We start from the raw sequence: 115,343 nt of genomic DNA, 5'->3' as shown, positions 1-115,343 counted from the left end.
CCTGAGCCAGTTCTACGATCGCAACCGCGACAGCCTCGGTGACTTCCTGGCCCTCGGCAAAGCCAGCACCGCCGAAATGCCTGAGCTGTTCCGCTGCAATCCACAGCAAACCGAAGCCACCATTGCCGGCCTGCTGAGCGACCTCAAAGGTGTAGACGACTACCACAGCCTGGCGCCGGACACGCGCATTCAGGTTCGTCGTTACCTGCTGTGCCTGGACGACACCGCGAAGAAAGTCGGCAAGCTCGATGGCCTGGCCTCGCGTGAAAAAGCCGACCTCGACAAGCTGCGTAAAGACCTGACCGCCACCACCGAATACTCGCCGTTCTGGGTGATTCTGGCCGTGGCCCTGGCGCTGGGTATCGGCACCATGGTGGGTTGGAAACGTGTGGTGCTCACCATCGGCGAGAAGATCGGCAAGCAGGGCATGACCTATGCCCAGGGCATGTCGGCGCAGATCACCGCTGCTTTTGCCATTGGCCTGGCGAACATATACAGCCTGCCGGTATCCACCACCCACGTATTGTCGTCGGGTGTGGCCGGTACCATGGTGGCCAACAAGAGCGGGCTGCAAGGCGGCACCGTGCGCAATATCTTGCTGGCCTGGTTGCTGACTTTGCCGATTTCGATGGGCCTTGCAGCTGGCCTCTTCTGGCTAGCGACACGGTTCGTTGATTAACAAAAAGCCCCGCATCTAGCGGGGCTTTTTATTTGTCGATTATTTCGGCTTCCGGGTCGTCGGCCATGAGGCGTTGAAAGCCGACTTTAAATGCTCACGTACTTAAGTACGCTGCGCTGTAAAGCCGACTTTCGCATTGCCTCGCTCTAGCCCCGAAACCCTTGACCGAGTAACGGCCACTATCGCCAGAGCGCCAAAACCGCAGCGATCACAACTCCACGATATGTCCTTCTTTGGCCGACACCTGGCCGTGGTACAGCTTGCCGATCAGCGCCTGCGCCGCCGCAAATCCCTGGCTCACCTTCACGTCCACCAGCGGCGTGATCTGGTCGTAAAACCGCACCAGCCCTTCACCAATATGTTCGGACACCTTCACCGGCCCCCAATCCGCATTGCGCTTGCGCAGCTGAATCGGCGCGAAGAACAGCTGCGGCTGCGGCCCGGTAATGGCGGTGAGTTGCGCCGGGTCCGTGCTTTGTGCAGAACCCGCGCAGCAGCTGTACACCAGCTGGCTGCCGAAGTGCTGGTGCACACGGTCACGCAAGGCGAGGTCGCTGGAGAAGTCCACATAGAGCGTCGACTGGTCTGTGCTTAGTTGGCTCAGGTCGTCGTAAGCCAGGCTCTGCTCGTAGCACCCCAACACCGCGACAAAGTCTGTATTACCCCGCGAAGTCAGCGCCACCCGTTCCACGCCCGCGCCATCCAGGCACACCGCCGTGGCAAACGCGGTCTTGCTCGATGCACTGGAAAACACCAAACGGGTGGCGCCGAAGAACGCGTTGTCTTCGAGAAAATCCGCCAGCATCGATGAGGTGAGAAACAGCGGCTTGAGCAGAATCTGCAGGTTTTCCGTGGCCGGGCTGTAATACGGGTCCCAGCTGCAGCGGGTGTACTGGTTATATGCCGAGGTCAGGTTGCGGCGGTGTTCGGCGCCGTCGTAAAAGCCGCGGTCGGTCACGCGCTCAGGCTTCATACGCAGGTGGCTGGCAATCGGAAAGTAGCCATAGAAGCGTTCGCCCACCGCCACGCCTTCCACAGCGGAAGCCACCACATCGGCAAAGCCCCACACCGGCACATGGCCGAGGCTCGCGTCGCCGGTGGGGAAAAAATCCCAGTAATTCATCGAGTCGCCAAAGGCGGCGTAGGTGATGTTATTGGTGGTCAGCGACAGGCGATCCAGCTTGACCACAATCTCGCCGGGGCCGGCGCTGAGGTCTTCTTCGTGGGTCTGGATGTGGCTCTGGTCCAGTGCGTTTTTTTCGGTAAGAAGGCGTGTTACGTTGCTGCGACCGGACATGACGGGCTCCTGGTTTTGTGGGAGTAAGCGTGTCGTCACAGAGTACGAGCTAACCATGAAGCGCGGGTTCGGAAACGCCAGCACGCCGCCAGCCAGCCCGGCAAAGCCGCGCAGCAAGCCCCTCAAACGCCCCAGCCAGGCCCGCGCCATCTTCACCGTGGAGGCCATCTATGAAGCCTTTGTTCGGATTTGGCTGCGCGACGGCTGGCCGTCCCTGACCACCCGCGCCGTGGCGTTGGAAGCGGGCGTCGCCATTGGCACCCTGTACGACTACTTCCCCAGCAAAGAGGCCATGTTGTCCGGCTACGTGCGCTACGGCATCGAATGCCTGCTGGCGCGCCTGGATGCCGAGGTGGTGCAACCCAGCGACCTGAGCTGGCAGGCGCGCATCGAGCGCCTGCTGGAAGTGTGCTGCAACCCACCTGAGCCCGACCGCTCGATGTTCGGCTACGACCTGATCGAACTCGAATACAAGATCGCCGAACGCAAACATCAGGCGCGGGCATATGAAGAGCTGGCCGGTAAATGGCGCGAGGTGTTTGCTGCGTGCCATGACCTGCCGCATCAGCCCGCCGGCGAAACTGTTGATGCCTGGCTGACCAGCGTGTGGGGCGGCCGCCGCTACTGCCTGACGGCGCAGTTAAGCGCCGAGCAGAAACGGGTGTGGTTGGAGGAGATGAAGGGGATGTTGGTGCAGCGGGTGGCGGCGCTGACGTGAGCGGCGCTGCGCTACGTATACGTGATGGTGCGGTTGTTGATGAAATCGGTGGTGTAGGTAAGGAGTTTATCGATTCCGAAGACTGAGCTGCACCGCGCGTTTGCAATCGCGGTACTCAATGCTGCCTTCCCTAAACGGCCAGCAGGCCATGGGTTTTTCGCTAACGCCGGTCACCACGCCTTTAACCTCGATGCCGCCCGTGGGTGCGGTATCAATCGGAGGCATGGCTACTGAATTCACCAAAGGTTTTGGCTGGTAGTTGTGGTCGTTGAAGACGGTTTGCTTCGGGGTATTGGCAGACGGCGTTATGGCCGCGGGCTCGATTGGCGTAGCCACGCGAGCATCGATAACAGCGGTAGGTTGGCTGCGCAGCGCTGGCATTAGCGGTGGGGCGGAGGCCTGGGGAGGCTGGTCGAAGGATTGCCCTGCGAGGAACAGCAAACCGAGGCTGACTACGGTACCAATGGCCAGCGCCGCCGCCCAGCGCCAGATGTGGGTCCGGGGCCGGGAGCGTTGCAGGTAATAGGGGGCATCGTCGTGGTCGGCGTTCATTCCGTGAACTCAAATGGCGGGCGCGGACCGCGCACGGTTGGTACAGATAATGTCGAGGAAAACTCTGGCTGGCTAGGGCGCGATTTGAAGGTTTTTTGCCTGCTTGATGGAGGCCAGCGCTTCTTCGCGAGTTTTGTACTTGAGCTCGATATCACGTTCGCTGACCTCGAACCCTTCCAGTCGCAGGCTTGCCACATAGTTCGACAGACGGGATCTGGCGATAAAGGCCTTTTTGGCTTCAAGGCTTTTGTCAGTCATGGCTTTTCCCCTCGCTTCACACCAACCGCCGAATCCCCTTATGCCGCCACACCAGCTTGTAGTACAGCGTCTGCATGACCAGCATCGTCACATAAGCCAGCGGAAACGCCATCCACACCCCTTGCAGACCAAAGTGGCCATCGAGCAAATAGGCGGCCGGGGTTTGTACGCCCAGGATGCAGAAGATCGAAATGGCCACCGGCATCAGCACCACGCCACTGGCGCGCATGATGCCGCCTACGGCGGCCTGGTAGCCGAAGATCAGAATGCTCCAGAGCATGATGTGCAGCAGGTGTTCGGCCTGGGCATGGGTTGCCGGGTCGGTGATAAACAGGCCCAGCAGCCAGGGCGACAACACGTAGCCCAGCACAACCAGCGCGCCGGTGAGGAAGGTGTTGAACAGCAGCCCCGTGCGCAGAATGGTGCCGATGCGTTCGACCTGGCCGGCACCGATGGCCTGGGCGCCGAGGATGGAGGCGGTGATGGCGATCGACAGGGCGGGGAACTGCACGTAGTTGGCGATCTGCGTTACGGCGCCATACGCGGCGGTCGCTTGCGAGCCATGTTGGTTGACCAGGGCCAGAATCACCAATTCCGACAACGAGATCACCACCATCTGCACCCCGGTCGGCAGACCGATGCGCAGCACTTTGCCGAGAATCTCGCGGTTCAGGCGCAGCGCCCGCAGCATCTCGCGGTCGGGGGCCAGCACGTGCTGTTTACCGCGCAGGCGCACGGTGAGCAGCAGCATCGCCAACAGGTTGCTGAACAGGCCCGCATAAGCCGCGCTCTGAATGCCCAGCGGCGGAAAGCCGAGCCAGCCTTTGATCAGGGCCGGGGTGAGCAGGAGGCCGGCGACGGTGGACACAATCAACGCCAACAGCGGCGACACGGTGTCACTTACCCCGCGCAGCAACTGGGTAAACAGCACGAACACCAGCAGCAGGGGCATGATCAGCATCATCACCTGCATATAGGCGGTGGCGTCGTCCAGCACGTCCGCCGGGGTGCCCAGGGCGATCATGGCCTGGCGGGCGAACACCGTGCCGACCACGGCAGCCAGCAGGCCCACCAACGCACCCACGGTGAGCGTGGTGCCGGCAATCACCTTGACCATGTGCGGCTCACGCGCGCCCCACGCCTGACCGATCAGCACCGATGCGCCGGAGCCCAGGCCGATCACCAGGGCAATAAAAAAGAACACGATGGGGAACATGCCCGACACCGCTGCCAACGCCTGAGTGCCCAGCATCTGCCCGATGTAAATGCTGTTAAGCGTGCCCGACAACCCTTGCAGGAAATTGGACAGCACCATCGGTACCAGAAAACCAGGTAAACCTGCCACAGCGGGCGTTCGGAAGTGGGGGCTTGCATTGGGAGGGCTCGTGATTCGGCAGGCGGCCATCTGAGCATGAACGCGGCGGTTTTGCACCTGGCGTGCGGTGGCGGTACGTCAATGGTGTATGCCGCGCAATCGCTTGGTGCGCGGAGCACACCCTACAAAAGCCCGCGCGTTTCGGTTACGGGCTTTTGCTCTCGTAGGGTGTGCTATGCGCACCGTTGCGGTCGCGGGCCACCCCACCTGCGCAGGGGCTTTAAATCACCCCCGAATCATCATCGTTAATCAGCTTATGCAGCCCACCCAACGCTTCGCGTGACTGAGTCCGGCTCAGCAATTTGCTTTGCGCAGCCGGTGGCAGGTCGGTGATGCGCAGTACGCCTTTATTCATCAGTACCGAAATCAGGTCGTCGATTACCCGGATCATTTCCAGGTCGCTCTGCTTGAGTTGCAGCAGGTTGCTCTCGACGCTGTGGTTGGCGTACCAGGCTTGCACGTCGTGGTCGTCGGCCGGCAGCGTGCCGCTGGCACCGTCGAACGGGGCCGCTTCTACGCGCGTCAGTTCACCGAACTCGTTGCGCTGGACATACAGCATCAGCAAACCCTCTCTTGTTAGTTGAAGTACTCACGGCGGCCCGCATCAAGGCTGTGCAAACGCAAACCCTGCCAGTTGTGTGTAGCGCCTGCAATGCATTCTTGCCAGGCCGCTTTCTGCCGATAAAAAAACGGCGCGAACTCCCAACTGCTGGAGACGCGCCGTTTAGTCCCGCCCTAAATCAATGGTGTTCGGTTTTCACCACCGGATCGGTACCGGCGACCAGCGACTTGATGATGTCGGCAGACGACGAACCGTAGTTGGTCAGGTCAACCCCTTGCAGGGTGATGCTGACGTTCGAACCCTGATCGATATGGCCCGAGGTGCTCACCTGAATGGTCGAGGTCGCGGTGTCGACTTTCATGTAGTCGAGTACGTTGACGTTGGTCATGTCAGGCAGCAGGTCGGTCAGGTCAATGCGGTCGCCTTCGCTGACTTTGAAGTCGGTGATGGTCGAATTTCCGGCTTCACCTTTTGCCCAGGCGAAAGTATCCGCGCCTGCGCCACCGGTCATGATGTTGTTGCCGCTGCCGCCGAACAGCAGGTCATTGCCGTCGCCGCCAATCAGCAGGTCGTTACCGTCACCGCCATACAGCTTGTCGTTGCCGGCGCCACCTTCCAGACGGTCGTTGCCCGCACCGCCGTAGAGGGTGTCGTTGCCGTCACCGCCGCGCAGCAGGTCGGCAGCCGACGAGCCGTTGAGGGTGTCGGCACCGGTGCCGCCGGTGGCCAGTACCGAGGTGCCGTTGGCCAGCGTGATCGCCTGGTAGGTGGTGCTGGTGTCGATGCTGCCGTCGGCCATGGTGACGCTGTTGCTACCAGCGAAAATCAGGGTGCCGGAGGCGGTGCCGGTGTTGCCCAGGCTCAGGTTCGAGGTGTCCCAGCTGCTCAGGTCGCCGATGGAATCCACACCGCTGGAGGTGAACGTGTGGCCGTGACCGTCGGTGAGGGTCATGCCGTTTTCCAGGCCCGTAACGGTCAACTTGCTCGCCGTTTCAGTCACGCTGAAGGTCAGTGTGTTCTGTGTGGTGGTAGTGGCGTTGGCGATTGCGGTGCCTTGGTAGCCGTTCTCTACGTGGTTGATCGCGGCGACCTGGTCAGCGGTCAACACACCGCTGTAGATACGCAGGTCGTCCAACGCACCTTTGTAGTACGCCGAGTCGGTCGCATCGGTGCCTGAGCCGGTGAAGGCGTTGGTGGCACCGATTTCCAGTAGTTGGTTGAGCGCGCCGGTAAAGGCACTGTCGGTTGGGCTGCCGGTGGCTTCCAGTTTGCCGTCGACATACACGCTGACCAGGCCGGAAGACGCATCACGCGAGATGGCGACGTTGTGCCACTGGCTGTCGTTGACCGAGGTGGTGCTGTACACGCCGTTGACGTTGCCCAGACCAAAACCGATCTTGCCGCTGCTGTTGATCGCGCCCCATTGGATATCGTTGCCGCCACCGACCTGCTCGCTGCCGATGATGCTCGGGTTGTTCCAGGAGGTGCCCTTGCCGTCGGAGTTGCCCGCTTGCGCGGTGTTGATCCAGAAGGTCAGGGTGGCGCTGGCCAGCAGCGCGTTGGTGATGGTGCTGTCCACCTGAACAATGTCACCGATATCAGTGCCGGTGTTGAGCGTCAGGTACTTGCCGGCGCCGTCGGCACGGGTGCCGGTGCCAGTGCCCGAACTCAGGGTTGGAATTGCCGAACCACCGGTAGTGTTGATGTCGTTGAGCACACCGGTCTGGCTGGTGGTGGCGTTGCTCACCGTGGTGACGGCGTTGTTGCCGTTGCCGGTTACTGCGGTGGAGTCGAAGGTCCAGTAGCCCTTTGGCGTCACGGTAACGGTCGGGGTGCTGGCATCGCTCACCGAGTTGATCGTCAGGTTGACGGTACTGGTCTCGGTCACGCCCCCGGAGGTCACGGTGTAGGTGAAGGTCGACGGGCCGTGGTAATCGGCAGCTGGCGTGAACACCAATTGGCCGTTCACCAGCGTCACCGAGCCGTGGTCCACGTTCACCGAGTTGGTGGTGATGTTCACGCCGTTGATGGCGCTAATGGTGGCGGTGTTGGAGAAGTTGTCGTTACCCAGCACGTTGAGGGTGATGGCGGTGTCTTCGTCGGTCGTGGCGGTGTCGGCCACGATATCGGCCACCGGTTTGACGGTGAGTACGGCGCTGTCGGCCACGCCTACGGTGCCGTCGCTGACGGTGTAGGTGAAGTTGACGGTGCCGTTCCAGTCTTTGGTCGGCGTGAAAGTCCAGGTGCCATCGTTGTTAGCGACCAAGGTGCCCGAGCCCGAGGTTTTGATCAGGTTCAGCACGCTCAGCATGTTGCCATCCACGTCGCTCGCATTACCCAGCAACTGCGCCGAGGTGATGATGATGCCGCCGGTTTGGTCTTCGTTGCCGGTCAGGGCAACCGGGGTCGCCGTTACCACCGGCGCATCGTTCACCGCTGTTACGAACAGGGTGACGTTGGCCGTGGCGGTGCCGCCTTTGCCGTCGCTGACGGTGTACTGGAAGGTAGCTTCGCCGTTGTAGTTGGCATCCGGGGTGAAGGTGATCACGCCGTTGCTCAAGACCGCGCTGCCGTGGGTCTCGCCCTGCACGCTGGTCACGCTCAGGGTGCCGCCATCGGCGTCGCTGTCGTTGCCCAGCAGCAGGCTGGTCTTGATGGCGAGCGCGGTGTCTTCGGCGGTCACCAGCGAGCTGGTATTACCGCTGGTGCCCAGCACGGTGTACGCGCTGTCGGCAGCGCTGGCCAGTTTGGTTTCCACTTTCAGTACGGCACTGCCGCCCTGGTCCCAGTAGATGATTTCGATCTGGTGGGCGCCGCTGGTGGGGATGGTGTAGGTCGCGGTGGTGGCGGCGGCGCCGCGGTTGCCGTCGAACTTGACCACGTCCTGGCCATCGATGCGCAGGATAAAGCCGTCGTCCGAGGTCACCTTGAAGCTGTAGGTACCGGCAGCCAGGCTGACCTGGCCGCTGAGCTTGATGATCGCGTCGCTGGTGGTGCCCGGGTCGGTAGACAAGCTGGCCTTGTCGGTACCCAGGAAGGTTTGCAGGTTGGTGCCCGCGCCCAGGTCGGTGGTGACCCCGTTGCCATAGTTCAGCGTGGTGGCGGTGAAGGTGGCATCCGGTGTCTTGCCGGTAATCAGGGCTTCAACCTGGGAAATGGTTGCCAGGTTGGCACCGCTGCCTTGGGCATAACCGAAGTACTGGCCAGTGAGACCCTGCAATGTGTAGTGATCGTTGACGGCTACCGGAGCATCGTTGGTGCCGTTCACAGTGACGTTGATCACCTGGGTATTGGTGCCGCCCAAACCATCGGAAACCGTGGCCGTGAAGGTGTCGACTTTCACGTCACCGGCCCCCAGGGCCTGAGTCGCCGACTTGCTGTTGTCCAGGTTGTAAGTCCACACGCCAGCGCTGGTCATGCTCAACGAACCGTAGGTGCCGGTGCCGTTGGCCACGCTCCAGGTGGTGGTGGAGTTGTGGTCGGCGTCGGTGGCTACCACGGTGCCGGTCGCACTGGCGGTGCCAGCGGTAGCGGTGCCGTTAGGCAACAGACCGGCTTCGGTGACGGTGCCGGTCGCAGCCGATGCGCCGGAGGTGACCACCGGTGCATCGTTGGTGCCTTTGACGGTCACGGTGATCACTTGAGTGGCGGTGCCGCCCACGCCATCCGAAACGGTGGCGGTGAAGGTGTCAGTGGTGCTCTCGCCAGCGGCCAGGGCCTGAGTAGCAGGCTTGGTGTTGTCGAGGGTGTAGGTCCACACGCCGCCGGTGGTCATGGTCAGCGAACCGTACGTACCGGTGCCGGCCGCCGTCCAGGTGGTGCTGGAGCTGTGGTCGATGTCGGTGGCGGTCAGCGTACCGCCAATGGTGGCGGTGCCGGCAGTGGCCACACCGGCTGGGGTCAGGCCAGCCTCAATTACGGTGCCGGTTGCGGCAGCGGCAGAGGACGTGACTACTGGTGCATCGTTGGTGCCGGTAATGGTGATGGTGGCGGTCTGTGCAACGGTCGCGCCTTTGTCATCCACCACGTTGTAGGTGATGTTCAGGGTCTGCTGCTCGCCCGCCTTGAGGGCCTGGAAGGCAGCATTGCTTGGGTCGACAGTCAGAACGCTGCCCACGCGAGTGACGCCGGCTGGCAGGGTGCTGACATTGCCCACGCTGAGTACTGCGCCTGCGTCGACATCGCTGGCGTTGGTCAGCAGGTTAACGGTGAACGTCGGGCCGTCTTCCACACCCGAAGCGGTGACCACGCCACTCACGGTTGGCGCGTCGTTGGTACCGGTGATGGTGACGGTGGCCGTTTGCGCAACCACCGCGCCTTTCTCGTCGGTCACGTTGTAGGTGACGACGATGTCCTTGGTGGCGCCGGCAGCCAGCGACTGGAAGCTGGCATCTTTAGGGTTCACGGTCAGGGTGTTGCCCGACAGTGTGACGCCGGCCGGCAGGGTGCTGACGTTGGTCACGCTGAGCACCGCATTGCTGTCCACATCGGCAGCGCCGGTGAGCAGGTTGACCACCACATTGCTGCCGTCTTCGGTGCCGCTGGCGGTCAGCGGCGCGCTTACGGTTGGCGCATCGTTGGTGCCGGTGACATTGACGGTGATCACCTGGGTAGCGGTGCCGCCCAGGCCATCGGAAACGGTGGCGGTAAAGGTTTCGTGGCCGGTCTGGCCTTCCGCTAGGGCCTGGGTGGCCGCCGCGCTGTTGTTCAGGGTGTAGGTCCACACGCCTGCAGCGCTAATGGCGATGGTGCCGTAGGTGCCGGTGCCGGTATTTAGGCTCCAGGTCGTGGTGGAACCCTGGTCGACATCGGTGGCAGTCAGGGTGCCAGTGACAGTCGGGGTGCCGGCCACAATTGCGCCGTCGTCGGTATTGCCGGCTTCGATCACGGTGCCCGTGGCAGCGGCTGCGCCGGAGGTGACCACCGGAGCGTCATTCACTGGCGTGACATACAGCGTCACGGTGGCGCTGCTGGTGCCGCCATGGCCATCGCTGACGGTGTATTGGAACGTGGCTTCGCCGTTGTAGTTGGCGTCCGGGGTGAACGTGATCACGCCGTTGTTCAATGCCACGCTGCCGTGGGTGGCGCTTTGCACGCTGGTCACGGTCAGGGCATCGCCGTCCACGTCGCTGTCGTTTTTCAGCAGGGTGCTGGCGTTGAGGGTCAGGGCGTTGTCTTCGCTGGTCACCAGGGCGCTGGTGTTGCCGGTAGCGCCCAGCACGGTGTAGGCGCTGTCGCTGGCCCCTTTGATTTCCACTTTCAGCGAGGCATCGCTGCCTTGGTCCCAGTAGATGATTTCGATCTGGTGGGCGCCGCTGGTGGGGATGGTGAAGCTCGCCGTGGTGGAGGCGGCGCTGCGGTTGCCATCGAACTTGACCACGTCCTGGCCGTCAATGCGCAGGATAAAGCCGTCGTCGGAAGTCACTTTGAAGCTGTAGGTGCCGGCGTCCAGCGATACCTGGCCGCTGAGCTTGATGATCGCGTCGCTGGTGTTGCCCGGGTCGGTCGACAGGCTGGCAGCATCGTTGCCGAGGAAGGTCTGCAGATGCGTACCAGCGCCCAGGTCGCCGCCCACCGAACCGTAGTTCAGGCTGGTGGCCACGAACGTGGCGTCCGGGGTTTTGCCGCTGATCAGGGTTTCGACCTGAGCGATATTTTCCAGGTTGGCGCCGCTGCCCTGGGCATAGCCGAAGTACTGGCCGGTGAGGCCCAGTACGTAGTGGTCGGCGACCGCTACCGGGTTGGTATTAACCATCTGCGCGCTGTCGGTGCCTGGCGCCGAGGTGTTGCCGGCGGCATCAGTCTGGGTAGCCGTGGCGCTGATGGTTTCGCCGGTAGCCGGTTTGGTTTCGGTGAAGGTGATAGTGCCGTTGCTGTAGCTGAAACCGGTGGCCGGGGTGGTGGTGCCGGCCGTTACCAGCACACCATTGCTCAGGGCCAGGTTGGCGGTATGGGTATCGCTGCCATTGGTGATATTCAGGCTGACCGTACCACCGGCCACCAGATCGGCATTGTTGACGGCAACGCTGATTTGCACGCCGTCAGTACCCACTTCGGCGGTCGTCAGTTGGGCATTGTTATCGGCGTCATCGACGATGGTCACGATAGGCGCGGTGGCAGCGGTGGTGTCGCCGACGGTGGCGCTGTCGCTGCCCGGTAGCGAGGTGTTGCCGGCAGCATCGGTGATGGTGGCCGACACAGTGAGGCTGGCGCCATCAGCAGGGCGTGCATACGTCAGGGTCACGCCGTTAGTCAGGTCTGCCGCCACAACAGGGTGGAGGCTAACGGTGCCGTCCGGGTTGGTGATGTTCAGCGTGTCGCCAACCACCGCGCCGGTCGGCACGGTGATTTTCACGGTCACGCTGGTCGAGGCGCCCAGCTCGGTATTACTCAGGGTGCCGTCGTTGTTGGTGTCGGTGCTGATCACAACAGTCGGTGCGGCGGTGGGGGTGGTGTCGCCCAGCGTGGCCGTGTCGCTGCCCGCGGCAGAAACGTTACCCGCGGCATCGGTGATGGTGGCGGAAACCGTGAGCGCCTGACCGTCGGCCAGACCCTGGGTATACATGTTCACGCCGTGGTCGAGCAGGTACTGGTCGATGGTCAGGACAAACGCCGGATGCCCATCGATGGAAATTTTCAAGGTGTCGCCTACGGCTGCACCTGCCGGGATAGCGAAGTGCGTTATCACGGACTGGGTGGCCTTGAGCTCGGCCGTGCTGATGATGCCGTCGTTGTTGCTGTCGGTCGTGATGGTGACGATAGGCGCCGGCGAAGCGGTAGTGTCGCCAACCACGGCACTGTCATTGCCAGGTTTCGAGATATTGCCGGCGGCATCGGTAATGGTGGCCGAAACACTGATTGGCTGGCCGTCGGCAGGACGCTGATAGGTCAGTTCAACCCCGTTGCTGAGATCGTTTGCGACGATCGGGTGAGCACTGACGCTGCCGTCCGGGTTGGTGATGTTCAGTACATCGCCGACCACGGTCCCGGCTGGAACGGTGATCTTCACGGTAACGTTGGCTGAGGCGCCCAACTCGGTGTTGGAAAGCGTGCCATCGTTGTTGGTGTCGGTGGTGATTACCACGGTTGGCGCGGCGGTGGCGGTGGTGTCGCCCACCACGGCGCTGTCATTGCCCGGCAGCGAAACGTTGCCGGCAGCGTCGGTAATGGTGGCGGTGACGCTGAGGGTGGCGCCATCGGCGGGGCGCAGGTAGTTCAGGTCGATACCGCTGGCGATCAGGGTGTCGGTCAGGGGGATGATCTGGATAGAGCCGGTGTTGCTGACAATTTTCAGGGTGTCGCCGGCCACAGCGTCGGCCGGAATGCCGACATGCACCGCTACGGTGGTGGCGGTTCCCAGTTCAACGTTGCTCAAGGTGCCGTCGTTGTTGCCATCGGTGGTGATGGTGACGGTCGGTGCGGCGGTCGCGGTGGTGTCGCCAATAGTGGCGCTGTCGCTGGCGGTCGGCGAGGTCAGGGTGCCGTCGCTGATGCTGGCATTTACGGTCAGCGTGGCGCCATCGGCCGGGGTCGGGAAGGTCGTGGCAATCGAACCGGCAGCAATTTGCTCCGGGGTCAGCACGAAGATCTGCGGGGTACCAGCGCCGTTGCTGACAGTCAGGGTATTGCCAACGACGGCATCCGCCGGCAGGCCAATGGTGACGGCCACGTTGGACGAACCGTTGACTTCGTTGGTGGTCAAGTTGCCGTCGTTGTTGGCGTCGGTGGTGATGGTCACAGTCGGCGCATCCGGCACCGGCGTTACGCCGATGCTGATGGTGCTGATCACTGTGCCGCCTTTACCGTCGCTGATGGCGACCTGGAAGCTGTCCGGGCCGTTGTAATCGCTGCCGGGGGTATAGGTGAAGGCGCCGGTAACCGGGTCCAGGGTCACCACACCGTGGGCCGCACCCGTGCCAACCACGCCGTAGCTGAGGGTGTCGCCATCCACATCGGCGCCGGTCACCACGCCGGTCACCGGGGTGTCTTCGGCGGTGGTCAGGGTCTGGTTGGTGGTGGTCGGCGCATCGTTTTCCGGCAATACGGTCACGGTCAGCGGCAGCGTGGTAGTAGCGGTGTCGCCGTTGCTCTCGGTCGAGGTCGCGCTCACGTGCAGCACGACGGTGCCGTTGGCATCTTGCGGCGGGGTAAAGGTCAGGCTGTCTTTTGCCCAGTTGGTGATGTCGATCGGGGCGCCGGTGCTGGTCACGGTATTGCCGTGGCCGTCGCTGATGATCGAACCGGCCGGGGCGTCGTCGATGGTGATCTTGCTGATGTGTTCCGAACCGTCGGTGTCGGTCACGGCGGCGCTGATGGAGGACAGCTTGATCGCGTGGTCTTCCAGGCCGACGTTGGGCTGCGAAACAACGCTGATGTTGTCCAGCAGGCCGCCGAGGGAATTGCTGTCGGTGGCGCGGAATTCCAGGGTGTAGTTGCCGGCCGCATCGGCGGGCAGGGTGTAGGTGTAAGTGGTCAGGCCGGCAGTGGTGCCGGTCAGGGTGCCGACTTTGACGCCGCCCCAGAACACGTCGATGCCCGAGTTACTTTCCTGGCCGCTGCGTGGCGAGTACTGGAACTGCACCACGAAGGTTTCGCCAGCATCGGCATTGATGGTGGTGAACAGGTTGCTGGCATCACCATCGTTGCGCTCCAGCTCGATCACCTGATTGGTGCCGCTGCCGCCGCTGATGTAGGTGCCTTCGCTACCGATTTCTACGCCATTGCCGCTGTTGCCGGTCTGCCAGTTGCCGTTGCCCAGGGAGCCGACGGCGATATTGCCGTTCCAGCCGCCAGCCAGGTTGGTTTCTTCGAAACCGGTGGCAATCACTTGGCTGCCGCCGCCAAAGGTCAGGGTGGGCGCATCGGCCACCGGGGTGACGTTAATCGTGGCGCTGCTGGTATCCGAGCTGGCGCCATTGTTGTCGATGGCTTTGAAGTCGAAGTCGGTGCTGCCACCCCAGTTCGGGGTCGGCACGAAATACACCGGGCCGGTGACCACCGAGCCCACAGTGAGTGCGCCGGTGCCATCGGCATTGGCGTACAGGGTGCCGTGTTCCGGCAAGGATTCAATCGAGTAACCGGTCACGGTGCCGTCGACATCGCTGCCGCCCAGGGTGACCTGAATCGGTGTGGCCGGGTCTTCGCTGCCGCTGCCTACCACGCTGCTGCTGGCGACCGGTGCATCGTTGGTGCCGTCGATGGTGACCTTGACGGTGGTCGGGGTGCCATCGGCGCTGGTAACGGTGAAGCTGTCGCTCACGCTCTGGCCAACGTTCAGGGCATTGAAGGCCGAGTTGGCGGTGAAGGTCCACACGCCGGCGGCATTGATGCTGAACGTGCCGTAGGTGCCGGCCACATTGTTTTGCGGGGTGAAGGTGGCCGGGCTGTCGATATCGGTAACGGTCAGCGTGCCGCCGGTGGTGATGGCGTCGTTGGTTTCAGCCACGTGCACGTCGGCCGAGGAAAGCACAGCGGCGTCGTTCACCGGCTTGACGGTCACGGTCACGGTGGCGGTTTCAGTCACGCCGCCGGAGGTCACGGTGTAGGTGAAGGTGTCGGTGCCGTTGTAGTTGGCGACCGGGGTGTACACCAGGGTGCCGTCGGCGTTGAAGGTCACGCTGCCGTGCTGGCCCTGGGTAACAGCGGTAACGGCGCGGTCCGGGTTTTCGAAGTTATCAGCGCTGCCGCCACCGACGCCGGTGATGGCGTTGAAGGAGAGGGTGTTGTCTTCGTTCACGCTGACGGCATCGGCGCGGATATCGGCCACGGCATCAACGCGAATGGCCACGCTGCTGTTGGTAGTCAGGCTGCCGTCGCTGCTGGTGATTTTCAGCAGGTCGGTGCCGTTGTAGTCGGCGGTCGGCTTGTAGGTCAGGCCTTGCAGGGCGGCGCTGACGGCGGCCGAGCTGCCGCTGAGAATCAGGCTGCCGGTGCCATTGCCGGTCACGGTAACGCCGCCGGCCAATGGGCCGAGGGTCAGGGTGCCGTGGTCGACGTTCAGGGTGGTGGTCAGGTTCGGGCTGTCGATATCGCCGGTGGCGATGCTGTTGCCGCGCAGCACGGAGAACACTTTGCTGGTGTCTTCGTTGGTGACTTGCACGGAGGTCGGCGCGGTAATGAACGGCGCATCGTTTACCGGATTGACGGTGATATTCAGGGTGGCGGTGGTGGTCGCGGTGCCGTCGGTGAGGGTGTAGGTAACGGTCGGCACCGGGCCGTTGTAGTTGGCGACCGGGGTAAAGGTGAAGTTGCCATCGGCGCCGATTACCAGCTTGCCCACCACGGTATTCAGGGTTTCACCGGCATTGGCGGTGAAGGTCAGCGGGCCGACCGAGAAGCTGTATTTGGACACGCTGAGCACAGCGCCGCTATCCGGGTCGCTGTCGTTGGTCAGCACGTTGCCGGTGATCACAGTGTCTTCGTTGCCCGAGGCGATATCGGCCACGGCCACCGGTGCATCGTTTTGCCCAGTGATGGTCAGGGTGGCGGTGGTCGGCGTGACGCCGCCATTACCGTCAACCACGTTGTAGGTGTAGTTCAGGGTCAAATTCTGGCCGGCAGCCAGGTAGTTGTAGGCGTTCGGGTTGACGCTCAGGGTGCCGTCGCTGTTCAGCGTGACGCCGCTGGCGTTGCCGCCGCTGGTTTCCTGCAGATTGGCGACGCTGAGGTTGTCGCTCAGGTCTACATCGCTCGCGTTTTGCAGCAGGTTGATGGTTTGCGGCGCGGCATCTTCGGTGAAGGTTGCAGTGACAGCAGCGCTGACTACCGGCGCATCGTTGACGCCGTTGATGGTGATGGTCGCGCTGGTCGGCGTGCTGCCGCCATTGAGGTCCACCACGTTGTACGTGTAGGTGAGGGTGACGCTTTCGCCAACGGCCAGGTAGTTGTAGGCGTTGGGGTTGACGCTCAGGATGCCGTCGGCGTTGACGGTCACGCCCGAGGCGTCGCCGCTGCCGGATTGGGCCACGCCGGTCACGCTGATGGTGTCGCCGTTATCAACGTCGCTGGCATTGCTCAGCAGGTTGACGGTAAAGGCGCTGTCGTCTTCGGTCTTGGTTACTTCAACGGTGCTGCTGACATCCGGGGCATCGTTCACGCCGGTGATGGTCAGGGTCAGTACGCTGTTGCTGGTCAGGCCGCCGCTGTCGGTGACGGTGAACGGCACGTCAATGGTCAGCTTCTCGCCGGCGCCCAGGCTTTGGTACGCCGCGTTGCTCGGGTCGAGGGACCATGTGCCGTCGCTGCCCAGCGTAAAGCCCGCTGGCGCGGTGCTGCCGGCTTGTACGGTAAAGGTCTGGGTGTCGCCGGTGTCGACATCGCTGGCGGTCAGTTTGCCGCCGACGATGGCGCCGTCTTCGGTTGCGCTGGCCGCTGCCGGGTCGGCAATCGGCGCGTCGTTTACCGGATTGACGCCAATGTTCACGGTAAGGGTGTCGCTGCCGCCACGGCCGTCGCTGACGGTCACCTGGAAACTGTCCGGGCCGTTGTAGTTGGCGGCCGGGGTGTAGGTCCATACGCCTTGCGGGGTGAGCGTCAAGGAACCGTGCGCGGTGCCGCTGCCCACCACGGCATACGTCAAAGCGTCGCCGTTGTTATCTCTGGCGGTGAAGGTGCCGTTGTAGGCGGTGTCTTCATCGGTAGTGACATTAATTGTCGGTGTTGCATCATTTCCGTTCGGCGTGGTGAATGCCGGCGCCACGTTTTGGTCGATGCCGAATGCCTGTTCCTGAACCACCGCGTCGCCGCCAGCCGGGTCGGTGAAGGCGATGCCGATTTCCGGCTGTACCGCGCCGCCGGTTTCGCTCAGCAAGACAAAGCTGTGGCTGCCGCCTGCCGGACCACCCGCGCCGCCAGCACCCGGACCGGCTGCGGTCGGGGCGAGGTCTTGGGTTGGGTCGGCACCGGCGGCGATGGCGCGCTGCACATCCAGCACTTCTGCTTTGGCATCCGAGGCGCTCTGCGCCGTGGCTTCGGTGCTTTCGCTGGCCGTTTCAGCGCTGCTCCACTGGGTGCCGCGGCCCAGGTCCAGGGTGCGACCGTCGGTCAGCTCCAGAGTCACCATACCGCCCGCGCCGGTATCCAGGGTGTCGCCTACAAACAAACGATCGCCTTCAACGAGTACGCGATGCGCGCCCTCGGCGGAAGTCGCGATTACTTGGCCAACAATGCTTTTAACGATGGCGACGACGGTGCTCATGTAGTGACTCTCCCTGGAAAACTTCAGGCAAACGGCAGTGCAAAAAAGGTCGGTTAGGTCAAGCGGTCGAGCGGGTGACACCTAAAGAGGCAAGGATCTTGCCAGGGATAAGCGTCTAAAAAGTGACGTCAATAATTTGGTGTTTTTGTCGATTTAGGCATCTTTCTGCCAAACTATTGACCAATTTTGTGACATCCTAAACAATCTGTTCCGTAATGTCACTTTGACAGTAGAGTGAAGTCGATACGAAAAACTGAGAAGTAGCTCTCACTTATTTTTTCGGCATAAAAACTAATTAAAATCTGCCACTTTCGTACCCATCAAAAGCCTGTTGTTGGCGTTCGTAGTAGGTTTCAGGGGAAATTTCACCATGCGTTTTGGTCTTCTTGCGTTGCTGCCGCTTGCTGTCAGTGCCAGTTTTTCCGTGTCCGCTCAAACCCTGCAGGAGGCCATGCAACAAGCGGTCACCGAGCACCCCGAAGTTCACGCGGCAGTAAACCGCCGCCTGGCCGCTGACGCAGGCCTGCGTGCCGCGCAAGGTGGTTACCTGCCGAAAGTGGACGTGCTGGCCGGTTATGGCCGTGAAGGCACCGACGATCCGTCGACTCGTGCCGAAGGTGGCCGCAACGACTGGAATACCCTGAACCGCGGTGAATCCACCGTTCGCCTGAGCCAGATGCTGTTCGACGGGTTCGCCACCTCCAGCGAAATCGGCCGCAACCAGGCCACCGTCAATTCCCGTGCTTATGCGTTGCTAAACACCTCCGAGCGCACCGCGCTGACCGTCGCCCAGGTTTACCTGGAATTGCTGACCCGTCAGGACCTGGTGCGTCTGGCGCAAGACAACCTCGACAGCCACGAACGCATTCACGACCAGATCCGTCTGCGTACCGATCGCGGTGTAGGCCGTCTGGCCGACCTCAACCAGGCCGAAGCGCGCCTGGCCCAGGCCCGCAACAACCTGATCACCGAGCAGACCAACCTGGTCGATGCGCAAACCAACTTCTATAGCGCCGTGGGTGTCGACCCTGTTGACGTGCAGCGTCCGGCAACCGGCGTGCAACTGCCTGAAACCCTGGCTCAGGCGCGCCAGCAGTTGATCGAGAACAGCCCGATCCTGCGTTCGGCCGAAGCCGATATCGCCGCCGCCGAGCAGCAATATAAGGCCGCCAAGTCGACCTACTACCCACGTTTCGATGCCGAGTTGGGCCGTTCCGCCAACAACGACATCGACGGCCAGGACGGTCACTACAACGAATGGGAAGCCATGGTGCGCATGCGCTACAACCTCTATAGCGGCGGCAGCGACAAGGCCACCCTCGAGGCGCGCTCCTACCAGGCCGGCGAAGCGCTGGACATCCGCAACAACGCCCTGCGCCAGCTCAACGAAGAACTGGGCCTGGCCTGGAACGCGCTGAGCAACGCCCGTGCCCAGCTGCCGATCGCGCAGAAATACGTGGATGAAACCACCGAAGTACGCACCGCCTACCAGAAGCAATTCGCCCTCGGCGAGCGCACCCTGCTGGACTTGCTCGACAGCGAAAACGAGCTGTTCAGCGCCCAGCGCCGTCTGGCTGAAATCAAGATGGCCGAGCAGTACACCCAGTACCGCCTGCAGGCGACTCTGGGCACCTTGCTGAAAAGCCAGGGTGTAGTGGCGCCGATGGAAACCGTGGTGCAGAACGACGTGAAGCCGCAGATTGCGTTGCCGGGTTTGAACTAAGCGCTAGCCATGACGCCACCTTCGCTTGCGGGGGTGGCGTTTTTTTGGTGTGTATTTATTCGCAAATCGGGGCGCCTGGATCCCGGCCTGCGCCGGGATGACGGAGGTTTCGACCCCATACTCCGTCGTCCCGGCGCAGGCCGGGACCCAGAATCTAGCAGGGGAAGGCTGTCTCTCCCCAACCGAATTATCCCCAAGGACGGTTAGCCCCCGCGCCGACAACCAGCTAAAGTGCCAACACACCCGCGTTGCTTCGGCCTACGTCGTTATCGGACGTTACCGTACTCGCTATGGACAGCCCCCGTTGCACCCCTTCTTTAGTGCCAAGAGTGTTTAGCGTGGAATCAAACGTCAGCCCAACCCCGCTTCACCATGATCCCCGTGGCCAACATGACGACCCGCTGCTAGATAGCCTGCTGTCGCTCTGCGCCTTGCACCAGAAGCCGGTCAGCCGCGCCATGCTCACCACCGGCCTGCCGCTTCCTGCACAACGCCTGAGCCCCGAATTGCTGCCCCGTGCCGCCGCGCGCGCCGGCCTGCAAGGCCGTTTATTGCAGCGCAAGCTGGAACAGATTCCGGCCATGGCCCTGCCGGCGATGCTGATATTGAAGGGCGGTCGCGCGGCGATTCTGGTGGCGATTGATGCCACCTACGCGCGCCTGCTGCTGAGCGAAAGCGACGGCGGCGAAGTGCAAGTGGCTGTGGATAAGTTGCTGGAGGATTACAGCGGCCAGGTGTTTTTCGCTCAGCCGCAGCACAAGTTCGATGCCGACAACGGCTCGCTGATTCCGCGCACCAAGTCCTGGTTTCGCGACACGCTCAAACGCTCGCGCTGGCTGTACGCCGACGCCATCGCCGCCAGCCTGCTGATCAACGTCATTTCCCTCGGCGCGCCGCTGTTTGTGATGAACGTCTACGACCGCGTGGTCCCCAACCAGGCCGCCGCCACCTTGTGGGTGTTGGCCATCGGTATCAGTGGCGCTTACCTGTTCGACATTCTGCTGAAAAGCCTGCGCGGTCTGTGCCTGGACCTGGCCGGAAAAAAAACCGACCTGATCATTTCCGCCACGTTGTTTGAACGCATCGTCGGCATGTCGATGAAGTACCGGCCTAAGCGGGTCGGCAGCTTCGCGCAGAACATCCACGAGTTTCAGACCCTGCGCGATTTCCTCGCCTCGCTGACCCTCACCAGCCTGATCGACCTGCCGTTCACCTTGCTGGTACTGCTGGTTATCGCCTTGCTTGGCGGGCATCTGGTGTGGATTCCGGTGATGGCGTTTCCGCTGGCCCTGCTGATCAGCTGGGCGCTGCAAAAGCCGCTGACCGAAACCATTGAACGCACCATGGCGCTTGCCGCCGAGCGTCAGTCCAGCCTGATCGAAACCCTGGCTGGCCTGGACGCGGTGAAGGTGAACAACGCTGAAAGCGAACGCCAATACCAGTGGGAGCAAACCATCGGCACCCTGAGCCGCCTGGAGCTCAAGGCTCGCATGCTGTCCAACCTGGCCATGAACTCGACCATGCTGATTCAGCAGTTGGCCGGGGTGATCATGATTATTTTCGGCGTGTACCAGATCATCGACGGCAACCTCAGCATGGGCGGTCTTATCGCCTGCTACATGCTCAGTGGCCGCGCGCTGGGGCCGTTGTCGCAACTGTCCGGGCTGCTCAGCCGCTACCAGCAGGCCAAGGTGACCATGGCCTCGGTGGACCAGATGATGGACCTGCCGCAAGAGCGCCAGGCCGACGACCGCCCGCTGACCCGTCAGCGCGTGCAGGGCGCCATCGAGCTGCGCCAGCTCAACTTCAACTACCCCCAGCAGCAGAACACCGCGCTGGTGAACATGAACCTGGTGATTCGCCCGGGCGAGAAGGTCGGCATCATCGGCCGCAGCGGCTCGGGCAAAAGCTCGCTGGCCAAGTTGCTGGTGGGCCTGCACCAGGCCGACTCCGGCAGCTTGTTGGTGGACGGCGTGGACATGCGCCAGTTGGACATCAGCGAGCTACGCCACAACATCGGCTACGTGCCGCAAGACATTCACCTGTTCAGCGGCACCCTGCGCGACAACCTGGTGAGCGGTGCCCGTTACGTGGAAGACGAGCTGGTGCTGCAAGCCGCCGAACTGGCTGGCGTACATGAGTTCGCCCGGGTTCACCCGCAAGGTTACGAGCTGCAAGTGGGCGAGCGCGGCCATCAGTTGTCGGGCGGGCAACGGCAGAACGTGGCCCTGGCCCGGGCGCTGTTGCTCGACCCGCCGATTCTGCTGCTCGACGAACCCACCAGCGGCATGGACAACACCGGTGAAGTGCACCTCAAGCAACGCCTGCAAGCGGTGATCGCCACCAAGACCGTGCTGCTGATTACCCACCGGTCCTCGATGCTCGATCTGGTGGACCGCCTGCTGATCATCGACAAGGGCCAGATCATTGCCGATGGCCCGAAAAACGCCGTTATGGAAGCTCTGCGCAAGGGGCAAATCAGTGTCGCTTAAAAGCCTCGCCCGTTACTTCAAAGGCCGTGACTCGCTGGAAGGCGAGCCGCTGCCGGAACTCAGCAAAGCCTTGGTGGAAGACGCCCCGCGCGTGGTGCGCCTGACCATCTGGGGGCTGATCGGCTTCTTCGTCTTTATGTTTGCCTGGGCGCACTTTGCCCAGATCGACGAAGTGACCCGCGGTGATGGCAAGGCCATTCCCTCGTCGAAGATCCAGAAAATCCAGAACCTCGAAGGCGGCATCGTTGCCGAGCTGTATGTGCACGAAGGGCAGATCGTCAAAATCGGCGACCCGCTGGTGCGCCTGGACGACACGCGCTTTGTGTCCAACGTCGGCGAAACCGAAGCCGAGCGCCTGGGCTGGCAACTGCGCGTCGACCGCCTGGTGGCCGAAACCGAAGGCAAACCGCTGGTGATCAGCGACGACATCCGCGCCAAGGTGCCGAGCCAGGCCAATAGCGAATTGCAGCTGTACCAGAGCCGCCAGCAGCAACTCAGCGATGAAGTGGCTGGGCTGCAACAGCAGTTGGTGCAGAAGCAGCAAGAGCTACGCGAGTTCTCGTCCAAGCAGGACCAATACCGCAGCAGCCTGAACCTGCTGCGCCAGGAAATCGCCATGTCCGAACCACTGGTGGCCCAGGGCGCGATTTCGCAAGTGGAAGTGCTGCGCCTGAAACGTGCTGAAGTGGAAAACCGTGGGCAGATGGACGCCACCAGTTTGGCCATTCCGCGCGCGCAATCGGCCATCACCGAAGCTGAACGCAAGATCGACGAAACCCGCGGCAAATTCCGCAGCGATGCGCTCACCCAATTGAACGAAGCGCGGACCGAACTGAGCAAATCGCAAGCCACCGGCAAGGCCCTGGAAGACCGGGTAAACCGTACGCTGGTTACCTCGCCGGTGCGCGGCATCGTCAAGAGCCTGATGGTGAACACCATCGGCGGCGTGATTCAGCCGGGCAGCGATCTGGTGGAAGTGGTGCCGTTGGATGACACCTTGCTGGTGGAAGCGAAAATCCGCCCGCAAGACATCGCGTTCCTGCACCCAGGCCAGGAAGCGATCGTGAAATTCACGGCGTACGACTACACGATTTATGGCGGGCTGAAAGCCAAGCTGGAACAGATCGGCGCGGACACCGTGACCGAAGAAGACGGCAAGACCACCTTCTACCTGATCAAGCTGCGCACCGACCGAAGCCACCTGGGCACGGATGAAAAACCGCTGCTGATCATTCCGGGGATGGTGGCGTCGGTGGATATCATCACGGGCAAGAAAAGTATCTTGAGCTATTTGCTGAAGCCCATTCTGCGGGCGAAGGCGGAGGCGTTGCGCGAGCGGTGATACCTGCGAAATCAATCGAGGCTGAAGCCTCTCCCACAAAGGAACGGCGATCCATTGTGGGAGAGGCTTCAGCCTCGATGCTTTTGGGGACCTTGAAACCTACAAATCTTTAAGTGGGTGCTCTCCTTCCCACGTCGGCACAAAATGCGCCTCCACCACCGACCGCGGAATGGTCGCCACATCCGGCCAATGCCAGTGCGGGGCGTTGTCTTTGTCGATCAATCGCGCGCGCACGCCTTCGGCAAATTCCGGATGCCGGCAGCTGTTCAAGCTCATGCCGTATTCCATGCGAAACACCTCAGCCAGCGATAAATGCTTGCTGCGCGCAATCTGCTCCCACACCAGATGCGCCGTCAGCGGGCAACCGCCGGCCAACGTCTTGGCGCCACGGGCCAGAATGCCGTCGCTGCTGTCCTGCAACGCCACCAACACTTTCCACGCGCTGGCCACATCGGCCACATCCAGCAGATGGTCGATATGGTTACGCCGAGGCATCAACTGCGCGTCGGGCAGTTGCTCGTTGGCTTCGTGCTCCAGCGCTTTGAGCAGGCTGTTGAGCTGACGCGCTGGTTGCTCTTCCCAGTTCAGTTGCAGCAGGCCATCGATCAAGGCGTCTTGCTGGTCATCGGCGAGAAAGCGGTCGGCCCAGCCGAGCAGCAAGGCGTCGTGGGCGTTCACTTGCGTGCCGGTCAGGCCGAGGAATAAACCGAGCTTGCCGGGCAGGTGGTTGAGGAACCAACTGCCGCCCACGTCCGGGTACAGGCGATATTGATTTCCGGCATGGCCAGCCGGCTGCTCGGTGTAACGATGCGAATGCTCGCGCCTTGCAGCAGGCCCATGCCGCCGCCCAATACATAGCCGTGGCCCCAGCAGATAAAGGGTTTGGGGTAGGTGTGAATGCGGTAGTCGAGGCGGTACTCATCGCTGAAAAACCGCCCGGCCAGCGGCGGCACTTCGCCGGGGTGTTCGCGGCAGGCTTCGACCAATTTGCGTACATCGCCGCCGGCGCAGAAGGCTTTTTCGCCGTTGGCGCGCAGCAGCACGCAGGCGATGTTGGGGTCTTCTGCCCAGATGGCCAGCTTGTCGTCGAGGGCTTCGATCATCGGTAGGGAGAGGGCGTTCAGGCTGCTGGCGGCATCCAGTGTTGCAATGCCGATGCGAGCGCCATGTTGCCCACTTAATTCTTCGAAAATCACATTCATAAAAACGGCTTCCTAACTACTTATTGCGCCATTGCGGATCGCGTTTTTCCAGAAAGGCATTCACCCCTTCGCGGGTGTCGTCGGCATCGAACAGGTCGACAAAGCGCTCGCGCTCTTCGCTCAACCAGCTGTTCGGCCCGCGCTCACGGGCGCCTTGAATCAGCGGTTTGATGGTGCGCACCGCCACCGGGCTTTGCCGCGCCACCTTGGCCGCCAGCAGCAGGGCATGGCCACGGGCTTCGCCGCTGTCCACCACCTGTTCCACCAGACCAATGCGCAGAGCGGTGTCGGCGTCCACGCGGTCGCCGCAGAGAATCATGCGTTTGGCCCAGCCTTCGCCCACCAGCCAGGCCAGTGCCTGGGTACCACCAGCGCAGGGGAGTAAACCTACGCCAGCTTCGGGCAGGGCCATCTGCGCCTGGCGTTCGGCAATGCGGATATCGCAGGCCAGCGCACATTCCAGGCCGCCGCCCATGGCGTAGCCGTTAATGGCGGCAATCGACACCCCGCGAAAATCGCGCAGCGCTTCGAACGCTTCACCAAAGCGCCGGGCCATTTCGCGGGCGCGGCTCTTGTCGCCGTCGGCAAACAGATTGAGATCGGCGCCGGCGCTGAAAAACTTGCTGCCTTGGCCGGTAATCACCAGGGCGTAGATATCGTCGTCGTGGTTGAGGTGGTCGATCAGTTGCTTCAAACCGATCAGCGATTCGCGGTCCCAGGTATTGGCCGGCGGATGGTTGATGGTCAGCAGGGCAGTGTGGCCGTGTTTTTCCACCGTCAGCTTGTGGGTCAGGTCGGCCAGACCCGGGTGATAGGTTTCAATGGCAGTGCTCATTAACGCGGATCCCTGTCGTGAGTGGCGCGGCTGAGTATGCAAAAAGCTGGAGTACTTGCGTACCCCGCTTTTTACTTGGCGACGGTATTTTCTGACGGGAGTGTGCGACCAGAAGTTGCACGGTGTTTTACGCAGCCGCTTTACCACCGAGCAATTTGAACCAGAACGCCACTTCACCGCCCAGCTCGTCACGCAGCACCTGCGGCGGCAAATCGTCGGCACGGTCTGCCAGCAAGCGGCGCCAGGCCGGCAGTTGAATCAGCTGTTCATCGTCGCCCTCGACGCTCAGCCGCCGCGCCACTTGCACGATATCCACCAGATCGGCGCTGCCGTCGCGCTGGCGTTGCCAGGCGCTGCGGTGCCGGGCGCAATCGATCAGCATCGCGGGCAAGCGCCAGGCTGTAAGGGTGATGACGCCGATGTCGGCCGACAACTGATCGCAGAGGTTTTGCAGCTCTTGCGGTTCGCGCTCCACCTCCGGCCAGCGTTCCAGTTCGTCCAGCAGTGGCAGGCTGCCGATGTCTTGCAGCAGGCCGCCGAGCATGGCGTCTTCCATCGGCAGGCGGGTGAGTTGCTGGGCCAGGCAGGCGCAGTAGGCACCGCACATCAGCGCGGCGTTCCAGCGGGCGCGGAAGATCTTGATCAACACCGGGTCCTGGCTGGTGAACAGGTGCTCAACGGCAAAGGTGAGCACCAGATTGTTCACCCGTTGCATGCCGATGCGTGACACCACTTCCTGCAGGTTCACGCCTTGGCGCACATTGCGCAGCATGGGGCTGGAAGCGAACTGCAGCAGGTACGCGGCCAGTGGCGGGTTGCTGTGTAAAAGCCGCGTCACCTGCTCAAGCGAAGCGTGCTCCGAATCCAGTAGTTTGCGCAGGCGCAGCGAGGTTTCCGGCATTTGCGGAACCTTGGCATTGCCTTTGAGAAAGCTTGAATACAGCGAAAATTTCAGACCTTCGTGGCGGGTCTCCATGGGGTCGATCTCCTGGTCTGCTCACCTATCAAGCGTAGTAAGCAATTTCACCCAGTGATCGACCAGCCGTCGTGGGGGATCAAACCCGGGCGATAGTCGCGAGCCCCGTGGCCACCAGCTTCTCCACGCCATCTTTCACCGCAAATACATCCGCCCGACACACCGCCTGGCGTTGCCCGGCCTTGAGTACTTCGCTGCGGCAAATCAGTTTTTCACCGATAGCCGGGGCCAGCAGGTTGAGTTTGTATTCGCTGGTGACCACATCGCCCACCATGGAGGCTGCCGCCCAGGCGCAGCCGCTGTCGACCATAAAGCCCACCACCGCGCCATGAATATAGCCATGGTGCTGGCACAGGTCGGGGCGCGAGTGCACTTGCAGGCTGACCTTGCCCGGCTCGAAGTCCAGCAGTTCGGCACCCAGCATCTGGGCGAAGGTGGAGTGTTCCAGGGCCTGTTCCAGGCGTTCACGGCTGATACCGGTTGCAGCGTTCATGGCAGAGTGCTCAAGAGGGGTTCGGCTTGAGCATTGACCCGCTGGAGCGAAGCGGCAACGTGCATCCAATGCCGTGATGGTGGCGCATCAGCCTGCCTTGACTTGCCGGGCCCTGTTCCTTAGCGTGCCCAACAGTTTTTATCAGGGCAGGACTTCGCATGACCGCAGACGATCGAATCAAACTGGAAGCAGGCTGGAAGGCCGGGCTGCGCGACGAGTTCGACAAACCCTACATGACCGCCCTGAGCGAATTTCTGCGCACCGAAAAAGCCGCCGGCAAGGTGATTTTTCCGCCCGGCCCGATGATCTTCAACGCGCTGAACTCCACGCCGCTGGACCAGGTAAAAGTGGTGATCATCGGCCAGGACCCTTACCACGGTCCGGGCCAGGCCCACGGTCTGTGCTTTTCGGTACAGCCGGGTGTGCCAACGCCGCCGTCGTTGCAGAACATCTACAAAGAGATGAAGCGCGACCTGAATATCGACATCGCCCCCCACGGCTACCTGCAAAGCTGGGCCGAGCAGGGCGTGTTGCTGCTGAACACCTCGCTGACCGTGGAGCAGGCCAACGCCGGTTCCCACGCCAAGAAAGGCTGGCAGCCGTTTACCGACAAAGTGATCGAAGTGGTCAACGCCCGCCCGGGGCACCTGGTGTTTTTGCTGTGGGGCGCGCATGCACAGAGCAAGCAGGGGTTGATCGATACCACGCGGCATCTGGTGCTGAAATCCGTGCACCCGTCGCCGCTGTCGGCGCACCGCGGGTTTATTGGCAACGGGCATTTCAGCCGGGCGAATCAGTATTTGAAGGAGCGGGGGCTCACGCCGATCAATTGGCAGTTGCCGCCGTTGGCACCTTCTGTTTTGTAGGAGCGACCTTGGTCGCGAACCCTGCAAACGATGTTCATAACCTTGATCGAGGCTTGCAGGATTCGCGAGCAAGCTCGCTCCTACGGGTAAGCGTTCTTCCGCCGGACGCTACGGGCAGCTCATATCGGCAAGCTGCTTGCGCGAGCCTTCCAACCGACTCACCAACCGCTCCCGCTGCGGCTGATCCGCACTGCTCACCAGGTCTTTGAACAGATCACTCAACGCATGCTGCGCGCCTAAAAATTCTTCCTGGTACGCCGGCGTCCAGAAGCTCATCCGCTCTTGCAGCAGCCGCTTCATCTGCTCAGGGAATTGCTCACCTTTCCGATCCTGCACCGCCGCCAGAAATGCCTGCTGCCAGCGCAGGTTATTGTCCAGCCAGCCCTGGTTGTATTCCCCTAGTTGCTGCGACCAGGCTTTTACACGGGCCTTCTGTTCCTTGTGCAGGCGTCCGAACCAGGGCTGCAGGCGCTCTTCCATCCGCTCGGCACGCTCGTCAATCTGCTCGGCCAACGACATATCGAGGTAGTCCTCGCGCTGCTCCTTGTTCTGCTTGGCCAGGTTTTCTTCCAGCTCCTTCACTTGCGCTGGGCTCAGGCCACTCAACAGCTCGGTGAGGTCGGGCGTGACCTGCACCACGATGGCATCCACGGCATGGCGAAATTGGGTGAACTGCGCATCGAACTGCGCGGCGTCGGGCTGCGGTTCGGCTACCAACGTGGCGCTGCGTTGCAGCCAGTCGGCATAGGCGGGGAGTTGGGTGGTGCAGTGCCAGCCGATATGGGTGGCCAGACGCGGCTTGAGCCAGGCTTTTTGTTCCTTGCTCAGGGTGACGTAGTTGTCCATGGACCAGGGGATCAACCAGTCGAGATTGCGGTAGGCCATTTCCAGGCGGCTGCAAGAGGTCAGCAGGATCAATCCCGTGATCAGCAGTGCGGTGCGCAGGCGCTTGCCCATGGGCTTCTCCTTGAAGGGCCAGTCAGAGCATAGACCGGCCCGCGCAGCAGAAGTGCGTCCTATGGGCCGGCGTTGCGCTGCCAACGGCGAAAGATCGGCTCAGCCAAAAACAACACCAACAACAACCGCATCACCTGCATTGCCGTCACCAACGGCACCGACAACTGCAAGGTCTCCGCCGTCAAACTCATCTCGGCAATCCCGCCGGGCATCATTCCCAGGGTCAGCGAGCGGATATCCAGCTGGGTAAACCAACCCAGCCCCAATGCACACAGCGCCGCAATGCCGATCATCAATGCGGTGCCGAGCAAGGTGCGCGCAAGAAAAGAAGGTGCGCGGCGAAAGAACGCGCGGTCGAAGTGGCAACCCAGGCCGCTGCCAATCAGCAATTGCCCCACCTGGCTGGCGCCGTGGGGCAGCCCCAGTTGCAGGTCGAACAACATGCTCGCCCCGGCGCTGACCAACAGCGGCCCGAACAGCCACGGGTTGGGTTGCCGCAACCGCTGCCAGAGCACCGCCACCGCGCCACCCAGCGGCACCAACAGCGCCAGCCACAGCCAGTCGACGGTGCCGCTATGGCTGAGCGCCGGTCCGTCGCCCATCAGCAACTTGAACGCGGCCGGCACGCAGAGCACTACCGCCACCACGCGCAAACTTTGCCCGGCGGCCACGCGGCTGGTGACCGCACCGTTGCGCAGGCCCAGGTTGACCATTTCCCCGGAGCCGCCGGGCATGCTGGAAAAGAATGCAGTGGCGCGGTCCTCGCCGGTGCGGCGTAGCAGCCACACGGCAATGCCGCTGGAGAGGGTGGTGATCAGCGCACCAAACAGGATCAGGCCGAAGTGCGCCGTCACCTGTTCAACCACCGCCGGGGAGAAGTGCAGGCCAATACCGATGCCGATAATCCATTGCCCGGTTTTGCGCCCGCCCGGCAGGTCCGTAATTTGCCAGGGCGTGGTGCAGCGAAACACGATGACCGCCACCAGCGCGCCGATCATCCACGGCAGCGGCCAGTGCGCCAGGCTGGCGAGCAAGCCACCTACGGCGCCCACCAGCGGGGTCGGCCACCAGTGCCGCCAGTTATCGCTCACAAAGGGCACGGGCGTTTTCCGGGTTGCAAGGAACAGGCAATCACTGGCTCAGACCAAACTCTCTGGCCATCTGCTTGTACTCGGCGACGCGCTTTTTCACGTAGGCAGTCAGCGCTTCACCGGTCATGGCAAACGGGTAAAGCTGGCGCTGATCGCGCAGGGCGGCGAAGTCATCGGATGCCAGCAGTTGATCGAAGCGGGTTTTCCACCAGGCGTAGTCTTCGTCGCTGACATCCGGGCCCATGTAGAACCCGCGCACTACCGGCCAACTGAGGTCGTAACCCTGCTCCTTGGCAGTGGGAATGTCGGCTTTGTCTGCGCCCGGTAAACGTGCGTCGGAAAGCACCGCGAGGATGCGCATGGTGCCGGCCTTGATATGGGGCATGGAGTCGGCGATGTCGGTGCTGGCCACCTGGACATACCCGCCGACCAAAGCCGTCGCAATTTCGCCACCGCCTTCCAGGGCCACATAGCGCAGGTTGCGCGGATGGATACCGGCAGCCTTGGCGAGCAACGCCATCTGCATCCAGTCCTGACCGCCGACGGTGCCGGACGAACCAATCACCACCTTGCTGGGGTCGGTCTTGATGGCCTTCATCAGGTCATCGAGGTTCTTGTAGGGCGAGTCACTGCGCACGGCAATGGCGCCATAGCTGGTGCCGATAGCCGCCAGCCAGCGCACCCCGCTCTCATCGAAGCGGCCGAATTTGCCTTGCGCCAGGTTCAGCAGCGAGCCACTGGACCAGGCGGTGATAGTGCCGCCAGCGTCGGGGTGTCGGGCGATCACGGTGTTGTAGGCCACCGCGCCAACGCCGCCGGGCAGGTAGGTGGCCCGCATCGGTTTGTTCAGCAACCGGGCATTCAGCAAGCCGCTCTGGGCCAGCTTGCAGGTCAGATCGAAGCCGCCGCCCGGGGCCGCCGGGGCGATGCATTCAGGGCGCTTTGGCTCGCCGAGCGCGTGGCTGCTCAATAGTACGCAGCTGGCGGCCAGGGCCAGGCGGCGCAAGGGCTTGATCATTCGGGGGCCTCCTGTGGAGCGGCTATTTTGCGTCAGGAACACAGACTTGGCTTAGTAAAGTGCCAAGGTATAGCCAACCATGATGCGGATCTCGTCAGCGTCACGGGCAAAGTTCGAGCGGAACGTAGCGCTGCGTACGCGCAACGACACGTTCTTCAAGCTACCGCTCTGCACCACGTACTTGAACTCGGTGTTGCGCTCCCACTCTTTGCCGGTTTCGTTGCTGCCGCTGACTTCGGCGTTATCGCCGCTGACGTAGCGGGTCATAAAGGTCAGGCCGGGCACGCCGAGCTTGGCGAAGTCGTAGTCGTAACGGGCTTGCCAGGAGCGCTCATTGGCGTTGGCGAAGTCGTTGATCTGCACGAAATTGATCAGGTACGGGTCGGTGCCATCGATATAGGCAAAGCCGGTGTCGCCGCTCATGTGCTGGTAGCCGACGCCGACCTTGTGGCCATTCAGACCGTAGCTGACCAGGCCGTTGAGGGCGCGGTTGTCGACCTTGCCGCCGGCGGCATTGCCCTGGTCATCGCTGAACGACGCACGCAGGTCGGCAGACAGCGTGCCGGGGCCTACCCGTTGCGCGGCCACCAGGCCGAGGTAGTGCTGGCGGTACACGTCGTCGAGTTGGGCGAAGTGGTAGCTGCCGGTGATGGTGTCGGTGAGCTTGTAATCGAGGCCGGCGAAGTCGAAATGGTCGGCACTGGCGTCGGTGGCAAAGCGGCTGTTCTTGTTGTTCAGCGCCAGGTCCAGGTAGTCGGTGTCGTTGCGGTCTTTGGCTTTTTCCAGACGGCCGCCGGTGAACGTCAGGCCTTTGATTTCTTCGGAGCTGAGCAGGCCGCCTTCAAACGTTTGCGGCAGGATGCGCCCGTCGTTGGGGTTGAGCGTGGGCAGCTCGGGAATCAGGCTGCCGACTTTCAACACGCTGCTGGACACCTTGACCTTGGCAGTCACACCCAGCTTGGAATATTCGTCGGCGGCCTTGCCGTCGTCATGGGTAGGCAGCAGGCCGGTGCCGGTGCGGTCGGGGCTGGAGTCGAGCTTGATGCCGAGCATGCCCAGGGCATCGACGCCGAAACCGACGGTGCCGTCGGTAAAGCCCGATTGCAGGTCGAGCATAAAACCCTGAGCCCATTCATCACGCTTGGATTGGCCGGTGCCTTCGCGGAAATCACGGTTGAAGTACATGTTGCGGGTTTCGAAGGTGGCGCTGCTGTCTTTGACGAAGTCGGCGTGGGCCGCTGCAGGAACCAGTGAAGCGAAGGTGGCGCTGGCGAGTGCGAGGTTGAGTGGGCGCACAGCCGGCAATGCCTGCCGAGGGGCAGATGGCATGGTGAGGTCTCCAGTTCTTGTTTTTGTTTTTTTGTGGGTGGTTCTAGCCACCCTGGCCGGATGCTAAGCAGCGAAACTTTCGCCAAGCTTTCAGGCTGAAAGAAAACCGCCGGCCCCTTCACAGGCGCAACCGGCCCGTTACACTCCAGCCCGATAGCCGTTCAGCGGAGACGTTCTGTGCGCATTTTGTTGGTAGAAGACCACCCCCAATTGGCCGATAGCGTGGCCCAGGCATTCAAGGCGGCCGGCTGGACGGTGGACGTGCTGCACGACGGCGTGGCCGCCGACCTGGCGCTGACCAGTGAGGATTACGCCCTGGCGGTGCTGGATGTGGGGCTGCCGCGCATGGACGGTTTCGAGGTGCTGGCCCGCCTGCGCGCACGGGGCAAAACCCTGCCGGTGCTGATGCTGACTGCCCGCGGCGAGGTAAAAGACCGGGTGCACGGCCTGAACCTCGGCGCCGACGATTACCTGGCCAAGCCCTTTGAATTGAGCGAGCTCGAAGCGCGAGTAAAAGCCCTGCTGCGCCGCAGTGTGCTGGGCGGTGAACAGCAACAGCGCTGCGGGCCGTTGCTGTATGACCTGGGCACTCGGCGTTTCAGTTTGAATGACGACATGCTGACCCTGACGTCCCGCGAGCAGGCGGTATTGGAAGTGTTGATCGCCCGGCCGGGGCGAGTGATGAGCAAGGAACAGCTGGCCTCGCAGGTGTTCGGCCTGGACCAGGACGCCAGCCCCGATGCCATCGAAATCTATGTGCACCGCTTGCGCAAAAAGCTGGAAGGTAGCTCGGTGCGCATCGTCACCTTCCGTGGCCTGGGCTATTTGCTGGAAAGCCAGGATGCGTGAAGTCGGCAGCCTGCGCGGGCGCCTGCTACGGCGCCTGGCCTCGCTGTTCGCCGCACTGCTATTGATCGGCAGCCTGAGCGCCTACTGGACCGCCCGTGACGCCGCCGACACCGCCTATGACCGCACCTTGCTCGCCTCGGCGCGGGCGATTTCCGCCGGCATGTATGAAGACGACGGCAGCCTGCGTGCCGATGTGCCGTATGTGGCGCTGGATACCTTCGCCTACGACAGCGCCGGGCGGATTTTCTATCAAGTGACCGATGTGCAGGGAAAGCTCATTTCCGGCTACGAAAATCTGCCCGGCCCGCCGCCGAAAACCCAGCGCACCGATGACTATCCGGCCCTCGCCAAGTTCTACGACGCCACTTACCAAGGCGTGGATGTGCGCGTGGTGAGCCTGCTGCGGCCAGTGAGCGGGTCAACCATTAACGGCACCGCCGAGATTCGCGTGGCCGAAACCGAAGAGGCGCGCGAGCGGTTGGCCCGTGGGCTGTTGGCGGACTCATTGTGGCGTTTGGTGGTGCTGTCACTGGCGGCCATGGTGCTGGTGTGGTTCACCATCAGCGCGGCGCTGCGCCCGCTCAATCAATTGCGCAACGCCGTGGCCGAGCGGCAACTGGATGACCTGCGGCCGCTGCCGGTGGTGACTACGGCGCGGGAGCTGGTGCCGCTGGTGGAAGCGCTGAACCAGTTCACCGAGCGCTTGCGCGGGCTGTTCCAGCGCCAGGCGGACTTTATTGCCGAGGCGTCCCATGAATTGCGTACGCCGCTGGCGGCGCTAAAGGCGCGGGTGGAGTTGGGCTTACGGGAACAAGATCCGCAACGCTGGCAACAGACGCTGCGGGAAACGGCGCAGAACACCGATAGCCTGACGCACCTGGCCAATCAGCTGCTGTCGCTGGCGCGAATCGAGAGCGGGGCGCGGGCGATTGCCGAGGGCGGCGCTGAGCAGATCGACCTGAGCCAGTTGGCCCGTGAGCTGGGCATGGCGCTAGCACCGCTGGCGCATTCCAAGGGCATTGCCCTGGCGCTGGAGGCGGAGCAGCCGGTGTGGCTGATGGGCGAGCCCACCTTGCTCAACGAACTGCTCAGCAACCTGGTGGACAACGCTTTGGCCCACACGCCGCAAGGCGGCAATGTGATTCTGCGGGTGCTGGCGCCGGGCGTGCTGGAGGTGGAAGACGACGGGCCGGGCATTCCGGCTGATCAGCGCGACAAGGTGTTTGAGCGGTTTTACCGGCGTAATCCACAGGCCGGCGGGGCAGGGCTGGGGTTGGCGATTGTGGGCGAGATTTGCAGGGCGCATCAGGCGACGATCAGTCTGCATGACGGGCCGGCGGGTGGGTTGTTAGTGCGGGTGGCGTTCGTCTAACCAACGCGACCGCAACGGCGCTTTTACGGTGCGAGGGAAAGCGGCTCCTGGCCTTCCATCAAATACTGGGCAATCTTGCCGCTGTCGCGCAGTTGCTTCAGGCCTTCGTTAAACCGCGCGATCAACTCGGCATTGCCCGGCACGGCGCGCGAGAGCATCAGGTGCAGGGTGTCGCTGCGCAGCGGCTTGGGGCTGAAGGTGAGCTGGGCGCGTTCGGCGGCGGTGAAGTGCTGGTGCAGCATGTCGAAGGCGACGGTCTTGTCCATTGGAAAGGCGTCGATGCGCCCGGCCAGCAGTTGGCGCAGGCCCAGTTCTTCATTGGTTTGCCGGCGTACGGTGAGGGTGCCGTCGGCTTCGGCTTTCTCGAAGGCCGGGCCGTAGTCGTAGCCATTGGCGCCGCCCAGTTGCAGGCCTTTGAGGTCTTGCACCTGTTTCCAGTTGAGCGGGAAGTCTTTGCGGTGGAAGAGGTAGAAGCTGCTGTCGACCACGGGGTCGCTGACGTAGAAGTCTTTGTCCCGTTGTTCGCTGCGCATCCACACGGCGGTGCCGGCGCGTTGCCCGCGCTGGGCGAGCATCAGGGAGCGGGCCCAGGGGTAGAAATCCCACTGCACTTGAATGCCTTCCAAGGCGAACGCTTCAGCGACGATGCGCGACGCGATGCCTTGGTGGGGCAAGGTCTGGCCCAGGTAGGGCGGCCATTCGCCGTTGGTCAGGCGAACGTCCTCGGCGGCTGCCTGCCCGGCGCTCAGTAGCAAACTGATGCACAACAACACAATGCGCATACGTAAATCCCCACTCAAGCCATGCGGCTCAGAATAGTGGCAAATCGCCGTGTCCGCACCGTGACGTTTTTACTGCAGCATGCTCATGGCCGCTTCCATGGAGGCGGACAGGTCTTCGTCGGCGTGCAGATCGGTACTTGGGTCCAGGCCCAGCTTGGCGAACGCGGGAATTTGCGACCAGTCGAGCTGGGTGTAAGGGTGCTCACTGCCCAGATAGCTCTGCAACGTGGCCACCTGAACGATGTCGACGTAATCCACCTTCGGCGAATTGCGGGTGAAGTCCAAGTACTGGCTCGGCAGGATCGCGATGTTTTCCGGGAAATCCCAAGCCTTGAGGATTCTGTCGCCGATAATCGGGTGAATTTTTTCGATCACGTGGTTGAGGCTGATGGAGTCGGACAGCAGCTCATCGTGTTCTTCGGCGTAGGTCAGAATTGGCAGCACGCCAATTTGATGGATCAGGCCGGCGAGGGTGGCCTGGTCAGGCATCAAGCGCGTGTAGTGACGGCATAGAACGTGGCTGATGCCGGCGATTTCGGTGCTCTTATTCCACACTTCGCGCATTTTGCGGTCGACCACGTCAGACGTGGCCTGGAACATCTGCTCCATCGCCAGGCCCGTGGCCAGGTTGCAGGTGTAGTTGATGCCCAGACGACCGACGGCCATCTGCAGGTCGGTAATTTCCTTGTTGGTGCGCAGCAGCGGGCTGTTGACCACTTTGATGATGCGCGCGGTGAGGGCGGCGTCGTTGCCGATCACTTTGCTGAGCGCGGGAATGCTGATGTCCGGGTCTTCCGCCGCTTCGCGAACTTTCAGGGCCACCTCGGGAAGGGTCGGCAATACCAGTTCATCGTTTTCGATGGCCTGAATCAGTTCGTATTGGACTTTGTCAGCGAGTTTGCTCATGGACGTTTCTCTAAAGGGCGCTGGCGCTTGGCGGGCCGCCGGAAAGTAATGGGGTTAACGCTGAATCTCGCGATCCGAGTTCAAGGTGTAGGGCAGGTCCAATAACTGGAGGGCCGGGCCGGTTTCGCTGCCAAGATGAATCCGTCCATCAGTAACGGCATCTTCCTGCAATACCGCCAACAGTTCCACGCCCGTTTCGCTTTGCGCAGCCAGCACCACTTCGCCGACGCTGGAACGGTGCACGGGGGAGAACAATTCGCTGGCCACCGCCGGCAGTTCGGCGCCCGCAAGGCTCAGACGCTGCAAGCGGCGCTTGAGTTTGCCCAGGTACTGCATGCGCGCGACGATTTCCTGGCCGGTGTAGCAGCCTTTCTTGAAACTCACGCCGCCAACGGCCTGCAGGTTGATCATTTGCGGGATAAACAGCTCGCGGGTGGCGCCGAGGACTTGGCCGATACCGGCGCGGACTTGCGCCAGCAGCCAGGTGTTGAGCGGTTGTTCCGGCAGCTTGGCCTGAATTTGTTGCAACACCTCGGCGCTGATGGCCTGGCGTACCCACAGTTCCACGCGGCCATCGGGCAGGCGGATGGCGAGCAGGTTATCGCCGCGGGCCACGCCGTCGGCCTCGGTGGGCAGCAGCAGGCCGAGTTCGCCGAGCACTTCGTCGGCGTCATTCAGGCCCAGGCGCAGCCACTCGGCGCTTTCATCGGTCAGGGTGGATTTGGAAAACACGGCGTATTTCTTCAGGTCAGCCAGCTGGGCTTCGAGCAGGTCGCTAGCCAGGGCCAATAGATAGCCATCGCCTTCGCTGACGATACGAAAGCTCGACAGCATGCGGCCCTTGGGCGTGCAGCGAGCGCCGAGGCTGGCGTTGCTGTCGCTCAGGTAGTTGAGGTTGCAGGTGACCTGGCCTTGGAGGAATTTGCTGGCGTCGGGGCCACGGACGGCAAGAACGCCTTCGTGGGACAGCATGCAGAAAAAAGCAGAATCGGCCATGGGGGATCGCTGGGTGAAAGTCTGGGGGCTCATCATAGGGCGCTGCCTTGAGCTTGTCAGCGGGTGCCGGTAACGGCGTAGCGCCGCTATACTGCGCGCCTATTTTGCAGGAGCCGCTTTAATGGTCGACGATATTGAATTGAACCGCCTGTTCTGGCACAGCCGCCGCGGCATGCTGGAGCTTGATGTGCTGCTGGTGCCCTTCGTGCGCGAAGTCTACCCGACGCTCGATGCCGAAGACCGCGAGCGCTATCGCAAACTGCTCGAATGCGAAGATCAGGACATGTTCGGCTGGTTTATGCAGCGCGGCGAACCGGAAGACGCGGATCTCAAGCGCATGGTTCGGATGATTCTGGACCGTGTCCAACCCAAGTAAGCCCTTCGAATGCCGCTGGCACGCCTCACGGCAGTTGCTGGCGGTCTATCTCGGCGCGCAACTGTGCGCCGTGGTCGCCTTGCTGGTGGCGGCCATTCCCCTTTGGGTCTCTCTTCTTTGCGTAGCGCTATGCGCCGTTCATGCGGCTTGGCTGTGGCTGCCGCGCGCTTCGACCTTTACCGGTATTCGCCATGATGCAGACGGCTGGCACCTGTGGCGCGAAGGCGCATGGCAGGCCATTCAACTGCGGCCCGACAGCCTGGCGTTGCCGCAACTGATCGTGCTGCGTTTTCGTCTGCCGGGGCAGTGGTGGGTGCGGGGGCTGTGTATTGCTCAGGATGCATTGCCGGCGGATGACCACCGGCGTTTGCGGGTACGGCTGAAATTTACTCGCCGTAGATGGGCGGCACCAGAATAGTGTCGCGGGCTTCGGGCAACTGGTCGGGGTAGTCCAGCGTGTAATGCAGGCCACGGGATTCCTTGCGCTGCATGGCTGAACGAATGATCAACTCGGCCACCTGGGCCAGGTTACGCAGCTCGATCAGGTCGCGGCTGACCTTGTAGTTGCTATAGAACTCGTCGATTTCATCGAGCAGCAAACGCACGCGGTGCTGGGCCCGTTGCAGGCGCTTATTGGTGCGCACGATGCCCACGTAGTCCCACATAAAGCGCCGTAGCTCGTCCCAGTTGTGGGCGATGATCACGTCTTCATCCGAATCGGTTACTTGGCTCGCATCCCAGCTCGGCAGTTTTTGCCGCTCGGGCATGCTGGGCAATTGCTTGAGAATGTCTGCCGCCGCCGAGCGGGCATACACGAAGCATTCGAGCAGCGAATTGCTGGCCATGCGGTTGGCGCCGTGCAGGCCGGTGAAGGTTGTTTCGCCGATGGCGTACAGGCCGGGTACATCGGTGTGACCATGTTGGTCGACCACCACGCCGCCGCAGGTGTAGTGCGCGGCCGGTACCACCGGAATGGCTTCCTTGGTGATGTCGATGCCAAAGCCCAGGCAGCGCTCATAAACAGTGGGGAAGTGGCTTTTGATGAACTCGGCCGGTTTGTGGCTGATATCCAGATAAAGGCAGTCGACACCCAGGCGCTTCATTTCATGGTCGATGGCGCGGGCGACGATATCGCGTGGGGCCAGCTCGGCGCGGGGGTCGAAGCGCTGCATAAAGCGTTCGCCGTTCGGCAGCTTGAGCAGACCGCCTTCACCGCGAATGGCTTCGGTGATCAGAAAACTTTTGGCTTTGGGGTGGTACAGGCAGGTGGGGTGGAACTGGTTGAACTCCAGGTTGCCCACTCGACAGCCCGCACGCCAGGCCATGGCGATGCCGTCGCCGCAAGCGCCGTCGGGATTGCTGGTATAGAGGTACACCTTCGCCGCGCCGCCGCTGGCCAGCACGGTAAAGCGCGCGCCATAGGTGTCGACTTCGCCGCTGGTGCGGTTGAGCACGTAGGCGCCTAGGCAATTGTGGCCAGGCAGGCCGAGTTTGCGTTCGGTGATCAGGTCGACCGCCACGCGCTGTTCCAGTAGCTCGATGTTCGGCCGCTGGCGCGCCTGGGCGAGCAGGGTGTTGAAGATGGCGGCGCCGGTGGCGTCGGCGGCATGGATGATGCGCCGATGGCTATGGCCGCCTTCGCGGGTGAGGTGGAATTCGAAGCCGCCGTCTTCACGGGCAGTTTCGTCGTCGCGGGTAAAGGGCACGCCTTGCTCAATCAGCCATTCGATGGCTTCGCGGCTGTGCTCTACGGTGAAGCGCACGGCGTCTTCACGGCATAGGCCGGCGCCGGCATCTAGGGTGTCGGCGACGTGGGATTCGACGGTGTCGTCGGTATCGAGTACGGCCGCAACGCCACCTTGCGCCCAATAAGTTGAACCATTTGTGAGGTCGCCCTTACTAAGCACGGCAATGCGCAAATGACTAGGCAGGGTAAGGGCTAGAGTCAGGCCGGCAGCGCCGCTACCGATGACCAGAACGTCGTGCTGAAAATGTTGGCTCATGTTCGAATTCCACGAGAAGCGGCCACTAGTATATAGGCGGGGCCGGCTGCACAATAGCGCGCTTATGACAGCCTATAGGCTCTGGGAACTTTCTTAGAATCCCAGGTTCCATAGGCAGTCACCCAGATGGGGACAATGCCGTTTGGGTTGTATCGAGAGCGGCTTGTCGCGCACTCATTACAACTTTATCGGTGACAAGATTATCCGCGCAGCCGGCGTGCTAGCCGTGCTGCGCGATTCCGTGCAAGACAAAAGAATATGTGTACGGAACGTGTTTGGAGGGGAGAACTTTTGCGCAAGACCCGAGTCTATCTTGGCAAGTCGATTAACTTGCTGGAACGGCATTCTCTCCGAACTCAATTGAGGAGTGTTCATGCTTACCCAGGAAGATGATCAGCAGCTGGTCGAGCGGGTGCAGCGTGGCGACAAACGAGCTTTTGATCTGTTGGTGCTGAAGTATCAGCACAAGATTCTCGGGTTGATAGTGCGTTTTGTGCACGATCCTCATGAAGCTCAGGATGTTGCCCAGGAAGCGTTTATTAAAGCTTTCCGTGCACTGGCTAACTTTCGCGGTGACAGCGCCTTTTATACGTGGCTGTACCGCATCGCCATCAACACGGCGAAGAACCATCTGGTATCGCGCGGTCGGCGACCACCGGAAAGTGATGTAAGCGCTGAGGATGCGGAGTTCTACGAGGGCGATCACGCACTCAAGGACATCGAATCTCCAGAGCGGTTGATGCTACGCGATGAAATTGAAAACGCCGTGCATCGAACCATTGAACAATTGCCAGAAGATTTGCGCACCGCGCTAACTTTGCGAGAGTTCGATGGTCTCAGTTACGAAGACATTGCCAGCGTCATGCAATGTCCAGTCGGTACCGTGCGGTCGCGGATTTTCCGCGCTCGTGAGGCCATAGATAAGGTCCTGCAACCTTTGTTGCAGGGAGCCTGAGATAGCGGCGCTAGCCAAGAGAGGAATCGCCATGAGTCGTGAAGCCCTGCAAGAATCGTTGTCCGCCATCATGGATAACGAGGCGGATGAGTTGGAGCTGCGCCGCGTGCTCAGCGCCAGCGATGACGCTGAATTGCGCTCGACTTGGGCGCGCTATCAAGTAGCTCGTGCAGTCATGCACAAAGATCTGCTGGTGCCTAATCTCGATATCGCTGCGGCGGTCTCGAAGGCGCTCGCCGACGAAGCTTCTCCGGTTGCCGCGCCTGTCGCAGCAGTAGCAGGTCGCTGGCGTGGGCTGGGTCGTCTGGCGGTAGCCGCCTCGGTGACCCTGGCCGTACTGGCCGGTGTACGTCTGTATAACCAGGACGAAGTGATGGGCACTCAACTGGCCCAAAACAACGTGCAGCCAACCCTGCCAATGCCGCAAGTGCAAGGCGCCGCGTTGCTGGCCGGTTACACCGAAAGCTCCGAGCCTGTGTCTGCGCAGCAGTCCAAGGCTGTGCAGCCAAGCCAACTGAACTGGCATGAACAACGTTTGCCTGGCTATCTGCGCCAACATGCGCAGCAAGCTGCGATGAGCACGTCTGACGGTGTACTGCCTTACGCACGGGCTGCAAGTCTGGAAAACCGCTGAGGAGGATCATGCGCGGACTTTCCTACCTGCTGATGTTGGGTGGCGTTCTGGCTCTGCCAGTACACGCCACCGACGCGCAAGACTGGCTGGGCCGCCTCACTGAGGCCCAGCAGCAACAGAGTTTCCACGGTACGTTTGTCTACGAACGTAACGGCAGTTTTTCCACCCATACGATTTGGCATCAGGCCTCTGGTGATGCAGAAGTGCGCGAGCGCCTTTTGCAACTCGATGGCCCGGTGCAGGAAGTGCTGCGGGTTAACGGTCGCACTGAATGCGTGAGCGGCGGTTTGGCCGATCAGGTGGCTGACGGTCAAAACTGGCCGGCTCGTACTCTGGATGCCAAACAACTGGCTGCCTGGTACGACTTACGCGTGATTGGCGAGTCCCGCGTGGCGGGGCGCGACGCGGTCGTGCTTGCCGTGTTGCCCCGCGATCAGCATCGCTACGGCTTTGAGTTGCACGTGGACCGTGAAACCGGTCTGCCGCTCAAGTCCCTGCTCCTTAATGAAAAGGGCCAGTTGCTGGAGCGCTTCCAGTTTTCCAGTATCGAAATGACGGCACCCACCGAGGCGGACCTGAAACCAGGCTCCACCTGCCAGCCCGTCCATTTTGTCGAAAGCAAAACCATTGATCCCAAGGCCTGGCATTCCGAATGGTTGCCGCCTGGGTTCGACCTGAACAGTGCAGTCGAGCGTCACAGTGTGGTGTCGTCCGAACCCGTTGCCTGCCTGATGTATGGCGATGGCTTGGCCCGCTTCTCGGTTTTTCTTGAGCCGCTGCATGGCGCAACCGTCGAGGATGCGCGGACCCAACTGGGCCCGACCGTCGCGGTCTCAAAGCGCATTACCACTTCATCGGGCGATGTGATGGTCACCGTTATTGGCGAAATCCCGTTGGGTACTGCCGAGCGGGTGGCGCTGTCGATGCGCGCCGGGGATATGCAGGCGGCGCAATAAGCCGTCGAGTTGTGCGTGCGTGCGCCCTTGCCGGCGCGCGCATGTTAGCCATTGAGTCGTATGCCACGCTCGTTGGGCGGGGCAGTTCATGTGGTCTTTGCTTGTCCTTTAATGGGAGCTGAAGTCGATGCTTAGCCTGAAATCTGGCTTATCTGCGTTTTTGACATTGTTTTTGCTGGGCCAGGCCGTCACGGCCCGCGCCGAATTGCCTGACTTCACCACCCTGGTTGAAGCCGCCGCCCCTGCCGTTGTGAACATCAGCACCACGCAAAAGGTGCCGGACCAGGTCGCTGGCAACTCCCAGTCCGGTGTTCCGGATCTCGAGGGTTTGCCGCCAGGTTTTCGTGAGTTCTTCGAGCGCAATCTGCCGCAACAGCCGCGCAACCCGCAGGGTCGCCAGCAGCAACGCGGCGCACAATCCCTGGGTTCGGGCTTCATTATTTCCCCTGACGGTTACGTGCTCACCAACAACCATGTGGTTGCCGGAGCAGACGAAATCATCGTGCGCCTTTCCGATCGCAGCGAATTGAAAGCCAAACTGATCGGCGCCGACCCGCGCACCGATGTGGCGTTGCTGAAGGTTGAAGGCAAGAATCTTCCGGTCGTGAAGATCGGCAAATCTGAAGACCTCAAGGTCGGTGCCTGGGTACTGGCTATTGGTTCGCCGTTCGGTTTCGACCACTCGGCCACCGCCGGTATCGTCAGCGCCAAGGGCCGTAGCCTGCCAAATGAAAGCTACGTGCCTTTCATTCAGACCGACGTGGCGATCAATCCGGGTAACTCCGGGGGTCCGCTCTTCAACTTGAACGGCGAAGTGATCGGCATCAACTCGCAGATTTTCACCCGCTCCGGTGGCTTTATGGGCCTGTCGTTCGCCATCCCGATGGATGTGGCGATGGATGTGGCCAAGCAACTGAGAACCGACGGTAAAGTCAGTCGCGGATGGTTGGGCGTGGTGATTCAAGAGGTCAACAAAGACCTGGCTGAGTCGTTCGGCCTGGAAAAACCGGCCGGCGCCCTGGTTGCTCAAGTGATGGAAGACGGTCCGGCTGCCAAAGGTGGCCTGCAGGTAGGGGACGTGATTCTGAGCCTGAATGACCAACCGATCATCATGTCGGCTGACCTGCCGCACCTGGTAGGCCGCATGAAAGCCGGTAGCAAGGCGCAGCTGGAAGTGATTCGTGAAGGCGCGCGCAAGAAGCTGGAACTGACCATCGGGAACCTGCCGGCTGAAGATGAAGAAGTGGCGGCCAATGGTGGCGGTGATTCAGCGGTTGAGCGCAACAGTAATCGCATGGGCGTCAAGGTGGCAGAACTTAGCGCTGATGAGCGCAAAGCACTGGACCTCAAAGGCGGCGTGGTGATCAAGGAGGTGCAGGATGGCCCTGCGGCGTTGATCGGCCTGCGTCCTGGCGACGTTATCACTCACCTGAATAACCAGGCGATCGATTCGGCCAAGACCTTTACCCAGGTCGCTCAGGCCTTGCCGAAGAACCGCTCGGTGTCGATGCGTGTGCTGCGTGAAGGGCGTGCGAGCTTCATTACCTTCAAGTTGTCGGAATGACGGTTGATCGGTAATGCACAAAAGGGCGGTTTTTACCGCCCTTTTTCATGGGCGCCGCTTGGCGCTACGGGTGACGCCCGCGCCGCCGATCGGGTACACTTCCCGGCTATTTTTCGGCGGGCAGTCTGCCTGCGGCCTTTTTGAGTGTTGATCCGTGAGTGACCTGAGTCATATCCGTAATTTCTCCATCATCGCCCACATCGACCACGGCAAATCGACCCTGGCCGACCGTTTTATCCAGATGTGCGGTGGCTTGTCCGAGCGCGAAATGGACGCCCAGGTTCTCGATTCCATGGACCTTGAGCGTGAGCGCGGCATCACCATCAAGGCCCACAGCGTCACCCTGCACTACAAAGCGCGGGACGGTAAAACCTATCAGCTGAACTTCATCGATACCCCCGGCCACGTTGACTTCACCTACGAAGTCAGCCGCTCGCTGGCTGCCTGCGAAGGCGCTTTGCTGGTGGTGGATGCCGGTCAGGGCGTGGAGGCTCAGTCGGTCGCGAACTGCTACACGGCCATCGAGCAGGGCCTGGAAGTCATGCCCGTGCTCAACAAGATGGACCTGCCGCAGGCCGATCCGGACCGCGTCAAAGAAGAAATCGAGAAAATCATCGGTATCGACGCCACCGACGCCGTGGCCTGCAGCGCCAAAAGCGGCATGGGCGTGGATGAAGTGCTCGAGCGCTTGGTCGCGACCATTCCGGCGCCGACCGGCAATATCGAAGACCCGCTGCAAGCCCTGATTATCGACTCCTGGTTCGATAACTACCTGGGCGTGGTCTCGTTGGTGCGCGTGCGCCAGGGCTGCGTGAAGAAGGGCGACAAGATTCTGGTGAAGTCCACCGGCAAGATCCACTTGGTGGACAGCGTCGGCGTATTCACTCCGAAACATACCGCCACCGTTGACCTGAAAGCCGGCGAAGTGGGCTTTATCATCGCCAGCATCAAGGATATTCACGGCGCGCCGGTAGGTGACACCCTGACCCTGAACACCACTCCCGATGTGGACGTGCTGCCAGGTTTCAAACGCATTCAACCGCAGGTATACGCCGGTCTGTTCCCGGTCAGCTCCGATGACTTCGAGGATTTCCGCGAAGCGTTGCAGAAGCTGACCCTCAACGACTCGTCCCTGCAGTACCTGCCGGAAAGCTCTGATGCTCTGGGCTTCGGCTTCCGTTGCGGCTTCCTTGGCATGCTGCACATGGAAATCATCCAGGAGCGCCTGGAGCGCGAGTACGACCTGGACCTGATTACCACCGCGCCAACCGTAATCTTCGAATTGCTGTTGAAAAACGGTGAAACCATCTACGTCGACAACCCGTCGAAGTTGCCGGATCTGTCGGCCATCGAAGATATGCGTGAGCCGATCGTGCGCGCCAATATCCTCGTGCCGCAGGAGCACCTGGGCAACGTCATCACCCTGTGTATCGAGAAACGCGGCGTTCAGCGCGACATGCTGTTCCTCGGCACCCAGGTTCAGGTCAGCTACGACCTGCCGATGAACGAAGTGGTACTGGACTTCTTCGACCGTCTGAAGTCCACCAGCCGTGGTTATGCCTCGCTGGACTACCATTTCGACCGTTACCAGTCGGCCAATCTGGTGAAACTTGATGTACTGATCAACGGTGACAAAGTCGACGCCCTGGCGCTGATCGTGCACCGCGACAACGCGCACTACAAAGGCCGCGCGTTGACCGAAAAAATGAAAGAGTTGATTCCGCGGCAGATGTTCGATGTGGCCATTCAGGCTGCTATCGGCGGGCAGATCGTAGCTCGCACCACCGTCAAGGCGCTGCGCAAGAACGTATTGGCCAAGTGCTACGGCGGTGACGTCAGCCGTAAGCGCAAGCTGCTTGAAAAGCAGAAAGCCGGTAAAAAACGGATGAAGCAAGTCGGCAACGTGGAAATTCCACAAGAAGCCTTCCTTGCAGTGCTCAGGTTGGATGGTTAATACCTATGTCGTTCAATTTTCCGCTGTTGTTGGTGATCGCCGTGGCTGTTTGCGGCGTTTTGGCTTTGCTCGACCTGGTACTGCTGGCGCCGCGCCGCCGCGCTGCCATCGTCGCTTACACCGGGCAGGTGAACGAGGCTGATCAGGCCGTTGTCGATCAGCTCAATCGCGAGCCATTGCTGGTGGAATACGGCAAGTCGTTCTTTCCGGTGCTGGCCATCGTGCTGGTGCTGCGCTCGTTTCTGGTGGAACCCTTCCAGATTCCGTCGGGCTCGATGAAGCCGACCCTGGAAGTGGGCGATTTCATTCTGGTGAACAAGTTTGCCTACGGCATTCGCCTGCCGGTGCTCGACACCAAGGTGATAGAAGTCGGCGACCCGCAGCGCGGGGACGTGATGGTGTTTCGCTACCCGAGCGAGCCGACCATCAACTACATCAAGCGTGTAGTCGGTCTGCCGGGCGACAAGATTCGCTACACCGCCGACAAGCAACTGTTCGTCAACGGCGAGTCGGTGGCCAAGAAGCTGCTGGGTGAAGAGCCAGGCTCGCTGGGCAGCGCCACGCTGTACCAGGAAAAGCTCGGCGCAGTAGAGCACCTGATCCGCATCGAAATGAACCGCTACCGCGCCGACCCTGGCAACGAGTGGACAGTGCCCGCCGGTCACTACTTCATGATGGGCGACAACCGCGACAACTCCAACGACAGCCGCTATTGGAACGACCCGAACATTCCAAAAGAGCTGCTGGGCATGGTGCCGGACAAGAATATTGTCGGCAAAGCCTTCGCCGTGTGGTTGAGCTGGGCTGATCCGAAAATGCGCAACGTGCCGACTCTGTCACGCGTAGGCCTGATTCACTGATCCGTCGGCGCTGCTAAAACCAGCGCCGCGCGCTATATATAGTCAGGCCCGCAGAGGCCAAGACATTCAAAAAAACACTGACACTGAGGTCAACATGACGTTTGCGCGTTCGCAAAAGGGTATGGGGCTGTTGGGGTGGCTGATTCTGTTGTCGGTCGTGGCGTTTTTCGCCAGCGTCACCTTCAAGATGCTGCCGCACTATCTCGATAACATGGCGCTGGAAAAAGCCATTACGTCGGTCGAAACCGACAAGGCGCTGGGGATCACTTCGGTGCAAGAGTTCCGCATGCACGTCGTTAAGAGCATGCAGATCAACAGCATTCGCGACCTCGACCTGGACAAGGCCATGGAAGTCAAAATTGAAAACAATGAATTCCGCGTGCACCTGAAGTACGAAAAGCGCGAACCGGTCATTCAGAACCTCGATCTCGTCGCTCGTTTCGACAAAGAATATCGCGTGCGTATGCCGTGAGTGCAGCACTGAGTCGTTTAGAGCGTCAGCTCGGTTATACCTTCAAAGACCAGGATCTGATGATCCTGGCCCTCACTCACCGCAGCTTCGCCGGGCGCAACAACGAGCGTCTGGAGTTTCTCGGTGATGCCATTCTCAACTTCGTGGCCGGTGAAGCGCTGTTCGAGCGCTTCCCGCAGGCGCGCGAAGGCCAGTTGTCGCGTTTGCGCGCGAGGCTGGTGAAAGGTGAGACCCTGGCCATTCTGGCCCGCGGCTTCGACCTGGGTGAATACCTGCGTTTAGGTTCCGGTGAATTGAAGAGCGGCGGTTTCCGTCGCGAATCGATTCTCGCCGATGCCCTGGAAGCGCTGATTGGCGCGATTTATCTGGATGCTGGCATGGATGCGGCGCGCGAGCGGGTGCTGGCGTGGCTAAGCTCTGAGCTGGACGGTCTGACGCTGGTCGATACCAACAAAGACCCGAAAACCCGCCTGCAGGAATTTCTGCAGTCGCGCGGCTGCGACCTGCCGCGCTACGAAGTGGTGGATATCCAGGGCGACCCGCACTGCCGAATTTTCGTCGTCGAGTGCCAGATCACCTTATTGAATGACAAGACCATAGGGCAGGGCGCCAGTCGCCGCATTGCTGAACAGGTGGCCGCTGCGGCCGCTCTGATTGCCCTTGGCGTGGAGAATGGCCATGACTGATACAACCGCAACACGCTGTGGCTATGTCGCCATCGTCGGCCGCCCCAACGTAGGCAAGTCGACGCTGCTCAACCACATCCTTGGCCAGAAGCTCGCGATCACCTCGCGCAAGCCGCAGACCACCCGCCACAACATGCTGGGCATCAAGACCGAAGGGCCGATTCAGGCCATCTACGTCGACACCCCCGGCATGCACAAGAATGGCGAGAAAGCCCTTAACCGCTATATGAACAAGACCGCCTCGGCCGCCCTCAAGGACGTCGACGTGGTGATTTTTGTGGTAGAGCGCACCCGCTGGACCGACGAAGACCAGATGGTGCTCGAGCGTGTGCAGTACGTGCAGGGCCCGGTGATTGTCGCGATTAACAAGACCGACCGCATCGAAGAAAAGTCCGAGCTGATGCCGCACCTGGAGTGGCTGCAAACCCAGCTGCCGAACGCCTCGATCGTGCCGATTTCCGCGCAGCACGGGCACAACCTCGAAGCGCTGGAAGGGCTGATCAACAATCACCTGCCGGAAAACGATCACTTCTTCCCTGAAGACCAGATCACCGACCGTAGCAGCCGCTTTCTGGCCGCCGAGCTGGTACGCGAGAAAATCATGCGCCAGCTGGGCGCTGAGTTGCCGTACCAGATCACCGTCGAAATCGAAGAGTTCAAGCAGCAGGGTAAAACCCTGCATATCCATGCCCTGATTCTGGTGGAGCGTGACGGCCAGAAGAAAATCATCATTGGCGACAAGGGTGAGCGCATCAAACGCATCGGCATGGATGCACGCAAAGACATGGAAGTGTTGTTCGACTCCAAGGTCATGCTCAACCTCTGGGTAAAAGTGAAAGGCGGCTGGTCCGACGACGAACGCGCCCTGCGTTCCCTGGGTTACGCCGACCTCTAAGCCTTCGAGCACTCCATGCTAAACAGCGCGCAGCCGGCTTTTATCCTGCATAGCCGGGCCTACCGCGAAAGCAGCGCGCTGGTCGATTTCCTTACGCCTCAAGGCCGCCTGCGGGCGGTATTGCGCGGTGCGCGCGGCAAAGCCGGCACCCTGGCGCGGCCGTTCGTGCCGGTGGAAGTCGAGTTTCGTGGTCGCGGCGAGCTGAAAAACGTCGGCCGCCTGGAAGCCGCCGGTATTCCGCGCTGGTTGCATGGCGAGGCGCTGTTCAGTGGCTTGTACCTGAACGAACTGATCCTGCGCCTGCTACCCGCCGAAGACCCCCATCCCGTGTTGTTCGAACACTACGCCGCCACCTTGGAAGCGCTGGCGGCCGGCCGTGCGCTGGAGCCGCTGCTGCGTGCGTTCGAATGGCGCCTGCTGGACGAGCTGGGGTATGGTTTTGCCCTTGCCGAAGACTTGCACGGCCAACCGGTCGTCGTCGGCCAGCTGTACCGGTTGTTGCCCGACTCGGGTCTGGAACCGGTGCACCTGCTGCAACCGGGGCTGTTCCAGGGCGCCGAATTGCTGGCCATGGCCGAGGCCGATTGGACTGCGCCGGGCGCGCTGGCCGCCGCCAAACGCCTGATGCGCCAAGCCCTTGCCCCCCATTTAGGCGGCCGACCGCTGGTTAGCCGCGAACTGTTTATGACCTTGAAGGAGCCACCCCGTGACTGACGCCAATCGCATTCTGTTGGGCGTGAATATCGACCATGTCGCCACCCTGCGTCAGGCCCGTGGCACCCGCTACCCCGACCCGGTGAAAGCCGCGCTGGACGCCGAAGAGGCCGGCGCCGACGGCATTACCGTGCACCTGCGCGAAGACCGCCGGCATATCCAGGAGCGCGACGTGCTGCTGCTCAAGGACGTGCTGCAAACGCGGATGAACTTCGAGATGGGCGTGACCGAAGAAATGCTCGCCTTCGCCGAGCGCCTTCGTCCGGCGCATATCTGCCTGGTGCCAGAAACACGTCAGGAACTGACCACCGAAGGTGGGTTGGATGTGGCGGGGCAGGAAGCGCGGATCAAGGCGGCCGTTGAGCGTTTGGCGAAGTTGGGCTGCGAGGTGTCGCTGTTTATCGACGCGGATGAGCGCCAGATCGAAGCCTCGCGTCGTGTCGGTGCGCCGGCCATCGAGCTGCACACCGGGCGTTATGCCGATGCGCATACGCCGAGCGAAACCGCTGAAGAGCTGAAGCGCATTGCCGATGGCGTGGCGTTTGGTCTGGCCCAGGGGCTGATCGTTAACGCCGGCCATGGTTTGCACTACCACAACGTGGAAGCGGTGGCGGCGATCAAGGGCGTCAACGAGCTGAACATCGGCCACGCGTTGGTGGCGCATGCATTGTTCGTGGGCTTTAAATCGGCGGTGGCGGAGATGAAGCAGTTGATCGTGGCCGCCGCCAATCGTTAAGCCTCACAATTCACTTGCGGGCGGTAATCACCGCCCGCATCGGCGCCGGCAACCCTTCCACCGTCTTGCTGTGGTCATTCGGGTCGAGGAAGTGGCTTAGCGACTGATAGCGCATCCACTCGGTACTGCGCTGTTCTTCCACGCAGGTGACGCTCACATCCACGCAGCGCACATCGGTAAACCCGGCCCGGCGTAGCCACAGCTCCAAGGCCGGCACCGAAGGCAGGAACCACACGTTACGCATTTGCGCATAACGGTCTTCCGGCACCAACACCTGATTGACGTCCCCGTCGATCACTAGCGTTTCCAGCACCAGTTCGCCACCTTTCACCAAGCAATCTTTCAGCGCCAGCAAGTGCTCGATCGGCGAGCGGCGGTGGTAGAACACGCCCATGGAAAACACCGTGTCGAATCCTTCCAGGCCCGCTGGCAAATCTTCCAGCGCAAAGGGCAGGTGCCAGGCGCGCAACTCCGGCAAGTAGCGTTGCACCGCTTGGAACTGGCAGAAGAACAGCCAGTTGGGGTCGATGCCGATCACGCTGTCGGCACCGGCGCCGAGCATGCGCCATTGGTAATAGCCATTGCCGCAGCCGACATCGAGCACGCGCTTGCCGCGCAGATCGAGGTGTGGCGACACCCGCGACCATTTCCAGTCCGAGCGCCATTCGGTGTCGACATGCACACCAAATAGATCGAACGGGCCTTTGCGCCACGGCGACAGGCCCATCAATGCTTGGCGCATCTGCACGCGGGTGGCGTCGTCGCAGTCCGTGTCGAGCAGCAAGCCGTTCTGCAGGTCGACCGTGGTCGGCAGCAAAGCGGGCAGGGCGTCCAGCGCGCCTTGCCAGCGCTCCAGGTCGCCATGGCCCTTGTCCATCTTGGTGTCGAGTTGTGTTTGCAGGGTGTTGGCCCAATTGGCCAAGGGCGTGCCCGCCAGGTGGCGGACCAGGGGCGACAAATCAATCATGGCAGGGCAATCAGGGAAGCGAAGTTCAGGCACTGGAACCACGGCACCACTTTGCTGAAACCAGCGGCCAGCAGGCGTTCGCGGTGTTGTTCGAGGCTGTCGGGTTTCATCACGTTTTCGATGGCGTTGCGCTTCTGGGCAATTTCCAGCTCGCTATAGCCATTGGCGCGTTTGAACGCCACGTGCAGGTCGGTGAGCAGGTCGTGTTCCTGTTCATCCTCGAAGCGCAGTTTCTCCGACAGAATCAGCGCGCCACCCGGCAGCAGGGCCTGGCGAATAGCCGTGAGCAGCTCAAGGCGTTGCGGCGGCTGGATAAATTGTAGGGTGAAGTTCAGCGCGACAAACGAGGTCGGTTGCAGCTGCAGCCCAAGGATATCGGCCTCGACCACCTCCACCGGCAGCAGCTCCTGAAACATCGAGTCCTGCGCATGCAGGTATTCGCTGCAGCGCTCGACCATGGCGCTGGAGTTATCCACAGCGATAACACGGCAGTCGTCGCAGGTAACGTGGCGGCGCAGGGCCTGGGTGACGGCGCCCAGCGAACTGCCCAGGTCGTAGAGCACGCTATGCGGCTGGGCGAATTGCGCGGCCAGCACGCCGATGTTTTCGACAATGGTCGGGTAGCCCGGTACCGAGCGTTTGATCATGTCCGGGAACACCGGGCCACGGCTTCATTGAAGGTGAAGTCAGGCACGGTGGGCAGTGGCACTGCAAAGAGACGGTCGGATTCCTGGCTCACGGTCGTTACGCTTGGCTCAAAAGGGCGCCATTTTAACCAGCTACGGGCACGCCGCCAGCCCTTGCGACTCAACGGTTGCCGAGCGATACAGCGCCGAGGCGGTGATGCCCCATTGGCCCAGCCAGTAAGTGAGGATGATGGCGTAGTGCGCGCCGGCAAACGGGGTCACGAAACGGTTGATGCCGATCAGGCTGTCCGACAGCACAAACAACGCGGCGCCAGCTGCGGCCAGCCAGGCCGAACGGCGGCTGATGTGCGTTGCGCCTGTGCGGGCCAGCGCTCGCCAGAGCATGGCGCTGATGGTCAGGGCATACAGCGCCACCGGCATCAGCAGGCCGCCAAGGCCGGCGCTGGCCAGGGTGGCGAACATGCTGCCGCCGGCGATAAGGGCCAGCAGCAAGGCCAGTGGTGCCGCGCTGCGGCTGTCGCTCAGGTAAGCCACCAGATAGGCCAGGTGGCCGATCAGGAATGCACCCAGGCCAAAAACAAAGAGATCCGGTGACCATTGCAGCAGCATGTCGCCGAGCAGGGAGAAGATCAGGCCGACGGCAATCCAGCGGCGATAGGGACCCGACTCAGCGCCGCATAACCAGCCGAGCAGGGCCAGCATCGGCAGCGGTTTGGCGAGTAGACACAGCAGGGGAATTTCAGCAGCAATGCCGTAGAGAAAGGCCACGGCGCCCAGCAGGGCGAGAGCGAACCAGCGCATACACAGTCCTTGTTAGAGTTGTTGTGTAGGCGACTATGCCGATGCCTGCGAGCAAACCCCAGGCTCAGTGCGTCAGCGCCAGGCTCTTATTGCGCCGAGGTGCCGGGTGTTATTTGACCGTAATCGCGCAATCAAACAGTTCCGCCGGCGCCACTTCTGGCTCCCAGGGCCGGTGATAGGCCATCAGCAATTCACCGCTACCGGGTTCGGTCGCCTGGAAGCGCCAGGTGGAAACGCCGGCGCCGCCGACCACGCCCGCGTCCTCAGGGTTGGTGTACACCTCGGGGCTCAGCACGCGCAGCACGTTGCCGGCCGGGTCTTTGGTCTGCCAGCGAAAGCCAGTGGTGGGGTTACTGCTAAGGGTGACGATCAGTTGCTGGCCAGGGTGCAGAACGGCCGGGCAGTCGCTCGATTTGTCCACTTGCACGGCGGCATTCTTGCCGGGTTGCTGGGCGCAGGCCGCCAACAGGGCGATGCCAATGGGGAGAAGCAGGCGAGCAGCAGTCATAGAACCTTCCTGTCCAAGGGGCGACGAATGGCCGCAAGCATAGCGCCAAAAATAGAGAAGACGTAGGTTGGGCTAAGCGCAGCGAAGCCCAACATGGAGCCCAAAGGGCTCCGCGTGCAGAGCATGTTGGGCTTCACCTTCGGCTCAACCCAACCTACGCCACGCTATCCGGACTTAAAACAACACCTTCGCCACATCACTGAAGCGCTTGGCGAAGTGCACCGTAATGCCTTCCTTCAAGTACTCCGGCAGCTCGGTAAAGTCGCCCCGGTTGGCTTCCGGCAAAATCAGCTCGTAAATCTTCTGCCGCCGCGCCGCAATCACCTTCTCCCGCACCCCGCCAATCGGCAGCACATGCCCGGTCAGCGTCAGCTCGCCGGTCATGGCCACGCCTCTTTTCGGCGCCTGATTGCGTGCCAAGGAGAGCAAGGCGCTGGCCATCGTCACGCCGGCGCTCGGGCCGTCTTTGGGGGTGGCGCCTTCGGGCACATGCAGGTGCACAAACGCCTGGTCGAAGAAGGTCGGGTCGCCGCGGAATTCCTTCAGGTGCGAACTCACATAGCTGTAGGCAATCTCGGCCGACTCCTTCATCACTTCGCCCAACTGGCCGGTCAGTTTGAAGCCCCTGTTCAGGGTGTGAATACGCGTGGCTTCAATCGGCAACGTGGCGCCGCCCATGCTGGTCCAGGCCAGCCCCGTGATCACGCCAATGCCTTCCAGCAATTGCTCGCGGCGGAACAGCGGCATGCCCAGGTAGGCTTCGAGGTCTTTCGGGCCGATCTTCAATTTGCTGTTCGGGTCGCCCAGCAGTTTGACCACCGCCTTGCGCACCACCTTGCCCAACTGTTTCTCCAGCTGGCGCACTCCGGCTTCGCGGGCATAGCCCTCGATGATCGCTTTGAGCGCCGCATCATTGATGCTCAGGCGTTGCTTGGGCACGCCGGCTTTTTCCAACTGCTTGGGCCACAGGTGCCGTTTGGCGATGGCGAATTTTTCTTCGGCGATATAGCCGGCCAGGCGAATCACTTCCATGCGATCGAGCAACGGCCCAGGGATCGAATCCAGGTGTTGGCCGTGCACACGAACAGCACCTTGGACAGATCCAGGCGCAGGTCCAGATAGTGGTCGAGAAATTCCGCGTTCTGTTCCGGGTCGAGGGTTTCCAGCAGCGCCGAGGCCGGGTCGCCCTGGTGGCTGGCACCGAGCTTGTCGATCTCGTCGAGCATGATCACCGGGTTCATCACCTCGGTCTCTTTCAGCGCCTGCACCAGCTTGCCGGGCAGGGCGCCGATATAGGTACGGCGGTGGCCTTTGATTTCCGCTTCATCGCGCATGCCGCCGACGCTGAACCGATAGAACGGCCGCCCCAGGGTTTCGGCGATGGACTTGCCGATACTGGTTTTACCCACGCCCGGCGGGCCGACCAGCAGCACGATTGAGCCGGAAATCTCGCCCTTGAACGCGCCGACGGCGAGGAACTCGAGAATCCGTTCCTTGATGTCGTCGAGCCCCGCGTGCTGCTCATCCAGCACCCGTTGGGCATGCACCAGGTCGAGCTTGTCTTTGCCGTGCACACCCCACGGAATCATGGTCGCCCAGTCCAGATAATTGCGGGTGACGGCATATTCCGGCGAGCCGGTTTCCAGGATCGACAGCTTGTTCATTTCTTCGTCGATGCGTTTCTTCGCCTGATCGGGCAGGGTTTTGCCCTCCAGACGTTGCTCGAACTGTTCGAGGTCGGCGCTGCGGTCGTCTTTGGTCAAGCCGAGTTCCTGCTGGATCAGCTTGAGCTGCTCCTTGAGGAAAAACTCGCGCTGGTGTTCGCCGATGGTGCGGTTCACTTCGGCCGAGAGCTCGCTTTGCAGGCGCGCCACTTCCACTTCCTTGCGCAGCATGGGCAACACTTTTCCATGCGCTGCAGCACCGGCACGGTGTCGAGCACTTCTTGCAGCTCTTTGGGCGGTGCGGTGGTGAGGGCGGCGGCGAAGTCGGTGAGTGGCGAAGGCTGGTTGGGGCTGAAGCGGTTGAGGTAGTTCTTCAGCTCTTCGCTGTACAGCGGGTTCAGCGGCAGCAGCTCCTTGATCGCATTGATCAAGGCCATGGCGTAGGCCTTCACCTCATCACGGCTGTCGTCGGCACTGGGCGGGTATTCCACTTCGGCCAGATACGGTGGGCGATGGCGCTTCAACCAGCCGCGGATTTTTACCCGTTGCAGGCCCTGGGCCACGAACTGCAACTTGCCGTCCACCCGATTGGCCTGGTGGATTTTCACTAAGGTGCCGTGGGTGGGCAGGCTGTCGGTGTTGAAATGGCGCGGGTCGGTCACCGGCTCATCGACGTAAAACAGCGCCAGGCTGTGGTGGTCGGTTTTGCCCACCAGCTCCAGGGTTTCGGTCCAGTGTTCTTCGTTGACGATGACCGGCAACACCTGCGCCGGAAAGAACGGCCGGTTGTGAATAGGGATGACATACAGGCGCTCTGGCGGGCGCTGATTCGGCAGGGCCAGGGCGTGGGGCAAGTGAAGGCCCTCGGGTATCAGCGTGTCTTCGTCGTCGATATCGGTAACGTGATCGTTCATGCGGCACCTGTGGTCTCTACATGAGTACGTAGATGGGTCGGGTCGCCAACTAATTCAATGGCAATGTCTGATCTGAAGAACATCGAGGCTGAAGCCTCTCCCACATGGATACTCGTTTCATTGTGGGAGAGGCTTCAGCCTCGATGCTTTTACGCACAAAAATGGCGCACGCCCGTCGGCCCTGGCTGGGAAATGACCGGTCGTTCACGTACCATGCGCGCTCTTTTTGCCCCCTGCCGCCATGCTTGAAGCCCGCCTGCTGCGTCTTGACGACCAGCCCCACGAACACGCCCACGATCACCATCAACTGGTGCTGTCGCTGGCTGGCCGTGCGGAATTCGAGGTCAACGGCCGGGGCGGCGAGGTGTGCCGCATGCGCGCCGTGCTAGTGCCAGGCGATGCCGAGCATCAGTTCGCCGGCGTCGGTGATAACCGCATGCTGATCATCGACCTGGATGAGCAGGATAGTTCGGCGGAAGACCTCGAGTTGCTCGCTCGTCTGTTCGATATGCCGCGCTACCCGGCGCTGGATGCCGACTTCCAAAACCTTCTCAGTTATGCCGGCGCCGAACTGGCCCGTTATGGCAGCGACAGCCAACTGGCCCGTTCCCTGAGTATTACTGCGTGCCTTGCATGTGCGCCTGTTCGGCGAACGCCATCCGCGTACGGTGGGGCCGCTGAATGTGGAGCGGCTGGACGCCTATATCGACCAGCACCTGGCGCGGCGTATCAGCGTGGCAGAGCTGGCGCACGTGGCCTGCCTGAGCCCGAGTCATTTCCATGTGCAGTTCAAAGACAGCCTGGGCCTGACCCCGCACCAATATCTGCTGAAAATCCGCCTCGACCGGGCCTCGCGCCTGCTGCGTGAAAGCACCCTGCCGCTGATTCGTATCGCCGAAGAATGCGGCTTCTCCAGCCAAAGCGCGCTGACCACCGCCATGCGCCGCTACCTAGGGCTGACCCCCAAACGTTTGCGCGGCGTGCAGTAGGCCGCTGTCTCGGCGCTGAGACTGGGCCTTCGCCATTTCCCGACTATATTTCCCCTAGACCGCTGGTTTTTATACGCGGCGATGCAATGATGGCTACGTGCCATATTTTTGGGGTGAACATCGCTGGCCAATCCGATAGTCTGCTGATGACGCGCAGGTGTTCGAGTTTTCCGGATAGCTGTTCAGCGCGCTAAACCGCAGGTTTCCTGTACCCGACAAGGTCGTTGATATGCCTGTATCGCTCCGCCTGCGTTTGCTCGTAAGCCTGGCCATCTGCGTGGTGTTTACCAGTTGCTCGGTAGGCGCTGCGCCGTTTCAGGCCACGATGATCGATACCGAGGGCAAGCCCATTGAGGGCGCAGTCATTACCCTGCAAGGGCCCATCGGCGGCGAGCTGCCGGCGCAGACGGCGATCATGGACCAGGTGCAAAAGCAGTTCGCGCCCTCGGTATTGGCGGTGCACACCAGCACCAAAGTCACCTTTCCCAATAGCGACAATATCCGCCACCACGTTTATTCCTTTTCGCCGGCCAAGCGCTTCGAACTGCGCCTGTACGAAGGCACGCCGTCCGAGCCGATCACTTTCGACAAGCCTGGCGTGGTGGTGCTGGGCTGCAATATCCACGACTGGATGGTGGGCTATATCTACGTCACCGATGACCCCTGGTTCGCCACCAGTGACGCGACCGGCGTGGCGAAACTGCAGCTCCCGGCCGGTAAATACACCGTCACCCTCTGGCACCCGAAAAGCCCCGACCTACTGCCACAAAAAGGCCCTGACCTGACCGTAAGCGAGCAGGGCAGTGCTCAGCAGTACACCGTCAAGGTCACTGACGACGCTGAAGAGCGCGCCGAAAAGTACGAGCAGAAACCTTCAGCCTTTGGCGACGCATTCAAGAAGGCCGCGAGTGAAACTAAGCAATAGCTTCCAGTCGCGCATTGCCGGCGTTTTGATCCTGCTGTTGTTGGTGGTGATCGGCAGCCTGTATTTCGCGGTAAAAGTGGCCACCGCTGATGCGGTGAAAAAGCAGGCCAGCGAGCAACTGGAAGTCGGCGTGCGGGTGTTCGAGCGCCTGCTCGAGGTGCGCAGCCGGCAGATCAGCGACGCGGTGCAGGTGCTGTCCTCGGACTTCGGCTTCAAAGACGCTGTGGCCAGCGGCGACACCGCCACCATCAGCTCGGTGCTGGCCAACCACGGCAAGCGTATCGACGCCACCGAGGTGCTGCTGCTCGGACTGGACGGCACCATCACCGCCACGGCGGCGGGTGCTGCAGCCACCAACACTCAAGACGCCTTCACGCCAGGCACACCGTTCGCCTACGCCGCCGAGTTGGCTGAGGCGCGGCGCTCCGGGCAGTCGGCGCTAATCGTGTCGATCAACCATGAACCGCACCTGCTGGTGGAAGCGCAGATACTCGCGCCGATTCCGATTGCCCGGGTGGTGATGGGTTTCCGCATGAACGAGGCGCTGGCCAATGAGCTGCGCTCGCTGACCAACCTCGATGTGTCTTTCCTGGCCATCGAAGACGGCACCCCGGGCCGCTTGATCAGCACCCTGAGCGCCGCTCAGGAATCGGAGATGATGGCCGCCAATCTGCAACTGGAACGCACCACCTCGCTCAAGGAATTCGAGTTTGCCGGCAAGCGCTACCTGAACGAGCAACTGGTGCTGGCCAACGGCAGCCACTATCAGGTGCAGGCCTTTTTGCACAGCTCACTCGAAGAAGCCCTGGTGGCGTTCAAACCGCTGGACCAGCGTGTGTTGCTGATTGCCGTGTGCGCGTTGCTCGCCTCGCTGGCCGGCGCACTGCTGCTGGCGCGCAGCATTTCTCGCCCGGTGCGCGAACTGGCGCGGATTGCCGAGCGGGTGGGGCAGGGCGACTACGCCGGTTCCATCGAGCTCAAACGCACTGACGAACTCGGTGTGCTGGCCAAAACCTTTCAACAAATGCAGACCGACCTCGCCGAACGCGAACGGCAGCTCGCCCACAATGCCCTGCACGACGGCCTGACCGGCTTGCCGAACCGCACCCTGGCCATCGAACGGCTGGGCAGTTCGATCACCGCCGAACGACCGGTGGCGCTGCTGAATTTGGGCATCGGCAACTTCCGCTCGGTGAATGAAACCTGCGGCTCGGGCGGCGGCGACCTGGCCTTGCAGCAGGTGAGTCGGCGTCTGCAAGCCATCCTGCGCCCTGGTGACAGCCTGGCGCGGCTGTTTGCCGACGAGTTTCTGCTGATGATCGATGGCAGCGACCGCGACAGCGCCGTGGCCACTGCCGACCAACTGCAACAGCTACTAATCAAGCCGCTGCGCGTGGGCACCCACGATATCGCCCTGGACTGCTCTATCGGCATTGCGGCTTATCCACAGGACGGCGCCACCCCGGACGAACTGCTGCGCCGCGCCAATCTGGCCATGCGCGACGCCGCGCACTCGCCGGGCCGCCTGCAGCTCTATCAACACGGCCGCGAAGACGACCACGACCGGCAGATCAACCTGATTCGCGACCTGCGCCGCGCCGCCGAAAGCAACGAACTGGTGCTGCACTACCAGCCCAAACTCAATATCAACGAAGGCCACGTGCGTCAGGCCGAAGCCTTGTTGCGCTGGCAACACCCGCAGTACGGCATGGTATCGCCAGGCGAATTTATTCCCCTGGCCGAGCGCACCGGCAGCATTCAGGGCCTGACCGCCTGGGTGATCGAAGAAGTGCTGCGCCAGTTACGGGAATGGAACCAGCGCGGCCTGCGCGTGCTGATGTCGCTGAATATCTCCGCCGAAGACCTGCACGATATCGGCATCGCCACCCGCGTAAGTCGCCTGCTTACCCAATACGGGGTGCCTGCCGAGCAACTGATTTTCGAGATCACCGAAAGCGCCGTGATGCAGAACCCGGACACTGCACTCAAGGTGCTGCACAGCCTGCGCGCCTGCGGCATCAGTTTGTCGGTGGACGATTTCGGCACCGGCTATTCGTCGCTGGCCCAACTCAAGCGTATGCCGGTGCAGGAATTGAAGATCGACCAGTCGTTTGTGCGCGATCTGGACGACGCCAGCGAAGACTCGGTGATCGTGCGGTCCACCATCGAAATGAGCCACAGCCTGGGCCTGAAAGTAGTGGCCGAGGGCGTTGAGTTCGAACGCAGCCTGCGCCTGCTGGAGAAATGGCAGTGCGACACCGCCCAGGGCTATCTCATCAGCCGGCCACTGACGGCCAGCGCGTTTGAAGCCTGGGTAGGGCAGCCCTTGCGGGCCAACCTGGCGATGCTGCACTAGATAAGAAACAGGGAAGAGCACGATGAACACGACCTTTAGCGCACTCACCCTCGGGCTAAGCCTGACCGTTGCCAGCGCGGCGGCACTGGCCGACAACGGCCGCCTGCTGGCCACCGGCGGGGCCAGCAGCATCGACGGCGCGGCCGGCGGCGGCATTACTCCCTGGGCCGTGCTCGCGGGCTACGGTGAGCAAAGCGAGTGGGGCGGCAACGCGTTTATCACCCGCGTGGAAACCGGTGATTACCGCCTGGACGTAGCCGGCGGCGCGGTGAGCTACGGAAACCGTATCGAGCTCTCCTACGCCCGCCAGCGCTTCGACCTCGGCACCCTGGCGCGTGACCTCAACCTGCCGGAAAACACCCTGAGCCAGGATATCTTCGGCCTCAAGGTGCGGCTGTTTGGCGATCTGATCTACGACCAGCTGCCGCAGGTGTCGCTGGGTATCGAATACAAAAAGCAGAAGGATTTCCTGATCCCCAGCCTGGTGGGCGCCCAACGTGACGAAGACACCGAGGGCTATATCGCCGTCAGCCGGTTGTTCCTCGGCGGTGCGTTTGGCTACAACCTGCTGGTCAACGGCGGCCTGCGCTACAGCCGCGCCAACGAACTGGGCTTGCTCGGCTTTGGCGGCGACCGCCGCGACACCCGCAGCGTGCTTAAGGAAGGCTCGGTGGCGGTGCTGTTCAACCCGCGCTGGGCCATGGGCGTGGAGTACCGCGAGAAACCCGACAACCTCAACTTCGCCGGTGAAAGTGATTGGGCCGATGTGTTCGTCGGCTACTTCCCCAACAAGCACTTGTCCATCGTGCTGGCCTACGCCCGCCTGGGCGAGATCGCCACTCTGGACAACCAGGACGGTGCCTACCTGTCCATTCAGGGGAGTTTCTGAACATGCGCCTGCTAATCAGCCTGCTGCTGGCGCTGGGCCTTGCCGCCTGCGCCCAGCAACCGCCCAAAGACGACAGCCTGTACCGCGACCTCGGCGAACGTGAAGGCATTACCCGCATCGTGGAAGGCATGTTGATCAACATCGCCAAAGACCCGCGCATCGTCGAGCACTTCGCCAACGTGGATATCGAACGCCTGCGCGACAAGCTGGTGGAGCAGTTTTGCGTCGAGGCGGGCGGGCCCTGCACCTACACCGGCGACACGATGGAAGAAAGCCACAAGGGCCAGCACCTGACCCGCAGCGACTTCAATGCGCTGGTGGAAGATTTGCAGGATGCGATGGAGGCCGAGGGTGTGCCGCAGCCGGCGCAGAATCGGTTGCTGGCAAGATTGGCGCCGATGCGGGGGCAGGTGATCGAAAAGTAACCACAGGCAGGCAGCGCGGTTGGTTTAGGGAACGATGCACGCCGCGATAGTCTGCGTCCCAGCCTGCGCTGGGACGACGGTGGTCTGTGTAAAAACTTCCGTCATCCCGGCGCAGGCCGGGATCCAGAATGTTGAAGGCAACAAGTTCCCGCCCCCGTAGTTTTCAATAAAAACTCCATAGTTTTTCGCAAGAACCCCCCGCACCCAGCCACTACATTCCGTGCTCCGCTTTTTCGCTCAACCGCAGGTTTTTCGCGGTTTCTGTGGGTGTGGACTAAACCCGCAGTAGGACCGAGCGTACTTCCATGTGGGTAGATGCCGTATTGGCGTTCTAGCCCGTGTTTAGGCGAGTGCCACAAGCACCGCCGGTTTACCTTTGCAAACCAACGACGGATGCGGTTACCCCCAGCATTCGCATAACAACAAGTAAGAGAGATCTGCTTATGACTGCCAGCACTCCCATGCTGATCACCTTTGTGGTGTACATCGCCGCCATGGTTCTGATCGGCCTGTTCGCCTATCTGCGCACCAACAACCTCTCCGATTACATCCTCGGCGGCCGTAGCCTCGGTAGCTTTGTCACCGCCCTGTCGGCCGGCGCTTCGGACATGTCCGGCTGGCTACTGATGGGCCTGCCCGGCGCCATCTACATGTCCGGCCTGTCGGAAAGCTGGATTGCCATCGGCCTGATCGTCGGCGCCTACCTGAACTGGCTGTTCGTTGCCGGCCGTCTGCGCGTGCAGACCGAGCACAACGGCAACGCCCTCACCCTGCCGGACTACTTCACCAACCGCTTTGAAGACACCAGCAAAGTGCTGCGTATTCTCTCGGCGCTGGTGATTCTGCTGTTCTTCACCATCTACTGCGCCTCGGGTGTGGTGGCCGGTGCGCGACTGTTCGAAAGCACCTTCGGCATGTCTTACCAGACCGCCCTGTGGGCCGGCGCTGCCGCCACCATCGCCTACACCTTCGTCGGTGGTTTCCTGGCCGTGAGCTGGACCGACACCGTGCAGGCGTCCTTGATGATCTTCGCCCTCATCCTCACCCCGATCGTGGTGATGCTGGCCACCGGCGGCATCGACCCAACGTTCGCCGCCATCGAACTGAAAGACGCCGCCAACTTCGACATGCTCAAGGGCGCGAGCTTTATCGGCGTGATTTCCCTGATGGGCTGGGGCCTGGGCTACTTCGGCCAGCCGCACATTCTGGCGCGCTTTATGGCCGCTGATTCGGTGAAATCGATTCCTGCCGCGCGCCGTATTTCCATGACCTGGATGGTGCTGTGCCTGGGTGGCGCGGTGGCTGTGGGTTTCTTCGGTATCGCTTACTTCTCCGCACACCCGGAACTGGCTGGCCCGGTTACCGAGAACCCGGAGCGAGTGTTTATCGAACTGGCGAAAATCCTCTTCAACCCATGGGTTGCCGGTGTGTTGCTGTCGGCCATTCTGGCTGCCGTGATGAGCACCTTGAGCTGTCAGCTGCTGGTGTGCTCCAGCGCCTTGACCGAAGACTTCTACAAATCCTTCTTGCGTAAAACGCTTCGCAGCTGGAGCTGGTGTGGGTGGGTCGCGCCATGGTGCTGCTGGTTGCCGTAGTTGCTATCGGTATCGCCGCTAACCCGGAAAGCAAGGTGTTGGGTCTGGTGTCGTATGCCTGGGCTGGTTCGGTGCTGCATTTGGCCCGGTGGTGTTGATTTCCCTGATCTGGAAAAACATGACCCGCAACGGCGCGTTGGCGGGCATGTTGGTCGGCGCGTTGACCGTGATTCTGTGGAAGAACTTCCTCAATCACATCGGTCTGTACGAGATTATTCCGGGCTTTATCTTTGCCTCGATCGCCATTCTGGTGTTCAGCAAGATTGGCCAAGGCCCGTCGGCGAGCATGCTGGCGCGGTTTGACAAGGCTGAGCGGGAATATCAGGACGCCTGATTACTGCTCGATCTAGATCGTTTTTAGTGCTTTTTGCCGGCCCCTAGTGGGCCGGCTTTTTTATGCCTGTAGCTTCTTGCTCGAGTGCTACCTCTTGTTCACCGGACGTCTTCCCCAATCAACTTAGATCACATTTATCTAAAACTCTCAGCCCCCACGCCGGTCTGCTCCATTAGCGCAACGAATGCGCGCCCCCTTTTTCCCCAACGGAAACCCGGTAAGGACTATGTGCGGAATATCTGGAGAGTTACGTTTCAATAATCGCCCCGCCGACCTCGCAGCGGTCGAGCGCATCACCCATCACCTGGCCCCCGTGGCCCCGACGCCCATGGCATCCATAGCCAGGGCTCCATCGCCCTGGGCCACCGGCGCCTGAAAATCATGGATCTGGAGGACGCCTCCGGCCAGCCCATGATCGACAGCCAACTCGGCCTGTCGATGGTGTTCAACGGCGCCATCTACAACTACCCCGAACTGCGCAGCGAACTGCAGGCCCTGGGTTATCAGTTTTTTTCTGAAGGCGACACCGAGGTGCTGCTCAAGGGCTACCACGCCTGGGGCGCGGACCTGCTGCCCAAATTGAATGGCATGTTTGCCTTCGCCATCTGGAACGCGACAAGCGCGAGCTGTTTATCGCCCGCGATCGCCTGGGCATCAAACCGCTGTACCTGTCGCACACCGCCGAGCGCCTGCGTTTTGCTTCGACTTTGCCGGCTCTGCTGCAAGGCGGCGATATGGACAAAACCCTCGACCCGGTGGCCCTCAACCACTACCTGAACTTCCATGCCGTGGTGCCCGCGCCGCGCACGCTGCTGGCCAATGTCAGCAAGCTGCCGCCGGCCACCTGGATGCGCGTGGATGCCCAAGGCAACACCACGCAGAAAACCTGGTGGGAGTTGACCTATGGCGCAGCCGCCGATGAGCAGGCTTATGGCCTCAACGAGTGGCGCGACCTGACCCTTGAGAGCGTGCGCGAAGCCGTGGCGATTCGTCAGCGGGCTGCCGTGGATGTCGGTGTGCTGCTGTCCGGCGGGGTCGACTCCAGCATGCTGGTCGGTCTGCTGCGTGAGGTCGGAGTGGAAAACCTGTCGACCTTCTCCATCGGTTTTCAGGATGCCGGCGGCGAGCGCGGCGACGAGTTTCAGTACTCCGACCTGATCGCCCAGCACTACAACACCCGTCACCACCAACTGCGTATCGACGAGCGCGAAATCATCGAGCAACTGCCGGCGGCCTTCCGCACCATGAGCGAGCCGATGGTCAGCCATGACTGCATCGCCTTTTATCTGCTGTCTCGCGAAGTGGCCAAGCACTGCAAGGTGGTGCAAAGCGGGCAGGGCGCCGATGAGCTATTTGCCGGTTACCACTGGTACCCGCTGGTGGACGGCGCGGCTGACCCGTATGCGGCGTATCGCGCGGCGTTTCTGGACCGCAGCTACGACGAATACCGCGACACCGTGCAACCTGCCTGGCTGACCGGCGACTGTGCCGGCGACTACGTGCGAGAGCACTTCCAGCGGCCCGGTGCGAGCGCGGCGGTCGATAAGGCGCTACGCCTGGACAGCACGGTGATGCTGGTGGATGACCCGGTCAAACGGGTGGACAACATGACCATGGCCTGGGGCCTGGAAGCGCGTACGCCGTTTCTGGATTACCGCCTGGTGGAACTCTCGGCGCGCATTCCGGGGCGCTTCAAGTTGCCTGATGGCGGCAAGCAGGTGCTTAAAGAAGCAGCCCGTCTGGTGATTCCGTCGGCGGTCATCGACCGGCCCAAGGGCTATTTCCCGGTTCCGGGCCTCAAGCACCTAGAGGGCAACACCCTCGGTTGGGTGCGTGAGCTGCTGCTCGACCCGAGTCAGGACCGTGGCCTGTTCAACCCGTCGATGCTCGATCAGCTCCTCACCGACCCGCAGGGCCAACTGACGCCGCTGCGCGGTTCCAAACTCTGGCAGCTTGCCGCACTCAATCTGTGGCTGAGCGAGCAGGGCCTTTGAAATGCAAAGCGCCGTGCCACCCGTTTCCTCAAGGGAAGATTTATTGATGAAAGGCTACGCCTACAGCCAGCGTCTGCTGCGCGGCCAACCGCCGTCCTATGAGCGCTTGCAGGCGCGTTTTGCCGAGGATGGCAACCAGACCGCCCACCCGCCCCTGGCGCTGCACTGCGGCTGGGGACGGATTCTGATCGGCCACACCTACCCAACCCCGGAGTTGCTGGCCAGTGAACTGCTCAGCGAAAAGCCCGGCGAGCGGGATATCGCGCTGTATGTCGCCGCGCCCCATCAGGTACTGGCCCAGGCGCCGCAAGGGTTGTTTCTCGACCCTTCGGACACCCTGCGCCTCTGGTTTACCGACTATCGCCAGGCGCGCCGGGGCTTTCGTGGCTTCAACGTGCGCCGCGCGCAGAGTGCCGAAGACTGGCAGGCGCTGAATAACCTGTACCAGTTGCGCGGCATGTTGCCGGTGGACCCCGAACGGCTGACGCCCAAGGAAGACGGCGGCCCGGAATACTGGCTGGCCGAGGACGCCGACAGCGGCGATGTAATCGGCGGCATGATGGGCCTCAACCACCGCAAAGCCTTCAACGACCCGGATAACGGCTGCAGCCTCTGGTGCCTGGCCGTCGCCCCGCAATGCCCGCGCCCCGGCGTGGGCGAAGTGCTGGTGCGCCATCTGATCGAGCACTTTATGAGTCGCGGGCTGAGCTACCTGGATTTGTCGGTATTGCACGACAACCACCAGGCCAAGCGTCTGTACGCCAAGCTCGGTTTTCGTGATCTGGCCACCTTTACGCTCAAGCGCAAAAACGGCATCAACGAGACCCTGTTCCTCGGCCCCGGCCCGGAAGCGGAGCTGAACCCCTACGCCAAGATCATCGTCGATGAAGCCCGTCGGCGTGGCATCGAAGTGCAGGTGGACGATGCCGAAGCCGGGCTGTTTACCCTGAACCACGGCGGCCGGCGGATTCGTTGCCGCGAGTCGCTGAGCGACCTCACCAGCGCCGTAAGCATGACCCTGTGCCAGGACAAACTCCTGACCCACCGTGCTTTGCGCCGCGTGGGCCTGCAACTGCCGGCGCAGCAGTTGGCCGGTGAGCCGGAAGAAAACGCTGATTTTCTCGCCGAGCATGGCCGTGTGGTGGTCAAGCCGGTCGACGGCGAACAGGGCAAAGGTGTGGCCATCGACCTGCGCACTGGAGAGGACGTGGAAGCGGCCATCAAACGCGCCCAAGCCTTCGACAACCGCGTGCTGCTGGAAAGTTTTCACGAAGGCGCCGACCTGCGCATTCTGGTCATCGGCTTTGTGGTGGTGGCTGCCGCCATTCGCCGGCCGGCCGAGGTGATTGGTGATGGTCGGCACAGCATCGGCGCGTTGATCGAAGCGCAAAGCCGCCGCCGGCAGGCCGCTACCGGCGGCGAAAGCCGAATTCCGCTCGATGAAGAAACCCACCGCACCCTGCGCGCGGCCGGGTTTGACTACGACAGCGTATTGCCCGCCGGCCAGCGTCTGGCCGTGCGGCGTACCGCCAACTTGCACACCGGCGGAACCCTGGAAGATGTCACCGACATTCTCCATCCGGTGCTGGGCGAAGCCGCCGTACGTGCGGCGCGGGCGCTGGATATCCCTGTGGTCGGCCTGGACTTGCTGGTGCCGGCGGCCGATCAGCCCGAATACGTGTTTATTGAAGCCAATGAACGCGCCGGGCTCGCCAACCACCAGCCGCAACCGACGGCAGAGCGGTTTATTGATCTGCTGTTTCCGTTGAGTCAGACCGGTAGCTGAGGGCGGTCAATTTTTTCCGCCACCACCACCGTCGTCCCAGCGAAGGCTGGGACCCAGGTGCGCCAATGCTAGATCCACCGCGACTCCTGCGCGATTCTGGATCCCAGCCTGCGCTGGGATGACGGGAGTTTTATTTAGAACCTGTGCGCGTTCCTGCGAACCTGCGCAGGCACTCCAAGGAGACCCCCCATGAAAAAAGTCCCCGAACCCGACCTCGATTACCTGCGCCGCGTGCTCCTGGAAATGCTCGCCATTCCCAGCCCCACCGGCTTTACCGACACCATCGTGCGCTACGTGGCCGAACGCCTGGAAGAACTCGGCATTCCCTTCGAGCTGACCCGCCGCGGCACCATTCGCGCCACCCTCAAGGGCAAACAGAACAGCCCCGACCGAGCCGTTTCCACCCACCTGGATACCATCGGCGCCATCGTCCGTCAGGTGCAGGACAACGGCCGCCTCGGTCTGGCCCCGGTCGGTTGTTGGTCCAGCCGGTTTGCGGAGGGCAGCCGCGTCAGCGTCTTTACCGAAACCGGCGTATTCCGTGGCAGCGTATTGCCGCTGATGGCTTCCGGGCATGCCTTTAACACTGCCATCGACCAGATGCCAATCAGCTGGGACCACGTCGAACTGCGCCTGGACGCCTACAGCAGCACCCGCGCCGACTGCGAGTCGCTGGGCATCAATGTGGGGGATTTCGTTGCTTTTGACCCGCTGCCGGAGTTCACCGAGAGCGGTCATATCAGCGCCCGCCACTTGGACGACAAAGCCGGCACGGCGGCTTTGCTCACCGCGCTTAAAGGCCTGGTGGAAAGCGGTATCGAGCCGGCCATCGACTGCCACCCGCTGTTTACCATCACCGAGGAAGTCGGTTCCGGCGCGGCGGGGGCCCTGCATTGGGACGTCAGTGAGTTTGTCGGTATCGATATCGCGCCGGTCGCACCGGGGCAGCAGTCCAGCGAACACACCGTCAGTGTGGCCATGCAGGATTCCGGCGGGCCGTACGACTATCACTTGTCGCGCCACCTGCTGCGCCTGGCCGAAACCCACGAAGTGCCGGTGCGCCGCGACCTGTTTCGCTACTACCACAGTGATGCGCAGTCGGCCGTCGCCGCTGGTCACGACACCCGTACCGCGCTGCTGGCCTTTGGTTGCGATGCCACCCACGGCTACGAACGCACCCATATTGACAGCCTGGCGGGGCTTAGCCGCTTGCTCAGCGCCTACATCCTGAGCCCGCCGGTATTTGCCAGCGACGCCAAACCGGCCAATCAGTCGCTGGAGAATTTCAGCCATCAAATCGAGCACGACGCGCAGATGGAAAGCGACACCCGGGTTCCGACGGTAGACAGTCTGATCAACCAGCGTGAAAACGACACTTGAAGGGCGCGCAGCATAGAGGCACAGTGCCAGACAAATAAGAGCGGACTTCTCTGACAGGTCCGCCGGACTCTGCCTTGAGGTTAACGGATGCCTCGTATTTGTCTGGTCGTGCTGTTGTGCCTGTTCGCTGGAAGCTCCTGGGCCGGCGCACCTTTGCTTGCACCCCTGAATCAGGACGACCTGCGCCTGTCGCTGGCGCCCTATCTGGGTTACGTCGAAGACCCCCACGGCATTCTCAGCCTGGAGCAAGTGCAGGCCATTCCCGACCAGGAATTCCACGGCGCGCGCAGCGACCACATCAATCTCGGTAAAAACGCCTCGGTGTGGTGGTTCAAGGTGCGCCTGCAAAACAGCCGTCCGCATGACCTGGGCGGCTACCTGGAAATCAACTACCCGCTGCTCGACCATATCCAGCTCTACCTGCAAACCCCCGACGGCAAAGTGACTGCGCAGGAAACCGGCGACACGTTCGCCTTCTCCCAGCGGCCGGTGCAGGTGCGTAATTTCTGGTTCCCGATGGATTTGCCCGAAGGGCAGAGCACCCTGATTGTGCGGATTGAAAGCACCAGCACGCTGTTCGTGCCGATGTTTTTCAGCACCTATGGCGCCAGCGCGGCGGCCCAGGAAAACCTGATGGGGGCCAACGGCGCCTTCTACGGCGTGCTGTTCGCGATGTTCTGCTACAACCTGTTTTTGTACTTCTCCCTGCGGGAACGGGCCTACTTCTGGTACCTGGTGTACAACCTGAACATCGGCCTGTTCGCCGCCAGCTTCGACGGCATGCTGTTCAAGTTGATGCCTAACCTGATCGAGCTGCAGTCGGTGAGCATCTATTTTCTGATGTTCCTGCACAGCTTCAGCGCCACCCAGTTCAGCCGCCATTTTCTGCACACCGCGCAGTTCTCGCCGCGCCTGGACAAGGCCCTGCAATACCTGATGGTGCTGATTCTGGGCTGTATCGGTTCGGTGTTCGTGATCGGTCTACAGGCCTGGAATATTCTGGCCAGCCTGACGGTGTTGTTTGTCTCGTTCGTGCTGCTGGTCAGCGGCATCTATATCTGGCGCCAGGGCCTGCGCTACGGCTCGTACTACATCCTGGCCTGGGGCATTTTGCTCACCTCGTTTATCGTCGCCACCACCGGTTCGCTGGGCATCGAGATTTTCGGCATCTACGGCGCCACCATGGTCAAGGTGGGGGTCACCATTGAGTTGATCACGCTGTCCATCGGCCTGGCCGACCGCATCAACCTGCTTAAAGAAGAAGGCTTCCGCTCGCGCCAGGCGGCGGTCAAATCGGAAATCGAAAACCAGGCCAAGAGCCGTTTTCTGGCCAAGATGAGCCACGAAATTCGCACCCCGTTGAATGGTGTGCTGGGCATGTTGCAACTACTCAAAGGCACGTCGCTGGACCGCAGTCAGCGCTTTTATGTCGACACCATCGCCAGCTCCGGCAGCTCGCTGATGGCGGTAATCAACGACATCCTCGACTACGCGCGCATCGAGTCCGGCAAGCTCAGCCTGGAAAACATCGAGTTCGACCTTGAGGTGCTGATTTCCGACACCCTGACCCTGTTCACCGCCCAGGCCCTGGAAAAGAACCTGCGCCTGTATGTGAGCCTGGAAGTGGGCGTGCCGCAGCGCATCAAGGGCGACCCCACGCGGCTCAAACAAGTGCTGATGAACCTGCTGAGCAACGCGCTGAAATTCACCGCCGAAGGGCACGTGGCCGTCAGCGTTTGTCGGCGCAATAACAGCCTGGGCGACCCGCACCTGATCTTTGCCGTCAGCGACAGCGGCATCGGTATACCGGGCGAGGCGCAGACCCAGCTGTTCGAGTCGTTCTCCCAGGGCGACTCCAGCACCACTCGCCGTTACGGCGGCAGCGGCCTGGGCCTGGCCATCAGTAAGGAGCTGGTGGAAATGATGGGCGGCCATATCGAAGTGCAAAGCACGCCGGGGCAGGGCACGCGTCTGGCCTTCGATATGGCGCTGCAAGAAGGCGACCGCAACGACGACCCGCTGCGTCAATTGCTCAAAGGCAAAACCGCGCTGCTCAGCTCGCTCGACGGCCTGGGCCTAGACGCGTTGAGCCGCCTGCTCGAACGCTGGGGCATGCGCACCGAGCGGTGCCAGAACCCGGAACGCCTGCAGGCCTACCTGGATGATTTTGCCGTCACCCCGCTGCTGATTCTGATGGCGCCCTGGCCCGGCAGCGTGCTGCATTGGCTCGACACCCTGCGCCCGCGCCTGCAAAAGGGCCAACGCATTCTGCTGCTGTGCCCACCGGAACAATGCCAACTGCTGCCGCCGAGCAAAGGCCTGCGCCTGCTCAACCTGGCGCAGCCGTTGGCGATTACCCCGCTGCGTGATGCCTTGCTGGAGTTCTACCAGGAGCGGCGCAGCGAAAACCGCCCACCGCAGATCGACCAGAGCGGCAACAACGCCTGCATTCTGGTGGTGGAAGACAACCCGGTGAATCAACTAGTGGTGCAAGGCTTGCTGAAAAAACGCGGCTACCTGGTGCGCGTGGTGGCCAACGGCGTGGAGGCGGTGAAGGACTACAGCCGCGACCCGACGGCCGTGCAGTTGATTTTGATGGACTGCGAGATGCCGGAAATGGACGGCTTTGAAGCCACCCGGCAAATCCGCCGTCTGGAAAAACAGCAGAACTTGCGCCCGGTGCCAATCGTGGCGTTAACGGCGCACATCCTCGACGAACACCGCGAGCATGGCGCATTGGTGGGTATGGACGACTTCCTCGGCAAGCCGCTGGACTGCGACGTGCTGTACGCGACGCTAGACAAATTCCTCGCCAGCAAACGCGAAACGCCGGCCAGTGAAGAAACTTCGCCGTCTTAGCGGGTAAATGGTGAGTGGGTTAACATCGGCGGGCTTTCTGGAGAAGTGCCATGTTGATCCCGCAAGAAATGCTTGAAGCCGACACCCTGACCCGCCTGATCGAAGACTTCGTCACCCGTGACGGCACCGACAACGGCGACGAAACCCCGCTGGAAACCCGCGTCGCCCGCGTACGCCGCGCCCTCGACAAAGGCGAAGCCGTGATCGTCTTCGACGTCGAAAGCGAGCAATGCCAATTGGCAATGAAGCGCGATGTGCCGAAGGAATGGTTGGAAGAGTGAGGTCTTGAATCTATTCCCTCGCCCGCAAGCGGGAGAGGGTGCCCGAAGGGCGGGAGAGGGGCTCTTGGCTGCGAGCAACCTACGATGCGGTAAACCGCGGCCCAAACAAAATAATCAACGCACCCACCACACAAAACGCCGCGCCGATCCAGTCTGTGGATAACGGCCGCGCCCGCTCCACCACGCCCAACCAGAACAACGACGCCACCACATAAATGCCCCCATAGGCGGCATACGCGCGGCCGGCGTATGCCGCTTCCACGCGCGTGAGCAGCAGCGCAAACAGCACCAGGCTGACCAGCCCCGGCACGACCCACCAGGCGCTCTTGCCCATGCGCAGCCACGACCAGAAGGCATAGCAGCCAGCGATCTCGAACAAGGCCGCGAGGAAAAACCACAGGTAATTGAGCATGGCGCAGTCCTTAACTGTGCAGCGCGCCTTCGCGCTCCCAGGCGCAGCGCACCAGCAGGCCGCCGGCGTCTTGCGGGCTATGGAAGCCCTGCTCGGACTCCCAGCGAAAGGTGTGGCTGCCGCTTAATTCGGTTTCCAGGTGCACCACCGCGCTGCCCCAGTACAAGCGCTTGAGTAGCGCTTCGAACTGCTCGACCCACAGGGTCCACTCGTACTCGACTGCGCGGTAGCTGGCGCCGAAATGAATCACCTGGGTCTGGTACAGGCCTTCGCCGGGCTCGGGGCAGAAGGAAAACATATCGCGGCCAATAAACGGCCAGGCATCGCCGGACGGCAAGGCGCGCAACTCACGCTGGTTAATCGCCCGACGCAGACGCGCCTGCTCTGGATCACCCGACGGCCAGTCGCGGATACAGCCATAGACGATGGATTCAGACTCCAAGCGGGTACTCCAGACAGCAGGGGGGACGGTGGGGCGCGGTGCGGGGCGAATATTAGCAGGCTGTGGGGGGAGGTGGTTTGCCAAAAGCAAGATCAACGGCCGGCGATGATTGTGGTGGGGGTGGCGGGGCTCAGGTAGGTTGGGTTGAGCGCAGCGAAGCCCAACATGGGCTAGGAATTGTTGGGCTTCGCTGCGCTCAACCCAACCTACGGATTACCGGCCACACACTGGGTATCGGCCCGAAGATACGGCTGCAGTATCGGCGCCATCCCTTTGAGTACCTGCACCGGCAACGCCGAGGTAAAGCGGAAACCCTCAGCCGCCCGCCCTGGTACAAACGCGGTCAGCGTGCCGAAGTGTTTATCCCCCAGGTAGAACACAAACGTCGCCGTGCGGTTAAGCGAGCGGGAACTGAGAATGCGCCCGCCCGAGCCCACGCTTTCAATCCGGTTATCCCCCGTGCCGGTCTTGCCGCCCAAGGTCATCACGCTGCCATCCGCTTCACTGAAGCTACCGTTCAACCGCCGCGCCGTGCCTTTGGCTACCACTTGCGCCAATGCGCCACGCAGGGCCGTGGCGACTTCGCTGGACAGCACCCGTTTGCCCTGGTCGGGGTCGATGCCCAGGCGGGTTTCGTAGGGTGTGTCAGCGGCAAAGTGCAAGCTGTCGATGCGCAGCGTGGGTTGGCGAATGCCGTCGTTGAGGATGATGCCCATCAACTCCGCCAACGCCGCCGGGCGGTCGCCGGAGCTGCCGATGGCGGTGGCCAAGGAGGGCACCAAGTGGTCGAACGGATAGCCGACGCGCTGCCAGCGCTGGTGAATATCCAGGAAGGCTTCCACCTCCAACATGATGCGAATGCGGCTGTCGCGGGCGCTCTTGTGCCGGCTTTTGAAGAGCCAGCCATACACTTCCTGGCGTTGCGCGTTACTGGCGGTGACCGCTTCGTTGAAGGTAGCCTGCGGGTGCTGTTGCAGATAGCCCAGCAGCCACAGTTCCAGCGGGTGCACACGGGCGATATAGCCTTGGTCCGGCAGGCTGTAGGCGCCGGGGCCGTATTTACCGTACAGCTCATGCACCCGCGCGGGGCCGACTTGCTCGTCGCTCAGGTGGGCATTGATAAAGGTGCCGAAAGTGGCTTCATCCACGTTCGGCATCAGGTAACGGTGCACGGCGGCGAGGCGCGAGGCGGTGGGGTGCATGCCGTCGAGAAAGGTGTCGAGCCGTTCGGTGGCGTTCTTGTTCTGGTACTTGCGCCAGAAACGCAGCAAAAACACCGTGCCCTCGTGGTCGGCAAAGCGTTGCAGGTAATCCTGGCGACGCGGGTCCTGGTCGTCCTTGAGCAACTCGGCGCTGCTGTTGGCAGACTGATAGGTGCTGTAGCGCACCACATCGCGCATCAGGCGGATAAAGGGCAGGTTGATCGACTCTTGCAGCGCTTCGCGCAGGGTTGGGTTACGGCCGTTGTCTTCGCGGCGAAAGTTATTGAAGTGATGCAGGCCGCCGCCGGTAAAAAAGCTTTCACCGGGGTTGGCGGAGTAGTGGCGTTCCAGGGCGGCGCTGAGCATGGCGGCCAGGCTCGGGTCGTTGCCGCTGGCCAGGTAGTCGAGCGCCCATTGGGTCAGGCGGTCTTGTTCGGGCACCTCAACCTTGCGCAATTGCGCCGGCGTCTGGCCGATAAAACGGCGGTGCAGTTCGTCGATGATTTCCAGGTACGTGGTCAGCACCCGCAGCTTGGCGGTGGAGCCCAGTTCCAGCTTGCTGCCTTCGTTGATGTCGAAAGGTTGGTCGGTGCTGTCGGTTTGCACCCGCACCCGCGAGCCGTCGGCGGTACGTTCGAACAGGGTAAAACTGTAGCGCACGTCCTGGGTGGTTTGCGCGGTCAGCAGGTGGTCGCCGAGCAGGCCCATCTGCGCGGCGAAGGTCGGGTCGGCCAGGCGTTGCAGGTAGTCGCTGGCCGCTTGCTGCAACTGCCCGTTGAGGGTGGTGGTGGCGGACAGGTCGAGGCGGTCGAGGTCGTACAGCGGTTTGTTCAGCAAGTTGGAAAGCCGGCTGCGCGCCACGCTGATGCCTTTGTTGGTTTCCACCGGTTGCACGCCGGGCTGGGCGGCCAGGTCGCGCCAGGTGGGTTTGCTCGCCAGCGCGGCATCGCGCAGCGGCCGGTCGATCACCCCGCCGCTGGCCAGCAGGCGGATATGGCTGTCGGTCAGGGTCGCCAGTTGGCTATGGCCCTGCGCCAGGTAATAAGAAGGGCGGCGCTGAGCAATCATCAGCGACAACACCTGCCGCAACGCCAGACCGCGCTCGGCCAATGGCGCGTGGGCGTCGGCAAGCGTGCGGTTCACCTGCGCGAAATCGGCGCCATACCAAACCCGCAAGCCATCGGCCATGCCATGCACTTCGCCATACCCCGGCGCCGCCGACAGCGGCACGCTATTGAGGTAATCGCGCACGATATTTTGCCGCGCCGGCAAGGTTTGCGGCCCGCCCTGGTAAGCCCGCACGCTGGCCGAGAGCATTTGCTTGAGCTTGTCCTTGGCCGACAGCGTCATGCCGTCCGGCGAGTGGCGGTATTTCTCAAGCTGGGTGGCCAGGGTACTGCCGCCGGCGGACTGGCCTTGAAAGTCGAGCTTCTTGCCGACTTGGGTGAGCGCCGCCATGGCAAAGCGCGGCCAGTCCACCGCCGGGTTGCTGAGCGGCTGCTGGCTGTCGAGCAGGTCGCGGTTTTCGATAAACAGCAGGCTGTTGGCTACCAGCGGCGGAATGTCCTGAAAGGTTGCGTACAGCTGTTGTGGATAGGTGAAGCCATACAGCGGCAGCCCACGGCAATCGGCGATGGCCAGGCCGCTCTGCAATTTCTCCGGATAGGGCACGAACAGGCCGTGACCGCTGTAGGTCATCAGCGCCGGGGAGAAGCGCGTTTGCTGCAGCACCAGGTAATCGCGTTGTTGCAGGCGCTCCAGCATTTGCGGCAGGTAGGCGTAGCCCAGGCGTTTGTCGAAGGGGCCGTCTTCGGGGTAGCGAATGGCGGTGCTGGGGCCGTCCGCCAATTCATAGGTGAGGGTGGCGGCGTAATGGCTTAGTTCGCGTGATTGGTAGGTGGCGGTCTGAATTTCCTCGTACGCCACCCAACCGACTGCCAAAACGACCAGCAGAAAAGTGAACCAGAAAGTCCGACGCAAGGCGCGGCGCCAGGGAGAGCGGGGCGGGGGACGTTGGCGCGACGGCGAAGGCGTGGCAGTCAGGCCGGGCACCTTGTGCTCAGCCGGATTCGCGTTCGATTGCCATAGTGCGCCCATATCAGATTGGCCCTGGCTGTGCGTTGCTCTGCATGGGCTAGAGCTTAGACGCTGTTGTCGGCGGCAAAATGCGGTTAACGTTCCAGCGCGAAAATATTCTTCTCAACCCGCGAGCCCGACCATGCAGCGCGACCATCGAGAACAGCTCAACTTCAGCTGGCAAGCCAACGCCGACGCCTGGACCGCCGCCGTGCGCGAACAGCGCATCGAAAGCCGCCGCCTGGTAACCGACGCCGCCATCCTGCGCGCCATTCTGGCCTGCGAGCCCAAGCGGGTGCTGGACATCGGCTGCGGCGAAGGCTGGCTATGCCGCGGCCTGATGGCCCACGGCATTGAAGCAGTGGGCGTGGACGCCTCGGTGCCGCTAATCGAAACCGCGCGCGCCATCTGCTCCGGCCAATACCGCGTGTGCGGCTACGCCGACCTTGAAGAGCAAGCGCCGTTGCTGGGCAAATTCGACGTACTGGTCTGCAACTTCGCCCTGCTCGACGAACCACTGGCGCCGATGCTCAACACCCTGCACAAACTGCTGGCGCCGGGCGGCGTACTGCTGATTCAAACCATCCACCCCTGGAGCTCGCGCGGCGAAGGGCAATACCAGGACGGCTGGCGGGTGGAACATTTCGAAGGATTTGGCGACGGTTTTGCCGAACCGATGCCCTGGTTCTTCCGCACCCTGGAATCCTGGCTGACCCTACTCGCCGAAACCAACTGGCGCCTGCAGTGGCTGCAAGAACCGCTACACCCGGAGAGCGAGCAGCCTGTGTCGCTGCTGCTATTACTGAAATCCGGATTGAAATAAACGAGCGTTTTTGATCGTGATCTTGTTTTTGATCTACCCGCCCCTTTAGCGCCAGGCCGAGCGGAGTCGGCGTGTAAGGGGTCGTAGCGGCCGGGAGCCGCGCAGAGGGATGGGGCCATGGATGGCCCTCAGCCCGGCCCCTGGAGCGACGACGGAGGGTGGGAAGTCGGAGCGCAGCGCAGACCCCAGGTAGGGGCAAGCCGTTTTTGGTTACTTTTTAGGGCGACTGCTAAAAAGTGACTCGCGCGTAAGGCGCGAAACAAAAACGCCCAGCAAACGCGGTAATGAAGACGCACACCAAACGGAAGGAACCCGATATGCACACCGTCCAACTGGCAAACAAAACCCTCCCCGCCATAGGCCAAGGCACCTGGCGCATGGGCGAGCGCGCCAGCGAGCACAAGGCCGAAGTCGCCGCCCTGCGCCAGGGCGTAGACCTGGGCATGACCCTGATCGACACCGCCGAAATGTACGGCGAAGGCGGCGCCGAAAAAGTAGTAGGCGACGCCCTGCAAGGCATCCGCGACCAGGTCTACCTAGTCAGCAAAGTCTACCCCCACAACGCCAGCCGCCACGGCGCCATCGAAGCCTGCGAACGCAGCCTCAAACGCCTGCGCACCGAGCATATCGACCTCTACCTGCTGCACTGGCGCGGCCAATACCCGCTGGAGGAAACCGTAGAAGCCTTCGAACGCCTACGCGAACAGGGCAAGATCGGCCGTTGGGGCGTCTCCAACTTCGACCTCGACGACCTGCACGAACTGAACAACCCCGCCTGCGCCGCCAACCAGGTGCTCTACAGCCTGGAACAACGCGGCGCCGGCTTTGACCTGCTGCCCTGGTGCCAACAACACGGCATGCCGCTTATGGCCTACTGCCCGGTCGGCCAGGGCGGCGCGCTGCTGGTGGAGCCGACGCTGCGCCAGATCGCCGAGCGGCGTAATGCCACGCCGGCGCAAGTGGCGCTGGCCTGGCTGGTGCAGCAGGGCGGGGTGATCGCCATTCCCAAGGCCGTGACCCCAGCCCATGTTCAGGCCAATGCCGCCGCGCTGGAACTGACTCTGGACGCTGCCGACCTGCGCCTGCTCGACGGCGTATTCCCGCCGCCCACCCGCAAACGCCCCTTGGCCATGGTGTAAACGCCGATGCAAAAACGCCGTGGGGTGACCACCAGTGTGGTCAGTTGTGCGCTGGTGCTGCTGTTCTGTGTCGCCATGCTGGTACTGGCGCCGTTGCCGCTGCAACAGCTGCATAACGCCGTGTTCGACCAGTTCCAGCGCTGGCAGCCGCGCGAATACGGCAAAGCGCCGGTGCGCATCATCGATCTCGACGAAGCCAGCCTGGCGCGCCTGGGCCAGTGGCCGTGGCCGCGCACGCGGGTGGCCGAGCTGGTGGACAAACTGCGCGAAGCCGGCACGGCGGCGATAGTGTTCGACGTGCTGTTCGCCGAACCCGACCGCACCTCGCCAGCCTTGCTACTTCAGGACCAAGGCCTGGACGACGCCCTGCTCAGCCAACTGCAAGCCTTGCCCGACCACGACACCCAACTGGCCACGGCGCTGGCCAGCAGCAGCGTGGTGCTGGGGTTTGCGACCGAGCGCCGCGCGGATGGCAATGGTTTGCCGCTGAGCCGTTATGGCCTGGTGGCGTCCGAGCCGTCGCCCGTGCCGTTTCTGCCGCACTACGCATCGGCCGTGCGTGCGTTGCCGGTACTGGAGCAAGCCGCGCTGGGCAGCGGCGCATTGACCTTCGAACCCGATACCGACGGCGTGGTACGCAAGGTGCCGCTGCTGGTCACGCTCGGCGATCAAGTGCGCCCCTCGCTGGTGGCGGAAGCCTTGCGGGTGGCACAGCGCTCGCCGTTGTATCGGGTGCACACCGGTGAGGCCGGCGTGGAGCGTATCGACATAGGCCGTCTGCAAATTCCCACCAACCGCCGTGGCGAGTTGTGGGTGCATTTCACCGTGCCCCAGGCCGCGCGCAGCATTCCGGCCTGGCAAGTGTTGGCGGGCCAGGCGCCGGCCGGTTTGCAGGGCAGCATCGCCCTGATCGGCACCTCGGCCCAGGGCCTGCAAGACCTGCGGTTTAGCCCGCTGGGCGGGATCATTCCCGGCGTGGAGGTGCATGCTCAGGCGCTGGAACAGGTGCTGAGCGGCGAGTTTCTGCAACGGCCCGCCTGGTCGCGGGCGGTGGAAGGGCTGGCGCTGTTGCTCGGCGGCCTGCTGGTGTGCCTGCTGGCGCTGCGTTTGCCGGCGCTGCTGGCCGCGGGGCTGACGCTGCTGTTGATCGCCGCGCTCAATGGCCTGGGTTGGTATGCCTTCAGCCACGAGCGCCTGCTGCTCGACCTGTTTACCCCGGGCCTGGGCCTGGCGCTGATTTACAGCGTGGCGAGCATCAGCCATCACGTGGCCAGTGAGCGCGAGCAGCGTTGGGTGCGCGAGGCGTTTTCCCGCTATGTGTCGCCCAACCTGGTCAAACACCTGGTGGAAAACCCCGGCCAACTCACCCTCGGCGGCCACCGCCAGGTGTGCAGTTTTGTGTTTACCGACCTCACCGGCTTTACCGAAATGATGGAGCGGCAAACTCCGGAAGCGGTGGTGAGCCTGCTTAACGACTACCTGGAGCAGGTGATCGGCATCGCCTTTCGCCACGACGGCACGCTGGACCGCATCGTCGGCGACGCCGTGGCCATCATGTTTTCTGCACCCTTGCCGCAAGCCGATCACGCCCAACGCGCGCTGAGCTGTGCGTTGGAAATCGACCAGTTTGCCCAGGGCTACGTCGCCCAGTTGCAAGCCCGTGGCATCGCCTTCGGCCAGACCCGCATCGGCGTGCACAGCGGCGAAGTGGTGGTTGGCAACTTTGGTGGCTCGACCATTTTCGACTACCGCGCGTTGGGCGACCCGGTAAACACCACCTCGCGCCTGGAAAGCCTTAATCAGCACTTGGGCACCCGTGTGTGCCTGTCGGCCGCCATCGCCCGCAGCAACCCGCAGGTACCAATGCGCGCGGTGGGCAAGGTGCAGCTGAAGGGCAAGTCGGCGGCGGTGGAAGTGTTCGAGCCGTTGGCGGCCGTGGACGATACGTACGACGCGGCCTATCTGTTGCTGATGGCCGGCGATGCGGGAGCGTTAGCGGCGTTCGCGGCGCTGCATGAGCAGCGGCCAGAGGATGGGTTGGTGCGGTTTCATTGGCAGCGATTGCAGGCCGGCGAAAGCGGTGATGCGTTTGCCATGAATAGAAAGTGACTCAGCGAACAATATGTAGCCAATGAGCATTTTGAACGGGTGTTTTAACGCCGCTTAATCGAGCGCAGTAGTTTTTAGCGGACGATAATTTCGACGCGGCGATTGCGCGGCTCGGGCGTTTCATCCGGCGTCTTCACCAACAGATTGCTCTCGCCATGGGACGTAACCACCAGCTCGATCACCTGAATCTTTTCCTTTTTGAACATCTCGGCAATGGCAGTGGCGCGCTTGAGGCCGATCTGCTCATTCCATTTGCTCTTGCCTTCGGTGTCGGTATGGCCGATCACCGAAACCGCAGAAGGGCCGCGCTCACGCAACGTAGTCAGCACGTTCTGGAAGTCGGCTTTGGATTCCTTGGTCAGGTTGGCCGTGCCGGTTTCGAAGTACAGACGAAACGTAATGGGCAGCGCTGGCTGAGCCTTGAGCGCGGCAGAAAAATCCTGCTCGATGCGCGGCTGTTCCACGGGGAAGGTTTTTGCGCTTTTACCGTCCAGGGCGACGGCATCCATTTTCTTGTCCACCCGCGTGGTGCCGTTGGCGGTTTCGACCACGATGGCGCCGGTGGTGCCGTCCGGGCTTTCCATGAGCACTACATAGGATTTGGACGTCGCACAGCCGGTGGCACACAAGGCCAACAGCAGAATGGCCAAGCCGCGTAATAAAGGAAAAGGCATGGAAAGACTCAACCGTCGACTTTCACCAGGAAGTGGGTACCGCGAACACCGATGGTGCCGGTGGGCGTGTTGATTTCCACTGCTTCGGGTTTGAGCTTGGCGATCACCCCGGAGATGTAATTAAGGGTGCCGTGGGTGATTTTCGCGCTGAGCTTGAGGTTCTGCTCAGACGGCTGATAGACGAAGGCGTCGAAGCTCAGCTGGCTGTTGGGGCCGAACGACATCAGCGTGTTGTCTTCCAGCGTCACGCCGAGCGAGCCGTTGGCGCCGGTCTTGATCGAGCTGCCGACGAATACCGGCATGCCGACGGTGGCCGGTTGCGCAGTGCCGTTGACGATGACGGCGGCATCACCTTCAGCCTTCATCACATAGCCAATGGCTTTGCCGTCGGCGGCTTCGGTGGCGTAGGTGGATGCTGAAGCGAAGGGTAGAGCCATGAACAGCATGAATAGCCATTGAGTGGCACTGCGAGTCGTAAACATACTAGTCTCCCTGAATGTCCGATTTCCTGGATGAACACTACTGAGCAAATCGTGTAGAACCGCATCATGTACGTGATGTCAGATTGACGCTACTTTTATTGACGCTTCACAATAAAAGCTGCGATCAACGGTTTTTGCCAGTCAGGCAAAGGGAATTTCTTTTACGGGTTGCAGATGAACACAGCATTTTTCAAGTTCCGCTTCAAGAACTGGTCAGTTGTTCTAACCGCGTTTTTTGTTTTGCAGTTACTGCCCATTCTGGCGTTGACCTTCGGTCTTTCTGCGACTGCCGTGCTGGCGCTATCGGTGGCGGTACTTTTGTGCACGCTGCCTTTGGCTCTTAATGGCATGGACAGCATCAACCGCACCATCGAGCGTCTGGCTGAAGATACCCGGCTGATCCGCGAGCTGGATTTCTCCGGCGAACAACCCAAAGCTTCGATGTTCCATGAAGTGGACAGCCTCAACCGCAACCACTCCAGCATGAAAGAAGCGCTGCAACACCAAACGCAAACCCTGCAGGAAACCCAGCTGAAACTCGCCAGCCTGGTGGAGAACGGTTTGCTGCTGTCTTCCGAGCGCGACCGCGATGCGCTGCTCAAGCACATTCTTATGCAGGGCAAGCTGATTTGTAATGCCCAGGCCGCCACCCTGTACCTGAAGACCGAACACGACACCCTGCGCTTTGCCCTGCGCTCGATGGAAGACGATTTGCCAGCGCGCGAAATCGCCCTGCACGACCCGGTCAGCGGCCTGCCCAACGAGCGCCATGTGTCCACCTACACCGCGCTGCACAACCAGGCGGTGGTGATTGACGACGTGTACGCCGAAACCCGTTTCGACTTGAGCGGCACCCGCCACTTCGACACAGAGTCGGGTTATCGCACTGTGTCGATGCTCAGCGTGCCGCTGGCGCCGCGTCAGGGTGAAGTGATCGGCGTGCTGCAATTTATGAATGCCCTCGACCCGCTTACCGGTGAGGTGATGGCCTTCTCGCCGCAGGTGCTGTCGTTTGTCGGCGCCCTGGCTTCGCAAGCGGCGATTGCCCTGGATAACCACAACCTGATCGACGCACAGAAAGCGTTGATCGACGCCATGATCGAAATTCTCGCCGGCGCCATCGACGCCAAGAGCGCCTACACCGGCGCCCACTGCGAGCGCGTGCCGGAATTGGCGCTGATGCTGGCCGAGGAAGCCTGCAAGGTCACCGAAGGCCCGCTGGCCGATTTCAGTTTCAACTCCGCGGATGAGTGGCGCGAATTCCGTATCGGCGCTGGCTGCACGACTGCGGCAAGATCACCACGCCTGAACACGTGGTCGACAAGGCCACCAAGCTCGAGACCATCTACAACCGCATCCACGAAGTGCGCCTGCGCTTCGAGATCTTGCTGCGCGATGCGCAAATCGCCTGCCTGGAAGCTATCCGCGATGGCGTCGACGAAGACACTGCCCGGGCGGAATACCAGCGGGCAATGACCCAGCTGCAGGACGAGTTCGCCTATGTGGCCGAATGCAATATCGGCAGCGAGCTGATGGCGCCCGAGCGCATCGAGCGTTTGCAATCCATTGGTCAGCGCCCCTGGCTGCGGCATTTCGACGACCGTTTGGGCTGTCCGAAGGCGAGCTGCACCGTGTGGGCCACCTGCCGGCCCAGCCGTTGCCGGCGGTCGAAACGCTACTGGCCGACAAGCCGCAACATATCTTCCCGCGCCCGGCCGCCCGCGAGTACGACGCCAAGTGCGGCTTCAAAGTGACCGTGCCGGAGCACCTGTACAACTACGGCGAGCTCTACAACCTGAGCGTCAGCCGCGGCACGCTGACGGCTGAAGAGCGCTCAGATCAACGAGCACATCATCCAGACCATCATGATGCTCGAGAACCTGCCGCTGCCCAGCAACCTCAAGCGGGTCCCCGAATATGCCGGCACGCACCACGAGAATCTGCTGGGCACCGGTTACCCGCGCCAGCTGGATAAAGACAAACTGTCGGTTCCGGCGCGGATCATGGCGATTGCCGATGTATTCGAAGCGCTGACGGCTTCCGACCGGCCGTACAAGAAAGCCAAGACGCTTACCGAGTCGGTACGCATCCTCGCCAACCTGCGCGATAAGGGCATATCGATGCCGACTTGTTTGCGCTGTTTCTACAGTCAGGGATGCACCTGACCTATGGCATGAAACACCTGCAGCAGAGCAGATTGATGAGGTGGATATCGAGGCGTTTTTGCAGGTGCCGGCGTAGAGGCACGCTCCCGTTATCATCCACCGTCATTCCCGCCTTCGCGGGATTGACGGTATTTTCCTCCAGTTATCTACGGGCGCGGTCTTCGGCATACCGCCGCATAATCCATTGCCCCGCCGGCCGCGCATGCAGTTCATCGAGAAAGCGCTGCGTCTCCCCATCATGCCCACTGATCTCCGCCCACGGGCGTGCCGGCCGGGGTAAAGATCGGCGCATACAGCGCCGCCGCCGCGATATCGGCCAGGCTCAAACGATCACCCACCAGATAGCGCGCCGGATCATTGCCGGTCAGCTCTTCAATCAGCGCCAAGCCTTCGAGCAACTCCACTCGCGACTTCTCCACCCGCGGCGGCGTCACGCCGTACAGGCGCAGCACGCCACGTTGCAACACCGGCTTCATTGCATCGCGCAGGCCGAACAGCGGGCGATAGGGTTTGAGCATGGCGAGCATCACCGTGCGCCAGTCGCGAATCTGCCCGTACAACCAGCGGCGCACGTGCACGCCCATGCGGTCGAAACGCTCTTCCAGGGCGAGGATGGCGGCGCGCTGTTCGGCGTCGTCGGGCAGCAACGGTTGGTGGGGTACTGCGCTTCCAGGTACAGGGCGATGGCGCTGGAGTCGCCGATTACTTTGGCGCCGTCACGCAGAATCGGCAGCGTATCGATGCCGGCCATGGGGCGGCTCTGCAGGCGGTGCAGGCCAGGGAACAGATCGTCTACTTTGAAATCCAGACCCTTGTGGTCCAGGTGCCAGCGGGTTTTCGCAATAGTGGGAAATCGGAAACTGGTAAAGCGTACGCATGGGCGCCGGCCTGGTTGGGGAAGGGCGGCCAGTGTAGAGGCTGGGTGTGTGACCGCCGAGTCTTGAGGACCCAGCTTTGGTTGGGCAGTTAAAAGCATCGAGGCTGAAACCTCTCCCACCGGTGATCGAGTTTTAGTGGGAGAGGCTTTAGCCTCGATTCCTGGAAACGGCGATCACAACCGCCACAGCGGATCTTCAGCCATGGTGGTCATCGCCCATTCCGTAAACGCCCGCACCCGCGCCGACAGCCGCCGCGCATAGGGATACACCAGGCTCATGGGCATGCTCGCCAACTGCCAGTCAGGCAGCAGTTGCACCAGGTTGCCGCTGGCCAATAACGCTTGCGCCTCGCACAGCGGCACACCCACAAACCCCAGCCCGCCTCGGCGGCGGCCATATACGCACCGCCGCTGTTAAAGCGCATGGCCGGGGTTGCTCCAGCACGAAGCTGTCGTCGCCGCAGCTCAAACGCACCGGGTTTTGCCGGCCGGTGGCGGGGAACACAAACGCGAGATAGCGGTGCTGAGCCAGGTCGGCGGGGGGAGTGAATCGGCGGTTTGCCGTGCAGGTACTCAGGTGCTGCGCAGAGCACAAAGCGCATCTGGCCGATGGGCCGGCACACCAGATCCGGGTCGGTGACGGCGCCGCCGCGAATCGCACAGTCGATGCCTTCCTGCACCAGGTCCACCACGCGCTCGCTGCAACCGAGGTCCAGCTGAATATCCGGGGTACTGCGCGACAAACCCCGGCAACGCCGGTATCAGCAAAAAACGCCCAACCGGCGAGGGCATATCGACCCGCACCTTGCCGCGCGCCACAGTGCGGGTTTGCGACACGCTGGCTTCCAGTTCGTCCATGTCTTCCAGCAACGCCCGCGCTCGTTCGTAGTAGGCGGCGCCGTCTGTGGTGGGGTTACCCGGCGAGTGGTGCGGTGCAGCAGCTTGACCCCGAGCTGAGCCTCCAACGCCTGAATCTGCCCGGACAGCGTGGTTTTTGCCGTGGCCAGGGCCTCGGCGGCGCGGGTAAAGCTGCCCAGTTCTACAATTCTGCAGAACGCACGCATTGCATCCAGTCGGTCGAAGGCCATGATTGTCCGAGTAGTCGTCTAATGTTTCCGATTTTAGCTGATTTATCCGTGCTGGTTGCAGCAATACAGTAAGCCCATGCCCGGCATTCAGCCGGGGCCCATCGAGGAAACTGTTATGAGCAATGCACGTGTCAACTACGCCCAAGTCGCTCCGCACGCCTTCAAAGCCCTGCTGGGTCTGGAAAAAGCCATGGGCGAATCGTCCTTGGAAAAGTCGCTGCATGAGCTGGTGAAAATCCGCGCTTCGCAGCTCAACGGCTGCGCGTACTGCATCGATATGCACTCCGCCGATGCCATCAAACTGGGCGAAACCCCACGGCGCATCTTTGCCCTGTCGGCCTGGCACGAAACCCGTTTTTCAGCGAACGTGAACGCGCGGCCTTGCTGTGGACCGAAACCTTGACGCTGCTGGCCGAGCGCGGCGCCCCGGACGCGATCTACAACGAAGTCGCGGAGCAGTTCAACGAACGCGAACTGGCCGACCTGACCTTCGCCATCGCCACTATCAACGCCTGGAACCGTTTCGGTGTGGGCTTTGCCATGCAGCCGGCGGTGTGAACATGGGCACTTCCATTCGTTTGGCTATTCGTTTGGCACCACTGGCGCTGGCCTTGCTTAGCGGCCTGACCCACGCCCACGGTGGCGGCGCCGGGGATGAAACGGTAACGCCGGTGGCGCAGGCGCAACTGCCGGCCACGGTCGGTTCGGATGCCAAGGCGTTGCGAGTCGAGTTTGCCCCGGGCGCCACCTCGCGCCCGCATACCATCCGGGGCCGGTGTTTGTGGTGGTGGTTTCCGGGGTGGTGGAGTCGCAGCTGGATAACGCCCCGGTGCAGACCTACAAGGCCGGTGACGCCTGGTACGAGGCGCCAGGGCAGGAGCATCGGGTGACGCGCAATCCGAGCAAGAGCCAGCCTGCGGTGTTGGTGGCGTGGTTGCTGTCGGACGGCAAGGCGCCGTTGGTTAAGCCGTTGGATGCCCCAAAATAGACAAAAACTACCGTCGTTCCCGCGCAGGCGGGAATCCAGAATCTTGAGTTGGACGGCATCTGGATCTACCTGAAACTCTGGGCCCCCGCCTGCGCGGGGGCGACGGTTTTTAGGCTGCCGTTTTCGGCTCAAACCGCCAAGCGACGAAAAACACCAATAACCCCGCCAACGCCGTCGCCGCGCCGATATACCCGGTGGACGTCCAGCCATAGCCGGCACTGATCGCCATACCACCCAACCACGGCCCCAATGCATTGGCGAAGTTGAACGCGGCATGGTTGGACGCCGCCGCCAGCGTCTGTGCTTCCTGCGCCACGTCCATCAAATGGGTTTGCAGTGGCGCGCCGAGCGACACCATGGTGCCTACAGCAAACACCGCCGGGAAAATCGTCCAGGCCGACAGCGCAGCGCTGGGGAAAACCACCAGCACCAACGCGCTCCACACCAGCAGCCAGGCCACGGCCTTGAACTGCAATTTATCGAACAGCCAGCCGCCGACCATATTGCCGACGATGCTGCCCAGGCCGAAAGTCGCCAGGGCAAAAGGAATCCAGGCTGTGGATAAGTGGGTTACCTGCAGCAAGGTCGGCGCCATATAGCTGAACACGCAGAACATGCCGGCAAAGCCCACCGAGCTGATGGCCAGGGCCAGCCACACTTGCGGGCGGTTGAAGGCGCGCAGTTCACGCATCGGGTTGCTCTGCGGCTCGCTCTTATCCGTCGGCAGAAACCAGGCAACCATCGCCACGGTAGACAAGGCAATGACGCCGACCAGGCCAAAGGCATAGCGCCAGCTGGCCATTTGGCCCATCCAGGTGGCCAACGGGTTGCCCACCAGAATCGCCACGGTAAGGCCGAGCATCACCCGGCTCACGGCTTTAGCGCGTTTGTGCGGCGGTGCCATCGAGGCGGCCACCAGCATGGCCACGCCGAAGTAGGCGCCATGTGGCAGACCGGCGAAGAAGCGGAACAGCATCATCGAGTGGTAGTCCGGCGACAGCGCCGTGGCGAAGTTGCCGATGGCAAAAATCGCCATCAGCACCAACAGCAAACTGCGCCGCGGCAGCCGCGAGCCGAGGATGGCCAACAGCGGCGCGCCCACTACCACACCCAGGGCGTAGGTGCTGATCACATTGCCCACTTGCGGCTCGGTGATGCCGAGGTCGGCGGCCACGTTGGGCATCAGGCCCATGATCGAGAATTCGCCAGTACCGATGGCAAAACCACCGAGCGCCAAGGCCAGTTCAATCAACAGAATGGCGCGGGCCGACAGGCGCTTGGCCAGCGGCGCAACTTCCGCCGCAGCGGGCAACACTTCAGACATGGGTACAGCCTCAAATCCAAAAACAAAAGAACGGTGAAGCACTTCACCGGCGGGGCAGGGTGACAGAAAACCTGTCAGCAATGGGGTTCAGCGGTACTTGGCCAGTATTTGTTCGAATTCGCCGTCGTTGCTCATTTGTACCAATGCACGCAGCAATTGCATGGTCGGCACGTCGGGTTCGTCACGGACAATGCACGAGGCCAGATCCGACGAGAGTTCTTCCAGGGGCTGCAGTTTAAGGTCTGCTGGCTGGTTGTGGTTAAACCAGTTCAAGGTCAGTTCGCTGCTGACCGCGTAGTTGTTGCGCCCGGCTTCGAGCTTCATCAGGGCCAGTTCCTGGGTGCGCGCGTCGTCGCGTTGCAGGTCGTGGTTGTCGAAGCGCGGTTGCAGTTTTGGGTAGATATAGCCGAGTACGGTGCCGACCAGTTCGCCGTGCAGATTCTCCAGCGTTACGCCACGTTTGGTGCGCGCGACAAGCACATCGCGCTGCGTCATAAACGGCACGCTCCAGATGTACTGGTGGTGAGACTCGGTGAGCCAGGTGGGGTTCACGTAGCAGCGCACGTCAATTTCACCGCGAACCAGCATGGCCTGCACGCGCTTGCGTGGCAGCACCATCATCTCGGCGCGCCGACCGACCTTCTGGGCCAGGCGCATTTGCAGGTCGTAAACGATGCCGCCGGTGGCTTCGCCGTTTTCCACTTTGATCAGCGGCATAGCCCAGCTTTCGATCACGGAAAAACGCAGAGGGCGCTCCTCCGCCGCGCTGTATGCGCAGATCAGCAGAAGGGCGAAAGGCAGAAAACGCATGGCGGTACCGGGTTGAGTCATTCGCCCGGTCGCTGACTTCTAACAGGCCACGAACGGGCGAGGGCTTCCAAATCTAACCACAAAGCCCGCGCCCGTGTCGCCGCGATCAGGGCAGCAGAATAAATTTATCGCCGCTGCCGCCGTTCACCGCCTTGTAACTGGCCACGCCTTCGCTCAGCGGCACTTCGCGCAAGTTACCGGGCAATGGCACCAGGCCCTGATCGAACAAACGGCCAAAGCCATCGAGCATCACCGCGCATTCTTTTGGCGTGTACAACAGGGTATTGACGCCCACCAAGGTGCCGCCGCGACGGTACAACGCCAGAGCCGGAAGCTGCACGTTGCCGTCCACGGGGGCGGCGATGATGGCGATGCGGCCGAAGGTGGCGAGGGCCGGCACGGCCGCCGGCAGCCAGAAACCAGTGGTGTCGAAAATGACTTCGGCGCCGCCTTTGAAGTGCTCTTCCACTTGCGCGGGCAGGGCGGCCGGGTCACCGAGCAGAATGCCGGGCACTCCACGGCTGTTGAGGCTGGCCAGGGCTTCCGGGCGTCGAACCGCGGCCAGCACCTGAGCGCCACGGGCCTTGGCCAGATTCACTGCCGCATCGCCCACCGCGCCATTGGCGCCGATTACCAGCAAGGTGGTGCCGGCTTTGACCAGGGCATTTTCCAGCGCCGCCCATGCCGTGGTGAACGGCACGCCGCAACTGGCCGCCTGGGCAAAACTCAGCGATTGCGGTTTGAGCGCTACGTCGTCAGCGGGCAGGGCGATATGGCTGGCATGGCTGCCGTCGCGGGTAAAGCCCAAGCCTTTGCCGGTGGCCCATACCGCTTGGCCAAGCAGATGGCTCGGGCCTTCAACGACCAACCCGGCGAAATCACGCCCAGGGATACGCGGCACAGTGGTGTACGGGAAACGGCCGAGCACGTTTTTCACATCGCTGGGGTTGATCCCAGCGGCGCGGATTTCCACCAGCACGTCGCCGGGGCCGGCCGTTGGGGTGGGCACTTCAACGTGCTGAAGAGAGTCGAGGTCGCCTTTAACAGTGAATTGCAGCGCGTGCATAAAACGCTCCTTGTGCTGAGAAGTGGAGTAGGGAAATCAGGACAGCCAGTGGCTAACGAGTTGGCGACCGAACGGCAGCAACTGCTCGCCGGCCAACATGCCCAGCAAACCAACCAGGGCAATGGCGGGCGGCGCGGGGGAGCGCACGTCCAACAGGTTATAAATGATGCCGACCAGAAGACCGGCCGCCAGGGAGATGAGGTAGTTCATGCTGAGGCTCCAATCCGGGGAATGGGCTCAGTCTAGCGACCGGAAAACGGTGCTCAGGTCAAAGGCTTCTGTTTATCGGCCAAAATGCGATGGTAGAAGCGTTATGCGAGGTAATCCGACGGCGCCACGCCCAGCTCACGGCGGAACATGTCGCTAAAGCTGCTGGGCCTGTAGCCGAGGTCTGCCGCGATACGGCTAACCGGCGTGCCCTCAATCAAGGCCGCCACGGCGGTGGCCAATTGCACCTGCCGCCGCCATTGGGCAAAGCCCATCCCCAGGCGGTCCTGAAACAACCGCGCCAAAGTGCGCACGCTGGCGCCGGCGGCCGCTGCATGTTGCTCGAACGAGAAGGCCTGGGACGGCGAGGCGATCACCGCCTGACACAGATTGAGCAAACGCCGGTCACTGGCATCCGGCAGCGGCACGCGCAGATGGGAATGCTGCGCGCGCTGCAACTCCAACACGGTCAGCGCGCTGAGGCGTTGGTAGTACTCGGAGTCTTCGGCGCCTTGTTGTTCTACCAGGCCGAGGATCAGTTCGCGCAACAGCGGCCGCACTTCCAGCACCTGGGTGGTGCTCGGCAGGCTGTGGGGTTGGTCGGGGCGCAGGTAGATATTGCGCATCTCCAGCTCCGACACCACACGCACCGCATGGGGCACCTGAGTGGGCAACCACACCGCGCGCAGCGGCGGAACCAACACCGCCTCGCCGGGTGTTTCCACCCACATGATGCCGCTCTGGGCATACAGCAGTTGGCCCCAGTCATGGGCATGGGGCTCGATAAACATGCCGCGTGGGTAGCTGCGAGCCACGGCGCGCAGGGCGGCGCCGGGGCTGTGCAAATCAGGTGGGGCAGCGCGGGCCATGGGTTAGCGCAGAGTCGGCAGGGCGGCGCCCATCAAGGCAAACATGCCGCCGCAGCCCCGGTTAAAGCCTTTGCCGCTGCGCTCCAGCCACGGCCGAATACGATGGGCCAGGCGTGCCAACACGTACTCAACAAAACCCTCGAACAGCACAAAGGTCAGCACCATGATCACAAACTGCAGCCACAGCGCGCGGGTGGGGTCGAGAAACTGCGGCAGAAAGGCGCCGAAAAACAGAATCACCTTGGGATTGGAAATCGCCGAAAGCAGCCCCTGCCGAAACAACGCCGCACCCGACTTGCTCGGCGCCATGCCTTCGGTGCTCAGCTTGATCGGCGGCGCCCGCCACAGCTGGACACCCAGCCACACCAGATAGGCGCCGCCGATCCATTTCAACACCGTCAGGGCATGGGCCGACGCCTGCAGCAACGCGCCGATGCCAAACATCGACAAGGCCATCAGCACCGTAAAACCGAGCATGCCGCCGCTGATGGTGAACAGGGTTTTGCGCTGGCCATACAGCGCGCCATGGCTGAGCGCCAACAAGCCATTGGGGCCGGGCGTAAGCGACAGGCCGACAACGGCGATCAGATAAACGAGCCAGGTGTGCAGTGCCATGGGGAAGTCCTAGCGGGCTAAGGGGCCGAGAATACCCGAGGCTTACATCGGAAAGAATGGTTCGGTCGTGTCGTTGCCGAGTTGGCGCTGCACGGACTGGTTCAGCTCTTGAATATGGCGAACCAGCACGGTCCAGAAGGCCGGCTCGTTTACCGTGCTGGCTACCAGTCGGGTCGGTAGAAAACGGCTCATCTCATGGCGAAAGTCGGCGGCTATTTTCTCGTCGCTGGTCATCCGTTCTGCACGGTCGGCAAAGGCCCCGAGAAAATCTGCCGGGGTGCAGCGATGGTCTGCCAGCTTGCGCGCCAGCAATGACCACTGCGGGATAACCCTTTGCTGGCGCAGCCATAGCAAGTCCCAGAGGTCGCGGTTCTTGATGCGGTTCGGGCGCAGGGCAAAGGCCACGATCTTGTCGATATAGATTTCTTCACGCGCCTCGGCCTGCAGAATCAGGCCACTGGTGCCCATGTCCACACCATACGGATTAAGCAGCATCGAGGCGTGCGGCAGATAACTGGGAATGGCGCAGACATCGATATTGATACGCTGCGCCGGCAGGCTTTTGCTTTGCGGGCGAGTCTGGATTTTCAGCTTCCAGGTATCGACATTGCCCGTCTCTTTGGTCGGCTCGCTGACCGCCACGTCCAGGCCGTATTTGCCTTTGAGCGTATCGACCAGAACCTGCGCCAGCTCCTTCAACTGCTCCCGGCTGAAGTCGGCGCCACCGGCAAAGTCGAGGTCCTCGCTCAGGCGATTGGAGCCGTAGCACGTACGCAAACAGGTGCCGCCGATAAACGTGAGTTTGGCCAACAGGCCAGCGCTGCTCAGGGCCAGCATGATGTCGTGGTGCAGCAACTCCTTCTCCACCACCACGCGCAGCGACGCTAACTCCTCGGTATTGCGTAAAGCTTCATCAACTAGCCGATCAAACAAGTTCATCCGTGCTGCTCCCATCCATCCGATCCGGGGCGACCAAATCCATGCTGCGGCGCGTGGCACGCATATCCCGCAGTGCCTGCTGGGTAGTCGCACGCCACAGCCGGCAGCGGGCATCGTACTGCAGATGTTCAGCCAAATCGGCCGGCTGCTGCCGGGTATGAACGAACTCCAGCGTGCCCCAACGCCCACAATCAATGCAGCTGCTGCGTCCCGACGACATCACCGTGAGCCAACTGATAGGCACCTGGGAAATTGCCCCGTCATCACTCAGCGCCGTCTCCAGGCTGATGTAATTGAAATGACCAGCCCGCAAGCGTGCGGCGGCATGAAACAGCAGCAACCCATCCCGCGGAGCAGCCGGCTCAAACACATACAACCCACGACAAACCCGCCTCAACAGCCCGCTGCTATCGGCACGGCTGAGCAGCGTTTTATAGGCGCCGTCAGAAAGCTCCGGCAGCAAGCCGCGCAGGTCTTCTGGGGTAAATAAATACCGCTCAGCGCTCGCCAGCGCATACAGGCTGTGAAGCAACTGGCGCATCGGTTGGATAGGAGAGGAGGAGAGCAGCATGGTGCGGTGACTCATCACTAAGTTAAGTAATGAGTAACTTAGTGATGAGTGAGCGTGCGTGCAAGGGGCGCAACTCTACGGAAAGTTACAAAAAATGTAACTTTCCGTACAGTGAGAGTGCCTGACCTGCTTTTGCCCTGCTTTTGCCCTGCTTTTGATCTCCGCTTTTGATCTACCCGCCCCTTTAGCGCCAGGCCGAGTGGAGTCGTTGCGCAAGGGGTCGTAGCGGCCGGGAGCCGCGAAGAGGGATGGGGCCATGGATGGCCCTCAGCCCGGCCCCTGGAGCGACGACGGAGGGAGGGGACCCGAAGCGCAGCGCAGGGCCCAGGTAGGGGCAATGTACGAGACAACCACATGGGTAACAAAAGTGTTCAGTCACATGGGTGACACTTTCAAGGATAGATATCCATCCTTCTGCTCCCTTTCGTCCAGCCTACCGATCACTACCGGGCCGAAATGTATGGCCCAAAGATCATCGCCAATTTGCTCCAGCCCAACTAGCTCGTGCTTCAACAGGTGCCCCACATAGATGCGCATGCCGTGCCGATTGATGATTCCGCTGCAGTCGGCACGGTGTGGTTCGACATAGCCAGGATAGGCCGGCTCCGGCAACCGTTCAGGGTATGGGCGTGGCGAACTCTGGTAGTGCGATTTGGGCGTGCTCTGGTTTAGCGCTTCGTGCGGCCGCTGCTCATTGTAGTTGTGACGAAACAGGTCGAACTGCTTTTGCTGCTCTGCCATATGCGCAGAACAGGGGTGAGTGACGGCGCGTTTCAACGTGCGATGCATGCGTTCGTGGCGCCCATTCTGTTCGGGGCGACCAGGTGCTATTCGCTCAGGAATGATGCCCAGCCGTAACCACCAAATGGACAATTGGCTTAGGCCGGTTTTGCCAGCGCTGGCGAAAGGGGTTCCGTTGTCTGTTCTCAGGCGCGAAGGTAATCCGTAGCAGCGAAACAGGTGTTCAAAAGCCGACTGGGTTTCCTTCAATCGCGTGCCAGACATGCCTTCGCAAGCCAGCAGAAAGCGGCTGGCGTGATCCATCACCGTCAACGGATAACACCACTTCCCGTCCTGAGTCAGGAATTGGCCTTTGTAGTCGGCGCTCCAGAGTTCATTAGGTTCGTTGGTGGATTTAAGCGGCTTTGGATAGCTGGGCACCCGCTTACGAAGCCGGCGGGGCGTGACCAACCCCGCCTGCTTAAGGATGGTGTAGATCGTGGTCCGGGAAGGACTCTGCCCAGGGTATCGCTGCTCCACCAGTGCCTGGATCTTCTTCGGTCCCAGCTCAACGGCAGATCGGCGCCTCAGATCGAGGATGTATTCACGAATAACAAAGGGGGTGCACACCTGTTCGCGGCGGCGGCGACTTTGCTCAGCCAACCCCTCCATACCGGCTAGGTTGTAGCGTTCCACCCACTTGTAGCCGGTCTTTCGACTGATGCCGAAGTGCTCGCACAACGCAGTGAAGCTGCTGACCTGCCTGAGGTAGTCAGCAATAAACAACACTTTCTCGTCCATAGGTTTCAGTTCTCGCCACGGCATGGGGCACCCTCCTGAGGAGACCCCACTAGGTTAAAAACTGTTACCCATGTGGTTGAACTGATTTGTTACCTATGTGGGTGAGTCGTACCGGCAAGCCTTTTTGGTTTCTTTTTCGGCGACTGGAAAAAGAAACTCGCGCGTAAGGCGCGAAACAAAAACGCTCAGCACACGCGGTAATGAAGAAGACCAACGATCGCCAAACAATTGCTTTGGGGCAATGCCAAAAGTGAGTCGCGGGTAAGGCGCGAAACAAAAACGCCCAGCACACGCGGTAACGAAGAACACCACGTGCTCTAGAACACGCGTTATGCGCAAAAAAAACCTACGCGCTCTGCACCGTATCCGGCTTAACCGGCGCCACCGGCTCATGATCCGGATCCTCAGGCGCCGCCTCAAAACTATCCGCCCGCGCCATCTTCCACATCCGCTCATAAAACTCGCCGCTGATCTTGCCGCTCAGCAACTCCCCCGGCTTAAGAAACACATGCTCCTGAGCAAACATCTTGATTTCCGTGGTGGAGATCCGCCGCACCAGATGGCGCGCATCCAACTGCTTAGGATGGGAAAGCCCCGCCGCCGCCAGCATCTCGGCCAAGGCCTTCAACGTATTGCGATGAAAACTGAAAACCCGCTGCGCCTTGTCTTCCACCACCAGCGCGCGTTGGCGCAATGGGTCCTGAGTAGCCACCCCAGTCGGGCATTTGTTGGTATGGCAGCTCTGGCTCTGAATGCAGCCAATGGCAAACATAAAGCCGCGCGCCGAGTTGGCCCAGTCGGCGCCGATGGCCAACACGCTGGCGATATCGAACGCACTGACGATCTTGCCGCTGGCGCCCAGCTTGATCTTGTCGCGCAGGTTCAGCCCCACCAGGGTGTTGTGCACAAACAGCAAGCCCTCACGCATTGGCACCCCGATATGGTCGGTGAACTCGACCGGCGCCGCGCCCGTGCCGCCTTCCTTGCCGTCGACGACGATAAAGTCCGGCAAAATGCCCGTCTCCAGCATGGCTTTGGCAATGCCCATAAATTCCCACGGGTGGCCCAGGCAAAACTTCATGCCCACCGGTTTGCCTTGCGACAGCTCGCGCAACTGCGCCACGAATTGCAGCAACTCGATAGGCGTAGAAAACGCGCTATGGCGCGACGGCGACACACAGTCTTCACCCATCGGTACGCCGCGGGTTTCGGAGATTTCCTTGGTCACCTTGTGCTTGGGCAGAATGCCGCCGTGTCCCGGCTTGGCGCCCTGGCTCAGCTTGATTTCAATCATCCGCACCTGCGGGCTCTGCGCCTGTACAGCGAAGCGCTCCGGGTCGAACAGGCCGGTGCTGGTGCGGCAACCAAAGTAGCCGCTGCCCAGTTCCCAGGTCAGGTCGCCGCCGTGTTCGCGGTGGTATTCGCTGATGCTGCCCTCGCCCGTGTCGTGAATAAAATTGCCGAGCTTGGCACCTTTGTTCAGCGCGCGGATGGCGTTGGCGCTGAGCGAGCCAAAGCTCATCGCCGAGATATTGAACAAGGAGGCCGAGTAGGGTTGTTTGCAGGCCGGGCCGCCGATGACCACGCGAAAACTGTCGGGGTCGGTGAGCATGGCCGGGCGCATGGAGTGGCCGATAAATTCGAAGCCGTTCTGGTACACGTCGATAAGGGTGCCGAAAGGTTTATCCGCGCCTTCGTTCTTGGCCCGTGCGTACACCAGGGAGCGTTGCGCTCGGGAGAACGGCAGTTTGTCGCCGTCGGCTTCGAGCAGGTACTGGCGGATTTCCGGGCGGATGCCTTCGACCAGGTAACGGATATTGCCCAGGATCGGATAATTGCGCCGCACCGCGTGCCGGGTTTGCAACAGGTCGCCGATGCCGATCAGGGTCAGCACGCCAGTCAGCAAGGTGAATGGCCACAGCCATTCATGGTGGTAGAACGGCAAACTGGCGAGGGTGAACACAAGGCAAGCGACAAAAAATGCGTAACGGCTAAGCAGCGAAAGGCTCATGCGGGCTCCCTTGGGACGTAGGCGGCAGGGCTCAGCGTAGACGCGCTGGGCGGGTGAGTCGAGCCTCGATGAGGCAGGCGCCACTCTTGCGTTACAACGCCTTCAGCATCCCACTTAATTCTTGCAAGCTGGCTTCATCGGCCTGCAACCGCTCCGGCAACGTATCGCGCAAAAACTCCACCCAGGTGCGGATCTTGGCATCCAGATATTGCCGCGACGGGTACAGGGCAAACACCTTGAGCTGGTACAGCCGATACTGCGGCAGCACGCGCACCAGGCTGCCGTCACGCAGGCCGGCGATGGCCGAGTACACCGGCAACGCGCCTATGCCGATGCCGGCTTTTACCGCCTCGGTCATCGCATCGGCGGTGTTCACCTGAAACACCGAACGGTTGATGGTCACCATTTCGTCGCCGTCCGGGCCTTCGAATTCCCATTTATCCAGGCTCATGGCCGCGTTCACCAAACGCAGGCAGCGATGGTCATGCAGCTCGCCAGGGCGATGGGGAAAACCGTTGTCGGCGATATAGCCAGGTGAGGCGCACAGCACGCTGAAGGTGCTGCCGATGCATTTGGACACCAGCCCGGAGTCCGGCAATTCGCTGGCGATTACCACCGACACGTCGTAACCCTCGTCGAGGATATCCGTGGTGCGGTTGGCCAGGGTCAGGTCGAAATTAACATCGGGGTATTTGCGGTTGTAGGCGGCGATGGCCTTGATTAGGTAGTGCTGACCAATCCCGGTCATCGAATGTACTTTCAGGTTGCCGGCCGGGTGCGCATGGGCATCACCGGCCTCGGCTTCGGCCTCTTCGATATAACCGAGAATCTGCTGGCAACGCAGCAGGTAGCGCTGACCGGCTTCGGTAAGGGCGATACGCCGGGTGGTGCGCTGTAGCAGGCGCGTGCGCAGGTGGGTTTCCAGGGTGGCGACGGAGCGCGACACGTAGGAGGTGGTGAGGTCCATACGTTGTGCGGCGGCGGTAAAGCTGCCGGTTTCGACCACGCACACGAAAGTGCGCATATTGAACAGGATGTCCACCCGGTAAATTCCTCAGAGGCGCCAGCTTGCAGGCTTGGCGGGTGCGCAGTCTGGCAGGAAACCTGCCAAGGATTGTCGCAGTTTAGTACACAATGATTCGCCTAAAACCTCGCTTATCCAGGCCTGCGCCGCCCCCTAGAATCCGCACCCAGTCGGCCATAAGAGCCGGACATTTCTTTAGTCGCCGCCTCCTCAGGATGTCTCGCAGTGCCCCGCATCGATGGGCAATGGCTTCGCCTTGCCAGCTTGTGTCTGTGTTCCATTTCCTTGAGTGCCTGCCTCGACAGCAGCGGTATTCGTCCTTTAAGCCAGGCACCTGCGCCGGTTGATCCGGCGTCCGTGGATATCGCCTGGCCGAGCGAGCAGTGGTGGCAGGCCTACCGTGATCCGCAACTGAATGCGTGGATGACCCAGGCACTGGCCGCCAACCCCAGCCTGAAAATGGCCGCCGCCCGCGTGCGCCAGGCCCAGGCCATGGCCGGTATAGCCGAAGCCGACGAGGCGCCGCAGGTGAACTACGGCGCAGAGATGCAACGCAAGCGCTGGCCCGACGACGGCTTTTACGGCCCCGGCACCCTCGGCCGCACCACCAGCTGGAACAACACCCAGGGTTTGAGCCTGAGCTACGACCTCGACCTGTGGGGCCGCGAACGCAGTAAGCGGTTGCAGGCGCTGAACCTGGCGCAGGTGGCCGCTACCGATGAACGTGCTGCCGCGTTGGAGCTGCAAGGCAATGTGCTACGCGCCTATGTCGGCCTGGCCTTGCGCTTTGCCGAACGGGATATCGCCGAATCGGCAGTGGCGCAGCAGCAACAGTTGGTCAGCCTGGCGCAGCGCCGTTTGCAGGCAGGCCTGGGCACCCGATACGAACTCAGCCAGCGCAGACGCCGTTGCCGGAAACCCAGCGGCAACTGGATCTGGCCGAAGAAGCCATCGCCCTCAGTCGCCATCAATTGGCGGCGTTGGCTGGGCAACCGCCGAGCGCCGGTGAGCGGTTGCAGCGCCCGCATTTGCAACTGAGCGACGTACCGACCTTGCCCCACAGCCTGCCGCTGGCGTTGCTGGGTCGCCGGCCGGATATCGTTGCCCGGCGTTGGCAAGTGGCGGCCGAGGCGCAAGGTATTGAAGCGGCCAAGGCCGAGTTTTATCCCGATATCGACCTGCTCGGCAGCCTGGGTTCGGCGGCGGTGCAGGGCGGGGGCCTGAATTTTCTGCGCTACGACAAACTCACCTACGGCCTCGGCCCGGCGCTGACCTTGCCGATATTCGACGGCGGCCGTCTGCGGGCCCAATTGGGTGAGCGCACGGCCCGCTACGACCTGGCCGTCGAGCACTACAACCAGACTGTGATTGCTGCTTTACGCAGCGTGGCCGATGTTTTGACGCGCCTGCATTCGCTGGATGAACAACAACACTTCGTTGCTCATTCCCTGACCTTGGCGCAAACCAATCGGCAGTTGGCCGAGGTGGCGCATCAACGTGGGCTCACCGATTTTCGCGCGGTGCTGCAGTCGCAAACCGAGGTGTTCCAACAGCAGCGTTTGCAGCAACAGGTGCTGGCCGCGCAACTCAGTAACCAGGCGCAGTTATGGGTCGCCCTCGGTGGCGGTGTGTTGAGTGCCAACGAGGTCTCGCCATGAGCACGTTAACCCTGCAACCGCTACGCGCGACCCTGGCCGACTGGGGTCGCAGCGAAGGCCTGACCTGGGTGTTTGTGGCCAAGGCATTGATCACGGCATTTCTCGCCCTATGGTTGGCGTATCGCCTGCAATTGCCGCAGCCGAGCACGGTGCTGGTGACCGTCTTTATCATCATGCAGCCGCAGAGCGGGCAGGTGCTGGCCAAGAGTTTCTATCGGTTGATCGGCACCTTTTTCGGCCTGGCGATGATGGTGCTGCTCATCGCGTTGTTCGCTCAGGAGCGCGTGCTGTTTCTGCTGAGCCTGGCGCTATGGATTGGCCTGTGCACGGCGGGCGCCACTCGCTACCGCGATTTTCGCGGTTACGCCTGTGTGCTGGCCGGCTACACCGCCGCGATGATCGGCCTGCCGGCCACCTTGCACCCCGAAGGCGCCTTTATGGCCGCGTTGTGGCGGGTGCTGGAAATCAGCCTGGGCATCCTCTGTACCGGTGTAGTCAACGGCTTGCTGCTGCCACAAACCAGCAGCCGTTCGTTGCGAAGCACTCTGGCCGTGCGCTTTCGCGACTTTGCCGGGTTTGCCTGGGAAGGCCTGGCCGGCGAACTGCCGCCGGCGCGTTTCGAGCAACTGAATGCGCGTTTTGCCGCCGAAGCGGTAGGCCTGGAAAACCTGCGCAATGCCAGCGCCTTTGAAGACCCGCATATCCGCCTGCGCAGCGGCCGGCTGGCGCGGCTGAACAACGAATTTATGCTGCTCTCCACGCGCTTTCACGCGCTCTATCAATTGCTGCGCCGCTTGCAGGTGGCGGGCGAGCAGGGCGTTGTCGACGCCTTGCAGCCGTGCCTGGCGGAAGTGGCCGCTGTGCTGGCGCCGTTGCGCACCCGGCTGTGCAGCGACGCCGAAGCGGTGCAACTGGCCGAGCGCCTGGAGGCCTGCAAGCTGGAGCTGATGGAGCAGATTCGCCGCGCCCGCTTGCAGCTGAATATGCAGCAGCCCAACGAAGCGCAGATGCTCGACTTCAACACCGCCGCCGAGCTGCTTTTCCGCTTTGCCGACGACTTGCATAGCTACGCGCTGACCCACGCGTCCTTGCTCGACCATCACCATGTGCGCGAGCAATTCACCGGTGCCTTCACGCCGCGCGCCAACGGCATGGCCGCCGTCGTTGCAGGCATGCGCGGCTCGCTGTTGATGCTCACACTGAGCGCCTTCTGGCTGGCCACCGCCTGGCCCAGCGGCACCACGCTGGTGATGACGGCCGGCATGATTACCGGGCTGGTGTCGGCCGGCGCCAACCCCAAGCGCCTGGCCGGTCAGCTGTTTGTCGGTGCCTGCGGCGGCGCGGTACTGGGTTTTATCCTGCTGTTTTTTGTGCTGCCCAAGCTCGATGGGTTTGCCTTGCTGTGCTGCGCCCTGACGCCGGTGTTTGCCCTGGGTGCCGCGTTGCTTACCCGGCCGCAATGGGCCGGGATTGGTACCGGGTTACTGGTGTGGTTTTGCATGCTGTCGCTGCCGGCAAACCTGACCCTCTATAACCCCTACGGCTTTATCAACGAGTACCTCGCTGCGCTGCTGTCGATGGCCATGGCGACCTTGGCCACGGCGTTGATTTTGCCGCCCAATCGGCCGTGGTTATGGCGCCGGCTGGAGCATGACTTGCGCATGCGCGTGGTGTTTGCCGTCAGCGGCAAACTCAAAGGGCTGGTGGCCGGTTTTGAAAGCGGCACGCGTGACTTGCTGAACCAGGCCCACGGCTTTTCCACCGGCCGCCCGGACGTGCAACGCCAGCTGCTGCGCTGGATGTTTCTGGTGCAGGAAGTGGGGCATGCGGTGATCGAGTTACGTCAGGAACAGGCGGCCCTTCCGGCCCAACCCTGCTATGGCGAAAACACCCGTTGGCGGCGGGCCATTCGGGTGATGGGCAGGGCGCTGATTCGTCTGTTTGTGCGCCCCACCGAGCCGCATCGGCAACGCGCGTTAAATGCCGTCGAGCAGGCCATCGCCGCCGTACGTGCCACTCCTGAACCGCGCGCACCGCAGTTCGACACCTCGCCGCTGCGCCGGGTGCTCAGCTACCTGCACTTTATCCGCAGCGCTTTGCTCGACCCCGAGTCGCCGCTGGCGCCGCCTGCCGGAGCCGTCCATGCCCCGTGAAGTGCAAGTACTCGGCGTGTATATGCCCAGCCTGACCCTGCTGTTTCTACTGTGCGTGTTGCTTGGCTGGGGCCTGGATCGGCTGCTGGCCTGGTTCGGCGTATATCGCCATGCCTGGCACCCGACCTTGCTGCGCGTCAGCCTGTTTATTTGCCTGTATGGCGCGTTGGCGCTGTGCATTTATCGTTGAGCCGAGAGCCCACCATGTCCGCGAAAAAAGTCATCAGCGTGTTGGTCAGCCTGCTGGTGTTTGCCCTGGCGTTGTTTGTGCTGCGCACCCTCTGGACCCACTACATGGATGCGCCCTGGACCCGCGACGGCCGGGTGCGCGCCGATGTCATCAATATTGCGGCCGACGTCGGCGGCCTGGTGGAAGAGGTGGCGGTCGCCGATAACCAGACGGTGAAAAAGGGCGACCTGTTGCTGCGTATCGACCCCGAGCATTTTCAGTTGGCAGTGCAGCAGGCCGAAGCCGAGGTGGCGGCACGTAAGGCGGCGTTGCGTCGGCGTAAAGACAACTCCCAGCGCCGCGCCGATATGGATGAGCAAGTGGTCTCCCGCGAAAGCCGCGACGACGCCAGCCATTTGGCCGACGTCGCCCAGGCTGATTTGCAAAAAGCCCTGGCCCATCTGGATGCCGCGCGCCTGGACCTGAAACGCACTGAAGTACGTGCGCCGGTTGACGGCTATATCACCAACCTCAACGTCTACCGCGGCGACTTCGCCCAGCGCGGCCAGGCCACCATGGCGCTGGTGGACAGCCATTCGTTTTATATCAACGGCTACTTCGAAGAGACACGGTTGCCGCTGATCAAGGTCGGCGATCCGGCCGAGATGCGCATGATGAGCGGCGCGCGGTTGCAGGGGCATGTGGACAGCATTTCGCGCGGCATCTACGACCGCGATAACCCGCAGAGCCATGAGCTGACGGCGGATGTGAATCCGACCTTTAACTGGGTGCGGCTGGCGCAACGGGTGCCGGTGCGGATTCGCATTGATAGCGTGCCGGATGGGTTGCTGTTGGCGGCGGGGATGACGTGCACGGTGGTGATTGATCCGGATGGCAATGATGGGAATGAGCTGTTGTTAAAGTTTGAGTGAGCGACACGGTCGTTCCCCGTTCACCGTCGTTCCCGCGCAGGCGGGAATCCAGAATCTCACGCCTACCCAACACCCCGTCCCCATCAAAATTCTGGATCCCCGCCTGCGCGGGGATGACGGAGGTTTGTTCCGTTTTGTCGTCCGTCTTCTGCGCCGCGATTATTGCGATTCCAGTCAACAGTCCTTAGCCATCTTCGCGCTTAAACCCCACCGCCCCAAAACCTAAAATAACCCCGCCCCCACGCAGGGGCACATGCTCGGAAAGGCATGGTTTTACCGCCGCTTTCCATAAGATTTCGGCGGGCTCCAGTCACACCCAGGCAAGAAACTCGGCTGGCAAATTTTCCACGAAAAAAGGCGCCAGCCGACTACTCCCCGATGTACGACCTAACAGGTAAACACCTCATGAAAGCTCTAGTTTTACTGGCGTTGGCGGGCTACGCCTGCGCGTCTCTGGCCGGCGAGTTGCCACAGGGCAGCGATAGCCAGGAGCAACCGGCAGTCGAGCAATATGCCTATGGCATGGAGTTGGATGTGGCGCGGGTCATTTCCATTTCCAGCGACAACCACGAATGCGCCGTCGGCCCGGCGTGGATGACCTTTGAAGACCATCAAGGCCTGCGCCATACCGTTGAGTATCGGCAGATGGGCGATGGGTGCTCGAACGGCTAATTGCTCGCAGTCAGCAAGCCCTCGCCAACAGCGGTGAGGGCAAACGACTTCACTTTTCCTTCGCCGCGCTCACACCTTCCAGGGTGGAGAACGAGGTGTCTTTGGCGGTCAGCAAGAAGTCGCGCATAAACGGCGCGTCGAGCATGTCGGTGCGAATGCCGGCGTACAGCGTGGCGAACAAGCCCTTGTCGCCCAGCCGCTTGGCCGTCACGTAACCGCGCGAGCTGTATTCATGCAGCGCCCAGTTGGGTAACCCACACACGCCACGGCCGCTGGCCACCAGCTGCATCATCATCACCGTCAGTTCCGAGGTTCGCACCTGCGCGGGCTCGATATCGGCGGGCTCCAGAAAGCGGGTGAAGATATCCAGGCGGTCACGTTCCACCGGGTAAGTGATCAGGGTTTCCTTGGCCAGGTCGCCGGGCACGATATAAGGCTTTTTCGCCAAGTCGTGCTGGTTCGCCACGGCGAGCATCGCCTCGTAGGTGAACAGCGGCACGTAGGTGATGCCCGAGAGGTCGATGGGGTCGGACGTCACCACCAGATCCAGATCGCCGCGGGCCAGTGCCGGCAATGGGGCGAAGGAAAAAACCCGAGGCCAGGTCCAGTTCCACTTCCGGCCAGGCGTCGCGGAATTGGTCGATGGTGGGCATCAGCCACTGAAAGCAGCTGTGGCATTCGATGGCCATATGCAAACGCCCGGCGGTGCCGCCGACCAGACGCGCCATATCCCGCTCGGCCGCGCGCAGTTGGGGCAGCAGCGAGTCGGCCAGTTGCAGCAGGCGCAGACCGGCGCTGGTAAAGCGCACAGGTTTGGTTTTGCGCACGAAGAGCTGCATGCCCAGGCGTTCCTCCAGTTCCTTGAATTGGTGGGATAGGGCGGATTGAGTGAGGTGCAGGCGCTCGGCGGCGTCCACCAGGCTGTCGGTTTCGCGCAGCGCATGCAGGGTTTTGAGGTGGCGCAGTTCCAACATGGTGGGGCTCTCGACTCAGGGTGTTGGGGGAACATGGGCGAAATTAACGTGAATTAAATTGTCGTTCAAATGTTTTTTGTTGAGTGTGTTTCATGTGGGTGCGGCTTTTCCAGGAATCGAGGCCAAAGCCTCTCCTACAGCGTGATGAGATCGACACAAGGTTTAACAGGATCAAGTCACGACCGTTCGGCGCCCTTCATCAAATTGTCACGGTTGTGTGGCAGCGCGCTCCTACAAGTGTCAGCACAATCCGGCCTTACTGGGGTTTTGCGTGTTGGTGTTTTCTTATGCGTGCGTTTCTTTTCTGGGCCGCCTTGTGGTGTGCCTTGCCGTCTTTTGCGGCCTCGCGGTGCGATGTCAATGTTCCGACTCAACGGGCTGATCTGGGCGAGGTGAACCTTGCGTACCAGAGCATCGGCCGTGAGTCCGACCCGGCCTTGCTGCTGGTGATGGGCCTGGGTGGGCAGCTGATTCATTGGCCGGATGAGGTGGTGGTCGCCCTCTGTCAGCAAGGCTTTCGGGTGATTCGTTACGACAACCGCGACGTCGGCCTGTCCACCTGGGCGCAGGCGCCGGAGTCGGCCAACCTCACCTATGAAGTGCTGCGCTACAAGCTCGGGTTTTCCGTCGCGGCGCCATACAGCCTCACTGACATGGCTCAGGATGCCTTGGGTTTGATGGACAACCTGCATGTGTCGCGCTTCCACGTATTGGGCGCGAGCATGGGCGGCATGATCGCGCAGCACATGGCCGACATGGCGCCCGACCGCGTCGCCAGCCTGACCCTGATAATGACCAGCTCCGGCGCCCAGGGCCTGCCGGAACCCAAGCCGGCATTGCTGGCGTTGTTGGCCCGCCGCGAAGCACCGAACCGCGAAGTGGCTATCGAGCAACAAGCCGATTTGCTCGCCGCGCTGGGCAGCCCGACCGTGCATGACGACCGCGCGCTGCTCAAAGAACAGGCCGCCGTCGCCTATGACCGCGCCTTCAATCCCGCCGGTGTGCAACGGCAGATTCTCGCCATTCTCGCCGAGCCTAGCCGCGTGGCCTTGCTCGACCGCCTGCGGGTGCCGACGCTGGTGGTGCATGGCACGGCCGACCCGTTGCTGCCGGTGATGCATGGCGTGCACGTGGCGGCGCATATCAAAGGCGCGCAGCTGAAGTTGATTCCGGGCCTGGCCCACCGGTTCCAGGAGGCGTTCAAGGCGCCGTTGCTCGCGGCGGTGTTGCCGTATCTGGCGGAGCATCGGCAGCCGGTGGGGTTAGCGCAGCTGTAGGTTGGGCTGAGCCAAAGGCGAAGCCCAACGATACAAATCCTTTTGCCCCAGCACCGATATCGACCCGAACAGTTCGGGTTTATCAAACAGAACTGTTCGGTTTTCAAAGGTCCCGTGTGACATCGGCGGTGGGGCCTGAGCCCTTGTATCGTTGGGCTTCGCTGCGCTCAACCCAACCTACCCCGCGACACGAGACCGGCAACCGCGCTATGGTCGCCGGCTATTTTTCGCCTGAGGTGGAGCATGAAGCTGTCCGGTCGCGGGGTGGCATTGTCGGTGACGGCGTCGTTGCTGTTCGCCTTTATGCCCGGCTATGTAAAGCAGCTGGCGCCGCTCGACGGTGTGCAGATCTTTGCCCAGCGCGTGCTCTGGTCCATTCCCATGGTGTTGCTGCTGGTCGCGTTGTCGCGGCAATGGGGTCTGCTGTTCGGAGTGTTGCAGCGCCTGCGCCGCGAGCCGTTGCTGGTGCTCGCCCTGCCGGTGGCGGCAGCCTTGATCGGCATTCAGTGGGGGCTATTTCTCTGGGCGCCGCTGCAGGGAATGATGCTGGACATCACCCTGGGCTACTTCCTGCTGCCGCTGACCATGGTGCTGGTCGGCCGGGTGTTTTATCAGGAACGCTTGAGCCCCTTGCAGGGCATCGCCGTCGGCCTGGCGCTGTTAGGCGTGTTGCATGAACTGTGGCTGACCCGCGCGTTTTCCTGGGCGACGCTGGTGACGGCGCTGGGCTATCCGCCGTATTTCATGCTGCGCCGCTGGATGCGCCTGGACTCGCTGTCCGGTTTTATTCTGGAAATGTTGATGCTCGCGCCGCTGGCGATCTGGCTGATCCACGTTTACGGCCCGGCCGATCTGTTCACCCAGGCGCCGCATATGTGGTGGCTGCTGCCGGGCATCGGCCTGCTGGGCACCTTGGCCTTTGCGGCGATGATGGCGTCCAGCCGGCTCTTGCCGCTCGGCGTATTCGGCATTCTCAGTTATGTGGAGCCGGCGCTGCTGTTTGCGGTGGCGGTGCTGTTTCTCGGCGAAACGTTCAACCCGGCGCAGCTGTGGACCTATATCCCTATCTGGCTGGCGATTGTATTAACCGGCTGGGACAGCATTCACGTGTTGCGCAAGCAGGCGCGGCAACACGTGCAACCGCAGTAGCGGCGCCAGGTCGTCGCGCGCGGGCGCCTGCAGGTCGAGCCAGGCCAGCTCTTCCAGTTCGGCGGCTGCGGCTACGGGCTGGTTGATGGCAGCAACAAAGATGTCGGCGTCTATCCAGGTTTCGGGCTCATTGGCCGCTGGTGCGTGGAAGTGGCCGAGCACGTCGAAGACCTCGGCCGGCAGCGTCAGGTTTAACTCTTCAAGCAATTCACGCTGCAAGGTGGCCAGCGCCGTTTCGCCCGGTTCGCGTTTGCCCCCGGGCAGCATAAAGGCCTGGGTGCCGCGTTTACGTACCAGCAGCAGGCGGCCCTGAGGGTCCATCAGGCACGCGGCGGCGATGGTCAGAACGGTCATAAAAACTCCTCAAGGCCACTTTTTTCCGGCCGCAAGAATGCCACCTCAACGCCATTTTGCAATGCCGCAGCGCGCGCCTACGGTCGATAGCCTGCACAGACTGCGGGCGTTCCGGGGCAACAACCGGTAACCTATGCGGCTGTTTAGTGATCTTCGCCGAGGTAGCCCCCCGTGTTTTCCCAATTCGCCCTGCATGAACGCCTGCTTAAAGCCGTGGCCGAGCTGAAGTTTGTCGAGCCCACCCCGGTACAAGTCGCGGCCATTCCGCCGGCGCTGGAAGGGAAAGACCTGCGGGTTACCGCGCAAACCGGCAGCGGCAAAACCGCGGCCTTCGTGCTGCCAATGCTCAATCGCCTGATGGGCGACGCCAAGCCTCGCGTGGTGATCCGCGCCCTGATTCTGCTGCCCACCCGCGAGCTGGCCCAGCAAACCTTGAAAGAGGTGGAGCGCTTCTCGCAGTTCACCTTTATCAAATCCGGCCTGATCACCGGCGGTGAAGACTTCAAAGTACAAGCTGCCATGCTGCGCAAGGTGCCGGACATTCTGATCGGCACCCCGGGCCGTCTGCTGGAGCAACTGAACGCCGGCAACCTCGACCTCAAGGCCGTGGAAGTGCTGGTGCTGGACGAAGCCGACCGCATGCTCGACATGGGTTTTGCCGAAGACGTGCAACGTCTGGCCGGCGAATGCAAAGGCGCGCACCAGACCATGCTGTTCTCCGCCACCAGCGGCGGCAACGGCCTGCGCGAGATGGTCAATTCGGTGCTTAAGGATCCGCTGCACCTGCAGCTCAACGCCGTTAGCCAACTGAGCGATGGCGTGCGTCAGCAGATCATCACTGCTGACCATAACCAGCACAAAGAGCAGCTGGTGTATTGGTTGCTGGCCAACGAGACCTACCAGAAAGCCATTATCTTCACCAACACCCGCGTGGCGGCCGACCGCCTCTACGGCCGCTTGGTAGCCGCTGAACACAAGGTGTTCGTGCTGCACGGCGAGAAGGACCAGAAAGACCGCAAACTGGCCATCGACCGCCTGAAACAGGGCGGGGTGAAAATCCTCGTCGCGACCGACGTCGCGGCCCGTGGCCTGGACGTGGACGGCCTGGACCTGGTGATCAACTACGACATGCCGCGCAGCGGCGATGAATACGTACACCGCATCGGCCGTACGGGCCGCGCCGGTAACGAAGGCCTGGCAATTTCGCTGATTTGCCATGGCGACTGGAACCTGATGTCCAGCGTCGAGCGCTATCTGAAGCAGAGCTTCGAGCGGCGCGTGGTCAAGGAATTGAAAGGCACCTACGGCGGCCCAAAAAAGGTCAAAGCCTCGGGCAAAGCAGTCGGCGTGAAGAAGAAAAAGACCGACAAGAAAGGCGACAAGAAAGCCGTGGCCAAGTCGCCAACCAAACGCAAAACCGCCAACAAGCCGAAGAGCTCGCTGGTGAGCGGCGATGGTATGGCGCCGTTGAAGCGTAAGAAGCCGGAAGCGCCAGCGGCGGAGTAATTTCGCACCCCACCGTCATCCCCGCGCAGGCGGGGATCCAGAGTGGTTCAGGAGTACGGTGTTCGTCGCGATATTCTGGATCCCCGCCTGCGCGGGATGACAGGTGTCTTTGCATCATCTTGCGTACGGAGGTGATGGGCTTAGTTCGGCACGATCAAAATCTTGCCTTCACGCTCGCCGCCCGCTGCCGCACCAACTGCTTCTTTGATCTGGCTAACGTCATACGTCGCAGCAATTCGGGTTTTCAGTTTGCCGCTGGCAATCAGCTGCACCAACTCCCCAAACACCTTGCCTTGCTCAGCCTGACTGGCCGCGCGAAACCATTTCGCCAGCCAGAAGCCTTTCAGCGTCACGTCGCGAAACACGATGGCTGACGGCGAAACCTGGCACGGCTCGCCGCTCATCATCCCGTAGTTCACCACGGTGCCGCCTTCACCCAGGCAGGCAGCCAGGTGGTCGGTAGCCGCGCCGCCAACGGCGTCGATCGCCAGGCGGATGGTGGCGCTGCCGGTGGCTTCGCGTACACGTTTGGCGAGGTCCGGGCCGTCTACCAGCACCACGTCGCCGCCGTCTTGCTGAGTAGCGGCAATGGCCGAGTCACGGCGTACCACGTTGACGGTTTTAAAGCCGCGCAGCTTGGCCAGTTGCATCAGGTAGCTGCCGACGCCGGAGTTGGCGGCGTTCTGAATGACCCATTCGCCGGGCTGCAGATCGACGAATTGGCTTAGCAGCAAGGACGCGGTTGGCGGGTTGACGGTGAGCATTGCCAGTTGCTGCGGGTCGGCGTCGGGCAGGGGAATCAGCTTGCTGGCGTCGGTGTTCAAGTGGGTGACCCAGGTGCCGCAGCCCACCGGCAGCAACACGGTCTGGCCGACCTTGAGGGCGGTAACGTCCGGGCCCAGTTCCTCAACTTTGCCCACGCCCTCGTTGCCGCCAATGGCGGGCAGTGGCGGCAGCATGCCGTACTGGCCGGTGAGGGTGAGCACGTCGGACGGGTTGATCGGCGCGGCCAGTACTTTGATGCGTACCTGGCCGGCGGTCAGGGCCGGCAGTTGCAGGTCGACGGCTTCGATCACGTCTTGCGGCACCGGGCCGCGGGTTTGGTACTGGGCTTTAAGCATGCTGATCTTCCTGGCAGTTGAACGAAGCGAGAAGTGTAGGGCGAATACGCCGTCGGCGTATCCGCCGCGCGGTTCTGTGTATGGGCGGATATGCGTGCAGCGTATCCGCGCTACCTCACCCGATCACGACTCTCCACTGCCAGGTCGAGCGCCTTTTGCATATCCAGCCGGGCCGAGCGACCGACGTCTTTGTTGTTTAAATCGTAGTTGCGTTCGGAGGGCAGAATCGGGGCCGTCAGGTCTTCGGCGTCGGCCGGCTCGAAGTCGAAGTTCTCGCCGATGGTCATGGCGCTGCGGCGCAGCAGCATGCGCACTTGCTCGGGGTGCAAGTCGGGGTTGATGGACAGCACGGCGGCGATGATGCCGGTCACCATCGGCGTGGCGTACGAGGTGCCGCAGTGGGCATCGCCCGCGGCATCGGCCCGCACGGTGGAGGCGTGGGCGCAGGCGGCGGCGGTGATATCGACGCGCATATCGCTGTTTGAAGAGCTGCGTTTGACCACGTACGCCGGGTCATCCACAGCCACGTCCTGGCGTTCGCTGCGCTGATGGCCGCCGACCACAAACAACTGGTCGGTAATAAAGGAGGAGGGCAGGCGGTATTCATCGGCACCGGAGTAGGAAGAACCGTTGCCGGCCGAGTTCACCACGATCACATCCGGGTGCTTGGCGCGCAGCCAGAGGAAAAACTCTTCGAGCAACTCTTCATAGCCATTCATGGCAAGGCCCGAGCGCACCAGCGAATCGATTTCATCGCCCTGGATATTTTTGGCCCCGACCCGGTGAATGCCCCAGCTCCAGTTCAGCACCCGCACGCCGTCTTCCACCAGGTTTACCGAGGCGGCGATATTGGCGGTAATGCCGGCGTCGGAGTTGCGTTCCACAATCACCTCAAAACCTGGCCCGGCGCCGTCCAGGCCACGGAGAAAACCGGTGTTGCCGCCTTTGTCCCAGCGCGCGGCGAGAATGCCGGCTACCGTGGTGCCGTGGCCGTCGGGCTTGCTGGCATCGCGGGCGTAAACGCGGGTGTGGGGTTTGCCGTCGATGCGTGGAGCGGCGCCGAGGTAGTCGCTGAAGTCAGCGGTGTCGAAGTCGACATTGCGTTCGATCACGCCAATGCGGATCGGCGTGGTCGGCACCGGCTTGTGCACAGAAGGAATGCGCCGCTGGTAGTAATTCACGGCATCGAGAAAACGGTTGGCCGCCCATTCATCCCCGCTGGGTTTTTCCTCGGGGGCTTGTTTGCCGGCGGCCAGGACGTTGCTGCCTTCGCCTTCTTCGGCGCCGGACTCTTCAATAACCACGGCATCGACATTCACTTCGGTGCCCAGGCGCAACACCAGCGCATCGCGCTCCAGCAGATTGGTGGCTGGCAGGCGCAGTTGATAGGTGTTGAGCGGAGGTATCGCCCCGACCACCTCTGCACCGTATTTTTTCGCCAGTTGCCGCGACGTGCTCAGGCCGTCGGCGTTCTCTTCGATGATCAGGCTGACCAGGTTGGTATAGGTGGTCAGACCGTCCATGTTCTTCGCCACTTCATCGGGCTTGGCCGCCAGTACATGGCTGCTATTGAGCGAAAGCCACACCGGGTTGCTGGCCTGGCCTTCCTGCTCCAGCCAGATCGGGGCGCTTTTTTGGGTGCTGGGGTCCAGCTGCAGACGTAACTGCTGGCCATCGCGTTGGATGGATTTTGCTGCTAACGGCTGGCTGCCGAGGAGCACCCGCACCGCACTCGGTTGCAGGCCCTGGGCATTGAGGCAGTAATTCAACGGACCGCCCGCCAGCAGATCGCCGCAGCGCTGCAGGTGTACCAGCCGCAACGGTTCGGCGGCCACGCTGGGCAGGGCCGTGGCTAACAGCACAAGGGCGAAGCTGGCGAGAGAAATGACAGGCATCAATGTGCTCCAGGCAGGCAAGTAGCTGTGTGACGCTGCCCATCGCGCATTGGTTCAGCCCAACGCTGGTACGGCGGCTATGCTGGAGTAACGCGTCCACAGACCAAGGAGGTGGCATGTTCCGCTTGCTCTACGCCTTGGCGCTGTTCTGGCTGCTGAGCCTGCCGGTGGCGGCCGATCCGTTTCGCATTGGCTTTGGCACCAATAAGCCGCCGTATGTATTCGAGACCGAACGCACGGGGCTGGAGTACGAAATCGTGCAGGCGGCGCTGCGCAGTGCGGGGTATGAGATGCAGCCATACTTCGCGCCGATGGAGCGTCTGCATATGATGCTCGGGCGCGGCGAAATCGACTGCATTGCCACCACCAACGAGCTGAGCGGCGTGGCGGCGTATTACTCGGACGTTTACATCTACTACCACAACGCGGTGGCGGCGCTGGCCTCGCGCAATCTGCAAATTCATACGCTGAGCGACCTGCGTAAGTATTCGGTCAGCGCCTTCCAGCGCGCGCGTTTTCTGCTCGGGCCGGAATATGCCGCCGCCGTAAACAACCTCCCCAATTACCGTGAAGAAGCCCAGCAGGTGACGCGTAATCGCCTGCTGTACAGCGGGCGGATCGACGTGATCGTGGGCGACCCCAAGGTGGTTCGTTACTTCAACCGCGATGTGCTCGACGTGGTGGATATCACTCAGCCGCTGACCTGGTACCCGCTGTTTCCCCCCACGCCATACAAGGTGGGTTTTCGTTTTCAGATTCAGCGCGACCAATTCAACCTGGGCCTGGCCGCCATTCGCCGCAATGGTGAGTACGAAGCCATCGAGCGCAAGTACGCAGACTATTAGGCGCTGCTCGTAGTTTCCCGTTGCAATTGCACCCAGCCGCGCAGGCATTTTTTTGCCAGTCTTTCGCCCTACTCGAATTCAGACGCGCAGGTGTGATGATGCTGTACAGAGCGTTGGCAGTAATCGGTTTATCGGTCGCCGGCGGTTGGACAATGGCCCAGGCCGAGGAGAACTTTCAGCAACCCAGCGAGCGCGGCACCTTGCAGGTGGACTACTTGGTGAATGACCTGCAGCACCCCTGGGGCATGGCCTTTTTACCCGACGGCCAGGTGCTGATCAGCGAGCGGCCCGGTCAACTGCGGTTGGTGGCCAGCGACTTCAGTTCCACTAGCACGGTGAGCGGAACACCCGCAGTTTTCAGCCATGGCCAGGGCGGCTTGCTGGATGTGGCGGTGTCGCCGAACTTTGCCGAAGACCGTTGGGTGTACCTGGCATTCGCCGAAGCCGGTGATGACGAGCTGGCCGGTACGGCGGTGGGGCGCGGCAAGCTGTCGGCGGATAACACTCAGCTGGACGACTTTCAGGTGATTTTCCGCCAGGCGCCGAAGTTATCCACCGGCAATCATTTCGGCTCGCGCCTGGTGTTCGATGGCCAGGGCCATCTGTTTATTACCCTCGGCGAAAACTACCAGCGCATGGCCGCGCAGGACCTCGGCAAGCTGCAAGGCAAAGTGGTGCGCCTGAATGCTGATGGCAGCATTCCCGAGGACAACCCGTTTGTGGGCAAGTCTGGTGCGCGGGGTGAGGTTTGGTCGTACGGGCACCGCAATGCCCAGGGCGCGGCGCTGAATCCCTGGACCAATACGCTGTGGGTGCACGAACATGGGCCACGTGGCGGCGATGAAATCAATATTCCTCAGGCGGGCAAAAGCTACGGCTGGCCGCTGGCGACCCATGGTGTGGATTACACCTTGCTGCCCATCAAGGAGGCCAAGGGCAAGACCGCTCCGGGCACCGAGCCGCCGCATTTTGTCTGGGAGAAATCACCGGCCATTAGCGGTATGGCGTTCTATAACGCCGAGCGTTTTGCCGGCTGGCAGCACAACCTGTTTATCGGCGCGCTGGCCGACCAGTCGCTGATTCGCCTGGAGCTCAACGGCAATGAGGTGGTGCATGAGGAACGCTTGCTCAGTGGCAAGCTGGGGCGCATTCGGGACGTGCGCCAAGGGCCGGATGGTTATTTGTATCTGTTGACCGACCAGGCCGCCGGCAGTTTGGTGCGCGTTGGCCTGGTTGAATAAGCGCCGCTAGAGGTCGACCTGCTCGGCGCTGGGTTCTTCGCTGTCTTCGGTTTCGATTTGGGCACTTTCCTGGGTTTTTTCCAGGTCGAGCAAGTCCGGTGGCAGCAGCGGTTGGGTGACCACACTGAAGTCGGTGATCTCGATGGCGCCGCGGCCTTCGCCCAGCAGGTGGAAGGAGAAGGCTTTGCGGGTTTCCAGGTTGTCGAAGCCAAAGCTGACCTTGAGGGTTTGCCCGGGCTTGAGGTCTGGCAGCGCGGGAATCAGGCCGGCTACATCGCGGTCGAACTCCTTGGTTTTCAGCAGCAGCTTGGCCCCTTGCTTGGCCATGCGCACGGCACGAATGGTCAGGGTGACCTTGGTGTGGGTGCCTTGCGGCAACTCCAGGTACTGGGCGCCGATCAGGTTGTCGGCCCAGTCGTCCTTGGCGATGGCTTTCAGGCTGATGCGCTCGTTATTGGCGAACTGGTATTGCTGGCCGATTTCGCCGTTGCTCAATGACTGGTCGAGCAGCGCCGCACGCTGACTGATCAACCGCGCCTGCTTGCTACCGTCACGGCCCAGGTACTTGGCCTGGTCGGCAATAAACCCTTCGCTGGCATAGCGCCGGCAGATCTGCTGGAAGTCGCATTCGGTAAAGGTGCCCTTGCCGTCGTGCTGGCGCAGCAGGCCATTGGTGTACGACATGATTTCGCGGCCGGTGCTGTAGTCGCGAAACAGCGAGCGGCCGGAGAGGTTGGGCGGCACCTGGAAGTCGAAGTAGTCGAGCACCGAGGCGGTGAGGTCGACATGACCGTACACACCGCTTTTCAGTTTCGGCAGGCTGCTTTGTTCGGGTGCCAGAATCAGGTTGAAACCCCAGGCCGAGGCCAGACGGACGTCGTCGATGCCGTGGGATTCATCGGACGTGACGATGACCAGGGTGTCTTTCAGTACGCCTTGCTGCTCAAGGCTGGCGAGGAAGTCGGCGACGGCGTCGTCCAGATAACCGATGGCTGCCTGCTTGTCGGTGGGGTAGCGGTCCAGATAGTCCTGCGGGGCGGAGTAGGGCTGGTGCGTGCCGACCGTGAGCAGGGTGAGCATCCAGGGCTTTTTCGACTGGCGCAGTTCGCTTACTTGTTTCAGCGCGCCCTCGAAGTAGGCCTTGTCGTCCATGCCCCAGGGGAATTCCAGGTACGGCTTGTTTTTGAACCAGTTGCGGCCCAGGGTTTGCTCAAAACCCATGTGCGGCATGATTTTGTCTTTGGCCATAAAACGCAGGCCGGCGCCTTGCAGAAAGGTGGTGCGAAAGCCTTGGTCGCGCAGTTGTGCCGGCAGGCATTGCAGGTTGCGGGTGGTGCTGTTGAGCAGCTCCAGGCCTTTGGGCGTGCCGCTGTCGAGCTTGCTGTAGTCGCCGCAGAGCATGGCGTACAGGCCGCGAATGGTCTGGTGGCTATGCAGGACGTAATCCGGGGTATTCATGCCGCGTTCGGCCCATTGGCTCAGGCGCGGCATCAGGTCTTGCTGGTAGCTGCTGTGCAGCGCCTGGCGGTCGGCGGCGATATAGGCGCCGGGAATGCCTTCGAGTGTCACGATCAATACGTTCTTCGCCTGGCCTTTGCCGGCGAAGAGCTTGGTGCCATTCAGGTCGAGTTGGCTGAGGCCGGCGATATCGGGCTTGGTGTCGGGGGCGTCGTCGTCCAGCCAGGCTTCCAGGCGCAGTTGCCCGGTATTGAAGGCTTCGGCCAGCAGCTTGTGCGGTAGGTTGAACTGCTTCCACTGCACCGCTTCACTGGGTGCGAGGTACTGGCCGCTGGCGTGCAGGGCTGCGAAACCCAGGGGCAGGGCGAAGGTGTAGAGCGGCAAGTACACGGCCTTGTCCCGGCGCCGAACCAACAGGTTGGCCAGCAAACCGAGGGCCAGGCCGACGGCCAGCAGCGGGTAGGTCAGGCCGCCGCCTTGGGTGGAGTGGCCGACAAATTGTGGGTCGGTGAGGTATTGCAGATCGCTGACTTCCGGCATGCGCCCCACAGCGCCCACCAATTCAGCGGTGCTCAGGGTGAACAGGCTCCATGCCAGCAGCACCGGCAATGTCAGCCAGAGCGGGCGGTTGTGCAGGAGCAATAGAAGGAGCGAGCCGATAGCCAGGTCCGACAAATAGCCGAAGCCATTCGACCAACCGAGAAAAGGCGAGCGAGTAACGGCACAGCGAGCAAGAGAAAACCGCGGGCGATCACTGAATAAGCCGGGTGCTGCAGCCAGTGGCTGTAAATGCGCACAGGAGCTCCTGAGATAAGGCAGAGAGAATCCGAGCCAGTCGACGAGTAAAAGGAGCGACCTAAGGCGGTGTGACACGATTCTGAAACAACTCTGTGCTAGAGGCCAGAAGCTTGTTTGCAGCGAGCAAGGGAATGTGTGAGTAGCCATGTAGTTGCCGGGCTTATCACGACTATTTGCAGAAGATGGATGCGGGGTGAAGCGGGGGGCGTTTACTACAGCTGTTCGAGCGCTTTATTCAGTACGGCAAAATCAAGCGCTTGGAACAGCAGCAATAGAGGGGTCTTACTTTTTACCGAGGGTGATGTGACGCGATGGGGCGAACACCTGACCGCTAACACCTTTTGGAATTTCCTGGATCTGGCCGCCGGCCTTCAGGAAAGCCGACACTGCATCGTCGATCGAGCTGTGGGTTTCAACGGCTGGAGGGGCTTTTTTCTTCATTTCGGATGCTTTAACGCGCATGGCGGCCATTTAACCTGTCAACAGTAATTTGGCCAGGCATTGTACACAAAATGAGCGTCCCTGGCCCGGCTATTAATGCTTGATATGGCGACGTACAGGCCGAGGGTGTTTTGCGCAAAGCTCGGGTAAGCGCTTGTTAAGCCTTGAGAAGCTGGATATTCCGCGAGTTTGACGGTGTTCGCCGTCGGTCAGCGCAGTTTGGTACGCAGGTACAGAGCTTCGACTTTTTCTCTGGCCCACGGGGTTTTGCGCAGAAATTT

At 61.8% G+C, this 115,343-nt stretch carries 88 protein-coding genes and 12 pseudogenes (2 of these 100 cut by a window edge); 50 read left to right on the top strand and 50 right to left on the bottom strand.

The window, feature by feature from the left end:
* Positions 1-679, top strand: the final stretch of a protein-coding gene (locus AC0V2S_RS10985) for an inorganic phosphate transporter (protein ID WP_475509766.1). Its footprint begins 794 nt before the window's first position; 679 of the gene's 1,473 nt are visible here — the last part of the coding sequence; its start codon lies off the left edge, out of view; it ends in the stop codon at positions 677-679.
* 208 nt (positions 680-887) lie between these two features.
* On the opposite strand, the gene AC0V2S_RS10980 is transcribed toward AC0V2S_RS10985, so the two are convergent.
* The gene (locus AC0V2S_RS10980) at positions 888-1,976 is read right to left on the bottom strand and encodes a DUF2855 family protein (protein ID WP_475509765.1); all 1,089 of its coding nucleotides are present in this window, start codon (positions 1,974-1,976) and stop codon (positions 888-890) included.
* Positions 1,977-2,031: 55 nt separating this feature from the next.
* Between AC0V2S_RS10980 and AC0V2S_RS10975 the strand changes: the two genes are divergently transcribed.
* Positions 2,032-2,694, top strand: coding sequence for a TetR/AcrR family transcriptional regulator (locus AC0V2S_RS10975; RefSeq protein ID WP_475509764.1), 663 nt, complete (start codon positions 2,032-2,034; stop codon positions 2,692-2,694).
* Between the two features lie 66 nt (positions 2,695-2,760).
* Here AC0V2S_RS10975 and AC0V2S_RS10970 read toward each other — a convergent pair whose 3' ends face one another.
* The 5 genes and pseudogenes from AC0V2S_RS10970 to AC0V2S_RS10950 all read right to left on the bottom strand — a co-directional run bounded on the left by AC0V2S_RS10970 (position 2,761) and on the right by AC0V2S_RS10950 (position 17,637).
* Positions 2,761-3,246 (bottom strand): hypothetical protein, encoded by a 486-nt coding sequence (locus AC0V2S_RS10970; RefSeq protein ID WP_475509763.1) that lies wholly within the window; start codon positions 3,244-3,246, stop codon positions 2,761-2,763.
* A 72-nt stretch (positions 3,247-3,318) separates the two neighbouring features.
* Entirely contained in the window at positions 3,319-3,504 is a 186-nt protein-coding gene (locus tag AC0V2S_RS10965) for a YhfG family protein (protein WP_475509762.1), read from the bottom strand.
* A gap of 16 nt (positions 3,505-3,520) precedes the next feature.
* A pseudogene (locus tag AC0V2S_RS10960) lies at positions 3,521-4,878 on the bottom strand (MATE family efflux transporter).
* Between the two features lie 221 nt (positions 4,879-5,099).
* Entirely contained in the window at positions 5,100-5,438 is a 339-nt protein-coding gene (locus tag AC0V2S_RS10955; RefSeq protein ID WP_475509761.1) for a tryptophan synthase subunit beta, read from the bottom strand.
* 181 nt (positions 5,439-5,619) lie between these two features.
* Positions 5,620-17,637, bottom strand: a complete 12,018-nt coding sequence (locus tag AC0V2S_RS10950; protein ID WP_475509760.1) for a retention module-containing protein — start codon at positions 17,635-17,637, stop codon at positions 5,620-5,622.
* Between the two features lie 370 nt (positions 17,638-18,007).
* On the opposite strand from AC0V2S_RS10950, the gene AC0V2S_RS10945 reads away from it, so the two are divergent.
* The 3 genes from AC0V2S_RS10945 (at position 18,008) to AC0V2S_RS10935 (ending at position 23,194) form a co-directional block, all read left to right on the top strand.
* Complete coding sequence (locus AC0V2S_RS10945) at positions 18,008-19,360, top strand: TolC family outer membrane protein (protein ID WP_475509759.1); 1,353 nt, start codon at positions 18,008-18,010, stop codon at positions 19,358-19,360.
* Between the two features lie 338 nt (positions 19,361-19,698).
* A complete protein-coding gene (locus tag AC0V2S_RS10940) occupies positions 19,699-21,852 on the top strand; it encodes a type I secretion system permease/ATPase (protein ID WP_475509758.1) in 2,154 nt (717 codons plus the stop codon).
* Positions 21,842-23,194: an HlyD family type I secretion periplasmic adaptor subunit gene (locus tag AC0V2S_RS10935; protein ID WP_475509757.1), complete on the top strand. Its 1,353-nt coding sequence runs from the start codon at positions 21,842-21,844 to the stop codon at positions 23,192-23,194. The genes AC0V2S_RS10940 and AC0V2S_RS10935 overlap by 11 nt, the downstream gene beginning before the upstream one ends.
* A gap of 99 nt (positions 23,195-23,293) precedes the next feature.
* Here the strand turns inward: AC0V2S_RS10935 and AC0V2S_RS10930 are convergent.
* The 4 genes and pseudogenes from AC0V2S_RS10930 to AC0V2S_RS10915 form a co-directional block, all read right to left on the bottom strand.
* Positions 23,294-24,396, bottom strand: a pseudogene (locus tag AC0V2S_RS10930) (enoyl-CoA hydratase/isomerase family protein).
* 16 nt (positions 24,397-24,412) lie between these two features.
* Positions 24,413-25,231: an enoyl-CoA hydratase gene (locus AC0V2S_RS10925; protein WP_475509756.1), complete on the bottom strand. Its 819-nt coding sequence runs from the start codon at positions 25,229-25,231 to the stop codon at positions 24,413-24,415.
* A 127-nt stretch (positions 25,232-25,358) separates the two neighbouring features.
* Positions 25,359-26,207 (bottom strand): HDOD domain-containing protein, encoded by an 849-nt coding sequence (locus tag AC0V2S_RS10920; protein ID WP_475509755.1) that lies wholly within the window; start codon positions 26,205-26,207, stop codon positions 25,359-25,361.
* A 79-nt stretch (positions 26,208-26,286) separates the two neighbouring features.
* Positions 26,287-26,700: a PaaI family thioesterase gene (locus tag AC0V2S_RS10915; protein WP_475509754.1), complete on the bottom strand. Its 414-nt coding sequence runs from the start codon at positions 26,698-26,700 to the stop codon at positions 26,287-26,289.
* A 158-nt stretch (positions 26,701-26,858) separates the two neighbouring features.
* Between AC0V2S_RS10915 and ung the strand changes: the two genes are divergently transcribed.
* A complete protein-coding gene (gene ung, locus AC0V2S_RS10910) occupies positions 26,859-27,566 on the top strand; it encodes a uracil-DNA glycosylase (RefSeq protein WP_475509753.1) in 708 nt (235 codons plus the stop codon).
* Positions 27,567-27,674: 108 nt separating this feature from the next.
* Here the strand turns inward: ung and AC0V2S_RS10905 are convergent, their stop codons facing one another.
* Genes AC0V2S_RS10905 through AC0V2S_RS10890 form a run of 4 tightly spaced genes read right to left on the bottom strand, consistent with a single transcriptional unit; the run spans position 27,675 to position 31,961 of the window.
* The gene (locus AC0V2S_RS10905) at positions 27,675-28,523 is read right to left on the bottom strand and encodes a DUF6279 family lipoprotein (RefSeq protein ID WP_475509752.1); all 849 of its coding nucleotides are present in this window, start codon (positions 28,521-28,523) and stop codon (positions 27,675-27,677) included.
* Positions 28,524-28,582: 59 nt separating this feature from the next.
* On the bottom strand, positions 28,583-29,614 hold the full coding sequence (locus AC0V2S_RS10900; RefSeq protein ID WP_475509858.1) for an AbrB family transcriptional regulator: 1,032 nt from the start codon (positions 29,612-29,614) through the stop codon (positions 28,583-28,585).
* Between the two features lie 40 nt (positions 29,615-29,654).
* A complete protein-coding gene (locus tag AC0V2S_RS10895; RefSeq protein WP_475509751.1) occupies positions 29,655-30,632 on the bottom strand; it encodes a Bug family tripartite tricarboxylate transporter substrate binding protein in 978 nt (325 codons plus the stop codon).
* 51 nt (positions 30,633-30,683) lie between these two features.
* On the bottom strand, positions 30,684-31,961 hold the full coding sequence (locus AC0V2S_RS10890) for an OprD family porin (RefSeq protein WP_475509750.1): 1,278 nt from the start codon (positions 31,959-31,961) through the stop codon (positions 30,684-30,686).
* 177 nt (positions 31,962-32,138) lie between these two features.
* On the opposite strand from AC0V2S_RS10890, the gene AC0V2S_RS10885 reads away from it, so the two are divergent.
* Together AC0V2S_RS10885 and AC0V2S_RS10880 are read left to right on the top strand one after the other, a co-directional pair.
* The gene (locus AC0V2S_RS10885; protein WP_475509749.1) at positions 32,139-32,810 is read left to right on the top strand and encodes a response regulator; all 672 of its coding nucleotides are present in this window, start codon (positions 32,139-32,141) and stop codon (positions 32,808-32,810) included.
* Positions 32,803-34,182 (top strand): sensor histidine kinase, encoded by a 1,380-nt coding sequence (locus AC0V2S_RS10880; protein ID WP_475509748.1) that lies wholly within the window; start codon positions 32,803-32,805, stop codon positions 34,180-34,182. Before AC0V2S_RS10885 ends, AC0V2S_RS10880 begins: the two co-directional genes overlap by 8 nt.
* A 23-nt stretch (positions 34,183-34,205) precedes the next feature.
* Here AC0V2S_RS10880 and AC0V2S_RS10875 read toward each other — a convergent pair whose 3' ends face one another.
* The 3 genes from AC0V2S_RS10875 to ygfZ all read right to left on the bottom strand — a co-directional run bounded on the left by AC0V2S_RS10875 (position 34,206) and on the right by ygfZ (position 36,866).
* Entirely contained in the window at positions 34,206-34,964 is a 759-nt protein-coding gene (locus tag AC0V2S_RS10875; protein WP_475509747.1) for a substrate-binding periplasmic protein, read from the bottom strand.
* 69 nt (positions 34,965-35,033) lie between these two features.
* Complete coding sequence (locus AC0V2S_RS10870) at positions 35,034-35,870, bottom strand: HDOD domain-containing protein (RefSeq protein ID WP_475509746.1); 837 nt, start codon at positions 35,868-35,870, stop codon at positions 35,034-35,036.
* A 54-nt stretch (positions 35,871-35,924) separates the two neighbouring features.
* On the bottom strand, positions 35,925-36,866 hold the full coding sequence (gene ygfZ / locus AC0V2S_RS10865) for a CAF17-like 4Fe-4S cluster assembly/insertion protein YgfZ (RefSeq protein ID WP_475509745.1): 942 nt from the start codon (positions 36,864-36,866) through the stop codon (positions 35,925-35,927).
* A gap of 121 nt (positions 36,867-36,987) precedes the next feature.
* Between ygfZ and AC0V2S_RS10860 the strand changes: the two genes are divergently transcribed.
* Positions 36,988-37,242, top strand: a complete 255-nt coding sequence (locus tag AC0V2S_RS10860) for an FAD assembly factor SdhE (protein ID WP_475509744.1) — start codon at positions 36,988-36,990, stop codon at positions 37,240-37,242.
* Positions 37,226-37,660 (top strand): protein YgfX, encoded by a 435-nt coding sequence (locus tag AC0V2S_RS10855; protein WP_475509743.1) that lies wholly within the window; start codon positions 37,226-37,228, stop codon positions 37,658-37,660. Before AC0V2S_RS10860 ends, AC0V2S_RS10855 begins: the two co-directional genes overlap by 17 nt.
* On the opposite strand, the gene nadB is transcribed toward AC0V2S_RS10855, so the two are convergent.
* The gene (gene nadB / locus AC0V2S_RS10850) at positions 37,629-39,245 is read right to left on the bottom strand and encodes an L-aspartate oxidase (protein ID WP_475509742.1); all 1,617 of its coding nucleotides are present in this window, start codon (positions 39,243-39,245) and stop codon (positions 37,629-37,631) included. The two genes, AC0V2S_RS10855 and nadB, sit on opposite strands and share 32 nt — an antisense overlap.
* 373 nt (positions 39,246-39,618) lie before the next feature.
* Here nadB and rpoE point away from each other — a divergent pair, with 373 nt between their 5' ends.
* From rpoE to pdxJ, 11 genes are all read left to right on the top strand, one after another.
* Positions 39,619-40,200, top strand: coding sequence for an RNA polymerase sigma factor RpoE/AlgU (rpoE, locus tag AC0V2S_RS10845; protein ID WP_108095477.1), 582 nt, complete (start codon positions 39,619-39,621; stop codon positions 40,198-40,200).
* 31 nt (positions 40,201-40,231) lie between these two features.
* A complete protein-coding gene (locus AC0V2S_RS10840) occupies positions 40,232-40,834 on the top strand; it encodes a sigma-E factor negative regulatory protein (protein ID WP_475509741.1) in 603 nt (200 codons plus the stop codon).
* A gap of 8 nt (positions 40,835-40,842) precedes the next feature.
* The gene (locus AC0V2S_RS10835) at positions 40,843-41,790 is read left to right on the top strand and encodes a MucB/RseB C-terminal domain-containing protein (protein ID WP_475509740.1); all 948 of its coding nucleotides are present in this window, start codon (positions 40,843-40,845) and stop codon (positions 41,788-41,790) included.
* A gap of 127 nt (positions 41,791-41,917) precedes the next feature.
* Positions 41,918-43,354 (top strand): DegQ family serine endoprotease, encoded by a 1,437-nt coding sequence (locus AC0V2S_RS10830; protein ID WP_475509739.1) that lies wholly within the window; start codon positions 41,918-41,920, stop codon positions 43,352-43,354.
* A 154-nt stretch (positions 43,355-43,508) separates the two neighbouring features.
* Complete coding sequence (gene lepA / locus AC0V2S_RS10825) at positions 43,509-45,308, top strand: translation elongation factor 4 (RefSeq protein WP_475509738.1); 1,800 nt, start codon at positions 43,509-43,511, stop codon at positions 45,306-45,308.
* A gap of 5 nt (positions 45,309-45,313) precedes the next feature.
* Positions 45,314-46,168: a signal peptidase I gene (gene lepB, locus AC0V2S_RS10820; protein ID WP_475509737.1), complete on the top strand. Its 855-nt coding sequence runs from the start codon at positions 45,314-45,316 to the stop codon at positions 46,166-46,168.
* A gap of 94 nt (positions 46,169-46,262) precedes the next feature.
* Positions 46,263-46,640: a DUF4845 domain-containing protein gene (locus AC0V2S_RS10815; RefSeq protein ID WP_475509736.1), complete on the top strand. Its 378-nt coding sequence runs from the start codon at positions 46,263-46,265 to the stop codon at positions 46,638-46,640.
* A complete protein-coding gene (gene rnc, locus AC0V2S_RS10810) occupies positions 46,637-47,326 on the top strand; it encodes a ribonuclease III (protein WP_475509735.1) in 690 nt (229 codons plus the stop codon). The genes AC0V2S_RS10815 and rnc overlap by 4 nt, the downstream gene beginning before the upstream one ends.
* Entirely contained in the window at positions 47,319-48,221 is a 903-nt protein-coding gene (gene era, locus AC0V2S_RS10805; RefSeq protein WP_475509734.1) for a GTPase Era, read from the top strand. The genes rnc and era overlap by 8 nt, the downstream gene beginning before the upstream one ends.
* A 15-nt stretch (positions 48,222-48,236) precedes the next feature.
* Positions 48,237-48,935, top strand: a complete 699-nt coding sequence (recO, locus tag AC0V2S_RS10800; RefSeq protein ID WP_475509733.1) for a DNA repair protein RecO — start codon at positions 48,237-48,239, stop codon at positions 48,933-48,935.
* Positions 48,928-49,671, top strand: a complete 744-nt coding sequence (pdxJ, locus tag AC0V2S_RS10795; RefSeq protein WP_475509732.1) for a pyridoxine 5'-phosphate synthase — start codon at positions 48,928-48,930, stop codon at positions 49,669-49,671. The genes recO and pdxJ overlap by 8 nt, the downstream gene beginning before the upstream one ends.
* Positions 49,672-49,681: 10 nt before the next feature.
* Here the strand turns inward: pdxJ and cmoB are convergent, their stop codons facing one another.
* The 5 genes and pseudogenes from cmoB to lon form a co-directional block, all read right to left on the bottom strand.
* Entirely contained in the window at positions 49,682-50,638 is a 957-nt protein-coding gene (gene cmoB, locus AC0V2S_RS10790) for a tRNA 5-methoxyuridine(34)/uridine 5-oxyacetic acid(34) synthase CmoB (protein ID WP_475509731.1), read from the bottom strand.
* Positions 50,635-51,377, bottom strand: a pseudogene (gene cmoA / locus AC0V2S_RS10785) (carboxy-S-adenosyl-L-methionine synthase CmoA). Before cmoA ends, cmoB begins: the two are co-directional and overlap by 4 nt.
* 40 nt (positions 51,378-51,417) lie before the next feature.
* A complete protein-coding gene (locus AC0V2S_RS10780; RefSeq protein ID WP_475509730.1) occupies positions 51,418-52,086 on the bottom strand; it encodes a lysoplasmalogenase in 669 nt (222 codons plus the stop codon).
* A gap of 109 nt (positions 52,087-52,195) precedes the next feature.
* On the bottom strand, positions 52,196-52,594 hold the full coding sequence (locus tag AC0V2S_RS10775) for a protease inhibitor I42 family protein (RefSeq protein ID WP_475509729.1): 399 nt from the start codon (positions 52,592-52,594) through the stop codon (positions 52,196-52,198).
* 174 nt (positions 52,595-52,768) lie between these two features.
* Positions 52,769-55,172: pseudogene (gene lon, locus AC0V2S_RS10770) on the bottom strand (endopeptidase La).
* Positions 55,173-55,413: 241 nt separating this feature from the next.
* On the opposite strand from lon, the pseudogene AC0V2S_RS10765 reads away from it, so the two are divergent.
* From AC0V2S_RS10765 to AC0V2S_RS10715, 11 genes and pseudogenes are all read left to right on the top strand, one after another.
* Positions 55,414-56,161, top strand: a pseudogene (locus AC0V2S_RS10765) (helix-turn-helix domain-containing protein).
* A 229-nt stretch (positions 56,162-56,390) separates the two neighbouring features.
* Entirely contained in the window at positions 56,391-57,086 is a 696-nt protein-coding gene (locus AC0V2S_RS10760) for a methylamine utilization protein (RefSeq protein ID WP_475509728.1), read from the top strand.
* Positions 57,070-59,442 (top strand): putative bifunctional diguanylate cyclase/phosphodiesterase, encoded by a 2,373-nt coding sequence (locus AC0V2S_RS10755; protein ID WP_475509727.1) that lies wholly within the window; start codon positions 57,070-57,072, stop codon positions 59,440-59,442. Before AC0V2S_RS10760 ends, AC0V2S_RS10755 begins: the two co-directional genes overlap by 17 nt.
* A 22-nt stretch (positions 59,443-59,464) precedes the next feature.
* Positions 59,465-60,331 carry a DUF3034 family protein gene (locus tag AC0V2S_RS10750; protein ID WP_475509726.1) on the top strand — a complete coding sequence of 289 codons (867 nt, stop codon included), beginning with the start codon at positions 59,465-59,467 and terminating at the stop codon, positions 60,329-60,331.
* Between the two features lie 2 nt (positions 60,332-60,333).
* The gene (locus tag AC0V2S_RS10745; RefSeq protein WP_475509725.1) at positions 60,334-60,756 is read left to right on the top strand and encodes a group I truncated hemoglobin; all 423 of its coding nucleotides are present in this window, start codon (positions 60,334-60,336) and stop codon (positions 60,754-60,756) included.
* A 443-nt stretch (positions 60,757-61,199) separates the two neighbouring features.
* Positions 61,200-62,685 (top strand): annotated as a pseudogene (gene putP / locus AC0V2S_RS10740) (sodium/proline symporter PutP).
* Between the two features lie 226 nt (positions 62,686-62,911).
* Positions 62,912-64,679, top strand: a pseudogene (locus tag AC0V2S_RS10735) (N-acetylglutaminylglutamine amidotransferase).
* 46 nt (positions 64,680-64,725) lie between these two features.
* Positions 64,726-66,465 carry an N-acetylglutaminylglutamine synthetase gene (ngg, locus tag AC0V2S_RS10730; RefSeq protein ID WP_475509724.1) on the top strand — a complete coding sequence of 580 codons (1,740 nt, stop codon included), beginning with the start codon at positions 64,726-64,728 and terminating at the stop codon, positions 66,463-66,465.
* 189 nt (positions 66,466-66,654) lie between these two features.
* Positions 66,655-67,845 carry an osmoprotectant NAGGN system M42 family peptidase gene (locus AC0V2S_RS10725; protein WP_475509723.1) on the top strand — a complete coding sequence of 397 codons (1,191 nt, stop codon included), beginning with the start codon at positions 66,655-66,657 and terminating at the stop codon, positions 67,843-67,845.
* 87 nt (positions 67,846-67,932) lie between these two features.
* The gene (locus AC0V2S_RS10720; RefSeq protein WP_475509722.1) at positions 67,933-70,704 is read left to right on the top strand and encodes a hybrid sensor histidine kinase/response regulator; all 2,772 of its coding nucleotides are present in this window, start codon (positions 67,933-67,935) and stop codon (positions 70,702-70,704) included.
* 50 nt (positions 70,705-70,754) lie between these two features.
* The gene (locus AC0V2S_RS10715) at positions 70,755-70,985 is read left to right on the top strand and encodes a YheU family protein (protein WP_475509721.1); all 231 of its coding nucleotides are present in this window, start codon (positions 70,755-70,757) and stop codon (positions 70,983-70,985) included.
* A gap of 79 nt (positions 70,986-71,064) precedes the next feature.
* On the opposite strand, the gene AC0V2S_RS10710 is transcribed toward AC0V2S_RS10715, so the two are convergent.
* From AC0V2S_RS10710 to AC0V2S_RS10700, 3 genes are all read right to left on the bottom strand, one after another.
* Positions 71,065-71,397, bottom strand: coding sequence for a YnfA family protein (locus AC0V2S_RS10710; RefSeq protein ID WP_475509720.1), 333 nt, complete (start codon positions 71,395-71,397; stop codon positions 71,065-71,067).
* Positions 71,398-71,407: 10 nt separating this feature from the next.
* Positions 71,408-71,839, bottom strand: a complete 432-nt coding sequence (locus AC0V2S_RS10705) for a hypothetical protein (protein ID WP_475509719.1) — start codon at positions 71,837-71,839, stop codon at positions 71,408-71,410.
* A 206-nt stretch (positions 71,840-72,045) separates the two neighbouring features.
* Positions 72,046-75,138: a transglycosylase domain-containing protein gene (locus AC0V2S_RS10700; protein ID WP_475509718.1), complete on the bottom strand. Its 3,093-nt coding sequence runs from the start codon at positions 75,136-75,138 to the stop codon at positions 72,046-72,048.
* 121 nt (positions 75,139-75,259) lie between these two features.
* Here AC0V2S_RS10700 and AC0V2S_RS10695 point away from each other — a divergent pair, with 121 nt between their 5' ends.
* The 3 genes from AC0V2S_RS10695 (at position 75,260) to AC0V2S_RS10685 (ending at position 79,188) form a co-directional block, all read left to right on the top strand.
* Positions 75,260-75,940 (top strand): class I SAM-dependent methyltransferase, encoded by a 681-nt coding sequence (locus AC0V2S_RS10695; protein ID WP_475509717.1) that lies wholly within the window; start codon positions 75,260-75,262, stop codon positions 75,938-75,940.
* Between the two features lie 317 nt (positions 75,941-76,257).
* The gene (locus tag AC0V2S_RS10690; protein ID WP_475509716.1) at positions 76,258-77,079 is read left to right on the top strand and encodes an aldo/keto reductase; all 822 of its coding nucleotides are present in this window, start codon (positions 76,258-76,260) and stop codon (positions 77,077-77,079) included.
* Between the two features lie 6 nt (positions 77,080-77,085).
* Positions 77,086-79,188, top strand: coding sequence for a CHASE2 domain-containing protein (locus tag AC0V2S_RS10685; RefSeq protein ID WP_475509715.1), 2,103 nt, complete (start codon positions 77,086-77,088; stop codon positions 79,186-79,188).
* 74 nt (positions 79,189-79,262) lie between these two features.
* Here the strand turns inward: AC0V2S_RS10685 and AC0V2S_RS10680 are convergent, their stop codons facing one another.
* A complete protein-coding gene (locus AC0V2S_RS10680; RefSeq protein ID WP_475509714.1) occupies positions 79,263-79,862 on the bottom strand; it encodes an OmpA family protein in 600 nt (199 codons plus the stop codon).
* Between the two features lie 8 nt (positions 79,863-79,870).
* Entirely contained in the window at positions 79,871-80,344 is a 474-nt protein-coding gene (locus AC0V2S_RS10675) for a FecR family protein (protein ID WP_475509713.1), read from the bottom strand.
* Positions 80,345-80,518: 174 nt separating this feature from the next.
* On the opposite strand from AC0V2S_RS10675, the gene AC0V2S_RS10670 reads away from it, so the two are divergent.
* The 3 genes from AC0V2S_RS10670 to AC0V2S_RS10660 all read left to right on the top strand — a co-directional run bounded on the left by AC0V2S_RS10670 (position 80,519) and on the right by AC0V2S_RS10660 (position 82,509).
* Positions 80,519-81,820: a GAF domain-containing protein gene (locus tag AC0V2S_RS10670; RefSeq protein WP_475509712.1), complete on the top strand. Its 1,302-nt coding sequence runs from the start codon at positions 80,519-80,521 to the stop codon at positions 81,818-81,820.
* Entirely contained in the window at positions 81,817-82,098 is a 282-nt protein-coding gene (locus AC0V2S_RS10665) for a hypothetical protein (protein ID WP_475509711.1), read from the top strand. The genes AC0V2S_RS10670 and AC0V2S_RS10665 overlap by 4 nt, the downstream gene beginning before the upstream one ends.
* A gap of 111 nt (positions 82,099-82,209) precedes the next feature.
* Positions 82,210-82,509: an HD-GYP domain-containing protein gene (locus AC0V2S_RS10660; RefSeq protein WP_475509710.1), complete on the top strand. Its 300-nt coding sequence runs from the start codon at positions 82,210-82,212 to the stop codon at positions 82,507-82,509.
* A 236-nt stretch (positions 82,510-82,745) separates the two neighbouring features.
* On the opposite strand, the gene AC0V2S_RS10655 is transcribed toward AC0V2S_RS10660, so the two are convergent.
* The 4 genes and pseudogenes from AC0V2S_RS10655 to AC0V2S_RS10640 form a co-directional block, all read right to left on the bottom strand.
* Positions 82,746-83,153, bottom strand: coding sequence for a glutathione binding-like protein (locus AC0V2S_RS10655; RefSeq protein ID WP_475509857.1), 408 nt, complete (start codon positions 83,151-83,153; stop codon positions 82,746-82,748).
* A complete protein-coding gene (locus AC0V2S_RS10650; protein WP_475509709.1) occupies positions 83,036-83,485 on the bottom strand; it encodes a glutathione S-transferase N-terminal domain-containing protein in 450 nt (149 codons plus the stop codon). The genes AC0V2S_RS10655 and AC0V2S_RS10650 overlap by 118 nt, the downstream gene beginning before the upstream one ends.
* A gap of 75 nt (positions 83,486-83,560) precedes the next feature.
* A pseudogene (locus AC0V2S_RS10645) lies at positions 83,561-84,075 on the bottom strand (LysR substrate-binding domain-containing protein).
* 72 nt (positions 84,076-84,147) lie between these two features.
* Positions 84,148-84,450 (bottom strand): LysR family transcriptional regulator, encoded by a 303-nt coding sequence (locus AC0V2S_RS10640; RefSeq protein WP_475509856.1) that lies wholly within the window; start codon positions 84,448-84,450, stop codon positions 84,148-84,150.
* Between the two features lie 139 nt (positions 84,451-84,589).
* On the opposite strand from AC0V2S_RS10640, the pseudogene AC0V2S_RS10635 reads away from it, so the two are divergent.
* Positions 84,590-85,032 (top strand): annotated as a pseudogene (locus AC0V2S_RS10635) (carboxymuconolactone decarboxylase family protein).
* A 226-nt stretch (positions 85,033-85,258) separates the two neighbouring features.
* Complete coding sequence (locus AC0V2S_RS10630) at positions 85,259-85,462, top strand: cupin domain-containing protein (RefSeq protein ID WP_475509708.1); 204 nt, start codon at positions 85,259-85,261, stop codon at positions 85,460-85,462.
* Between the two features lie 109 nt (positions 85,463-85,571).
* Here the strand turns inward: AC0V2S_RS10630 and AC0V2S_RS10625 are convergent, their stop codons facing one another.
* The 11 genes from AC0V2S_RS10625 to AC0V2S_RS10575 all read right to left on the bottom strand — a co-directional run bounded on the left by AC0V2S_RS10625 (position 85,572) and on the right by AC0V2S_RS10575 (position 96,437).
* On the bottom strand, positions 85,572-86,786 hold the full coding sequence (locus AC0V2S_RS10625) for an MFS transporter (protein WP_475509707.1): 1,215 nt from the start codon (positions 86,784-86,786) through the stop codon (positions 85,572-85,574).
* Between the two features lie 87 nt (positions 86,787-86,873).
* Positions 86,874-87,617 (bottom strand): substrate-binding periplasmic protein, encoded by a 744-nt coding sequence (locus AC0V2S_RS10620; RefSeq protein WP_475509706.1) that lies wholly within the window; start codon positions 87,615-87,617, stop codon positions 86,874-86,876.
* Positions 87,618-87,702: 85 nt separating this feature from the next.
* Positions 87,703-88,662, bottom strand: a complete 960-nt coding sequence (locus AC0V2S_RS10615; RefSeq protein ID WP_475509705.1) for a quinone oxidoreductase family protein — start codon at positions 88,660-88,662, stop codon at positions 87,703-87,705.
* Between the two features lie 36 nt (positions 88,663-88,698).
* Positions 88,699-88,872, bottom strand: coding sequence for a DUF1427 family protein (locus AC0V2S_RS10610; RefSeq protein ID WP_475509704.1), 174 nt, complete (start codon positions 88,870-88,872; stop codon positions 88,699-88,701).
* Between the two features lie 101 nt (positions 88,873-88,973).
* Entirely contained in the window at positions 88,974-89,738 is a 765-nt protein-coding gene (locus AC0V2S_RS10605) for an AraC family transcriptional regulator (RefSeq protein WP_475509703.1), read from the bottom strand.
* Between the two features lie 3 nt (positions 89,739-89,741).
* Positions 89,742-90,353: a LysE family translocator gene (locus tag AC0V2S_RS10600; RefSeq protein WP_475509702.1), complete on the bottom strand. Its 612-nt coding sequence runs from the start codon at positions 90,351-90,353 to the stop codon at positions 89,742-89,744.
* 42 nt (positions 90,354-90,395) lie between these two features.
* Positions 90,396-91,292 carry a nucleotidyl transferase AbiEii/AbiGii toxin family protein gene (locus AC0V2S_RS10595; RefSeq protein ID WP_475509701.1) on the bottom strand — a complete coding sequence of 299 codons (897 nt, stop codon included), beginning with the start codon at positions 91,290-91,292 and terminating at the stop codon, positions 90,396-90,398.
* A complete protein-coding gene (gene abiEi / locus AC0V2S_RS10590; protein WP_475509700.1) occupies positions 91,279-91,863 on the bottom strand; it encodes a type IV toxin-antitoxin system AbiEi family antitoxin in 585 nt (194 codons plus the stop codon). Before abiEi ends, AC0V2S_RS10595 begins: the two co-directional genes overlap by 14 nt.
* Before the next feature lie 375 nt (positions 91,864-92,238).
* On the bottom strand, positions 92,239-93,408 hold the full coding sequence (locus AC0V2S_RS10585; protein WP_475508601.1) for an integrase core domain-containing protein: 1,170 nt from the start codon (positions 93,406-93,408) through the stop codon (positions 92,239-92,241).
* Positions 93,409-93,730: 322 nt separating this feature from the next.
* Positions 93,731-95,395: an FMN-binding glutamate synthase family protein gene (locus AC0V2S_RS10580; RefSeq protein ID WP_475509699.1), complete on the bottom strand. Its 1,665-nt coding sequence runs from the start codon at positions 95,393-95,395 to the stop codon at positions 93,731-93,733.
* A gap of 91 nt (positions 95,396-95,486) precedes the next feature.
* On the bottom strand, positions 95,487-96,437 hold the full coding sequence (locus AC0V2S_RS10575) for a LysR family transcriptional regulator (protein WP_475509698.1): 951 nt from the start codon (positions 96,435-96,437) through the stop codon (positions 95,487-95,489).
* Between the two features lie 207 nt (positions 96,438-96,644).
* Between AC0V2S_RS10575 and AC0V2S_RS10570 the strand changes: the two are divergent.
* From AC0V2S_RS10570 to AC0V2S_RS10550, 5 genes and pseudogenes are all read left to right on the top strand, one after another.
* Positions 96,645-98,077: pseudogene (locus AC0V2S_RS10570) on the top strand (efflux transporter outer membrane subunit).
* Positions 98,074-100,230: an FUSC family protein gene (locus tag AC0V2S_RS10565; RefSeq protein WP_475509697.1), complete on the top strand. Its 2,157-nt coding sequence runs from the start codon at positions 98,074-98,076 to the stop codon at positions 100,228-100,230. The pseudogene AC0V2S_RS10570 and the gene AC0V2S_RS10565 overlap by 4 nt, the downstream one beginning before the upstream one ends.
* Entirely contained in the window at positions 100,220-100,420 is a 201-nt protein-coding gene (locus AC0V2S_RS10560) for a DUF1656 domain-containing protein (protein WP_475509696.1), read from the top strand. Before AC0V2S_RS10565 ends, AC0V2S_RS10560 begins: the two co-directional genes overlap by 11 nt.
* A gap of 14 nt (positions 100,421-100,434) precedes the next feature.
* A complete protein-coding gene (locus AC0V2S_RS10555) occupies positions 100,435-101,331 on the top strand; it encodes an efflux RND transporter periplasmic adaptor subunit (protein WP_475509695.1) in 897 nt (298 codons plus the stop codon).
* A 405-nt stretch (positions 101,332-101,736) separates the two neighbouring features.
* On the top strand, positions 101,737-102,003 hold the full coding sequence (locus tag AC0V2S_RS10550) for a DUF2790 domain-containing protein (protein WP_475509694.1): 267 nt from the start codon (positions 101,737-101,739) through the stop codon (positions 102,001-102,003).
* Positions 102,004-102,052: 49 nt separating this feature from the next.
* On the opposite strand, the pseudogene metR reads toward AC0V2S_RS10550, so the two are convergent.
* Positions 102,053-102,977 (bottom strand): annotated as a pseudogene (metR, locus tag AC0V2S_RS10545) (transcriptional regulator MetR).
* 287 nt (positions 102,978-103,264) lie between these two features.
* On the opposite strand from metR, the gene AC0V2S_RS10540 reads away from it, so the two are divergent.
* Both AC0V2S_RS10540 and rarD read left to right on the top strand, forming a co-directional pair.
* Positions 103,265-104,254 (top strand): alpha/beta fold hydrolase, encoded by a 990-nt coding sequence (locus AC0V2S_RS10540; protein WP_475509693.1) that lies wholly within the window; start codon positions 103,265-103,267, stop codon positions 104,252-104,254.
* A gap of 243 nt (positions 104,255-104,497) precedes the next feature.
* A complete protein-coding gene (gene rarD / locus AC0V2S_RS10535; protein ID WP_475509692.1) occupies positions 104,498-105,403 on the top strand; it encodes an EamA family transporter RarD in 906 nt (301 codons plus the stop codon).
* On the opposite strand, the gene AC0V2S_RS10530 is transcribed toward rarD, so the two are convergent.
* Positions 105,338-105,757 carry an NUDIX hydrolase gene (locus tag AC0V2S_RS10530; protein ID WP_475509691.1) on the bottom strand — a complete coding sequence of 140 codons (420 nt, stop codon included), beginning with the start codon at positions 105,755-105,757 and terminating at the stop codon, positions 105,338-105,340. The two genes, rarD and AC0V2S_RS10530, sit on opposite strands and share 66 nt — an antisense overlap.
* A gap of 171 nt (positions 105,758-105,928) precedes the next feature.
* Between AC0V2S_RS10530 and AC0V2S_RS10525 the strand changes: the two genes are divergently transcribed.
* Positions 105,929-107,263 (top strand): DEAD/DEAH box helicase, encoded by a 1,335-nt coding sequence (locus AC0V2S_RS10525; RefSeq protein WP_475509690.1) that lies wholly within the window; start codon positions 105,929-105,931, stop codon positions 107,261-107,263.
* 140 nt (positions 107,264-107,403) lie between these two features.
* Here AC0V2S_RS10525 and AC0V2S_RS10520 read toward each other — a convergent pair whose 3' ends face one another.
* Positions 107,404-108,384 (bottom strand): zinc-dependent alcohol dehydrogenase family protein, encoded by a 981-nt coding sequence (locus AC0V2S_RS10520; protein WP_475509689.1) that lies wholly within the window; start codon positions 108,382-108,384, stop codon positions 107,404-107,406.
* A 110-nt stretch (positions 108,385-108,494) separates the two neighbouring features.
* Positions 108,495-110,279, bottom strand: a complete 1,785-nt coding sequence (locus AC0V2S_RS10515; RefSeq protein WP_475509688.1) for a S8/S53 family peptidase — start codon at positions 110,277-110,279, stop codon at positions 108,495-108,497.
* A gap of 116 nt (positions 110,280-110,395) precedes the next feature.
* Here AC0V2S_RS10515 and AC0V2S_RS10510 point away from each other — a divergent pair, with 116 nt between their 5' ends.
* Together AC0V2S_RS10510 and AC0V2S_RS10505 are read left to right on the top strand one after the other, a co-directional pair.
* A complete protein-coding gene (locus tag AC0V2S_RS10510) occupies positions 110,396-111,124 on the top strand; it encodes a substrate-binding periplasmic protein (RefSeq protein WP_475509687.1) in 729 nt (242 codons plus the stop codon).
* A 95-nt stretch (positions 111,125-111,219) separates the two neighbouring features.
* Positions 111,220-112,365 carry a PQQ-dependent sugar dehydrogenase gene (locus AC0V2S_RS10505; RefSeq protein ID WP_475509686.1) on the top strand — a complete coding sequence of 382 codons (1,146 nt, stop codon included), beginning with the start codon at positions 111,220-111,222 and terminating at the stop codon, positions 112,363-112,365.
* A 6-nt stretch (positions 112,366-112,371) separates the two neighbouring features.
* On the opposite strand, the pseudogene AC0V2S_RS10500 reads toward AC0V2S_RS10505, so the two are convergent.
* The 3 genes and pseudogenes from AC0V2S_RS10500 to AC0V2S_RS10490 form a co-directional block, all read right to left on the bottom strand.
* Positions 112,372-114,620: pseudogene (locus AC0V2S_RS10500) on the bottom strand (LTA synthase family protein).
* Positions 114,621-114,903: 283 nt separating this feature from the next.
* Positions 114,904-115,092, bottom strand: coding sequence for a hypothetical protein (locus AC0V2S_RS10495; protein ID WP_177411319.1), 189 nt, complete (start codon positions 115,090-115,092; stop codon positions 114,904-114,906).
* 179 nt (positions 115,093-115,271) lie between these two features.
* A protein-coding gene (locus tag AC0V2S_RS10490; RefSeq protein WP_475509685.1) for a VF530 family protein crosses the window boundary here: on the bottom strand, positions 115,272-115,343 show its final stretch. The gene runs 150 nt beyond the window's last position; 72 of the gene's 222 nt are visible here — the last part of the coding sequence; the start codon falls outside the window, past its right edge; it ends in the stop codon at positions 115,272-115,274.

Source organism: Pseudomonas sp. CC11G (genome assembly GCF_056174845.1).
Note: the sequence above shows the minus strand (reverse complement) of the source record. Positions and strands in the feature narration are given on the sequence as shown.

Excerpts from the sequence above, each read along its gene's own strand:
- AC0V2S_RS10915 (WP_475509754.1), bottom strand. The coding sequence starts at position 26,700 with ATGAACGCTGCAACCGGTATCAGCCGTGAACGCCTGGAACAGGCCCTG.
- AC0V2S_RS10750 (WP_475509726.1), top strand. The coding sequence starts at position 59,465 with ATGAACACGACCTTTAGCGCACTCACCCTCGGGCTAAGCCTGACCGTT.
- AC0V2S_RS10880 (WP_475509748.1), top strand. The coding sequence starts at position 32,803 with ATGCGTGAAGTCGGCAGCCTGCGCGGGCGCCTGCTACGGCGCCTGGCC.
- AC0V2S_RS10895 (WP_475509751.1), bottom strand. The coding sequence starts at position 30,632 with ATGATCAAGCCCTTGCGCCGCCTGGCCCTGGCCGCCAGCTGCGTACTA.
- AC0V2S_RS10710 (WP_475509720.1), bottom strand. The coding sequence starts at position 71,397 with ATGCTCAATTACCTGTGGTTTTTCCTCGCGGCCTTGTTCGAGATCGCT.
- AC0V2S_RS10510 (WP_475509687.1), top strand. The coding sequence starts at position 110,396 with ATGTTCCGCTTGCTCTACGCCTTGGCGCTGTTCTGGCTGCTGAGCCTG.
- era (WP_475509734.1), top strand. The coding sequence starts at position 47,319 with ATGACTGATACAACCGCAACACGCTGTGGCTATGTCGCCATCGTCGGC.
- AC0V2S_RS10860 (WP_475509744.1), top strand. The coding sequence starts at position 36,988 with ATGGTCGACGATATTGAATTGAACCGCCTGTTCTGGCACAGCCGCCGC.
- AC0V2S_RS10840 (WP_475509741.1), top strand. The coding sequence starts at position 40,232 with ATGAGTCGTGAAGCCCTGCAAGAATCGTTGTCCGCCATCATGGATAAC.
- AC0V2S_RS10675 (WP_475509713.1), bottom strand. The coding sequence starts at position 80,344 with ATGTTTACGACTCGCAGTGCCACTCAATGGCTATTCATGCTGTTCATG.
- AC0V2S_RS10680 (WP_475509714.1), bottom strand. The coding sequence starts at position 79,862 with ATGCCTTTTCCTTTATTACGCGGCTTGGCCATTCTGCTGTTGGCCTTG.
- AC0V2S_RS10700 (WP_475509718.1), bottom strand. The coding sequence starts at position 75,138 with ATGGGCGCACTATGGCAATCGAACGCGAATCCGGCTGAGCACAAGGTG.
- AC0V2S_RS10965 (WP_475509762.1), bottom strand. The coding sequence starts at position 3,504 with ATGACTGACAAAAGCCTTGAAGCCAAAAAGGCCTTTATCGCCAGATCC.
- AC0V2S_RS10640 (WP_475509856.1), bottom strand. The coding sequence starts at position 84,450 with ATGCGTGCGTTCTGCAGAATTGTAGAACTGGGCAGCTTTACCCGCGCC.
- AC0V2S_RS10605 (WP_475509703.1), bottom strand. The coding sequence starts at position 89,738 with ATGGCCCGCGCTGCCCCACCTGATTTGCACAGCCCCGGCGCCGCCCTG.
- ngg (WP_475509724.1), top strand. The coding sequence starts at position 64,726 with ATGAAAGGCTACGCCTACAGCCAGCGTCTGCTGCGCGGCCAACCGCCG.
- AC0V2S_RS10665 (WP_475509711.1), top strand. The coding sequence starts at position 81,817 with ATGACCCAGCTGCAGGACGAGTTCGCCTATGTGGCCGAATGCAATATC.
- nadB (WP_475509742.1), bottom strand. The coding sequence starts at position 39,245 with ATGAGCCAACATTTTCAGCACGACGTTCTGGTCATCGGTAGCGGCGCT.
- ung (WP_475509753.1), top strand. The coding sequence starts at position 26,859 with ATGACCGCAGACGATCGAATCAAACTGGAAGCAGGCTGGAAGGCCGGG.
- AC0V2S_RS10670 (WP_475509712.1), top strand. The coding sequence starts at position 80,519 with ATGAACACAGCATTTTTCAAGTTCCGCTTCAAGAACTGGTCAGTTGTT.
- AC0V2S_RS10720 (WP_475509722.1), top strand. The coding sequence starts at position 67,933 with ATGCCTCGTATTTGTCTGGTCGTGCTGTTGTGCCTGTTCGCTGGAAGC.
- AC0V2S_RS10600 (WP_475509702.1), bottom strand. The coding sequence starts at position 90,353 with ATGGCACTGCACACCTGGCTCGTTTATCTGATCGCCGTTGTCGGCCTG.
- AC0V2S_RS10815 (WP_475509736.1), top strand. The coding sequence starts at position 46,263 with ATGACGTTTGCGCGTTCGCAAAAGGGTATGGGGCTGTTGGGGTGGCTG.
- AC0V2S_RS10505 (WP_475509686.1), top strand. The coding sequence starts at position 111,220 with ATGATGCTGTACAGAGCGTTGGCAGTAATCGGTTTATCGGTCGCCGGC.
- AC0V2S_RS10950 (WP_475509760.1), bottom strand. The coding sequence starts at position 17,637 with ATGAGCACCGTCGTCGCCATCGTTAAAAGCATTGTTGGCCAAGTAATC.
- AC0V2S_RS10650 (WP_475509709.1), bottom strand. The coding sequence starts at position 83,485 with ATGCTTTTAACTGCCCAACCAAAGCTGGGTCCTCAAGACTCGGCGGTC.
- AC0V2S_RS10565 (WP_475509697.1), top strand. The coding sequence starts at position 98,074 with ATGAGCACGTTAACCCTGCAACCGCTACGCGCGACCCTGGCCGACTGG.
- AC0V2S_RS10560 (WP_475509696.1), top strand. The coding sequence starts at position 100,220 with ATGCCCCGTGAAGTGCAAGTACTCGGCGTGTATATGCCCAGCCTGACC.
- AC0V2S_RS10595 (WP_475509701.1), bottom strand. The coding sequence starts at position 91,292 with ATGAACTTGTTTGATCGGCTAGTTGATGAAGCTTTACGCAATACCGAG.
- AC0V2S_RS10835 (WP_475509740.1), top strand. The coding sequence starts at position 40,843 with ATGCGCGGACTTTCCTACCTGCTGATGTTGGGTGGCGTTCTGGCTCTG.
- AC0V2S_RS10685 (WP_475509715.1), top strand. The coding sequence starts at position 77,086 with ATGCAAAAACGCCGTGGGGTGACCACCAGTGTGGTCAGTTGTGCGCTG.
- AC0V2S_RS10585 (WP_475508601.1), bottom strand. The coding sequence starts at position 93,408 with ATGCCGTGGCGAGAACTGAAACCTATGGACGAGAAAGTGTTGTTTATT.
- AC0V2S_RS10715 (WP_475509721.1), top strand. The coding sequence starts at position 70,755 with ATGTTGATCCCGCAAGAAATGCTTGAAGCCGACACCCTGACCCGCCTG.
- AC0V2S_RS10620 (WP_475509706.1), bottom strand. The coding sequence starts at position 87,617 with ATGACTCAACCCGGTACCGCCATGCGTTTTCTGCCTTTCGCCCTTCTG.
- AC0V2S_RS10625 (WP_475509707.1), bottom strand. The coding sequence starts at position 86,786 with ATGTCTGAAGTGTTGCCCGCTGCGGCGGAAGTTGCGCCGCTGGCCAAG.
- AC0V2S_RS10615 (WP_475509705.1), bottom strand. The coding sequence starts at position 88,662 with ATGCACGCGCTGCAATTCACTGTTAAAGGCGACCTCGACTCTCTTCAG.
- AC0V2S_RS10955 (WP_475509761.1), bottom strand. The coding sequence starts at position 5,438 with ATGCTGTATGTCCAGCGCAACGAGTTCGGTGAACTGACGCGCGTAGAA.
- AC0V2S_RS10905 (WP_475509752.1), bottom strand. The coding sequence starts at position 28,523 with ATGGGCAAGCGCCTGCGCACCGCACTGCTGATCACGGGATTGATCCTG.
- AC0V2S_RS10920 (WP_475509755.1), bottom strand. The coding sequence starts at position 26,207 with ATGGAGACCCGCCACGAAGGTCTGAAATTTTCGCTGTATTCAAGCTTT.
- ygfZ (WP_475509745.1), bottom strand. The coding sequence starts at position 36,866 with ATGGCCGATTCTGCTTTTTTCTGCATGCTGTCCCACGAAGGCGTTCTT.
- cmoB (WP_475509731.1), bottom strand. The coding sequence starts at position 50,638 with ATGATTGATTTGTCGCCCCTGGTCCGCCACCTGGCGGGCACGCCCTTG.
- rpoE (WP_108095477.1), top strand. The coding sequence starts at position 39,619 with ATGCTTACCCAGGAAGATGATCAGCAGCTGGTCGAGCGGGTGCAGCGT.
- AC0V2S_RS10695 (WP_475509717.1), top strand. The coding sequence starts at position 75,260 with ATGCAGCGCGACCATCGAGAACAGCTCAACTTCAGCTGGCAAGCCAAC.
- AC0V2S_RS10980 (WP_475509765.1), bottom strand. The coding sequence starts at position 1,976 with ATGTCCGGTCGCAGCAACGTAACACGCCTTCTTACCGAAAAAAACGCA.
- AC0V2S_RS10515 (WP_475509688.1), bottom strand. The coding sequence starts at position 110,279 with ATGCCTGTCATTTCTCTCGCCAGCTTCGCCCTTGTGCTGTTAGCCACG.
- AC0V2S_RS10530 (WP_475509691.1), bottom strand. The coding sequence starts at position 105,757 with ATGACCGTTCTGACCATCGCCGCCGCGTGCCTGATGGACCCTCAGGGC.
- AC0V2S_RS10780 (WP_475509730.1), bottom strand. The coding sequence starts at position 52,086 with ATGCGCTGGTTCGCTCTCGCCCTGCTGGGCGCCGTGGCCTTTCTCTAC.
- AC0V2S_RS10550 (WP_475509694.1), top strand. The coding sequence starts at position 101,737 with ATGAAAGCTCTAGTTTTACTGGCGTTGGCGGGCTACGCCTGCGCGTCT.
- AC0V2S_RS10745 (WP_475509725.1), top strand. The coding sequence starts at position 60,334 with ATGCGCCTGCTAATCAGCCTGCTGCTGGCGCTGGGCCTTGCCGCCTGC.
- AC0V2S_RS10870 (WP_475509746.1), bottom strand. The coding sequence starts at position 35,870 with ATGAGCAAACTCGCTGACAAAGTCCAATACGAACTGATTCAGGCCATC.
- abiEi (WP_475509700.1), bottom strand. The coding sequence starts at position 91,863 with ATGCTGCTCTCCTCCTCTCCTATCCAACCGATGCGCCAGTTGCTTCAC.
- AC0V2S_RS10970 (WP_475509763.1), bottom strand. The coding sequence starts at position 3,246 with ATGAACGCCGACCACGACGATGCCCCCTATTACCTGCAACGCTCCCGG.
- AC0V2S_RS10890 (WP_475509750.1), bottom strand. The coding sequence starts at position 31,961 with ATGCCATCTGCCCCTCGGCAGGCATTGCCGGCTGTGCGCCCACTCAAC.
- AC0V2S_RS10555 (WP_475509695.1), top strand. The coding sequence starts at position 100,435 with ATGTCCGCGAAAAAAGTCATCAGCGTGTTGGTCAGCCTGCTGGTGTTT.
- AC0V2S_RS10925 (WP_475509756.1), bottom strand. The coding sequence starts at position 25,231 with ATGAGCACTGCCATTGAAACCTATCACCCGGGTCTGGCCGACCTGACC.
- AC0V2S_RS10520 (WP_475509689.1), bottom strand. The coding sequence starts at position 108,384 with ATGCTTAAAGCCCAGTACCAAACCCGCGGCCCGGTGCCGCAAGACGTG.
- rarD (WP_475509692.1), top strand. The coding sequence starts at position 104,498 with ATGAAGCTGTCCGGTCGCGGGGTGGCATTGTCGGTGACGGCGTCGTTG.
- AC0V2S_RS10945 (WP_475509759.1), top strand. The coding sequence starts at position 18,008 with ATGCGTTTTGGTCTTCTTGCGTTGCTGCCGCTTGCTGTCAGTGCCAGT.
- AC0V2S_RS10875 (WP_475509747.1), bottom strand. The coding sequence starts at position 34,964 with ATGCGCATTGTGTTGTTGTGCATCAGTTTGCTACTGAGCGCCGGGCAG.
- AC0V2S_RS10580 (WP_475509699.1), bottom strand. The coding sequence starts at position 95,395 with ATGAGCCTTTCGCTGCTTAGCCGTTACGCATTTTTTGTCGCTTGCCTT.
- AC0V2S_RS10540 (WP_475509693.1), top strand. The coding sequence starts at position 103,265 with ATGCGTGCGTTTCTTTTCTGGGCCGCCTTGTGGTGTGCCTTGCCGTCT.
- AC0V2S_RS10495 (WP_177411319.1), bottom strand. The coding sequence starts at position 115,092 with ATGGCCGCCATGCGCGTTAAAGCATCCGAAATGAAGAAAAAAGCCCCT.
- AC0V2S_RS10690 (WP_475509716.1), top strand. The coding sequence starts at position 76,258 with ATGCACACCGTCCAACTGGCAAACAAAACCCTCCCCGCCATAGGCCAA.
- AC0V2S_RS10760 (WP_475509728.1), top strand. The coding sequence starts at position 56,391 with ATGCCTGTATCGCTCCGCCTGCGTTTGCTCGTAAGCCTGGCCATCTGC.
- AC0V2S_RS10775 (WP_475509729.1), bottom strand. The coding sequence starts at position 52,594 with ATGACTGCTGCTCGCCTGCTTCTCCCCATTGGCATCGCCCTGTTGGCG.
- recO (WP_475509733.1), top strand. The coding sequence starts at position 48,237 with ATGCTAAACAGCGCGCAGCCGGCTTTTATCCTGCATAGCCGGGCCTAC.
- lepB (WP_475509737.1), top strand. The coding sequence starts at position 45,314 with ATGTCGTTCAATTTTCCGCTGTTGTTGGTGATCGCCGTGGCTGTTTGC.
- AC0V2S_RS10660 (WP_475509710.1), top strand. The coding sequence starts at position 82,210 with ATGATGCTCGAGAACCTGCCGCTGCCCAGCAACCTCAAGCGGGTCCCC.
- AC0V2S_RS10975 (WP_475509764.1), top strand. The coding sequence starts at position 2,032 with ATGAAGCGCGGGTTCGGAAACGCCAGCACGCCGCCAGCCAGCCCGGCA.
- AC0V2S_RS10725 (WP_475509723.1), top strand. The coding sequence starts at position 66,655 with ATGAAAAAAGTCCCCGAACCCGACCTCGATTACCTGCGCCGCGTGCTC.
- AC0V2S_RS10610 (WP_475509704.1), bottom strand. The coding sequence starts at position 88,872 with ATGAACTACCTCATCTCCCTGGCGGCCGGTCTTCTGGTCGGCATCATT.
- AC0V2S_RS10830 (WP_475509739.1), top strand. The coding sequence starts at position 41,918 with ATGCTTAGCCTGAAATCTGGCTTATCTGCGTTTTTGACATTGTTTTTG.